Origin of the sequence: Pseudomonas quercus (genome assembly GCF_012033695.1) — a bacterium.
Classification (GTDB): domain Bacteria; phylum Pseudomonadota; class Gammaproteobacteria; order Pseudomonadales; family Pseudomonadaceae; genus Aquipseudomonas; species Aquipseudomonas quercus.
In genome coordinates, this window is sequence record NZ_JAAVJI010000015.1 from 1 (window position 1) to 115,343 (window position 115,343).

Annotated in this window: 86 protein-coding genes, 2 tRNA genes, 1 rRNA gene, 1 other RNA gene and 1 pseudogene (1 of these 91 running past the window's edge); 54 read left to right on the forward strand and 37 right to left on the reverse strand. The window is 59.1% G+C overall.

Annotated elements, in window-relative coordinates:
• Window positions 1–70: 70 nt before the first annotated feature.
• The 11 genes from rrf to HBH25_RS19470 all read left to right on the forward strand — a co-directional run bounded on the left by rrf (window position 71) and on the right by HBH25_RS19470 (window position 22,485).
• A 5S ribosomal RNA gene (gene rrf, locus HBH25_RS19420) occupies window positions 71–186 on the forward strand.
• Window positions 187–333: 147 nt separating this feature from the next.
• A complete protein-coding gene (gene recC, locus HBH25_RS19425; protein ID WP_168085592.1) occupies window positions 334–3,789 on the forward strand; it encodes an exodeoxyribonuclease V subunit gamma in 3,456 nt (1,151 codons plus the stop codon).
• Entirely contained in the window at window positions 3,786–7,472 is a 3,687-nt protein-coding gene (recB, locus tag HBH25_RS19430; protein ID WP_168085593.1) for an exodeoxyribonuclease V subunit beta, read from the forward strand. Before recC ends, recB begins: the two co-directional genes overlap by 4 nt.
• On the forward strand, window positions 7,469–9,544 hold the full coding sequence (gene recD, locus HBH25_RS19435; RefSeq protein WP_168085594.1) for an exodeoxyribonuclease V subunit alpha: 2,076 nt from the start codon (window positions 7,469–7,471) through the stop codon (window positions 9,542–9,544). Before recB ends, recD begins: the two co-directional genes overlap by 4 nt.
• A 129-nt stretch (window positions 9,545–9,673) precedes the next feature.
• Window positions 9,674–11,674 carry a peptidase domain-containing ABC transporter gene (locus HBH25_RS19440; RefSeq protein ID WP_168085595.1) on the forward strand — a complete coding sequence of 667 codons (2,001 nt, stop codon included), beginning with the start codon at window positions 9,674–9,676 and terminating at the stop codon, window positions 11,672–11,674.
• 43 nt (window positions 11,675–11,717) lie between these two features.
• The gene (locus HBH25_RS19445) at window positions 11,718–12,056 is read left to right on the forward strand and encodes a hypothetical protein (RefSeq protein ID WP_168085596.1); all 339 of its coding nucleotides are present in this window, start codon (window positions 11,718–11,720) and stop codon (window positions 12,054–12,056) included.
• A gap of 54 nt (window positions 12,057–12,110) precedes the next feature.
• The gene (locus tag HBH25_RS19450) at window positions 12,111–12,455 is read left to right on the forward strand and encodes a hypothetical protein (protein ID WP_168085597.1); all 345 of its coding nucleotides are present in this window, start codon (window positions 12,111–12,113) and stop codon (window positions 12,453–12,455) included.
• An 85-nt stretch (window positions 12,456–12,540) separates the two neighbouring features.
• Window positions 12,541–13,278, forward strand: coding sequence for a hypothetical protein (locus HBH25_RS19455; RefSeq protein WP_168085598.1), 738 nt, complete (start codon window positions 12,541–12,543; stop codon window positions 13,276–13,278).
• 694 nt (window positions 13,279–13,972) lie between these two features.
• On the forward strand, window positions 13,973–18,880 hold the full coding sequence (locus tag HBH25_RS19460; protein WP_168085599.1) for a S8 family serine peptidase: 4,908 nt from the start codon (window positions 13,973–13,975) through the stop codon (window positions 18,878–18,880).
• 60 nt (window positions 18,881–18,940) lie between these two features.
• Window positions 18,941–21,076 (forward strand): peptidase domain-containing ABC transporter, encoded by a 2,136-nt coding sequence (locus HBH25_RS19465; protein WP_168085600.1) that lies wholly within the window; start codon window positions 18,941–18,943, stop codon window positions 21,074–21,076.
• A 101-nt stretch (window positions 21,077–21,177) separates the two neighbouring features.
• Complete coding sequence (locus tag HBH25_RS19470) at window positions 21,178–22,485, forward strand: HlyD family type I secretion periplasmic adaptor subunit (protein WP_229631976.1); 1,308 nt, start codon at window positions 21,178–21,180, stop codon at window positions 22,483–22,485.
• 34 nt (window positions 22,486–22,519) lie between these two features.
• Here HBH25_RS19470 and HBH25_RS19475 read toward each other — a convergent pair whose 3' ends face one another.
• The gene (locus HBH25_RS19475; protein ID WP_168085602.1) at window positions 22,520–23,443 is read right to left on the reverse strand and encodes a LysR family transcriptional regulator; all 924 of its coding nucleotides are present in this window, start codon (window positions 23,441–23,443) and stop codon (window positions 22,520–22,522) included.
• Window positions 23,444–23,563: 120 nt separating this feature from the next.
• Between HBH25_RS19475 and HBH25_RS19480 the strand changes: the two genes are divergently transcribed.
• Together HBH25_RS19480 and mmsB are read left to right on the forward strand one after the other, a co-directional pair.
• Window positions 23,564–25,090 (forward strand): CoA-acylating methylmalonate-semialdehyde dehydrogenase, encoded by a 1,527-nt coding sequence (locus HBH25_RS19480; protein ID WP_168085603.1) that lies wholly within the window; start codon window positions 23,564–23,566, stop codon window positions 25,088–25,090.
• 9 nt (window positions 25,091–25,099) lie between these two features.
• Window positions 25,100–25,987 carry a 3-hydroxyisobutyrate dehydrogenase gene (gene mmsB, locus HBH25_RS19485; protein ID WP_168085604.1) on the forward strand — a complete coding sequence of 296 codons (888 nt, stop codon included), beginning with the start codon at window positions 25,100–25,102 and terminating at the stop codon, window positions 25,985–25,987.
• Here mmsB and HBH25_RS19490 read toward each other — a convergent pair.
• Window positions 25,972–26,295, reverse strand: a complete 324-nt coding sequence (locus HBH25_RS19490; protein WP_168085605.1) for a putative quinol monooxygenase — start codon at window positions 26,293–26,295, stop codon at window positions 25,972–25,974. The two genes, mmsB and HBH25_RS19490, sit on opposite strands and share 16 nt — an antisense overlap.
• Window positions 26,296–26,447: 152 nt before the next feature.
• Here HBH25_RS19490 and mdaB point away from each other — a divergent pair, with 152 nt between their 5' ends.
• The 3 genes from mdaB to ggt all read left to right on the forward strand — a co-directional run bounded on the left by mdaB (window position 26,448) and on the right by ggt (window position 29,709).
• A complete protein-coding gene (gene mdaB, locus HBH25_RS19495) occupies window positions 26,448–27,032 on the forward strand; it encodes an NADPH:quinone oxidoreductase MdaB (RefSeq protein ID WP_168085606.1) in 585 nt (194 codons plus the stop codon).
• 20 nt (window positions 27,033–27,052) lie between these two features.
• Window positions 27,053–27,949 (forward strand): LysR substrate-binding domain-containing protein, encoded by an 897-nt coding sequence (locus HBH25_RS19500; protein WP_168085607.1) that lies wholly within the window; start codon window positions 27,053–27,055, stop codon window positions 27,947–27,949.
• A 92-nt stretch (window positions 27,950–28,041) separates the two neighbouring features.
• Window positions 28,042–29,709, forward strand: a complete 1,668-nt coding sequence (gene ggt / locus HBH25_RS19505) for a gamma-glutamyltransferase (RefSeq protein ID WP_168085608.1) — start codon at window positions 28,042–28,044, stop codon at window positions 29,707–29,709.
• Between the two features lie 52 nt (window positions 29,710–29,761).
• On the opposite strand, the gene HBH25_RS19510 is transcribed toward ggt, so the two are convergent.
• Complete coding sequence (locus HBH25_RS19510; protein ID WP_168085609.1) at window positions 29,762–31,345, reverse strand: aldehyde dehydrogenase (NADP(+)); 1,584 nt, start codon at window positions 31,343–31,345, stop codon at window positions 29,762–29,764.
• 277 nt (window positions 31,346–31,622) lie between these two features.
• Here HBH25_RS19510 and HBH25_RS19515 point away from each other — a divergent pair, with 277 nt between their 5' ends.
• The 4 genes from HBH25_RS19515 to HBH25_RS19530 all read left to right on the forward strand — a co-directional run bounded on the left by HBH25_RS19515 (window position 31,623) and on the right by HBH25_RS19530 (window position 34,273).
• Window positions 31,623–32,609 carry a response regulator gene (locus tag HBH25_RS19515; RefSeq protein WP_168085610.1) on the forward strand — a complete coding sequence of 329 codons (987 nt, stop codon included), beginning with the start codon at window positions 31,623–31,625 and terminating at the stop codon, window positions 32,607–32,609.
• 1 nt (window position 32,610) lies between these two features.
• The gene (locus tag HBH25_RS19520) at window positions 32,611–33,564 is read left to right on the forward strand and encodes a sensor domain-containing diguanylate cyclase (protein WP_168085611.1); all 954 of its coding nucleotides are present in this window, start codon (window positions 32,611–32,613) and stop codon (window positions 33,562–33,564) included.
• An 83-nt stretch (window positions 33,565–33,647) separates the two neighbouring features.
• Window positions 33,648–34,070 (forward strand): DUF3597 domain-containing protein, encoded by a 423-nt coding sequence (locus HBH25_RS19525; protein WP_168085612.1) that lies wholly within the window; start codon window positions 33,648–33,650, stop codon window positions 34,068–34,070.
• A gap of 11 nt (window positions 34,071–34,081) precedes the next feature.
• Window positions 34,082–34,273, forward strand: coding sequence for a hypothetical protein (locus HBH25_RS19530; RefSeq protein ID WP_168085613.1), 192 nt, complete (start codon window positions 34,082–34,084; stop codon window positions 34,271–34,273).
• A gap of 211 nt (window positions 34,274–34,484) precedes the next feature.
• Here HBH25_RS19530 and HBH25_RS19535 read toward each other — a convergent pair whose 3' ends face one another.
• The 3 genes from HBH25_RS19535 to HBH25_RS19545 form a co-directional block, all read right to left on the reverse strand.
• A complete protein-coding gene (locus HBH25_RS19535; RefSeq protein WP_168085614.1) occupies window positions 34,485–35,378 on the reverse strand; it encodes a bestrophin family protein in 894 nt (297 codons plus the stop codon).
• Window positions 35,379–35,580: 202 nt separating this feature from the next.
• Window positions 35,581–36,690 (reverse strand): L-dopachrome tautomerase-related protein, encoded by a 1,110-nt coding sequence (locus HBH25_RS19540; protein ID WP_168085615.1) that lies wholly within the window; start codon window positions 36,688–36,690, stop codon window positions 35,581–35,583.
• 89 nt (window positions 36,691–36,779) lie between these two features.
• A complete protein-coding gene (locus tag HBH25_RS19545; RefSeq protein WP_168085616.1) occupies window positions 36,780–37,019 on the reverse strand; it encodes a hypothetical protein in 240 nt (79 codons plus the stop codon).
• Between the two features lie 154 nt (window positions 37,020–37,173).
• On the opposite strand from HBH25_RS19545, the gene HBH25_RS19550 reads away from it, so the two are divergent.
• Entirely contained in the window at window positions 37,174–37,470 is a 297-nt protein-coding gene (locus HBH25_RS19550; protein WP_168085617.1) for a YrhB domain-containing protein, read from the forward strand.
• Window positions 37,471–37,578: 108 nt separating this feature from the next.
• On the opposite strand, the gene HBH25_RS19555 is transcribed toward HBH25_RS19550, so the two are convergent.
• The gene (locus tag HBH25_RS19555) at window positions 37,579–37,788 is read right to left on the reverse strand and encodes a DUF6124 family protein (RefSeq protein ID WP_168085618.1); all 210 of its coding nucleotides are present in this window, start codon (window positions 37,786–37,788) and stop codon (window positions 37,579–37,581) included.
• A gap of 396 nt (window positions 37,789–38,184) precedes the next feature.
• Here HBH25_RS19555 and HBH25_RS19560 point away from each other — a divergent pair, with 396 nt between their 5' ends.
• Entirely contained in the window at window positions 38,185–39,279 is a 1,095-nt protein-coding gene (locus HBH25_RS19560) for an HNH endonuclease (RefSeq protein ID WP_168085619.1), read from the forward strand.
• A gap of 422 nt (window positions 39,280–39,701) precedes the next feature.
• Here the strand turns inward: HBH25_RS19560 and HBH25_RS19565 are convergent, their stop codons facing one another.
• Genes HBH25_RS19565 through HBH25_RS19575 form a run of 3 tightly spaced genes read right to left on the reverse strand, consistent with a single transcriptional unit; the run spans window position 39,702 to window position 43,140 of the window.
• Window positions 39,702–40,547 (reverse strand): hypothetical protein, encoded by an 846-nt coding sequence (locus HBH25_RS19565; protein WP_168085620.1) that lies wholly within the window; start codon window positions 40,545–40,547, stop codon window positions 39,702–39,704.
• Between the two features lie 5 nt (window positions 40,548–40,552).
• Window positions 40,553–41,728, reverse strand: a complete 1,176-nt coding sequence (locus HBH25_RS19570; RefSeq protein ID WP_168085621.1) for a DUF3696 domain-containing protein — start codon at window positions 41,726–41,728, stop codon at window positions 40,553–40,555.
• Window positions 41,725–43,140, reverse strand: a complete 1,416-nt coding sequence (locus HBH25_RS19575; protein WP_168085622.1) for a DUF262 domain-containing protein — start codon at window positions 43,138–43,140, stop codon at window positions 41,725–41,727. The genes HBH25_RS19570 and HBH25_RS19575 overlap by 4 nt, the downstream gene beginning before the upstream one ends.
• Before the next feature lie 1,711 nt (window positions 43,141–44,851).
• Between HBH25_RS19575 and HBH25_RS19580 the strand changes: the two genes are divergently transcribed.
• Both HBH25_RS19580 and HBH25_RS19585 read left to right on the forward strand, forming a co-directional pair.
• Complete coding sequence (locus tag HBH25_RS19580; RefSeq protein ID WP_168085623.1) at window positions 44,852–46,381, forward strand: site-specific DNA-methyltransferase; 1,530 nt, start codon at window positions 44,852–44,854, stop codon at window positions 46,379–46,381.
• An 11-nt stretch (window positions 46,382–46,392) separates the two neighbouring features.
• Window positions 46,393–49,065 carry a DEAD/DEAH box helicase gene (locus HBH25_RS19585; protein WP_218585506.1) on the forward strand — a complete coding sequence of 891 codons (2,673 nt, stop codon included), beginning with the start codon at window positions 46,393–46,395 and terminating at the stop codon, window positions 49,063–49,065.
• Window positions 49,066–49,480: 415 nt separating this feature from the next.
• On the opposite strand, the gene HBH25_RS19590 is transcribed toward HBH25_RS19585, so the two are convergent.
• From HBH25_RS19590 to smpB, 8 genes and pseudogenes are all read right to left on the reverse strand, one after another.
• A complete protein-coding gene (locus HBH25_RS19590) occupies window positions 49,481–51,298 on the reverse strand; it encodes a hypothetical protein (protein WP_195755894.1) in 1,818 nt (605 codons plus the stop codon).
• Window positions 51,299–51,777: 479 nt separating this feature from the next.
• Window positions 51,778–52,177: a transfer-messenger RNA gene (gene ssrA, locus HBH25_RS19595) on the reverse strand.
• 82 nt (window positions 52,178–52,259) lie between these two features.
• Window positions 52,260–52,547, reverse strand: a complete 288-nt coding sequence (locus HBH25_RS19600) for a hypothetical protein (protein ID WP_168085625.1) — start codon at window positions 52,545–52,547, stop codon at window positions 52,260–52,262.
• Window positions 52,548–52,743: 196 nt separating this feature from the next.
• Window positions 52,744–55,551: pseudogene (locus HBH25_RS19605) on the reverse strand (FAD-binding and (Fe-S)-binding domain-containing protein); the annotation flags it as partial.
• Complete coding sequence (locus tag HBH25_RS19610) at window positions 55,548–56,219, reverse strand: LutC/YkgG family protein (protein WP_168085627.1); 672 nt, start codon at window positions 56,217–56,219, stop codon at window positions 55,548–55,550. The pseudogene HBH25_RS19605 and the gene HBH25_RS19610, both read right to left, overlap by 4 nt.
• The gene (locus tag HBH25_RS19615; protein ID WP_168085628.1) at window positions 56,216–57,667 is read right to left on the reverse strand and encodes a LutB/LldF family L-lactate oxidation iron-sulfur protein; all 1,452 of its coding nucleotides are present in this window, start codon (window positions 57,665–57,667) and stop codon (window positions 56,216–56,218) included. The genes HBH25_RS19610 and HBH25_RS19615 overlap by 4 nt, the downstream gene beginning before the upstream one ends.
• Entirely contained in the window at window positions 57,664–58,488 is an 825-nt protein-coding gene (locus HBH25_RS19620) for a (Fe-S)-binding protein (RefSeq protein WP_168085629.1), read from the reverse strand. The genes HBH25_RS19615 and HBH25_RS19620 overlap by 4 nt, the downstream gene beginning before the upstream one ends.
• Before the next feature lie 261 nt (window positions 58,489–58,749).
• The gene (smpB, locus tag HBH25_RS19625) at window positions 58,750–59,235 is read right to left on the reverse strand and encodes an SsrA-binding protein SmpB (RefSeq protein ID WP_168085630.1); all 486 of its coding nucleotides are present in this window, start codon (window positions 59,233–59,235) and stop codon (window positions 58,750–58,752) included.
• 134 nt (window positions 59,236–59,369) lie between these two features.
• On the opposite strand from smpB, the gene HBH25_RS19630 reads away from it, so the two are divergent.
• Window positions 59,370–60,773, forward strand: coding sequence for a sodium-dependent transporter (locus HBH25_RS19630; protein ID WP_168085631.1), 1,404 nt, complete (start codon window positions 59,370–59,372; stop codon window positions 60,771–60,773).
• Window positions 60,774–60,780: 7 nt separating this feature from the next.
• Window positions 60,781–61,215, forward strand: a complete 435-nt coding sequence (locus HBH25_RS19635; RefSeq protein ID WP_168085632.1) for a type II toxin-antitoxin system RatA family toxin — start codon at window positions 60,781–60,783, stop codon at window positions 61,213–61,215.
• A gap of 74 nt (window positions 61,216–61,289) precedes the next feature.
• Here HBH25_RS19635 and HBH25_RS19640 read toward each other — a convergent pair whose 3' ends face one another.
• The gene (locus HBH25_RS19640) at window positions 61,290–61,814 is read right to left on the reverse strand and encodes an outer membrane protein assembly factor BamE (protein WP_168085633.1); all 525 of its coding nucleotides are present in this window, start codon (window positions 61,812–61,814) and stop codon (window positions 61,290–61,292) included.
• A 97-nt stretch (window positions 61,815–61,911) separates the two neighbouring features.
• Between HBH25_RS19640 and fur the strand changes: the two genes are divergently transcribed.
• Window positions 61,912–62,325: a ferric iron uptake transcriptional regulator gene (gene fur, locus HBH25_RS19645; protein WP_168085634.1), complete on the forward strand. Its 414-nt coding sequence runs from the start codon at window positions 61,912–61,914 to the stop codon at window positions 62,323–62,325.
• Window positions 62,326–62,470: 145 nt separating this feature from the next.
• Here the strand turns inward: fur and recN are convergent, their stop codons facing one another.
• Window positions 62,471–64,144, reverse strand: coding sequence for a DNA repair protein RecN (recN, locus tag HBH25_RS19650; RefSeq protein WP_168085635.1), 1,674 nt, complete (start codon window positions 64,142–64,144; stop codon window positions 62,471–62,473).
• 207 nt (window positions 64,145–64,351) lie between these two features.
• Here recN and grpE point away from each other — a divergent pair, with 207 nt between their 5' ends.
• The 8 genes from grpE to greA all read left to right on the forward strand — a co-directional run bounded on the left by grpE (window position 64,352) and on the right by greA (window position 75,193).
• Window positions 64,352–64,918, forward strand: coding sequence for a nucleotide exchange factor GrpE (grpE, locus tag HBH25_RS19655; protein WP_168085636.1), 567 nt, complete (start codon window positions 64,352–64,354; stop codon window positions 64,916–64,918).
• Between the two features lie 105 nt (window positions 64,919–65,023).
• The gene (gene dnaK, locus HBH25_RS19660; protein WP_168085637.1) at window positions 65,024–66,937 is read left to right on the forward strand and encodes a molecular chaperone DnaK; all 1,914 of its coding nucleotides are present in this window, start codon (window positions 65,024–65,026) and stop codon (window positions 66,935–66,937) included.
• Between the two features lie 231 nt (window positions 66,938–67,168).
• The gene (dnaJ, locus tag HBH25_RS19665; RefSeq protein WP_168085638.1) at window positions 67,169–68,296 is read left to right on the forward strand and encodes a molecular chaperone DnaJ; all 1,128 of its coding nucleotides are present in this window, start codon (window positions 67,169–67,171) and stop codon (window positions 68,294–68,296) included.
• A 25-nt stretch (window positions 68,297–68,321) separates the two neighbouring features.
• Entirely contained in the window at window positions 68,322–69,125 is an 804-nt protein-coding gene (gene dapB / locus HBH25_RS19670; RefSeq protein WP_168085639.1) for a 4-hydroxy-tetrahydrodipicolinate reductase, read from the forward strand.
• A 111-nt stretch (window positions 69,126–69,236) separates the two neighbouring features.
• Entirely contained in the window at window positions 69,237–70,055 is an 819-nt protein-coding gene (locus tag HBH25_RS19675; protein WP_229631977.1) for an RHS repeat-associated core domain-containing protein, read from the forward strand.
• 188 nt (window positions 70,056–70,243) lie between these two features.
• Window positions 70,244–71,380 (forward strand): glutamine-hydrolyzing carbamoyl-phosphate synthase small subunit, encoded by a 1,137-nt coding sequence (gene carA / locus HBH25_RS19680; protein WP_168085641.1) that lies wholly within the window; start codon window positions 70,244–70,246, stop codon window positions 71,378–71,380.
• Between the two features lie 118 nt (window positions 71,381–71,498).
• A complete protein-coding gene (gene carB, locus HBH25_RS19685; protein ID WP_168085642.1) occupies window positions 71,499–74,720 on the forward strand; it encodes a carbamoyl-phosphate synthase large subunit in 3,222 nt (1,073 codons plus the stop codon).
• On the forward strand, window positions 74,717–75,193 hold the full coding sequence (gene greA, locus HBH25_RS19690; RefSeq protein ID WP_168085643.1) for a transcription elongation factor GreA: 477 nt from the start codon (window positions 74,717–74,719) through the stop codon (window positions 75,191–75,193). The genes carB and greA overlap by 4 nt, the downstream gene beginning before the upstream one ends.
• Before the next feature lie 58 nt (window positions 75,194–75,251).
• Here greA and HBH25_RS19695 read toward each other — a convergent pair whose 3' ends face one another.
• A complete protein-coding gene (locus HBH25_RS19695; protein ID WP_168085644.1) occupies window positions 75,252–75,560 on the reverse strand; it encodes a YhbY family RNA-binding protein in 309 nt (102 codons plus the stop codon).
• Between the two features lie 104 nt (window positions 75,561–75,664).
• Between HBH25_RS19695 and rlmE the strand changes: the two genes are divergently transcribed.
• From rlmE to HBH25_RS19775, 16 genes are all read left to right on the forward strand, one after another.
• Window positions 75,665–76,285 (forward strand): 23S rRNA (uridine(2552)-2'-O)-methyltransferase RlmE, encoded by a 621-nt coding sequence (gene rlmE / locus HBH25_RS19700; protein ID WP_168085645.1) that lies wholly within the window; start codon window positions 75,665–75,667, stop codon window positions 76,283–76,285.
• A gap of 220 nt (window positions 76,286–76,505) precedes the next feature.
• Window positions 76,506–78,413, forward strand: coding sequence for an ATP-dependent zinc metalloprotease FtsH (gene ftsH, locus HBH25_RS19705; protein ID WP_168085646.1), 1,908 nt, complete (start codon window positions 76,506–76,508; stop codon window positions 78,411–78,413).
• A gap of 8 nt (window positions 78,414–78,421) precedes the next feature.
• Complete coding sequence (gene folP / locus HBH25_RS19710; protein WP_168085647.1) at window positions 78,422–79,273, forward strand: dihydropteroate synthase; 852 nt, start codon at window positions 78,422–78,424, stop codon at window positions 79,271–79,273.
• Between the two features lie 17 nt (window positions 79,274–79,290).
• On the forward strand, window positions 79,291–80,631 hold the full coding sequence (glmM, locus tag HBH25_RS19715) for a phosphoglucosamine mutase (RefSeq protein ID WP_168085648.1): 1,341 nt from the start codon (window positions 79,291–79,293) through the stop codon (window positions 80,629–80,631).
• 74 nt (window positions 80,632–80,705) lie between these two features.
• On the forward strand, window positions 80,706–81,461 hold the full coding sequence (gene tpiA / locus HBH25_RS19720; RefSeq protein WP_168085649.1) for a triose-phosphate isomerase: 756 nt from the start codon (window positions 80,706–80,708) through the stop codon (window positions 81,459–81,461).
• A gap of 4 nt (window positions 81,462–81,465) precedes the next feature.
• Window positions 81,466–81,849, forward strand: a complete 384-nt coding sequence (gene secG, locus HBH25_RS19725) for a preprotein translocase subunit SecG (protein ID WP_168085650.1) — start codon at window positions 81,466–81,468, stop codon at window positions 81,847–81,849.
• Window positions 81,850–81,865: 16 nt separating this feature from the next.
• Window positions 81,866–81,951: transfer RNA gene (locus tag HBH25_RS19730), tRNA-Leu, on the forward strand.
• Window positions 81,952–82,045: 94 nt separating this feature from the next.
• Window positions 82,046–82,122, forward strand: a tRNA-Met gene (locus tag HBH25_RS19735).
• Between the two features lie 129 nt (window positions 82,123–82,251).
• The gene (gene rimP, locus HBH25_RS19740) at window positions 82,252–82,710 is read left to right on the forward strand and encodes a ribosome maturation factor RimP (RefSeq protein WP_168085651.1); all 459 of its coding nucleotides are present in this window, start codon (window positions 82,252–82,254) and stop codon (window positions 82,708–82,710) included.
• A 59-nt stretch (window positions 82,711–82,769) separates the two neighbouring features.
• Entirely contained in the window at window positions 82,770–84,251 is a 1,482-nt protein-coding gene (gene nusA, locus HBH25_RS19745) for a transcription termination factor NusA (RefSeq protein WP_168085652.1), read from the forward strand.
• A 26-nt stretch (window positions 84,252–84,277) separates the two neighbouring features.
• Window positions 84,278–86,800, forward strand: a complete 2,523-nt coding sequence (infB, locus tag HBH25_RS19750) for a translation initiation factor IF-2 (protein ID WP_168085653.1) — start codon at window positions 84,278–84,280, stop codon at window positions 86,798–86,800.
• 117 nt (window positions 86,801–86,917) lie between these two features.
• Entirely contained in the window at window positions 86,918–87,325 is a 408-nt protein-coding gene (rbfA, locus tag HBH25_RS19755; RefSeq protein ID WP_168085654.1) for a 30S ribosome-binding factor RbfA, read from the forward strand.
• Window positions 87,326–87,328: 3 nt separating this feature from the next.
• Window positions 87,329–88,246, forward strand: a complete 918-nt coding sequence (truB, locus tag HBH25_RS19760; RefSeq protein WP_168085655.1) for a tRNA pseudouridine(55) synthase TruB — start codon at window positions 87,329–87,331, stop codon at window positions 88,244–88,246.
• 110 nt (window positions 88,247–88,356) lie between these two features.
• Window positions 88,357–88,626 carry a 30S ribosomal protein S15 gene (gene rpsO / locus HBH25_RS19765; RefSeq protein ID WP_168085656.1) on the forward strand — a complete coding sequence of 90 codons (270 nt, stop codon included), beginning with the start codon at window positions 88,357–88,359 and terminating at the stop codon, window positions 88,624–88,626.
• A gap of 250 nt (window positions 88,627–88,876) precedes the next feature.
• On the forward strand, window positions 88,877–90,982 hold the full coding sequence (gene pnp, locus HBH25_RS19770; protein WP_168085657.1) for a polyribonucleotide nucleotidyltransferase: 2,106 nt from the start codon (window positions 88,877–88,879) through the stop codon (window positions 90,980–90,982).
• A gap of 283 nt (window positions 90,983–91,265) precedes the next feature.
• Window positions 91,266–91,613: a BON domain-containing protein gene (locus tag HBH25_RS19775; RefSeq protein WP_168085658.1), complete on the forward strand. Its 348-nt coding sequence runs from the start codon at window positions 91,266–91,268 to the stop codon at window positions 91,611–91,613.
• Window positions 91,614–91,740: 127 nt separating this feature from the next.
• On the opposite strand, the gene HBH25_RS19780 is transcribed toward HBH25_RS19775, so the two are convergent.
• From HBH25_RS19780 to dksA, 12 genes are all read right to left on the reverse strand, one after another.
• The gene (locus HBH25_RS19780) at window positions 91,741–94,638 is read right to left on the reverse strand and encodes a DUF748 domain-containing protein (RefSeq protein WP_168085659.1); all 2,898 of its coding nucleotides are present in this window, start codon (window positions 94,636–94,638) and stop codon (window positions 91,741–91,743) included.
• Between the two features lie 86 nt (window positions 94,639–94,724).
• Window positions 94,725–95,906, reverse strand: a complete 1,182-nt coding sequence (locus HBH25_RS19785; RefSeq protein WP_168085660.1) for an acetyl-CoA C-acetyltransferase — start codon at window positions 95,904–95,906, stop codon at window positions 94,725–94,727.
• A 112-nt stretch (window positions 95,907–96,018) separates the two neighbouring features.
• A complete protein-coding gene (pgi, locus tag HBH25_RS19790) occupies window positions 96,019–97,683 on the reverse strand; it encodes a glucose-6-phosphate isomerase (protein WP_168085661.1) in 1,665 nt (554 codons plus the stop codon).
• Window positions 97,684–97,884: 201 nt separating this feature from the next.
• Window positions 97,885–98,745, reverse strand: a complete 861-nt coding sequence (gene panC / locus HBH25_RS19795; protein ID WP_168085662.1) for a pantoate--beta-alanine ligase — start codon at window positions 98,743–98,745, stop codon at window positions 97,885–97,887.
• On the reverse strand, window positions 98,742–99,542 hold the full coding sequence (gene panB / locus HBH25_RS19800) for a 3-methyl-2-oxobutanoate hydroxymethyltransferase (protein ID WP_168085663.1): 801 nt from the start codon (window positions 99,540–99,542) through the stop codon (window positions 98,742–98,744). The genes panC and panB overlap by 4 nt, the downstream gene beginning before the upstream one ends.
• Before the next feature lie 216 nt (window positions 99,543–99,758).
• A complete protein-coding gene (gene folK, locus HBH25_RS19805; RefSeq protein ID WP_168085664.1) occupies window positions 99,759–100,256 on the reverse strand; it encodes a 2-amino-4-hydroxy-6-hydroxymethyldihydropteridine diphosphokinase in 498 nt (165 codons plus the stop codon).
• Window positions 100,253–101,641 carry a polynucleotide adenylyltransferase PcnB gene (locus tag HBH25_RS19810; protein WP_168085665.1) on the reverse strand — a complete coding sequence of 463 codons (1,389 nt, stop codon included), beginning with the start codon at window positions 101,639–101,641 and terminating at the stop codon, window positions 100,253–100,255. Before HBH25_RS19810 ends, folK begins: the two co-directional genes overlap by 4 nt.
• A gap of 635 nt (window positions 101,642–102,276) precedes the next feature.
• On the reverse strand, window positions 102,277–103,698 hold the full coding sequence (locus tag HBH25_RS19815; protein WP_168085666.1) for a sigma-54-dependent transcriptional regulator: 1,422 nt from the start codon (window positions 103,696–103,698) through the stop codon (window positions 102,277–102,279).
• A gap of 23 nt (window positions 103,699–103,721) precedes the next feature.
• Window positions 103,722–106,670, reverse strand: coding sequence for a sensor histidine kinase (locus tag HBH25_RS19820; RefSeq protein WP_168085667.1), 2,949 nt, complete (start codon window positions 106,668–106,670; stop codon window positions 103,722–103,724).
• Entirely contained in the window at window positions 106,660–106,836 is a 177-nt protein-coding gene (locus HBH25_RS19825; RefSeq protein WP_003250005.1) for a hypothetical protein, read from the reverse strand. Before HBH25_RS19825 ends, HBH25_RS19820 begins: the two co-directional genes overlap by 11 nt.
• Window positions 106,837–106,937: 101 nt before the next feature.
• Window positions 106,938–107,822, reverse strand: coding sequence for a tRNA glutamyl-Q(34) synthetase GluQRS (gene gluQRS / locus HBH25_RS19830; RefSeq protein WP_168085668.1), 885 nt, complete (start codon window positions 107,820–107,822; stop codon window positions 106,938–106,940).
• Window positions 107,823–107,895: 73 nt separating this feature from the next.
• The gene (gene dksA, locus HBH25_RS19835; RefSeq protein ID WP_168085669.1) at window positions 107,896–108,342 is read right to left on the reverse strand and encodes an RNA polymerase-binding protein DksA; all 447 of its coding nucleotides are present in this window, start codon (window positions 108,340–108,342) and stop codon (window positions 107,896–107,898) included.
• A gap of 255 nt (window positions 108,343–108,597) precedes the next feature.
• Between dksA and HBH25_RS19840 the strand changes: the two genes are divergently transcribed.
• Both HBH25_RS19840 and sfsA read left to right on the forward strand, forming a co-directional pair.
• The gene (locus HBH25_RS19840; protein WP_168085670.1) at window positions 108,598–109,770 is read left to right on the forward strand and encodes a pyridoxal phosphate-dependent aminotransferase; all 1,173 of its coding nucleotides are present in this window, start codon (window positions 108,598–108,600) and stop codon (window positions 109,768–109,770) included.
• Window positions 109,770–110,483 (forward strand): DNA/RNA nuclease SfsA, encoded by a 714-nt coding sequence (sfsA, locus tag HBH25_RS19845; RefSeq protein WP_168085671.1) that lies wholly within the window; start codon window positions 109,770–109,772, stop codon window positions 110,481–110,483. Before HBH25_RS19840 ends, sfsA begins: the two co-directional genes overlap by 1 nt.
• Before the next feature lie 190 nt (window positions 110,484–110,673).
• Here sfsA and HBH25_RS19850 read toward each other — a convergent pair whose 3' ends face one another.
• From HBH25_RS19850 to HBH25_RS19865, 4 genes are all read right to left on the reverse strand, one after another.
• Window positions 110,674–111,465 (reverse strand): Crp/Fnr family transcriptional regulator, encoded by a 792-nt coding sequence (locus HBH25_RS19850; RefSeq protein ID WP_168085672.1) that lies wholly within the window; start codon window positions 111,463–111,465, stop codon window positions 110,674–110,676.
• A 35-nt stretch (window positions 111,466–111,500) separates the two neighbouring features.
• On the reverse strand, window positions 111,501–111,776 hold the full coding sequence (locus HBH25_RS19855; RefSeq protein ID WP_168085673.1) for a TfoX/Sxy family protein: 276 nt from the start codon (window positions 111,774–111,776) through the stop codon (window positions 111,501–111,503).
• Between the two features lie 48 nt (window positions 111,777–111,824).
• Window positions 111,825–112,169 (reverse strand): pentapeptide repeat-containing protein, encoded by a 345-nt coding sequence (locus HBH25_RS19860; RefSeq protein ID WP_168085674.1) that lies wholly within the window; start codon window positions 112,167–112,169, stop codon window positions 111,825–111,827.
• Window positions 112,170–112,255: 86 nt separating this feature from the next.
• A complete protein-coding gene (locus HBH25_RS19865) occupies window positions 112,256–113,797 on the reverse strand; it encodes a bifunctional aminoglycoside phosphotransferase/ATP-binding protein (protein ID WP_168085675.1) in 1,542 nt (513 codons plus the stop codon).
• Between the two features lie 117 nt (window positions 113,798–113,914).
• Here HBH25_RS19865 and mrcB point away from each other — a divergent pair, with 117 nt between their 5' ends.
• Window positions 113,915–115,343: the 5' portion of a penicillin-binding protein 1B gene (mrcB, locus tag HBH25_RS19870; RefSeq protein ID WP_168085676.1), read on the forward strand. 893 nt of this gene lie beyond the right edge of the window; the window shows 1,429 of its 2,322 coding nt (coding positions 1–1,429); it begins with the start codon at window positions 113,915–113,917; the stop codon falls past the right edge of the window.

Below are 115,343 nucleotides of genomic sequence, written 5' to 3' on the forward strand. Positions count from 1 at the left end.
TCACACATCACATACCCAGATCTGCAGCTGCGTGAACACAGCCGTGAACACGAAGCCGCAACCCGAATTTCTTGACGACCATAGAGCATTGGAACCACCTGATCCCATCCCGAACTCAGCAGTGAAACGATGCATCGCCGATGGTAGTGTGGGGTTTCCCCATGTGAGAGTAGGTCATCGTCAAGATTCAAACCCAAAACCCCTGGTCGCCCTGCGATCAGGGGTTTTGTCTTTTCAGGCCGTTTCAAATACGCCGCTCACGCCACCCTGCCACCTTGCGACCTCCCGCCAGTAATGGCATGGTCAGCCTCTTTCTCGATACTGAGCTACACAATGTCTGCAACAGCGTCCACCACACCAGGGTTCATGGTTATCCATGGAAATCGGCCAGACGATCTGAGAAGCCTGGTAGTAGAGTGGATGCGCTTGTACCCCTTGCTACCCCTGCAAAACGAAGTGGCACTGGTGCAAAGTAATGGCATTGCCCAGTGGCTCAAGATGGCACTGGCCGAGGACCGGGATGAAGGCGGCTGCGGTATTGCGGCGGCCATTGACGTGCAATTGCCAGGTACCTTCATGTGGCAGTTGTACCGGGCAGTGCTCGGCAAAAACGAAATTCCCGAAACGTCCCCCTTGGACAAAACACCCCTCACCTGGCGGCTGATGCGCTTGCTGCCCACGGTCATCGGCCAGCCAACCTTCGAACCCCTGGCACGTTTCCTGGGTGACGACATGGACATGCGCAAGCGCTACCAACTGGCTCAGCGCTTGGCCGACCTGTATGACCAATACCAAGTATACCGCGCCGACTGGCTGGAAGACTGGGCCAATGGCACGTTCCAGTTACGCAGTGCGCGTGGCGACATGAGGCCCTTGCCAGAAGGCAACTGCTGGCAGGCGGCGTTATGGCAGGCATTGCTGGAAGACGTTGGGGTTGAGGGCATGGCGCAAAGCCGGGCCGGGGTGCACCAGCGCTATATGGATGTGATCATGGAGGCCGAAACAGCGCCCTCCAACCTGCCTGAGCGCGTGATCGTGTTTGGTATCTCTTCACTGCCAGCCCAAGCCCTGCACGCCTTGGCGGGCCTGGCTCGGTTTACCCAAGTGCTGCTGTGTGTGCACAACCCCTGCCGTCACCACTGGGCAGATATCGTGGCCGACAAGGACCTGCTGCGCAGGGAATACCGCCGCCAACAGCGTAAGGCAGGCATGCCGGCCGAGATGGACATCGAAAGCCTTCACCAACATGCGCACCCGTTGTTGGCCGCCTGGGGTAAGCAGGGGCGAGATTACATCAGCCTGCTGGATGAGTTTGACAAGCCCGACAGCTATCGTGGGGCCTTCAGCGACGGCAAGATCGACCTCTACAGTGACGATGAAAGCCCAACGCTGCTGAGCCAGTTGCAGAATGACATTCTTGAGCTTCGGCCGATGCAGGAAACCCGGGAGTTATGGCCGGAAGTTGACCCGCTTCAGGACATCTCCATACGCTTTCATATCGCACATAGCCCACAGCGCGAAGTTGAAATTCTTCACGACCAACTGTTGCAGCGCTTCTCGGCCAATCCCCAACTTCGGCCCCGCGATATCATCGTCATGGTCCCCGACATCAACGCGTATGCGCCCTCCATTCGGGCCGTGTTCGGGCAGGTGCCTCGTGATGACGCTAGGCACATACCCTTCACCCTCAACGACCAAGGGCAACGAGGGCGTGATCCGCTGTTGATCGCCCTTGAACACCTGCTTCAATTGCCGGACAGCCGCTTTGCCGTGGGTGAGATTCTGGACCTGCTGGATGTACCGGCACTGCGCGCCCGGTTTGGTATTCCCGAGCAGTCCTTGGCCATTCTTCATGGTTGGATAGAAGGCGCCGGCATTCGCTGGGGCCTGGACGCAGGCCAGCGCACCACCCTTGGCCTACCCGGCGGCATGGAGCAAAACAGTTGGCGCTTCGGCCTACGGCGCATGTTGCTAGGCTATGCCGTGGGTGGCGGGGCAGGGTTCGACGGCATTGAACCCTATGACGAGGTAGGCGGGCTTGATGCATCCTTAGTGGGGCCCCTGTACGCGCTGATTGACCGGCTCGACCATTGGTACCAAGCCTTGGCCACGCCAGCGTCGCCTCAGGTCTGGGGTGAGCGCTTGCAGCAATTGCTGGCAGACCTCTTCCTTGCCCAGGACGAACACGCCGAATACCTGTTGATCCAGCTGGATGAATTGCGCGACCAATGGCTGCAGGCCTGTGAGCGGGTAGACCTCAACGAAGCGTTGCCGCTGACCGTGGTGCGTGAGGCCTGGTTGGCAGGGCTTGACCAAGGCAGCCTGAACCAGCGCTTCCTGGCCGGCTCGGTAAACTTCTGCACCTTGATGCCCATGCGGGCCATACCGTTCGATGTGGTGTGCCTGCTCGGCATGAACGATGGAGATTACCCCCGCGCCCAGCCCCCCTTGGACTTCGACCTTATGGCCGTGGACTACCGCCCCGGTGACCGGTCGCGGCGTGAAGACGACCGCTACCTGTTACTTGAGGCGGTGCTGTCTGCACGCGATCAGCTGTACATAAGCTGGGTAGGCCGCAGTATTCGGGATAACACCGAGCGCCCGCCCTCGGTGCTGATCGGTCAGCTTCGGGACCACCTTTCGAGCGGCTGGCGGCTAACGGGTACCGAACAGTACGACCACCACCTGATCGAAGCCCTGACCCTGGAGCATCCGCTGCAACCCTTCAGTGCGCGCTACTTCGAAGCCGGTAACCCTGATGTGTTCAGCTACGCCCGAGAGTGGCAGCGGGTACACGAAACCGCTTCCACAGTCGCGCCCTCGCCAGCGTTACCTGCTCAGGCCCCAGACGCGCCTATTGGGCTTGAGGTGTTGGCCAATTTTCTGCGCAACCCGGTGAAGCACTTCTATACCCAGCGCCTAAAGGTCTATTTCGAAGACGTGCAGGGTGCCCTTGAAGAGGCTGAGCCCTTTACCCTCGACGGTTTGCAACACTACGGGTTGAGCAAGCATCTGCTAGAAGCGGCGGTGCAAGGAGAGGCGGACGGCCTTGAGGCCTTGCTGCAGAACGAGGCGCAGCGCTTGCAGGCGGCAGGCCGGTTGCCCATGGCCGGCTTCGGAGCACTGCTACAGGCCGAGCTGATCGCCCCGTTGCCAGACCTGGTTACGCGGTACCAGGCATTGTTGGTGCGCTGGCCTCACCCTCAGCAAAGCGCACTGCCTCTGCAGTTCGAAGCCCACGGCATCACGGTTGAAGGCTGGCTTGGCGGTGTGCATGAGGGCCAAGGGGGCTCGCTCCTGACCGTTACTCTGGTCGCCAACGCCATCAATACCCGAGGCGGGCGCAAATGGTCACGGCTTATCGACAGTTGGGTACAACACGTGGTGGCCTGCGCCGAAGGCCTGCCCTTGCACACGGCCATTGTCGCTACAGACACCTCCTTGTTGCTCGCACCCCTTGAAAGAAGCACCGCCACTGCAGTGCTCGCCGACCTCCTGAACGCCTGGCAACTGGGCATGTGCCAACCGTTGCCTGTGGCGCCACGTACCGCCTTTGCCTTTCTGGAGGCCAAGGATCGCGAGAGCGGCTTGAAAGCCGCGCAAACCACGTACGATGGCAGCGATTTCGGCGCGGCCGGTGAGCGTACCCGAGACATGGCGCTGGCCAGGCAGTACCCGGATTTCACTGCCCTGAACCAGGATGAAACCTTCGAAGGCTGGGTGGCCACTTTGTATGAACCGCTGTTCAAAGCCCCCTGGGTTGACCTTGCACAGGAGGCTACCCAATGAGCCGCCCTCTAGCCCTCACCTTCCCCCTGCACGGCAGCCAGTTGATCGAGGCCAGTGCCGGCACGGGCAAAACCTTCACCATCTCGGCGCTTTACTTGCGCCTGGTACTGGGCCATGGAGGAGAGGACTGCGGCTTTGGCCGTGAACTGCTGCCGCCTCAAATCCTTGTGGTCACCTTTACGGATGCGGCCACCAAAGAGCTGCGCGATCGCATTCGTACCCGCCTGGCACAGGCTGCGCAGTTTTTTCGAGACGAGCTGCCTGCCCCTGATGAGCTGGTAAGGCAGCTGCGCGAGGACTACCCGCCGGCCCAATGGCCGCTGTGTGCGAGCAAGCTGGATGCCGCAGCACAGTGGATGGACGAAGCAGCGGTATCTACCATTCATGGCTGGTGCCAGCGCATGCTGCGCGAACATGCATTCGACAGCGGCAGCCTGTTTACCCAAAGCCTGGAGACAGACCACAGCGAACTGTTGGGCGAAGTGGTCCGCGACTATTGGCGGCAATACTGCTATGGGATGGCGGGCGACACCCTGGCATGGGTACGCGACAACTGGAAATCCCCTGGCAGCCTGCTACTGCGGGTGAGGTCACTGTTAGGCGCCGCCGAGCCTGTTGAGGAAGGTAGCCACCCTGGCCACCACATCGAAACGGGGCTACAGCGTCGGCTGGATGAACTGACACGGCTCAAACAGCCTTGGGGCGACTGGGTCGAGCAGGTGCGTGGCCTGCTGCTGCAAGGTATCGCCGACAAAACCGTGGATGCGCGCAAGCTGCAGGCGCGCTATGTGGAGCCCTGGTTGCAAGGCATTGCCCAATGGCAGGCCGACCCGCACGCGCACCACCTGGACATCGGCAAAGGCTTCGAGCGGCTCACCCCCGAGGGCATTGCTGAAGCCTGGAAAGGTACGCCCCCCAGCCATGAGGCGTTCGAGGCCATGGTAACCCTGCGCGAGCAGCTCAGTGCCTTGCCAGACCCTGGCGCCGAGGCCCTGCAGCACGCGGCAGCCTGGGTGGCGCAGCGCTTTGAAACCGAAAAGCGCCGGCGTGCGGAAATGGGCTTCGACGACATGCTGCTGCGCTTGAATGCCGCCCTGCGGGGTGAGTCTGGTGAAGCCTTGGCGCACATCATCCGCGAGCAGTTTCCCGTGGCGCTGATCGATGAATTCCAAGACACCGACCCCATTCAATACAGCATTTTCGAACGCATCTACCAGATCGGTGATAACCGCAGCGACCTGGGCATCTTCCTGATCGGCGATCCCAAGCAAGCCATTTACGCCTTCCGCGGCGCGGACATTCATACCTACTTGCGCGCACGCCGGGCCAGCGCCGGCCGCCTGCACAGCCTGGGCACCAACTTCCGTTCCACCCAGGCCATGGTGGCCGGCGTGAACCGGGTATTCGAGCAGGCCGAAAGCCGGGAGCAGGGGCGGGGTGCGTTTCTGTTCCGAGAAGCAGACGACAACCCTGTACCCTTTGTGCCCGTGGCTGCTCAAGGGCGCAAGGATCGGTTTCAAGTGGCCGGTAGCGACCAGCCGGCCTTGACCTTCTGGGCCTTGGCCAGCGACAAGCCGGTCGCCAACGGTAATTACCGGGATCACTTGGCCCCAGCATGCGCGAGTGAAATTGTGCGGTTGCTGGCGCTGGCCAAGGAAGGCCAGTGTGGGTTTACCAGCGAAGCGGGGGACATTCGGCCACTGGCTCCGGCTGATATCGCCATTCTGGTGCGCGACAGCGGCGAAGCGCGAGCCATACGCACGCAATTGCGGGCACGGGGCGTGCGCAGTGTGTACCTGTCAGACAAAGAGTCCGTGTTTCGCAGTCAGGAAGCGCTGGATGTACTGGCGTGGTTGCGCGCCTGCGCCGAACCGGACGCCGACCGCTTGCTGCGGGCTGCGCTGGCCAGCGTGACCCTGGCCCGGCCATTAAGTGAACTGGAAGCCCTGAACCGTAACGAACTCACCTGGGAAGCACGGGTGATGCAGTTCCGCGAATACCGCACGCTCTGGCGCACCCAGGGCGTGCTCAGCATGCTGCGCCGCCTCCTGCACGACTTCGACCTGCCCCTGCAGCTCACCGACCGCCCGGAAGGTGAGCGTATTCTCACCAACCTGCTGCACCTGACCGAATTGCTGCAGCAGGCCTCCGCCGAACTCGACGGGGAACAGGCCTTGGTGCGCTACCTGGCCGAGCGCCTCACCAGCACCCAGGACGGCGGCGAGGAGCAAGTGGTACGCCTGGAAAGCGATGAGCAATTGGTAAAGGTGGTGACCATCCACAAGTCCAAGGGCCTGGAGTACCCGCTGGTGTTCCTGCCCTTCGTGTGCAGCGCACGGCCTGTAGACGGCAGTCGGTTGCCAGTGACCTGGCATGGCTCCCAAGGCGAGGTGCGTGTGTCCATGTCACCTGATGAGGCCGCCATTGCCGCTGCCGATGACGAGCGCCTGGGCGAAGACCTGCGTTTGCTCTACGTCGCCCTCACCCGTGCCCAATACGCGTGCTGGCTAGGTGTTGCAGACCTCAAGCGGGGGCGCGAGAGCAAGTCTGCATTGCACCGGTCTGCGCTGGGGTACCTGCTGGGCGGTGGCTTGCCTCTGGCGGAATCCGAGCAGCTCAACCAGTGGCTTGCCAGCGTGCAAGGCGGGAACCCGGCGTTGGCGGTTGTACCTGTGCCCCAGGTTACCGAACAGGTGTACGTGCCGCCCAAGCGCGACCAACAGCTACAACCGGCGCGTGTGCCTGCTCGGCGGGCTGCGGAACACTGGTGGATCGCGTCGTACAGTGCGTTGCGCATCGCGGAAAACGTGGACGGTGGTGGCCTGGCCCCCGACAGCTTGCGCGCGCAGAACTTGCTGGACGACGAACCGCTCAGTAGTGCTACGGCCCTGTTCCCGTTGCAGGGGTCGATCCATCAGTTTCCCCGTGGCCCGCACCCAGGCACGTTTCTCCATGGCTTGCTGGAGTGGGCCGGCCGCGAAGGTTTTGGGGCCTTGGCCGCCCACCCTCAGCAATTGCGCGATACCTTGGCCCGGCGCTGTGCCACTCGAGGCTGGAGTGGATGGATTCCCACGTTGGAACAGTGGCTCAATGGCCTGCTGCAGGTGCCCCTGCCACTGGCCGAAGGGCACGCGGTACGCCTGGTAGACCTGAACACCTACCGCTACGAAATGGAGTTCTGGTTTGCCAGTCGCCAGGTTGATGTGCACCGGCTCGATACCCTGGTGCGTCAGCACACCCATAACGGTGCCCCACGTGCCGCCGCGGAAGGCTATCGGCTCAACGGGCTGTTCAAAGGCTTTATCGACCTGTGCTTCGAATACGAAGGCCGCTACTACGTGGCCGACTACAAGTCCAATTGGCTAGGAGCAGACGACGCCAGTTATTCACCGGCTGCCATGGAAATCTCGATTCTTGAGCACCGCTACGACCTTCAGTACGTACTGTACCTGCTGGCCCTTCACCGCCAACTACAGGCCCGGCTCCCGGGCTATGACTACGACCAGCACATGGGGGGCGCTTTGTTCATTTACTTGCGAGGGCTGAGCGCCCGTACCCGTGGCGTGTATTTCAACCGCCCGCCCCGTGCCCTGATCGAACAGCTGGACCTGCTGTTCCAAGGCAAGCTGGAGCAGCGCGACACCGATGCACAGGCTGACCTGTTCGGGGGCGCACCCGTATGACCGACCTATTTTCTACCGAGCTGGACACCGAGCTGGACAAGCCCAACCCCCTGGCCACTACCGCAGGCCTGTTCGAGCTGCTCAAGCAATGGGTCGCCCGGGGCTGGCTTCGGCCATTGGACGAAGCACTGGTACGGTTCTTCGCCGAGCGCGTGGCCACCGCTCACCCGTTGGTACTGCTGGCCACTGCGCTGACCAGCCACCAACTGGGCCATGGCCACGTATGCCTGGACCTTGAACAAACCCTGCTGGAGCCTGACTTCGCCCTATCCCTGCCCCCAGAAGGGGACGCTACCCTGAACAGCGAAGTGCTGCCGTCCAAGGTGCTGGCCCAGTTAGGCCTGGCCGGGTGGCAGCACACCTTGCGCGCCTCCTCATTGGTGGCCGAAGGTGCACAGGGAGGCGCAGACTGCCCGCTGGTGCTCAGCGGCAACCGCCTGTACCTGCGCCGTTACTGGAATTACGAGCGTGCCGTAGACACCGCCATGCGCCAACGCCTGGCTGCACCGGCCGATGTACCTGGCGACCTTGCCGAGCGGCTGGCGGCTTTGTTCCCGGATGCAGGCGGCGAGCGCATCGATTGGCAAAAGCTGGCCTGCGCTCTGGCCACACGTGCAGCGTTCAGCATCATTACCGGCGGCCCCGGCACCGGCAAAACCACCACAGTGGTCCGCCTGCTGGCGCTGTTGCAGGGCCCGAGGGTAGAAGCCAATCGGCCCTTGCGCATTCGGTTGGCGGCACCCACTGGCAAAGCTGCGGCGCGGCTGACCGAATCCATTGGTGTCCAGGTGCAGGGCCTGGACGTGGCCGACGCCATCAAGGCCCGTATACCCACGGAAGTGACCACGGTGCACCGCTTGCTGGGCAGCCGGCCAGGTACGCGGCACTTCCGCCACCACCGGGGCAATCCTTTGCCGCTGGACGTGCTCGTGGTGGACGAAGCGTCCATGATCGACCTGGAAATGATGGCCAACCTGCTGGAGGCCCTGCCACCCCATGCGCGCTTGATTCTGCTGGGTGACAAGGACCAGTTGGCCTCTGTGGAGGCCGGCGCAGTGCTGGGGGACCTGTGCCGCGATGCCGAACTGGGTTACTACTCCCAGGCCACCCGCACCTGGCTCGAAGCCGTGGCTGGCCAAAGCCTGGCCGCCGCCCAATTGCACGAGGGCGATGCGCAAACCCATGCCCTGGCACAGCAACTGGTGATGTTGCGCCATTCCCGCCGGTTTGGTGAAGGCAGCGGTATCGGTGAGCTGGCCCGCTGTGTGAACCAGCAGCGGCCCGAGGACGCTCGCCGCCTACTGGGGGACCGCAGCTTCCAAGACATTGCCACTGTTCGGCTGCAAGGCGAGCAGGACCAGGCCCTGGAGCGCCTGCTGCAAAACGGCGTGGCGCGGGGCAGCGGTAACAACAACGGCCCAGGTGGCTATCGGTATTACCTCACCCTGCTGAACACTCACCGGCCGGCTGCCGGTACGCCCTTAGAGGCGCCGGCCTGGCTGGCCTGGGCGGCGCAGGTGCTGGCCGCCTTCGACCGTTTCCGCCTGCTGTGTGCCGTGCGCAAAGGCCCCTGGGGTGTCGAGGCCGTCAACCAGCGCGCCACCAAAGCCTTGTATGCCGCTGGCCTGATCGAAAGTGACCACAGCTGGTACGAAGGCCGCCCTGTGTTGATGACCCGTAACGACTATGGCTTAGGCCTGATGAACGGGGACATCGGCATCGCCTTGCGCTTGCCCGAAGCCGAGGGCTCGTCCACTCTCACGTTACGCGTGGTCTTCCCGCGCAACGACGGCCAGGGCGGTGTGCGTTTCGTGTTACCCAGCCGGCTTACAGACGTGGAAACCGTCTACGCCATGACGGTGCACAAATCCCAAGGCTCCGAATTCGAACACACGGCGCTGGTGCTGCCGGATGCACTGAACCCCGTGCTCACCAAAGAGTTGATCTACACCGGCATCACGCGCGCGCGCCACTGGTTCAGCCTGATCGAACCACGGCCCGGCATCTTCGAAGAGGCCGTGAAGCGCCGGGTAAGGCGCTTGAGTGGGCTGATGCTTGAGCAGGCGGGGTAACCCAGGTAGGTAGTGGTCCTAGCGCTTAAGGTATCTCGAAGATTCCTACAGAAGCTTCGGACGCGGTCCGACATACAGGGCCGGCGCTCATGGTTAACCTTGGTCCGACTTCGTTGAAAGGCTCGGATCATGGACACGGGCAGTACCAGCCTGATGCAATGCTTGCAGGCAATCGCGCGCTTTCACCACTGTCAGGCAAAAGCCTCGGCTAATCCAAGCGTCACATGGCCTGGGCTGCTCAAGGAGGCAAAGGCCTATGGCTTGGTGGGCCAATACCACCCATGCGCTGCCCACACGCTGCCCACGGAGGCACTGCCAGCCATTGCGCTGGGCGTGGACGGGCAGGGCTTCATCCTGGCCGCCACTCGAAAAAACGAAGTGCTGGTCCATAACCCTGCCACTGGGCGTTCTGAAACCTGGTCGCTTGCACAGCTAAGCGAGCAGTGGTCAGGCCAATTGCTGGTGCTGCGCGGCGGGCAGGCGAGCACGGGTAGCCTGGCCCGTTTTGACTTCACCTGGTTCGTTCCCGCATTGGTCGAACACCGCAAGTGGCTGGGGCAAATCCTGTTAGCCGCCTGTGCGCTGCAGGTCTTCGCGCTGGCTTCTCCGCTGTTTTTCCAGGCGGTAATGGACAAAGTGCTGCTGCACCACAGCCTCCATACGCTGGAGGTACTGGTGCTGGCCCTAGTCAGTGTGGCGGTTCTGGAAAGCAGCTTGAGCGCCATCCGTACCTACCTGCTGGAACACACAGCCGCCCGCATTGACGCCAAATTAGGTAGCCAGCTGTATCGCCACTTGCTGGCGCTTCCCCTTCCTTACTTTCAAGCTCGCCGCTGTGGGCATATTGCTGCTCGCCTGGGCGAGGTTGAAACCCTTCGGCATTTTCTCTCCGCTCAAACCCTTGGTGCCCTGGTCGATACCGTGTTTTTCGCTTTTTTCACGGCCGTTCTTTTCTACCTCAGCCCCACCCTGGCCGCTGTGGTGCTCTGCTCGCTGCCACTTTATGTCTTGCTGGCGGTGTGGCTTACGCCGCATTTGCGCCAACGGCTGGAACAACAGGCCAACAAAGGCGCAGAGCAGCAGGCGTTTCTGCTGGAAACCCTGCGTGGCATGGGCACGCTTAAAACACTGGCTGCCGAGCCGCAGTTGAAACAGCGCTGGGCCCGCTTGCAGGCACATACCTCTTTGGCAGGGCTACGCGCCGGCAATATCTCCACCCTCATGCAAGAAGCCGTAAGCCTGGTCGGCAAGCTCACCACAGCGGCCGTACTGGGTATTGGCGCCTGGCTGGTGATCGCCTCCTCACTCACCTTGGGGCAACTCATTGCCTTCAACCTTATCGCCACCCGCGTCGCCCAGCCCGTACAACGGCTTGCACAGCTGTGGGTGCAATTCCAGCAAGCCGGTATCGCCATGCACCGCCTGGCGGACGTACTGGATACCCCACGCGAAGACCACGACACCTCGCTGGTGGTACTGCCTGAAGTGGCTGGGCATATCGAGTTTCGTGACATTACGTTCCGCTACAGCCCAGGCCAGCCGCCTGTGCTCGAACACTTCAACCTTGTGGTACAGGCAGGGGAAGTGGTGGGCATTCAAGGGCCTTCCGGCTGCGGCAAAAGCACGCTGGCCCTGCTGCTTCAGAAACTCTATGTGCCTGAGCAAGGGCAAGTATTGATCGACGGTATCGACCTCGCCGGCCTACAGCCGCTCTCGATCCGGGAACGCGTTGGCGTTGTTCTTCAAGAGAGCGTACTGCTCAGCCGCACCGTGCGCGAAAACATCGCCCTCAACGACCCTGGCGCGCCGTTGGATACGATTGTGGCTGCCGCCCAACTCGCTGGCGCGCACGGCTTCATCCTCACGTTACCCCGCGGCTACGACACCCTGTTACAGGAAGGCGGCAGCTCCCTGTCAGGCGGGCAACGGCAACGTATCGCACTGGCACGAACGCTATTTACCAACCCGAAAATATTGATCATGGACGAAGCCACCAGCGCGCTGGATGCCGAGGCCGAACAACACATTCTTAGCAACATGCCGGAAATGGTGAAGGGCAGAACGGTGCTGATTATTGCCCATAAGGCACAGGCGTTGAAGGCAGCGGACCGGGTTGTGGTGTTTGAATGATTGGGTTCCAGATGCTTCGGAGTTAAGGCTAGGAGAGTTACTGATGAAGAAAGGCCTATTCGTGCTGCTGGTTGTCACTGTTATGGTCGCTATCCGACTGACTTACCATCCAGAGCTTTTGGTTTTCTTAACTCATGAGGAAAAAAGTGAACACCATATTGCAGAAGCGCGGATAGCTCCGGGTTATATCTGCGGCACGATCGGGGATTGGGTTTATCGCTTTCCGAAGGAAATATTCGGACCAATAGCGCAGTACGTAGGTGACGATCCTTGGGGTGGAGATTTTCCGAATCCTAACCGTGGGTGCGCCGACCAACTGACTGGACGCATATTTCGTATGTGTATACCTGGGTATGAATTGGTAAATTTCGACTCAAGGTAAAACAAGGGTTGCTTTGTAAAAGGCGGTATTTGGCTGACATATAATAAGGATTCTATGGAAGAGTTAGTGGCTGATCTAAGATCGTATAGATTAGATGCGAGTAAGGAAGATGGTTATGAAAAGAATTTGAGGTTATTTAGTTTTGACGTAAAAAATGGTTGGGCTGAACGCATATTTTGGAAGCCTGGCTCCAAAGAAAATCCCTATATTTTTGGTAGGTGCAGTATTGGTTCACCATTTCCACAATGTCGTTTTGAAATGTATAGCCAAAAACTTAGCGCAATGGTAAGTGTGGGGTTTTCAATGGAGCATATTGAAGGGTGGTGGAAGTATCTGTCTTTGGCGGAATCCCAGTTGAATCACTATAAGTATGCAAGCCTTAGGGGTAAGCAGATATGAAATTTTTATCTTGGTTTTTTGAAATACGCATAGCCCTGAATTATTGAGTTTTAGATTATTAGGTAGTAGGGGTAGGAACGTCCTGATGAAGAAAGGCCTATTTGTGCTGCTGGTTTTCGCTGTGATGGTTGCTATTCGCTTGACTTACCATCCAGAGCTTTTGGTTTTCTTAACTCATGAGAAAAAAAGTGAACACCGCATTGCAGAAGCGCGGATAGCTCCAGGTTATATCTGCGGCACTATTGGGGACTGGGTTTATCGCTTTCCGAAGGAAATATTTGGACCAATAGCGCAGTACGTAGGTGACGATCCTTGGGGAGGAGATTTTCCGAATCCTAACCGTGGGTGCGCCGACCAACTGACTGGACTCATATTTCGTATGTGTATACCAGGGTATGAATTGGTGAATTTCGACGTAAGGTCAAACAAGGATTGCTTTGTAAGAGGCGGTATTTCGCTGACAAATAATAAACGTTATTTAGAGGACTTAGTGGCCATTCGAAGGGCGTATAGATTGGATGCGAGCAAGGAGGATGGTTATGAAAAAAATTTAAGGTTATTTAGCTTCGACGTAAAAAATGGCTGGCCTGAACGCATATTTTGGAAGCCTGGTTCCAAAGAAAGCCCTTATATTTATGGTAGATGCAGTATTGGTTTACCATTCCCACAATGTAGTTTTGAAATGTATAGCCGAAAGCTTAGTGCGTCAGTAGATGTAGGGTTTTCAATGGAGCATATTGAAAGGTGGTGGGAGTATTTGTCTTTGGCGGAATCCCAGTTGAATCACTATAAGTATGCAAGACTTAGGGGTAAGCAGATATGAAATTTGTATCTTGGCTTTCGCCAGTGTAATGGCTTGATTTAAGCAATGGTTTTCTACAGTGGGCTATTTTTCTACTGCTGTTACTCGGTTTTCTTGCGCCCGTTAGGGGCTAAAGTCTGGCGCCAATGCGCCTGCGGTTCCCAGTTTTAAACGCAAAGGAGAGTAAGCTATGAAAATAACAAACGAAGATATTGCGACCGCTAAGGAAATTCTTGGTGTGAATGGCCCAGCCGCTGCTTACGACTTTTTAGCGTCTAAGGGCTCCAAATATGCAATACTCGCTAATGGCGTGGCAAAGGAAGATACATTTGCGGGCATAACGGCTGTTTCTTATATGAAGGAGCGGTACTTTGAAGATAAAGGCGCGGAAATGCCAGAGGCATTGCTTTCAGACATCAAGAGAATTATGGCTGTCGCGTATATCGATACGCTTGAAAAGAATATTGCCGAAGGTTCAGATGATGTCAGCCTAAAGCAGGCGAGAAAGTTTCATGATGAAACTTTCTCTGGGGTGGGGCTTCATCCAGATTATTGGACGCTGCACACTGTATTAAAAACAATACCAGAACATGAGCATGACGATTACTGGAGGCGAACCCTAAGCCGGGCTGGTAGCTTTGTAAGCGAAGTAATAATTGCTGGAGACACCCTAAAGGAAATGGGGTACCACGCTCAAACCTCTCAGGATGCCGATGTGATCGGTTGGATATCACGCATTGGCAGCCCTCGTACCATGAGTGCTTTATCGAACCCGATTCTCGATGAGGCGGCGACATTGGCGCAAGATTCTGCTAACCAGCTGCTTACCCTTGCGCCCTATCTGGTACCAGACGAAGAACTCGCGATTTTTATCAAGAACAACCCGCTGCCTAGGAATCAAACAAAGGAGGAGACCGAGACAGCCCAGTCGGTTCGCGACGGTTATGCCGTATCCGAGGCTACCCACCAGGCGCTGCTTTCCCGAGGAGCGTTAGATAAAACAGATTTCCTGTCTTCACAGATTGCAAGTTTGACTACCGGTGGCGTTCGGCCTGGAGAAATACAGGTCGACCCTAACGTGAAGCCCAATGAATACCTTCAGCAAACCTACATCGACAAAGGTGCCGCTTGCACCCCTCTCGAACGCCTTCAAAACAGCCTTATCTTCAATAATTTAGGCGCTAACACCACTCATAATGTCTACGTAGATCCATTACTTTTGGATTTAACAGGGCAAGGCGTGCAAATGGTGTCTATTGCCGACGGGGTAGTTTTCGACATTGATAACAGCGGCACACTCAAGCGCACCGGGTGGGCGGGGGCAGGTACTGGCTTGCTAGTGCTGGATGATGGCAGTGAGACCATTAGGCACGGAGGGCAACTCATTTCCGAGTACTTGGGCGGAAAGCCTGGCGAGCTAGGCCAACCTGGAGAGGTGAAGTTTCCTGACGCCTTCGCAGCGCTTGCCTCATTGGACAGCAATGGAGATGGGCTTATCACCGCAGCTGATGCGCAGTGGCAGCACCTTCGAGTATGGGCCGATGAAAATCGCAGTGGTAGTAGTGAGCCAGGAGAGCTGAAAACACTGGATGACTGGTCTATTTCAGAAATCTCTGTTGTCGCCGTTGTCCACAATACTACCCATCCAAGCGGCAATACCCTTCGCTCCTCAGGCACGTTTACTATTGATGGACAACAGCGTGAAGCGCTGGCTGTGAATTTTCTAAGCGATGCAGTAAGTCATCGGCTGCATGAGGAGGGCCAGGGTAAACGCATTGAAAGTAGTACCGCAGAGGTGAAGCGGATCAGCTACGTTACCAATGACGATACTGGCGTTACCTTGGATGCTCAAACACTCGGCGTGCAAACGGTGCAAGGGGGGCTAGGCAACGATACGCTCAAAGCGGGCCCCGAGGGCAGTTGGCTTATTGGAGGGGGCGGCGACAATCGGTATGAGGGCAACATAGGAGACGACGTCTTCCTGATAAGCGCCAGCGATGACACGACTCAGATCAACGGTGGCGGTGGGCGAGACAGCGCGATTGTAGTCGGGGACCGCGGCGTGTCACTTAATTTGGCCAAGAGCGGGCTAATGATGGCTCAGGGCGGGAGGGGGCATGACGTCTTAATCGCTGGCGGTAATTACGGCGTTTTCATGAAAGGTGGTGCCGCCGGTAGTACCCTTATTGGCGGAGGTGGCAACGACGTATTAGTTGGAGGGGAGTCCAGCAACATCATCGTTGGAGGGGCTGGTAAATCCGTGATCTACGCTGGCCCTGGAAACGACCTCATTTTTGGTTCTGCGCAAGGCAGTATTATCTTTGCAGGGGCGGGCAAGGCTCGGATCACCGGCCGCGACGCCGACGACGTGATCGAAGCAGGCAAGGGAAACGCCACCATCGACGGGGGCGGCGGTACCAACCTGGTCACCCTTCATGGCGATCATGGGGACTACGTGATTACGCCCATCGACAACGGTTACCGCATCGAAGACAAGGTCGCTGGCCGCGACGGCACCCTTACCCTGACGCGCATCCAGAAACTCAACTTCGCCGATATTTCCGCCGTGAACCTTGGAGGGCCGAATGCAATGCCGGTCACGGATACGGTACGCACGGATGCCGCGGGCGCGCCCTTGACGAGAAGGGAGGGGGCACGCGTGATTGCGGCAGCCGCTTTGTTAGCAAACGATCAGCCTATGGGCAGCCAAGGCCCATTGCGCATCAGCGAAGTCAGCGACGGGCTAGGCGGCACGGCTGTGCTGAATGAACAGGGCGATGTGGTGTTCACCCCCAACCCTGCCAGTCAGGGCGCCATGGGCTTCAAGTACGCCTTGGTGGACGCCGCAGGCAACCCGGCCATGAATGTGGTCAGCCTCAAAACGGGCGAAATGGCGCCCATGCGTGGCGAGGTGCACCTGCTGACAGACCAGGCCCCCACCGACCCATTGGCTGCTCGCCAATGGTACTTGGGGGATGTGGGTGTATTGCCGGTGTGGGAGCAGTACAGCGGGAAAGGCGTACGCGTCGGTATTTTCGAGCCGGGGGGAGAATTCGCGGTAGAGCCTGAAACCTTCGACATCCACCATCCAGACCTGACACCCAATGTTGACCCAGGCTGGCTAGCTGCCCAATGCAAAGCAGGCACCTTGCCAACGCAGTTCTCCAACCATGCAACCCAAGTGGCAGGCGTAGTGGCCGCCGCACGGGACGGCCAGGGTGCGGTGGGGGTGGCGCCCGGCGTTACCCTCGGCGGGCATTACCTGGCCAACCGGGGCGATGACCTTACCAGCCTGTCCAATACGTCCCATTACGACGTGGCCAATAACAGCTGGGGCTTTACCACAGACTTTGCCCTGACCAACCTCACCAGCGGCAGCATCACCACCGAAACGGCCTTGATGCTCAATGCCCAGTACGCGGCGCGCAATGGCCGCGGCGGCTTGGGCACCGTGATGGTGACGGCAGGTGGCAACGGGCGGGCCAAAGGGGGTAGCGCACAGGGGTCGTTGACCAATAGCCATCGCCACGCCATCCAGGTGGGCGCCATCAATGCTCAAGGGGACCTATCAACCTTGAATGTGGGTGCTGCACCGTTTTCCAACCCAGGCACAAGCCTGTTGGTGTCCGCCCCCGGCAGCAACGTGCTGTCTACCAGCCGCAAACTGGACACGGAGCGCGGCTCGGTATTTGGCAGTGATTACAGCGCCACGCAAGGCACCAGTTTCGCAGCGCCGATCGTGTCGGGCATCGCCGCGTTGATGCTGGAAGCCAACCCCTCCCTAGGTTACCGGGATGTGCAGCGCATCTTGGCGCTGTCTGCCACGTATGTGGCTGATCCCACCACGCACTGGGCCTACAACGGCGCGAAGGCCGTAAACGGGGGTGGCCTGCATAAAAGTGACGACTATGGCTTCGGCAAGGTCGATGCCCGTGCCGCGGTGAGAATGGCGGAAAGTTGGCCTGCCAGCAGTACCTTGGCCAACGAGCAGAGCGTGGGTGTGATCAATACGCCGGTTAATCTGGCCATTGGCGCTGGGCAATCGGTTCGGTCCGAGCATGTGCTCACCGCAGGTGTGAAGGTTGAACATATTGAAGTCGACATCTACAGCGAGGTGGGCCAGTTGGGTGACCTGCAATTGCGGCTTACCTCACCGGCAGGTACGCAAAGCCTGTTACTGGACCGCGCGGGCAAGAAACGCTCCGGGGAAGGCGCCGGCGACGCTGACCGTGGCAGTGACCGAGCCGGCGCCTTCAACTATACGTTCACCTCAACCCAGCATTGGGGTGAATACAGCCAGGGTGCGTGGACGCTGGAAGCCGTAAATGCCGCCGACGGCAAACCCATCACACTCACGAGCTGGGGGATGCGCGCGTATGGCGAAGCGGCCTCTGCCGATGACCAGTACGTGTACACGGATGAATTTGCCACCTTGGCCATGGAACCGGGCCGGGCCGTGCTGGACGACGCCGTCAACGGAACGCCTGGCGGCAACAACACGCTCAACGCCGCCGCGCTTTCAGGGGACGTGAACATCGACCTTCAGCAGGGCAGCGCCACTTTGGCGGGCCGGGCCTTGAGCATTATGTCGCCCGCTAGCATGGCCCATGTGATCACAGGCGACGGCAACGACACCTTGATCGCTTCGAGCCAGGGCACGGTACTGGAGGGCGGGCGAGGTGCCAATACGCTGGTTGGCGGCGCTGGAAAAGACCTGTTCGTGGTGCGCCAGCGTGCGGGTGGCCAGGACAGGCTTGAAGGCTTCGAGGCTGCTAGGGGCGAATTGATCAACCTCAGTGGCGTGGGCGTTACTGCTTTCACGGAACTGGCCGTTACTCAAGCCGACGCGGACACACAGGTCAGCCTGCCTAACGGGCAGCGCATCACCCTGGCCAATACTCAAGCCGCCAGTGTGTCGGCTGACCATTTCCGTTTCGACCGGCAGGTAAAGCGGCCTGAGGGGTACTTCGCGGGTGAAGCGCCGGTAACGCCTGTGCTGCCGGCAGCAGGGGTGGGGGAGGTTGTGCTGAGCGGCGGTGGGAAAGGGGTAGGGCTTAACTTTGGGCCCAGTGGCGCCGAAGCGAAGCTGTTGGGAACCGTGTACGAACGCAGTGAGCCAGGGCCCGCGACGTTCATAGCGGCGCGCCAAGAAGGCGAAACCAACCTACGAAACGCCCTGCGTGGCTTCAACCCTTCAACGGACAAGATCGACCTTGCCCAGTTGGGGATTTCGCATTGGGGTGAGTTGGTGCTTGAGAAGCAAAAGCGCATTGTCATCAACGGCTTGGCGCTGGCTAACGGCACGTCGATCAAGACAGCCCCCAACGCTGAAGGCAAGTTCATCGACGTGATGTACATCGATGGCCTGGACCCTAGCCAGCTGGCCGAGCAGCACTTTGTATTTGCGCCTGCTGGCAGTGCTCCCTACCTGCCAGACCCCAAGCCTGCCATGGCGCAAGCCTTGGTCAGTGTGGCCGAGCCCGCTGAAAGCATTGCCGCCTTGGCGCCTGCTTCGCTTGTTCAGGCGATAGCAGCGTTTGCACCGGAAGCCGCCGGCAGTACAGGCCTACCCTGGGACCTGCGTCAGCCGACCAACGTGCCGCTGATGGCCCAAGTCGCGTGACACGCCTCCTCCCTTAACGCGCCGCTGTTTGCACGCGGCGCCTTTTACCTGGTTTTTCTCATGAACAGTCATCCTGCTATTGAGCATGGGGCGGATACAGCGCTGTGGGCGTTGGTTCAGCTGGCTCGCCATTACCGCATTCCCGCCTGTGCCACCCAGCTTGCGCACGAACAGGGTGAGCATGGCCACGCGCTGAATGATGACCAGCTGCAGTTGGCTGCCCGGTCACTAGGGTTTGATACACGCATCTTGCACAGCACTCGCCCTGTGCGCCGGTTGCCGTTGCCCGCCATAGGGCGTGATCGCCGTAACCACGCCTATATCCTGTGGCGGCAAGTAGGCGACAACGTGTGGATTCAAGGCGCCAATGATCCCGAGCCCTTTGCAGTGAGCCATACAGGTTGGCGCAGCCGCAGTAACGGCCGGGTGCTGTTGGCTCGGCCTGTCGCCACGCAAACGGTGGCCCCCTCCCAAAACGGTTTTCAATGGTGTTGGCCAGTCCTGCGCAAGTACCGCCACCACGTGCTAAGCGTGCTGGTTGCCGGGGTCGGCCTGCTGGCCTTTTCGATGGTCACGCCGCTTTTTTTCCAAGTGGTCATGGATAACGTACTGGTCCACAACAACCTGTCCACGCTCCAGGTTGTAATGCTTGGGTTGGTGGCGACCCTGCTGTTCGAAACGGCATTCAGCGCAGCCCGATATGGCGTGTTTGCTTACCCGCTGGCGCGTCTAGACGCTGAGTTGAAGGCCGCTTTGTTTAACCACGTAGTGGCCCTTGCCCCTGGTTTTTTCTCAGTAAGGCCTATTGGAGATATTGCCTCGCGCTTGCGTGAGCTGGACACCGTTAGGGATTTTCTCACCCATCACTGCCTGGCCGTGGTGCTCGATGGCGTATTTTCCTTTGCCTTTCTGGCCATCATGTTTGCCTACAGCCCAGCATTGACGGCTGTGGTTGCAGCCTCACTAGTGGCCTATGGCGCCATTGCGCTGCTGTGGGGGCCTGCATTGCATAGGCAAGCCATGGCCGCTCAGGCCTTGTCAGCGGATAACCAGGCCTTTCTTGTTGAAAGCGTCAATGCCGTGCGCACCCTGAAAGGCTTGGCCGCTGAACGCTGGAGCGCGGCGCAGTGGGACGACCGCCTGACCCAAGCCACCCTGGCGCAGCGGCGCCTGGGCTTATCCGCCGCGTCGGCCCAAGAAACCATTGGGCTGGTGGGCAAGCTCGTGACTGCAGCAACGCTGTGGTGGGGGGCGCAGGCGGTGATGTCCGGCGCCCTGACCGTTGGAAGCTTCATCGCATTCAACCTGTATGCGGCACGCGTGGCACAGCCGGCCCTGCGTATGGGCCAGGTGTGGGGGCAGTACCAGCAAACCAGGGTAGCCCTTCAGCGCCTGTCGGTGATTCTGCAAGCACCTGTGCAAGTGGCGCCCGGCGCAGTACCTGTACCAGCGCTTAGCGGCCGCATTGACGTGGATTCAGTGTGCTTTCGCTATGAGGCGGAGGGGCCCTATGTGCTGAATCACCTTAGTTTTTCAGTCCCTGCGGGCCAATGTATCGGCATTACAGGGCCTTCCGGTTCTGGCAAAAGTACCGTGCTCAAGCTGCTACTGGGGTTTGCCCCGATTGCCAAAGGCCATATCCGCATGGATGGCTACGACATCGCACTGGCGGACATTGCAAGCGTGCGCCGGCAAGTGGGCGTTGTGATGCAGCACCCCTTTTTGTTCCAAGGCACCGTGCATGAAAACATTGCGCTAAGCCTGCCGGGCGCGAGCAGGGCACGGGTGATACAGGCGGCGCAGTTGGCAGGTGCTCATGGCTTTATCCAGCGGCTGCCCCAAGGGTATGACACGCGCCTGGCCGAAGCAGGTAGCAACCTCTCAGGCGGCCAGCGGCAGCGCTTGGCCATCGCACGGGCCTTACTGCCTGAGCCGCCTATTCTGATTTTCGACGAAGCCACCAGCGCGCTGGACAGTGAAGCCCAGGCGCACCTGCAATCCGCGCTGCCCGCTATTTGCCAGGGCCGGACGGTGATCATGATCGCCCACCGCCTTGAAACCCTCCAAGGGTGTGATCAGTTACTGGTACTTGATAAGGGGCAGGTGGTAGAGCAAGGAAGGCCGAGCGATTTGGCGCTGTTACCCCAAGGGCATTATGCGCGCCTGTTACGGCTGCAGCAGGAGGCCGGGGCATGAGGCGTTGGCGAACCAGGTTGCAACGCTATAGGTCGGCCTGTCGCAGTGCCTGGCAGCACAGGCGCCCTGCCAGTACTGGGCCCACCCCCGAGTGGGCATTTATGGCCCCTGTGCTTGCCTTGCAACACCGGCCCCCGCCCTCGTTTCCCCGCCTGCTGCAGGGGCTGATCCTGACGGTTCTGGTGGGTGCAGTGGTGTGGGCAAGCGTCAGCCACATTGATGTGGTTGCCAGCGCTACAGGGAAAATCGTGCCTAACGGGCGAAGCAAAGTCATTCAGCCCAGCGAGACGGCTGTGATCAAGGCCATTCACGTTCAGGACGGGCAAACGGTTGTCAAAGGCCAGGTGCTGATCGAGCTGGAGGCCCGTGGCACTGCAGCTGACCTGGCACGGCTTGAAGCGGACTTGTTATCTGCACAGATCGATGCTGCCCGCGCAGCCGCCATGATCGCCAGTGTGGACCACGTGCAACCGCCAGCCCTGCCTGTTGAGGCGTTGGCAGGGGCTGACGCGTTGAAACGGCAAGCCGTTCAGCGCTGGCTGGAGGGCCAGTACCTTGAGCTGCGCAGCCAGCTGGACCAGGCCGACGCAGACATTGCTCGCGCGGGGTTTGAGCGGGATTCCTTGGCCGTCTCCATCCGGGCTTTGCAGGAGGCGATTCCCATCGCCCGGGAGCTGGCCGAAGACTACGCGGCGCTTCTGGCCGAGCAGGCCGTTGCAAAGCACCACTACCTCCAACGCAAGCAGGAATACCTGCAACAGCAGCGGGAGCTGGAACAGTTACAGGCCCGTCGCAAGGAAATTGCCGCTGCCCTGCAAGCTACCACGCACCGGCGCATGAGCATCCTGGCGCAGCAACGCCGCAGCATGCTGGATTTGCAGCAGGACGCGGCGTTGCGGGCAAATGCCGCGGAGCAGGAGTTGAAAAAAGCCCACCTGCGTCATGGCCTTCGCACCTTGATAGCACCTGTAGACGGCACCGTGCAGCAACTGGCTGTCCATACCCAGGGCGGTGTGGTAACCGAAGCTCAGGCCTTAATGGTGATTGTGCCGGCAGACCAGCTCATGGAGGTGGAAGCCTTCCTGCCCAACAAGGACATCGGTTTCGTGCAAGCGGGGCAGCCAGCACAGGTGAAGGTCGAGACGTTCAGCTACACCCGCTATGGGCTGGTAAAGGGCGTGGTGAGTAGCGTTTCACACGATGCCATCGAGGACCCGCAACGTGGCCTTACGTATGCCGTGCGTATCAGGCTGGACAGCCACCTGCTTGAGCGTAGCGGCGCACCACCCCTGGCTTTGGCCCCTGGTATGGCCGTCACTGCCGAGATCACCACTCGGCAACGTAGGCTGATCAGCTATTTCCTTACGCCGTTGGAAGTGATGGTTCGTGAAAGCCTTCATGAGCGTTAGTAATTGCGCTATAGGCGGCCAAAGCTCGCTCCCATTACTCGCCCATTAAAAAACCTCGCCTGGCCTCCGTCTCCGCCCGAATGTAATCCCACAGCAGGGTAATCCGCTTGAGCTTGCGCAGGTCCTCGCGGCAGTACATCCAGAACTGCCGCGTTACCGATACCTGCTCGGGCAGCACCGGCACTAGCTCAGGCGCTTCACACGCCAGGAAGCAGGGCAGTATGGCCAACCCATGCCCCTGGCGGGCTGCGATCATCTGGGCCACAACGCTGGTACTGCGCAGCCGTGCATTGGCCGTGGGCAGCAGGTGGCTCAGGTACAGCAGCTCGGCGCTGAAGGCCAGGTCGTCCACGTAGCTGACAAAGGGGTGCCCGGCCAATTGCGATACGTCAGTGATAGGCGGGTGGCGGGCCAGGTAGCCAGCAGTGGCGTACAGTTGCAACCGGTAGTCGGTGAGTTTGCAGCACACATAAGGGCCATGTTCGGGCCGCTCCAGGGCAATCACGATATCGGCCTCGCGTTTGCTCAGGCTGATGAAGTGGGGCAGCGGCAGAATGTCGATGGAAATGGCCGGGTAGGCCTCCACAAAGCGGCTGAGCACAGGCGTAATAAAGAAACTGCCAAACCCTTCGGTACACCCCATGCGCACATGCCCGGACAACGCCAGGCCCGAGCCGGTCACTTGCTCGCAGGCCATGTGCAGGGTGCTTTCAATGGACTCGGCATACCCCAGCAACCGCTGCCCTTCGGCCGTGAGGCTGAAGCCGTTGGTGCGGGACTTCTCGAACAGCAGCGTGCCCAAGGAGGCCTCAAGGGCGGTAATTCGGCGCGACACCGTGGTGTAGTCGACCCCCAACCGCTTGGCCGCGCTGCTAGCTTTGCGCAGGCGTGCCACTTCCAGGAAAAACTTGAGGTCGTCCCAGTTCAGGCTTGCCAGTGACGTGATGTGTTTCTGCATGATGGTCTGGCTTATATCTGCGTTCTTGTTGGAATTTTGCCTACCTATACTGGACCTAGGCTGCCAGTGCTACCCCTACCATGGCCGTATGCCAACAATAACAATCACGCGGAGGTTTACATGAATGCGTCCCTACCAGGCGACGGTGCACGGGTTGAGACAGTCAAACTGCTGATCGACGGGCAATGGGTAGACTCCCAAAGCGGCGATTGGCAAAACGTGGTCAACCCCGCCACCCAAGAAGTGCTGGCTCGGGTGCCTTTCGCCACCCCTGCCGAAGTCGATGCCGCCGTAAGCGCCGCGCACACGGCCTTTGCCAGCTGGCGCACCACGCCCATCGGCGCCCGCATGCGCATCATGCTCAAGCTGCAGGCGCTGATCCGCGAGCACAGCAAACGCATTGCCGCGGTATTGAGTGCCGAGCAGGGCAAGACCCTGGCCGACGCCGAAGGCGATATTTTCCGAGGCCTTGAAGTGGTGGAGCACGCCTGTTCGGTAGGCAGCCTGCAACTGGGTGAGTTTGCCGAGAACGTGGCCGGCGGGGTGGACACCTACACCCTGCGCCAACCCATCGGTGTGTGCGCCGGTATCACGCCCTTCAACTTCCCGGCCATGATTCCGCTGTGGATGTTCCCCATGGCCATCGTGTGCGGCGATACCTTTGTGCTCAAGCCCTCCGAGCAGGACCCGCTCTCCACCCTGCTGCTGGTGGAGCTGGCCCTGGAAGCCGGTGTGCCGGCAGGGGTACTGAACGTGGTCCACGGCGGCAAGGAGGTGGTAGACGCCCTATGTACCCACCCCACCATCAAGGCCGTGTCGTTCGTAGGCTCAACGGCCGTGGGCACCCATGTGTACAACCTGGCGGGCCAGCACGGCAAGCGCGTGCAAGCCATGATGGGAGCGAAAAACCACGCGGTAGTGTTGCCAGACGCCAACCGTGAGCAAACCCTCAATGCCTTGGTAGGCGCGGCGTTTGGCGCGGCTGGGCAACGTTGCATGGCCACGTCGGTGGCGGTCATGGTGGGCAATACCCGTGAATGGATACCGGACCTGAAGGCGCTGGCGCAGCAACTGAAAGTAAATGCCGGCAGCGAGCCCGGCACGGATGTGGGGCCAGTGATCTCGACCCGGGCCAAGGCACGGGTCGAAGCGTTGATCGAAAGCGGCGTGCAGGAAGGCGCCACGCTGGAACTGGACGGGCGTGGCGTGCAGGTGCCGGGCTTTGAGCAGGGCAATTTCGTGGGGCCCACATTGTTCAGCGGCGTGACCACGGACATGCGCATCTACACCGAAGAGATTTTCGGGCCCGTGCTGGTGGTGCTGGAGGTGGACACCCTGGACGAGGCCATCGCCTTGGTGAACCGTAACCCCTTTGGCAATGGCACAGGGCTGTTCACGCAAAGTGGCGCGGCAGCGCGCAAGTTCCAGAGTGAAATCGACGTGGGCCAGGTGGGCATCAATATCCCCATCCCGGTACCGGTGCCGTTCTTCAGCTTTACGGGTTCACGTGGGTCCAAGCTGGGCGACCTGGGGCCTTACGGCAAGCAAGTGGTGCAGTTCTACACCCAGACCAAAACCGTCACGGCCCGCTGGTTCGATGATGCCAGTGTGAACACCGGCGTTAACACCACTATTCATTTGCGCTAAGGGGTTGTCATGAAAATCGCCTTTATTGGCCTGGGCAACATGGGCGCGCCCATGGCCCGCAACCTGATCAATGCCGGCCACAGCCTGGTGTTGTTCGACCTCAACCAAAGCGTGCTAGGTGAACTGGGCCAGCTGGGTGCCGAGGTGGCAGCGTCCCCCCGCCAAGCTGCCCAGCAGGCAGAGCTGGTGATCACCATGCTGCCCGCGGCGGCCCACGTACGTGCCGTGTTCCAGCAAGAAGAGGGCGTGCTGGCGGGTATTCGTGCCGGTACGCCGGTGGTGGATTGCAGCACCATCGACCCGCAAACCGCCCGCGACATACACGCTGCGGCGGCGAAGCAAGGCGTGGACTTCGCCGATGCGCCGGTGTCGGGCGGCACCGGTGGGGCCCAGGCCGGTACCCTGACATTCATGGTAGGCGCCAGCCCGGCACTGTTCGCGACCTTGCAGCCGGTGCTGGCGCAGATGGGCAAGAACATTGTGCATTGCGGGGAGGTGGGTACGGGGCAGGTGGCGAAAATCTGCAACAACATGCTGCTGGGCATTTCCATGATTGCCGTGTCCGAAGCCATGGCCTTGGGTAACGCCTTGGGCATTGATACACAGGTGCTGGCCGGGGTAATCAACAGCTCTACCGGCCGGTGCTGGAGTTCTGAAACCTATAACCCCTGGCCAGGTATTGTGGCCACAGCGCCTGCCAGCCGGGGCTACACCGGCGGCTTCGGTGCGCAGTTGATGCTCAAGGACCTGGGCCTGGCCACAGAGGCCGCACGCCAGGCCAAGCAGCCTGTGATGATGGGGGCGCTGGCCCAGCAGTTGTACCAGGCCATGAACCTGCGCGGTGATGGCGGGCTGGATTTCTCCGCCATCGTGCAGGGGTATCAGGCTGCTGAGTGAGTGGAAGAGGCTGGGCTGAGCATGCGAATGGTCTGAACCTTCAGGTCCTGTTCCAGGTAATCCATGCGCTGCTCGGCAAAGGCCGTCATGTGGGGCAAGGCGGCATGCACGTCTAGCGCGGCCTTGCTGGCCCACACCTCATAAAAGATGAACAGGCTAGGGTCCTGTTCATCTTGCAGCATGTGGTATTCGAGGCAACCAGGTTCTTCGCGGCTGGCCGCTACATACCCTTCGAACAGTGCCTTGAAGGCCTGCGCCTTTTCAGGGCGGGTTTTGGCGGTGAGGATGAATGCATAGGGGGTGCTCATAAGGTGCCTCCAATGAAGAGATAGTTAGCCTGGCGCAACAATACCCAAAACATTCGTGCATTGGCGGAACAAGCCAATTGCGTGAACGTGCCTTTTTCCAAGCGCTTATGGCCATTAACCTGCGCCCATTCGAAACGATTGAGGTGCAGTACATGAACGTGCTTTTACTGAATGGCGGCAAGCGATTTGCCCACTCCGATGGCCGCTACAACGAAACCTTGCATGACGCCGCCCTCGCCTGGCTACGCCAAGCGGGCCACACCGTGAACGATACCTTTATCGACGGCGGTTATGACACTGCCGCCGAAGTGGAGAAGTACCTGTGGGCCGATGTGATCATCTACCAGATGCCCGGCTGGTGGATGGGCGCGCCCTGGACGGTCAAGCAGTACCTGGACGAGGTCTTCACCCAAGGCCACGGCAGCCTGTATGCAAACGATGGCCGCACCCGCTCCGATGCGTCTCAACGGTACGGGAGTGGGGGGTTGCTGCAGGGCAAGCGCTACATGATTTCCGCCACCTGGAATGCGCCGCAACAGGCCTTTGACGACCCGGCGGACTTCTTTGAAGGCAAAGGCGTGGATGCCGTGTATTTCCCCTTCCACAAAGCCAATGAGTTTCTGGGCCTGGCTGCCTTGCCCACCTTCCTGGCTGTGGATGTGATGAAGCGGCCCAACATCGAAGCCGACGTAGCGCGCTATCAACAGCACCTGGAGACTGTGCTAAAAGGGCTGTGAACCACAACAGAGCCCCCTATGTGAAAGCCCGGTCCGACGAACTCCAGCTGTTTATCGCAGTGATTGAAAGCGGCTCCCTTTCAGCCGCCGCCGAACAGGCCGGGCAGTCGCCCTCAGCGGTAAGCCGAACCCTGGCGCGGCTGGAAGGCAAGCTGGGCACCACCCTGATCAACCGCACCACCCGGCGCATGAGCCTGACCGAGGAGGGCAAGTACTTCTTCGAGCGGGCCAAGGCCATTCTTCAGGACATGGAAGCGTTGGAGGAGCACCTTGCCCTGCGTCAGCAGGCACCCTCCGGCCGGCTGCGTATCAACGCGGCGTCACCCTTCATGCTGCATGCCGTGGTGCCCCACGTGGCCGAGTTCCGGCAGCGCTACCCCGATATCGTCCTTGAGCTGAACACCAATGACCTGATCATCGACCTGCTAGAGGAGAACACCGACGTGGCGATTCGCATCGGTGCCTTGGCGGACTCGACCCTCCGCGCCCGCTACCTGGGCAGCAGCCCGCGCAATGTCCTTGCCAGCCCGGCGTACCTGGAGCGCCAGGGCGTGCCTGTTGAAGTGCACGACCTGGCAAGGCATTCCTTGCTGGGCTTCACCCGTAACGAAGGCCTCAACCAATGGCCTTTGCACCATGCCGGGGGCGACCGCTTGCCCATCAACCCAGCGGTGTCGGCCTCCAGCGGCGACACCCTGCGCGAGCTGGCGCTGGCGGGAGAGGGCATCGTATGCCTGTCCCACTTCATGACCCACCACGACATTCAGCAGGGCCGCCTGCGCGTGCTGTTGGCCGAACACAACAGTGGCTACCCGCAGCCCATTCATGCGGTGTACTACCGCAATACGCAACTGGCGCTACGCATACAGTGCTTCCTGGATTTCATGCAGGACAAGCTCAAGGCATATGCCCTGTAAAAGGCCCCCGCTATGGAAATTGCGGCACTGCTTTGCCCCTGCGCCGTTTATAAGCCTTAATTGGAGAAGGATTTCCCACACAAGGACAACCCATGCGTCTTGTACTGTGCAAAACCCTGCTGTCCACAGCAGTGCTTGTTGTGTCTTCCACTACCTGGGCCAGCGTGCTGCCCGCTGGTGCAGTCGCCTCCCCAGACCGCTACGGCGCGGAAGTGGCCGAGGCCATTCTCAAGCAAGGCGGCAACGCCGTGGATGCCGCTGTGGCCACGGCATTCACCTTGGCCGTGACCTACCCGGAAGCCGGCAACCTGGGCGGCGGTGGCTTCATGACCTTGTTCGTAAAGGGTAAGCCTTACTTCCTGGATTACCGGGAAACAGCCCCCAAGGCCGCCACCAAGACCATGTACCTGGACGACAAGGGCGAGGTGGTGCCTAACATGAGCCTGGTGGGGGCCAAGGCGGCCGGAGTACCCGGCACGGTAATGGGCCTGTGGGAGGCGCACCAGCGTTTCGGTAAGCTGCCTTGGCGTGACTTGCTGGTCCCGGCCATCGGCTATGCCAGGCGTGGCTTTATTGTGGCTGAAACCCAATACCAGTACCGGGAAGACGCCCTGGGGCTGTTCAAGGGCAGCACCAATTTTGGCGACTATTTCGGCACCATGAAAACAGGCCAACGCTTCAAGCAACCGGAGCTGTCGCAAACCCTGCAGCGCATTGCGGCCCATGGCGTGAGCGAGTTCTACCAGGGCACCACCGCCAAGCTGCTGGTCGCGCAGATGCAGCACGACAAGGGCCTGATCACAGCAGCCGACCTGCGGGGCTACAAGGCCCACTGGCGCGAACCCCTGGCCATCGACTGGCGCGGCAACACCGTGTACACCGCGCCGTTGCCCAGTTCGGGCGGCATCGCCCTGGCCCAGTTGCTGGGTATCAAGGAACGCCGCAGCGAGGACTTCAAAGGCGTGCCGCTGAATTCCGCGCGCTACATTCACCTGCTGGCCGAGATCGAAAAGCGCGTGTTTGCTGACCGCGCCGACTACCTGGGCGACCCGGACTTCAACAAGGTGCCCGTGGGCATGCTCACCGCACCGGCTTACCTCGACCGCCGTGCCGCGGAGGTCAACCCTACCGCCATTTCGCCTACCGACAAGGTACGCCCTGGCTTGGAAACCCACCAGACCACGCACTTCTCCGTGATCGACAAGGACGGTAACGCTGTCAGCAACACCTACACCCTGAACTTCGACTACGGCAGTGGCGTGGTGGTAAAGGGCGCAGGCTTCCTGATGAACGATGAAATGGACGACTTCAGCTCCAAGCCCGGCGTGGCCAACGGTTTCGGTGTGGTAGGCAGCGATGCCAATGCCATTGCCCCAGGCAAGCGCATGCTCTCGTCCATGAGCCCTACCATTGTCACGCGCGATGGCAAGGTCACCTTGGTGGTGGGCACGCCAGGGGGCTCTCGTATTTTCACAACGGTGTTCCAGGTGCTGAACAACCTGTACGACTATCATCTGTCGCTGGTGGAAGCCGTGACCGTGCAGCGGGTGCACCACCAGTTGCTGCCTAAGGACACGATCTACTACGACGCCATGGCCCCCTTGAAAGGCCCAGCTGCGGACGAACTCAACGCAATGGGCTACACCCTGAAAGACCAGGGCTGGCTGATGGGGAACGTGCAGGCCATACGGGTGGATAACGGCACGGTTGAAACCGCGTCAGACCCACGTGGGCGGGGAGAGGGGCGTATCGTTAAGTAAGAGCAGTGTGGCCGCCCCGAAAGGCGGCCACCCGTTCAGCTCAGCTCAGCGCTCAGGCGATGGGCTGGGTGCTCCACTCGCCATTCACCAGGCGCTGCAGGCCCAATGGGTTGGCGTTCTGCAGGGCTTCAGGCAACAGCGCATCAGGGTAGTTCTGGAAGCAGATCGGGCGCAGGTAGCGGTCGATCGCCAAAGTACCTACCGAAGTGCCGCGCGCATCAGAGGTCGCCGGGAACGGACCACCGTGCACCATGGCTTCACACACTTCCACACCGGTCGGGTAACCGTTCACCAGAATGCGGCCTACCTTGTGCTCCAGAATCGGCACCAGCCACTGGTAAGTGCTCAGGTCCGACTGCTCACCAATCAAGGTTGCCGTCAACTGGCCACGCAGGCCCAGCAAGGCTTGCTTGAGTTCAGCATCATCCGCCACTTCCACCACCACGGTGGTAGGGCCGAACACCTCTTCTTGCAGCAGGGCATCGCCATTGAGTAACAGCGACACGTCAGCCTTGAACAGCTGAGCCTGCGCCTGGTTGCCTTCCTGGGCGTTACCGGCCAAGTGGGTAATGCCAGGGTGGCCATGCAGGTGTGCCACGCCGCCGCTGTAGCTCTTCAGGCCGCCCGCGTTGAGCATGGTCTGTGCCGCCTGGCCGCCGATCTCGGTTTTCAGCGCGTCCAGGAAGGTGGTGAATTCGGCAGATTTAACACCGATCACCAGGCCTGGGTTGGTGCAGAACTGGCCCGCACCCATGCACACCGAGCCGGCCAGTTCCTTGGCGACGGTCGCGCCACGGGCTTTCAGGGCCTCCGGCAGCAGAATCACCGGGTTGATGCTGGACATCTCGGCAAACACCGGGATGGGCTCGGGGCGCTCGGCGGCCATCTTGCACAGCGCCGTACCGCCGCCCAGGGAACCGGTAAAGCCCACTGCCTTGATGGCCGGGTGCTTGACCAGGGTTTCGCCTACGCGGTTACCGAAGATCATGTTGAACACGCCCTTGGGCATGCCGGTTTTTTCGGCAGCACGGGTAATGGCGGTGCCGACCAGGTCAGCCGTGGCCATGTGGCCGCTGTGGGCTTTTACCACCACCGGGCAACCGGCTGCGAACGCCGAAGCGGTGTCACCACCTGCCGTGGAGAAGGCCAGGGGGAAGTTGCTGGCGCCGAACACCGCCACTGGGCCCACACCAATGCGGTACTGGCGCAGGTCCAGGCGTGGCAGGGGCTTGCGGTCCGGCAGCGGCAAGTCAATGCGGGCACCCAGGTAGTCCCCACGGCGCAGCACTTTGGCGAACAAGCGCATCTGGCCACTGGTACGGCCACGCTCGCCCTGAATACGGGCGGCAGGTAAGGCCGTTTCACGGCACACGATGGCCACGAACTCATCGCCCAAGGCGTCCAGTTCATCGGCTACGGCGTCCAGGAACTCGGCACGGCGGGCCGGGCTCAGCTGGCGGAATTCTGGGTAGGCGGCGTCTGCGGCTTTGGCAGCAGCGTCCACTTCACCGTCTGTGGCTTGGCAGAACGCATAAGGCAGGGCCTCGCCGCTGCTAGCGTCTATGCTTTGAAGGCTGGCTTGGCCGGCGGCGCTACGGGCACCGTTGATAAAGTTGTGTCCGAGAACGTCAGGCATTGTTGTCTCCTTGTTCGGTTAACGGTAAGAAGCCTAGGCGATGCCAAGGTAAACGCCCTCAGGCATGGCCGCTTCTAGAGGTGTTGCCGGACATCATACAACTGCAGGGGCTGATGTCCAAGCCGATGCTATAAAGGCCAGCGTGTGTAGTGAAGCACGCATGGCAGTTTTTACCTGTAATCGCTACACATGCACCAAAGCGCTGGCGCGGTGCCGCCGCTCTGTTTACAGTGCCGCAAGCCTCTACCTGCAGGGCCTTTAACGGGACTAACTCTCAATGGCTGTTGTACCTCTGCTGATTTGTGATGATTCAAACATGGCTCGCAAGCAATTGCTGCGCGCCTTGCCCGAAGGGCTTGAGCTGTCCGTGACCCAGGCCGAAAACGGCCAGCAGGGCCTGGATGCCATTCGACAAGGGCTGGGCAAGGTCGTGCTGCTCGACCTTACCATGCCTGAAATGGACGGGTATGAAGTGCTGGCAGCCATCCGCAAGGAAGGGCTGCAGGCGCAAGTGATCGTGGTGTCCGGCGATGTGCAGGATGAAGCCATACGCCGGGTGCTGGCCCTGGGGGCAACGGCGTTCCTGAAAAAACCCGCCAATGCCGACGAGCTTCGCGCAGCCCTTGCCCGCTGTGGCCTGCATAGCCAAGGTGGCACGGGGCAGTTCGGCACGGACATGTCCGTGAACTTCAATGACGCGTTCCGGGAAACCGTCAACGTGGCCATGGGCCGGGCCGCCGCCTTGCTGGCCAAAGTGCTCAATGTGTTTATCGAGCTGCCCATCCCCAACGTGAACGTGCTGGAGGTGGGGGAGCTGCACATGGCCCTGGCCGACGCGCAGCGTGGCAACCAGCTCACGGCCATCTGCCAGGGCTACATTGGTGAAGGCATCGCGGGCGAGGCGCTGCTGATGTTCCACGACAGCAACCTGGCAGACATGGCCCGCCTGATGCGCCAGGACTACCAGGAAAGCACCGCGTCCGAAATGGTGCTGGACCTGTCAGCCCTGCTGATCGGCGCCTGCCTGAGCGGCATCGGCGAGCAGATCGATGTGGCTTTTTCGTTCAGCCACCCGCAATTGCTGGGCGAACACGCCCGCATCGAAGACCTGATCAGCTTGAACCGGCACCGCTGGAGGCAGACCCTGGCCGTGGAAATCAGCTACAGCGTGGAGGGGCACGACGTGCATTTCGACCTGCTGCTGCTGTTTACCGAAACCTCGTTGCCTAGACTCAAGGGCAAGCTTGAGTACATGATGAACTGACATGAACAGAACACTCGACATCACCGAGCTCCACTGGCTGTTGGCAATTGCCCAGACCATCGACGTGGGCGTGGTTGTCTTCAACCGCTCCTACAACGTTTCCGTGTGGAACACGTTCATTGAGAACCATTCGGGCGTGCCCGCGCGGGAAGCCCAGGGCAAGTCCTTCTTCGACCTGTTCGAGGAGGTGGACCGGGCCTGGTTCACCCGCAAGGTGGACAGCGTGGTCACCCTGGGGTCGCCCACCTTCACCATCTGGGAACAGCGCCCTTACCTGCTCAAGTTCGACACCTACAGGCCTATCACCGGCTCCGAGCCGTTCATGTACCAGAACACCTCGCTGTTCCCCCTGCGCTCCATCAACAACCAGGTGGAGCATATTTGCCTGGTGGTATACGACGTGACCGAAGTGGCCACCAACCGCCGCCAGTTGCAGGCGGTGAATGCCCAGCTGCAGAAGCTTTCCAGCACGGACCGGCTCACGGGGCTGTACAACCGGGGCCATTGGGAAGAGGCCCTCAAACACGAGTACGCCCGGCACAGCCGCTACGGTAACGACTGCACCATGATCATGTTCGACATCGACCACTTCAAGCAGGTGAACGACACCTACGGCCACCCTGCCGGGGACCGAGTGATCCAGCGCGTGGCGGATGTGGTGCGCGAGCACGTGCGGGATTCGGACATCTGCGGGCGCTATGGCGGGGAAGAATTTGCGCTGCTGCTTCCTGACACAAATAAGGAAGGTGGGCAAATCCTTGCAGAGCGGCTGCGTGCTTCCATTGAAGAATTGGTGGTCACCCACGACAGCCAAGCCATCCGTTTCACCATCAGCCTGGGCGTGGCAGACCTGCGCCGCCCCGTGGCGGACTACCAGGAGCTGATCGAACGCGCCGACCAGGCCCTGTATACCTCCAAGCGCAGCGGCCGAAACCGGGTAACGGTGTTCGCTTAAACGGTGCGGTGGTCACAGCGATCAAACTTTCCGCGCAGGGTGGGGGTCCACAAAAGACCTGAACGCACCTTGAGGAAACATTGATGAGCTTCTTTAAAGACATCCTGAGCAAGCTGGGCATCGGCCACGACGACACCCAGCCCACCACCGCCTCTACCGCGCCTACTCCTACCGGCACTGCACCCGTCAGCGTAGACGGTGGCGTTCCGCCCATGACCGGCACCACCACCCCACGTACCGACAGCGCAGTAGACGTCGGCGCCAAGCTGGACGGTCTGGCCCAGGCTCACACCGCTGAGAAGCTGAACTGGCGCACTTCGGTAGTAGACCTGTTGAAACTGCTGGGTATCGACAGCAGCCTGGAACACCGCAAAGAGCTGGCCAACGAACTAGGCTGCCCTGCGGACAAGCTGGGCGATTCTGCTGAAATGAATATGTGGCTGCACAAAGCCATTCTGCAGAAAGTATCCACCAACGGCGGTACGGTTCCTGCCGACCTCCTGTAAGGAGCACGACCATGGCTGTGAAAATTCAAAAGCTCGAAGGGCGTGACATTCCTTGCGAAGCTCAGCGGAAAGACAAGTCAGTGGCCTTCAAGATCACCGACGAGGCTGGGCACAACGAGTACCGTTACGACGACGTCGAAGCGGCCAAGCGCGTTGTTGAACTCAGCGAGCGCGACCGCACCGAATCTCGCAGCCGCGGCTGATTGCTACACCTGTACCCCTACGTACATTGTAGGAGCGGCCATAGGCCGCGAACTTGAACCCCAGTAACACCCAAGTTCGCGGCCTCCGGCCACTCCTACAGCAGTACGCCTAGATATTGTAGGAGCGGGCGAAGCCCGCGAACTTGAACTCCAGTAACACCCAAGTTCGCGGCCTATGGCCGCTCCTACGGTAGTACGCCCCACCCCTCAACTATCCCCCAATCCGATCCCCGCTCAGCGCATCCCGCTGCATGGACTCCAAATTCTTCTCGATGGTCTCGCAAATCTTCTCCATCTGAATCTGGTGCTCGCTGGATTTGAACGGGCTCTGCAAATCCGTACCAATCCGCTCGATGGCCAGCAGCATAAAGCCCACCACCGTCGAGGCTGCCGGCGTAAACCAGCCCAGCGACTCGACCAACCCCACCGGTACAATCACGCAGAACAGCGAGATGAACAGCCGTGGAAAATACACGTACGGGTAAGGCAGCGGCGTATTGGCGATCCGCTCCATACCGCCCTGGCTGTTGGACAATTCCACCAAGGTAGACTCGATCCGCGACAGGCGAATGCTGTCCAAGCGCCCGGCCTTGTATTCCTGTGCCAGCAACGCCGCCGAACCATTGAGAATGTCATTGGCAAAGTTATTGGTAGCGCCGCTGCGCGCAAACTCCTCTGCCGAGATAAATGCCCGCACTTCCTCCGGGCACTTCTGGCCTTGCAAGTGGGCCGCCAGGCAGTTCACATAGGCCACATGCCGCCGCAGCAGCTTGGCCTTCATAGGGTTGGCCTCACCCTGCGGGTCATCCAGGAAGGTCAACACCTGGCGGGCAAAACTGCGCGAGTTGTTCACCATGGCGCCCCACAAGGTACGCGCCTCCCACCAGCGGTTATACGCGCTGCTGTTACGAAAACTGATCAACACAATCAATGCCGAACCCAACAGGGTGAGCGGCATCAGCGGTAAATTAAGCTTGCTGTCCAGGAACAGCATAAAGTCCACGGTAACGGCCACGTCCCAGAGCAACAGCCAGAACAACGCCCAGCCCACATAGCCCATGGTCTTGATAATCAATCGGTACTTCTTGGCGATAGCGTCTTTCAAATCAGCACCTCACAACAAACGTAAAAACGTGCCTAGCTCCGACGCTCAAGGGCAGAGAAAGGTCCGGGTAAGGGCAGGGGAATAATTACAAGACGTGAATCGCTTCAGCGATTTTTTGTGTATTAGAAGGGTTTAACAGTAGCTGTAGGCGCTAAGCTCTGCTTGCGCCCGTCATCGCCAGGCGCAAGCAGACCTCACACGGTTACTTCTTCTCGACAATCTTGTACAGCGTGGTTTCCAGCGCAGGCTTCTGCTTAGGGTCAAAGAAACTCATGTCCGGAATGCGCGAGTCCGTCACGTACACCGTGCCGTCTGGCCCTTGGGTAAAGGTGTCTGGCCAGCGCATGTCCTTGTCTTGCAACAGCACCTTCACGTCATTGCCGTTGCGCACCTTGATGGAATGGTCTTCCACCGAGCTGATGTACAGCGTGCCCTTGGCGTCCATCAACAGGCCATCAGCCGGGCCATTCTCGCCCACTTTCTGCACCTTGCTTGGTAGGTCCGCCAGGGTGGCCGTCTGCAACGCGCTGGTAGGCACGCTGTACAGGGTGTTGCCCTTCACCGCCTGCCAGTACAGGGTGTCGCCCGCTGGCGACAGCGCGATACCGTCCGCCGAGAACTGCACACCGCGCCCGTCGGGCCGCATGAGCGGCTTGCCGTCCGCCTTCACCATCACGCCTTTCTCGAACTGGGTGCTAGGCGCACCGTCCAGCGCACGGCGAGCCTTGCCGGTCTCCAGGTTCACCACCACGATCGCGCCGCTGGTGCCCGAGTCCGTGATGTAGGCGAACTTACCGTCCTGGCTCAGGCGCACGTCATTCAGGTAGCTACCCTGGGGCGCCACGTCCAACCCGAAGGGGTACACCTTGGCCACGGCATTGGTGGCCAGGTCGATCTTCACCAGCTTCGGTGCACCGGCTACTACTTGCGCCTGGGCCGGCGCGCCCGCGTCGATTACCCACAGGCTGCCTTTCTTGTCCGCCACTACGGACTGAACGCACACCCAATGGTCGCCCGCGCTCATGCTGTCTGCCTTGGCATTCCGCCAGGCGTTCCAGTTCGCATCCGGGAAGCTTTTAAGGTCGCCGTTGGGCATCAGCTCCGCCACGGACACTTCCGAGTCTTCGGTCCAGCGCGGGAAGTTGACGAACATGCGGCCGGTTTCACTGGCCGTAACACCAGTGACCTGGTGATCGAAACTGGCCACCTTCTTCAGGCTGTAGCTGGGGTCCGCCACGGCGCCTTGGGCGAAGGCCAGGCCAGACATCAGGGCAAAGAGGGCAGTAGGGGCAAAGTTGGCGCGTCGAATCATAAAGGCTCCAAGAACATGCAGGAAAAGTCTGTTGATTGGTGGAGCCTGCGCGCCCTGGCTTGGTTCCTATTTTCGTAGGGGCCGGAGGCTTACAACGCTTCCAGCCGCGCCTGCACCGCGTCGTCGAACAGGATGTACATGGCTTCCACTTGGGGGCCGCGGAGTTTCTTGGCGGCCACCTGGGCCTGCACGAATTCGATCTGGATCTCGGCCTCGCGGTTGACCTCGGCCTTGTCGGCGGCTTCGTCCAAGGCCCGCATCAGCCGCTCGATAGGCGTGCGCAGGTCCTTGGGGATGCGGAGGGTGTCGAGTTGGTCGGTGAGGGACATGTGGGGCTCTGAGGTAAAGGAATGTACGGGGTTGGACAGTGGAATGGGGCGTTTGGTGGGGCGGGTTTGGGGGCTGCCTTGGAATGGGTAACCTAGTAGGAAAGCCTGCAAATCTTCAAGTTTTTGATACGTTACGATCATGGAGGCCCCAGGAATGTTTACGTACCCATATGCACTGAAGAAAGCGCAAGAATACCTCGATGACTCAGAGATACCCCTACAGATCACGGAAGAAGGGGAGTTTGCTGGCGGATGGTTTTTTTGCTTCCAGTCAGCGGAGTTTTTGAGAACAGGAGATCCCTCCGACCAGTTGGCCGGAAATGGCCCGTTTCTAATTGACCGGAACACCGGGGAGCTGGTTGAGCTGGGTACTGCTGAGCCACTTGAGAACTGCTTGAAGCGCTATACGGCTCTTAGGTCGGCTTCTCTACCAAAGGGATCTGCGGAATAACAGCCCAAGAGGGCAGTCATGACAGACCGCTATGAGATGCCCGCCCAGCGCTGCGCGACGTTTGGGCAGTGCAGTGCTGCCCAAACGGGGCTTGGCGGGCGAAGACTTTTAAGACGCGGCTGAATGCTGCACGTGCAATGCCGCGTCCAGCTTTATTCGGGCCATATCGATTAGGTGGACGACGGCGAAGGCGTGGTCTCGAGAAGCGCCTTGCTGATGGTCGGCGGTTTCGTAAGCAGTCGCTTTCGCGCAGCGAAGCAGCTTGTCTGTGTCGTTGAGGAGTTGTTCGAGGGTGGGGTTAGGCGTGGTGTTGTGCATGGTGGTGCTCCCAGAGTTGATGAAGCTGCCACGGGCCTTCCTACGGGCTTTGGGTGGCAACTGTACGCGGGGTAGGAATACCGGAACTCTAGGCAACCGGCCACGCGCGAGCGTGCCCGCGCACAGCTGCCATAACGAACGCAGAAGCGGGTGAACGCTTGCGGTTGATACGGTGGGCACGTGCGCGCCTAGTTTTGTTCCGGGTTCCTACGCCCGGCCGCTGAGGTGCAGCGGCGGGGGTAAGGGTAGCGGCGGTGGGGGTGGAGGAGCAAGGGGCAGGGCTGGGTAGACGGAGAGGGCACACACGCATTGCCTTTGTGATCCAAACTTGAAACCCTTTTGTACATTAGCCACGATAGAACTTTCCTACACGCATTTGCGAAAAGGGCGGTTCACATGGCGATCAAAGCGGTTTCTAGAGAGGGGATACTCCAAGCGCTGGAGGCGTTTGATCATGAGCATCGAGCCGCACCGCAGTGGCAGGAATGGCAAAACAACCAAGCCCACCGCTATGCGATAGACGTGAACGGTGAGCTTTACCCCGCCAAAAAGATCGTATCCCTTGCAACGGGTATCCCGGTTGGCGAATTCACCGGTGGACGACCGACCAATAGCTACCTTGAAAAACGTGGCTTTACGGTGGTCGAACTCGCGCGTGGCGATACTGCACCCGTATTGGCGTTCGTACGTGGCGAGGTTTACGACCGAAAAACGCAGATCACAGGCGTGTTCGGCGGGAGCTACCAAAGCGGTATAGCGGCATCTAGCATGTATCCGGCTATTTTCGTATTCACCGGTAACAGCGGTGAGCAGTATGGGTATGCAGACCATCGGGAGGGCGAAGCCTTTATCTACACCGGTGAAGGGCAACGCGGGCCTATGAGCCTGACACGCGGTAACAAAGCGATTGCCGAACATGCTCAAGACGGGCGCGCGCTGTACTTGTTTGAGTCGCGTGGCAAAGGGCGAGGGAATATGTACCTAGGCGAGTTTGCCTGCGCCGATTGGTTTGAGCGAATTCAGCCGGACGTGGACGGGCAAGACCGTACGGCAATTATGTTTCGTCTAGTACGCGTGGGCGCAGATGATAGTGATATGGAGGAGGATACAGGGGTTGTGCTCGACCTTCCTACATCGCTGGCTGCGGCACGCGCGGCGGCCTTAGAGGCGTGTAAGCCGGACGGCACCCAGATGGCAGAGTCCGCACCGAGGAAGCTTTATCAGCGCAGTCGGAAAGTTGCTCACTACGTGCAATTGAGGGCCAATGGCGTGTGTGAAAGCTGCCAAAAAGCCGCGCCGTTTATGAAGAAGGATGGCACGCCTTACCTTGAGCCTCACCATGTGAATCGGCTGTCGGATGGGGGGCTGGACCATCCCCGGTATGTGGGGGCGATATGTCCGAGTTGCCACCGGGAGATTCATTCGGGGGTTAATGGGGCGGCGGTGAATGAGCGGTTGAAGGAGAGGTTGGGGGAGATTGAGGTAGGGTGAGCACAAGCCGGCTTTATTATCGTTACGGCCATGGATAGCGCGAGCTTTAGGGCCGGGGTAATCTGAATTGATTTCGTAAGCTTCTGATTTTTGAGTTTTTTAACGTCCATATTTTTTGCTTTGAATACTCTTCGGAATACCGAGTGCATTTGCAATGCTCTGAAGCGTGATCGGCCGAGCCGATAAGGTTCCTTCTGATCCGGAGGACTCGATCAAAGGCCTTTAACGTTGGGATCGGCTCCAATCCCTCCAGCTCAAGCCGTTCAGTTTTAGGTTAGCCCGGCGTGTGCCGGGCTTTGTTTAGATTTTTAAGTTGGATTTTGTTGAGCTTTCTGGACGGGCTGTAGGTTGTCTCCCCAATTATCCCTCCCATTGGCCTGTCGCGCATAAACCTTCTAACGCACTTCGCGGTGTGCTTACCTTTACAGATGTTCGCCTGCATGGCCAACCAAGAGCTTAGCCTGGAAATTGATGTGGGATCGTGGATAAAAGTAAATACGGTGAAAATAGAACTTATCATCACCCGCTACATCGGACCGAGAGAGTTTCATATGTGGCTCACAGAGCACTCTCTCGGAGCGACCGTCAGAAATTTTGAATGAAAAGGTAAGAACTGGCTTTCTAGCTCCACTTCCTTCCTGTGTCGTAGGAGTGTTGCTCTGTGCCGAGAATGCCCTAAGGTATTGTGTAAGGTCTCCACCGTCCCAGTCCCAATGATCATTTAGAGCCGATAAGCAATGAACCAGGGCTATCGAATGCCGTTTGTAGCCCCCATCGAAAGTATTGATACAATTAGGGAAGGCTTCGCTGAATTTTAGTCGTGGGAACGCCATACGGAAATCGTCACAGAATGCATGGGATTCTTGAGGCTCTGTAGCTAGCGATTTTCGCACATGACTATGCCAGTCCCTATAGTTCTTTAATTCATTAGAAGAGTTTTGGCGAAATGGGCCAAGGGTGCCTTGTATTGTTGCTTGAGCTGTTATAGCAGTAGTTAACGGTCGTGCCTGATCGAGTGCAATTTGAAGCAGTCTGATGTTGTCTCGCGATAGAAAATCACCGTGGCTTTCGAATAGGAGCTGCCATACTTGAAGCCCAGGCTGAATATGTGCGTCATATACTCGTTCATCTCTGTAAATGGGCTCGCCGGTACTAAATATGTAACTGTGCAGATCGAGAAGCTGTTCGACGCTTTCTGTAACCTCAACATTAGGTAAAACCTGAGGATTTGTGTAGAGGCTTGCACAGTGGAAGACGATACGAGGCATGATGCTTACTCTGGGTTTGATCGTTTGGCCCGACGCGCTTTCATAAGCTCTGTGAGGTCTCGGCCCTGTTGGTCAAAGAAACCAATTGGCCATGCACTAAGTTCAGCCAGTGCATCTACGGAAATATTATTTATTTGGGGTTGAGTATTTCCATCCTCTGAAGAAAAGAAGAATAAGCCGATATTACTATGGTCGATACCGCCGTGGATAGCGGCGAGACGTACACCGTTGATCACATTTTCGGAGTGAGTTTCAACAACTACTTGGACCCCTGCACTTGCAACAGTCGCTAGAAATTGGCCAACTGCTGATTGTGCAGCAGGATGCAAATGCGCCTCAGGATTTTCAACGATCAGCATGGAGCCCGCAGGAGCCAGTAGCCCGCTAACTACTATCGGAAGCACGTAGCTGATGCCGAACCCCGTATTAGTCGGTGATAGAGGAGCAACTGGTGATCCGGCTTTTTCAATGCTTAACCTCACTCGATTGATCTCTGGATAGCTTTGAGTTATTAAGCGAACATTTGGGACCAAGAGCCTCATCCAGCCTTCAAGTTGAATCTTGAATAGATCTGACCCTTCGACAATACAGAGATGCTCATGAACTGGCAGGTTCTCAGCGCGTGCAATGGCGTCGGCCGTGTGTTCACCTGCCATACCTGTGTTAATGAAGTTTTCATCAGAGACTTCACCCAAGTCTCTAGGGCCATTACGCTCAGCGATAAGGTAGTGGAACTCACCAGAAAACACCGGGAGAGTACCTCCTCTGTTAAGCATTGCACTCGAGCTTGAGCCCGCATGATGGCCAGTGACTGTTACAGATGCTACCGTGTCTACGATAAAAGTTACAGACACAGATTGTTCTGGGGTGTCCGAAGATTGTACACCTATCTCGATTTTATTGGACTCGAGTTCAGCATTTGTAAGAGTTAAAGTATTCCCTAGTGCCAGCCTATAAGGACCATTTAAACGTACGGGAAAGTCCGCAGCAGTGCCGGCAGTGAGCGCCCCAAGATCATCAAGCACGCGCAACTGATCGGCTGCCTGCCTTAGGAGTAATAGCGATTGAATCATGCTGGATTTGCCGACGCCGTTTCCACCACTTATGACGGTTATCGGTTTTAGCGGCAGTTTTACATCTTTGAAACACTTAAAATTACGTATGGTAAGCTCGCCAATCATAGAAGGTACTCATCACAAATGTTTTTAACAGCCGAAAAGCTGTATGACAGGCGCTTCCTGTCGTTAGTGCCAGAAGTTACCGAGTCAAAAAAAGTAGGATCTGATTTCAGGGCTTGAGCGAGATGAATGGCGAGCTGGCCCGGCGCTAAAGCTTTTACACTAGCTTCAGAGTATTCAGTTAAAGCGGTAGACCAAGTTGTAAATAAGGCGTTATTTATTAATCTTCGCCGCGCGCCCTTAACAAGGTCTTCTGGCAGGCATTTTCGGAAAGCGAAAGGGCCAAACAGATAGGCGGCGTTATCCATCGATTGTAGAAAATCGTTGGTGACTTTTTGTACTAGTTCATCGGGAGCGTTGTTGAGGGTGTCCACTGCTTGGTCTAAAAAACGATCCATATTGCCCTGATACTCACCTAGGACTTCTAGGTGAGAAAGTCGAAAGGCGAGGGAGCGTAGAACTAATTCTTGATCCTGCATGCGCACGCTGCCAACACTTTCGCATGTTGCTTGTAAAAATGCGTCTGATTTTGAGAGTTTACCGATCAAGTTCCGAGTGGTAGCTGATGACATGCAGTTTCGGATCTCTTGTGCGTTAAGTGGTCGGCCGCCTTGGTTAATCCTCTTAAAAATATCAAATTTTACATCGGCGGGTGTTTGTGGATCGATGATGTTCATCATGATCTGTGTTTGGATAATCCGCTTCCTGTAGCGCTGGTCTATGCACTCATCAGGAGAGTCGGCTCTAAAAACCTTGCCCTCTTCTTCTTTTAGATATTCTAGGTTCTTGAGTCGAAATTTGTTATCTAGAAATTGACGGATTACGGTTAGTCGCTGTAATCCATCTACTACATGAAGGCGTCCAGTTTTGTCTTGTGCCATATAGAAGACGGGTAGAGGAATCCGAAGCATAATTGATTCAATGAGCCTGGATCTGGCCCCGATATCCGTCCAAACGAATTGGCGCTGAAAGTCGGGAGATAAATTTATATCTCCATCTTTTATCATTTCGTAGACTAAGCTGATATTAAAAGGTTTCGTGTCGACGCGGATGGTTTCAGGGTCATAAGGGAAAGTATTTAACTCGGCGGGGTCGTCTGGGTTCGATTCCGAAAACTCCACCCCACCTGCTTCTTGAAGGGCAACTTCGGAAAATACTGCAAGGAACTGCTCAGTGATTTCCTCGCTTGTAGATGAGATAGGAGCTGAGGCTGAGGCGTCAATCCGGCCGTCAGTATTCTGGACGATAGAAACTTCTGGCGCTCCCAGAGCGGACCGCCACACAGTCGCCCCCCCCGAATCGCCATCGCCTTTAACGAGCACGACTGAAGTCTGTCCGTTGTTTTCAGTTCGCAGCTTTAGCAGCAAGATGTCACTCCAAGGCTTAGCTAGATAAGCCCATTTTAGGTTAAACACGAGAGCGCCGCGAGTCACGGCATGAGTCCGATGTGTGATGATGCTTACAAACGAAGGCACACTTCAAGGTGTAAAGCCTCTCAATCAATGACTCGAGATCGAGCTGAGCATTAGCGAGGTCAGTCTGCAGGTCCTGATAGTCAGCCGGAGGTCCGGTGATTCTAGCTTGGTGGCCTGGCAGCAGTAAGCCAGCAATCAGATTTCAGCGCCTATTCCCGCATTCTCCAGGTCATCCGCAGGTTTTGTCTGTCAAGTGATAGGGTGGGCTAGGAGCTTCAGCTTCAGACCTTTGGATAACCGGCGCCCTTGTGGCCTGGAAAGACTGGGCTGATGAAGCATCTCGTCCGTCTGGTAAATTGATGGAGAGCACTAAGCGTAACCTTTCGCTCTGGAGAGTCGCAGCGTGGCCTTTTAGCACGACCAGCAATCGGCGAAAGGCAGACCGTAGGCACTCTGTCGGCTCGCCAGTAATGTGAGCAGGGATCATGCAGTTGGCTTAACGATTAGGGAGAAAAAACAAACACTATGACAACCGACCGTCACTTACGGACGTTACCGTCATAGCGATTTCTCGCCTAATCGATGATTCCCAGAGTGAAAAGCGTGAGCCCACTCACCCTGATATCGAATTCCGAATCGACCAAGCCAATTTCACTTCCACTGATTCTGGCAGGTTGAGTAGCAAGCCCATTGGAAAATCAAAACGGGTGCTTGGTACCCTGGGTTGGGTGCTGTTGAATCATCCCAGGGCTGGCGAGTTACTTCTTTCGGAGCTCATTTCCACTGTCCAAGGCTATGGAGGCGTTCGCCCCGCCTCCATCAGCTACTGCGGTTCTGAAGCAGCACAAACCTTACTACCGTCTTTGCCGAGCAAGGCTGGGATCTTTTGTCGGACGGCTCACCTCAGCCACAAGTACTAGGCTAACTGACTGGCAAGGCTATTACCACGGCACTGCAGGCATATGCTGACCGCGTGCGACGCGGTTCTCTGGACAGCCCGGTGCTAGCTGGCACAGCCACAGACCTATCAGAGGCAACAGCGGCTCATGTGCTTGTGGAAAAATGGGGCTCGTTCACACCGTCAGATCGGTCAATTCAACCTCAACATTTGCCAATGAACGGAAGCTGTGCACCCTAGCGGTGGTGATTGCGATACCGCTCTCTGTTCCATAGATGGTCATATTTCATCTTAGCAACGCGTAGCCAATGGTAACGCCATCTTCACCTCACTCTGCCTGCCTCATTGCAGCCACAGGCTTCGCGTGTGCAGCGGCCACCACTTTTGTAAAAGTCTGGCTCCAGCATAAACCGTCTTCGAGTGCTTAGTAGTGGTTTGATCAAACCGGATACTCCTTACTGAATCCAGTATGACTTGAGTCGATGAGAGGGCTGCGCAGCCCGAAGCCGACCACTGAGTGAGGAGCGGGCTTGCAAAGATCCGGGCAGTGCAACCTGAGGATGCTCCATGGAGCCGTGCCCAAAACTCCGAACGCATGGCGAGGAGAACTATTCCTGAACCTAGTGATTCTGATACCTCTATCCAATCGTGGAGGGCTTTGCTTTGAGGATTAGAGCCATAGATTCACCGGGATTGGGCCCGAGATTCAGGCGTGAAATCGGAGAGGAGTGCTCTCTCGTGGCACATCTGCATTACGGTCGCTACCACAAAACGTTAAGATATCGTCATTTGTACAATTAGGAAGCCCCCCGCATGCCGTTTCTGGATTGGGTGAACAAGAGTCAAGCTCAACGTGAAAGTACAGAGGTTCCATATCACCTCCTAAAGCTCGAATCGGCTCATGGTGATGAGCACGCGTCTAATATGATCATTCAGGGAGATAATTTAATCGCCTTGAAGGCGTTGCACCCTTTTTATGCTGGTCAAGTTAAATGTATTTATATTGATCCGCCTTATAATACTCAAAGCGCTTTTGAACATTATGATGACAAGCTAGAGCATAGTCAGTGGTTGTGTATGATGTATCCACGGCTTGTTCTTTTGAGAGATCTTTTGGCAAGTGATGGAAGTATCTGGATTTCTATTGATGATCGGGAGGCGCATTATCTAAAGGTTATGTTGGACGAGATTTTTGGCCGGCAGTCTTTTATCGCATCAAACGTCTGGCAGAAAAGGTACTCCCGAGAAAATAGAGAAGCGATTGGTGACGTTCACGAATATATTTTCGTTTATGCCAAAGATGCCAGTAAATTTAAGGCTACTCGCAACAAGGTCGCTCTCGACGAGCTTCAGGCGAAAATTTACAGAAATCCAGAGAACTCCAAGGAAACTGACCCCGCGAAGCGCTGGCGTGGTTTACCGATGACGGCACAAGGGTTTCGACCGAATCAGATGTATCCAATCGTTGCACCGAATGGCTCCGTACATCGACCTCCTGAAGGGCGGTGCTGGTCGATGATTGAGTCTGAATTCGAGAAATTTAAAGCTGCTGGAAGGATTTACTGGGGGAAAGATGGTAACGCACAACCCAGCGTTATTCGCTTCCTTTCAGAGGTTGACGGCCTTGTTCCCTGGACATGGTGGACTCATCAGGAAGTCGGTCACACGGACGAGTCCAAAAAGGAGTGCAACATCCTGTTCGGGGCAGATGTGAGTTTTGGCACACCGAAGCCGGAGCGGTTGATTGAGCGAATTTTGCACATTGCGTCTAATACCGGCGACCTTATTTTGGATTCTTGCTTGGGCTCAGGAACTACAGCAGCTGTCGCCCATAAAACGGGCAGAAGATACATCGGCATTGAAATGGGTGAACACGCACAAACCCACTGTGTCCCAAGACTAAAAAAAGTAATTGATGGAGAGGGAGGCGGTATCTCCAAACTTGTTGGATGGCAAGGTGGGGGCGGGTTCCGCTTTTATACAATTGGAGAGCAGATTTTCACCCCGGAAGGAGGTGTAAATCCAGATGTACGATTCGATACCTTGGCGTCTTACCTTTGGCATTTTGAGACAGGTACTCCTGCTTCAAAAACGTTTGACTCCCCAATGTTAGGTGTTCAAGACGGTACTGCGTATTTCCTACTTTTCAACGGGATCTTGGGCGACCGGAGACCCAGTGGCGGAAATGTTTTGACAGGGAAGTTGCTAAAGTGGCTGCTCGAAACATATCCTTTTGATGGCCCCAAAGTCATTTACGGCGAAACGACGAATCGAAGTGAGTCTGAATTGAGCAGTTTGGAAATTTCGTTTAAGCAAATTCCTTACGACATTCGGGCACGCTGAGGACTATTTTAGTGAAGTTAAAAGACTACCAATCTCGTGCACTGACTGCTCTTGAAAGCTTTATTCAGGCGACTAGAACTGATGGCATTGCCACAGCCTGGGAGTCTAATCTCAAGCAACAGGGACGTGCGCTGAACGCGTATGACAAAACTGCATTTGGTGAGACGCCCTGTGTGTGCCTGCGCCTGCCTACAGGTGGCGGAAAAACTATTCTCGGCGCCCACGCGGTGGCAAGAATTGGCAAGAATTTTCGTGATACAGATGCACCTATTGCACTGTGGTTAGTGCCATCAGACACAATTCTTAGTCAAACAGTAGAAGCCCTCAGCAATCCTCGCCACCCGTACCGAGCTGCTTTGGAGAGCTATTTCCCCGGTAACGTCCGAGCCTGTGCTATTGAGGATCTAGGTACGGTAGCTATAGATGCCGGTCGCAAAGCAATCATCATTGTTGCGACAATTCAGACCTTCAGAATTACCGACACGACACTCCGAAATGTCTATGCTGCCGATGAAAAGATTTACCGATTCTTTCAAAATCTACCCGGCGAACTGGCAGGCGGGATGGAGCTTGTTTCCGAAAAAGATCTGGAGAACCAGCCATTTTTAACGTCTGCCGATTTATGTAAACCTAAGGCATCCATAGCTAACTGGCTGTACATGCAACGTCCGATTGTGATCGTTGATGAGGCTCACAATAGCCGAACTCATAATAGTTTCACGACGCTGAAACGATTGAATCCTGCGTGCATCATCGAACTTACTGCCACTCCCATTCCAGGGTCGAATGTTCTCTATCACGTCTCGGCTCTTCAACTGAAGACAGAGCACATGATCAAGCTGCCAATTGTGCTTTCAGAGCATCCGACTGGTTGGCAGAATGCTGTGCATGACGCGTTGCTCACTCGTAAGCAGCTGGAAATTCTTGCGCAGAGTGAAAACGAATACATTCGCCCGATTACGCTTTTTCAAGCAGAGTCGAAAGATCGGGTAGTAACTGTCGAAGTACTTAAACAGTACCTCATGGAAGAGGAAGGCCTGGAAGAAAACCAGATTGCTGTAGCTACCGGAGCGCAAAAAGATCTTGATGGAGTAAACCTTTTTGATCCTGCCTGCCCGATTCGGTGTGTTATCACTGTCGAGGCTTTAAAGGAAGGTTGGGACTGTTCTTTCGCATACGTGCTATGTAGCCTTCAAGAATCGCGTTCTGCGAAAGATGTGGAACAGCTTTTAGGCCGGGTACTTCGCATGCCCTATGCTAAGGAGCGAAAAGACCCAAAGCTGAATCAAGCCTACGCACACATCATCGCTGAAAGTTTTGCATCTGCCGCCAGTCAGCTTACCGACCGAATGGTTGCCAACATGGGCTTTGACCCGTTTGAAGCTGCCATTGCGTTTACGCAGCCAACTGAGCCAGACCTGTTTGGTGATAACGGATCCAGCACCGTTCAAAAACCCAAAGCACCCGAAGCGATTATCAATCTTTTCGAAATGCCTACAGTCCAATTTTCTGCGGAAGTGGCAGCGGTTGTAGAAGTCCGCCCAACCAGCCAAGGTGCGACGGTAATTGTTCGGGGTGAGCTCACTGAAGCTGTGGAGTTTGCTTTAATTGGTTCGCAGGCGAAGAAACATCAGGCTAAGGTCGCCGAGCAGGTCACGCAACAGCGCATGATTCAACAAGCACTTTTAGCGCCGTCAGCACTTGGTGTGCCCTTTGCTCCGCTACCCCAACTGTGTTTGTGGGACGATGATGAGCTTCTGCTGGTGGGTAATGAAACCCTAGCCGAGCTAGGGGGAATGAACCTACTAGGTCAGCAGATTCAGTTGCCCAACTTTAGTATTCGCGAATCTGCTCATACGTTCGAAATCGATATTGACGGGAAGAAGCTTACCTATTCCATGCTCGATGCGCGTCAAATTGAGCTTGATAACGTCTCGAGTAACGCGACGACACAGGACCTGACACGATGGCTCGATCGCGAGTGTCGTCAGGCTGATATCCCTCAGTCGTCTCTTCTGAAATACCTGACCCTTATGGTTCAGCACTTGATGGCGGAGCGAGGCTTCACATTAACAGCCTTACTTCGTGCGAAGCATCAGCTAGCTGACGCAATACATAATGAAATGAATCGTTTGAGAAGGCTTGCCATAAAAGATGGTTTTCAGAAATCGTTACCTAATATGCAGGTTGCCTCTCATGACGATTCGTTCAAACACGAATTTACATTCAAACCTGACCGGTACCCGGCTCGAAATATCTATGCTGGTCGATTCAAATTTAAAAAACATTACTATCCGGCGATTCATGATCTTCGAGAAAAGCGGTTAGATGGTAAGTTTAGTGAGGAGTTTGTTTGCGCTCAAGCGATTGAGGCGAATCCCCATGTAAAACATTGGGTAAGGAATATTGAACGAGAGCCGCGTTTTTCTTTCTGGTTACCAACTGCTACTGACTATTTTTATCCGGATTTTGTCGTTGAATTGACGAATGGGAAAATCCTTGTAATTGAGTATAAAGGCGAACCATATAAAACGAACGATGATTCGCGGGAAAAAAATCAAGTAGGGTCTCAGTGGCAATCTACAAGTAAAGGTAAATGTAGCTTTCTGTTTGCTGTGTTGGTAGACGAACTAGGGAGAGGTGTTCAAAAACAGATAGATGATGCTGTACAGGAATTAATCTAGTAGTGCTTTTAATATTTTGGTTTTCCGGTTCGGGAGCTTAAAGAGAGATGTCACTGCATTGTCCTCGCTGATGCAGTGACATCAGCGAGGCTAAGATGCATAAATGCCGGAAAACACTTCGCTAAATCGCAGCAGGATTCTGCGTTTTAGCGAAGTATAGATTTTGTATAATCGTTCCCGCGTTTTTTGGCAGGTTCGCCGGTGTCAGTCGTACCGTTCCTCCGAATCCAGGCCATTACGGAAGCCCATCTTGCGAGTCACCGTCCCAGCGTAGCGAGGGACGATTAGCCGTAGGAAAGGATCGGCGCTTCACATCACCCAAAGGATCGGCATCGAAGAAATAACCGGTATTGGGAACGAAGGATGCGCGCTCCCCACGATGTAAACGTACAGCTGCCTACTGCGATAGCCGCTGCTACGTGCCTAGGCTCGCCTGCAATTCATCGTGGAACGCTTGTAACTCTTTCAATCTAAAGGTCGTGTGACCACGTTGGGCAGCATCGTGTTGATCCGATGGCGTGCTGCGTGAATGTTCGATGCGCTCTAGCGCGATGATACTGTTTAGATGGTCCATCCGCTGTACCAGCGCCGCTGAGATGGCAGTGATGGCCGTATCTCGGCGCGCAGGGTCGGCAACCGCCAATTTCCGGAGGAACACGCCTATGAAGGCTTTCATCGCCTGAGTGTGCATGTCGTAGGTGCGTTCGATAAGTGCTGTGGTAACGGCCTTTGCCGCCGATTCATTCAAGGGGTTTTCCCCTAGTCCCTTGGGAGCGGGCGCGCTAGGCGATTCGGGCGCAGCGGCAAGCCGGGTCAGCACCTCTGCCGGCAAGTGAAGCTTCTCTAACGGTTGGGTATGTTCAGCCAAGAACTTCATCTGCTCGGGGTGTTCGGCCATGGCGTCCATGTCGATGTCCTTGACACCCAGCTTTTCGAGGATAGCGGCATAGGAGGGCGCGACTGTGTCGGTTGGCCACGGGGCCTGGGGGCCGGTTGGGGAGGTATTCGATTTCGGCGCGGAACGCATTCCTGCCAGTTGCAAAGCGTAGGCTCCGACTGAATCGCGTACTGCTGGCTGATAACCAATGGAGTCTGCAATATGCGAGGGTGAGAGATCGAACGCACGGCGAGAAAGCGCAGACACCATGATATCGATGGCCGCGTCTCGATGGGCAGCATCCGATACCGACAGTTTTTGCAGAACGTCCGCGATCAGATCTTTTATCGGTTGGGTCTGCGCGCCCTTTCCAAAATTCGTAGAGCTGTTCAAGATCTGTTCGGCCATCGACGTCGCGAAGGCATTGGCCGCCAAGGCACCTACAGATTGTGGCGTCGCCTCGGCCGCGCCAGCGATTCGGTCCAACATTCGAACCGGGAGGGCCAGGGATTTCAGCGCCTCTTCATGGTGGGCGAAAAAAGCCAAGCGTTCCGGCTTGTCGGCCACCGCCACGATGTCGGCGCCCTCGAAGCCTAGGTGTTTGAGCATTGGGCCATGCTTGAGAAGCGCGTTTAGCCCGGCTTCGTTGAGGCCCGACGCATTCACGATATCGGCGTGAGATAGCCCTAGTTGCGTCAATTTGACGAAGTTAAAGTACACGAGCCGCTGTTGTATTGGATCACGGGCCGCCAGCGCTTTGAGGTGTTCGCGGGTGACGCCCGCGTACTTACTCAATGTAGGCCCGGCGCCTAGGTAGAAATTTTGCTTCGTCGACATCGTTGACACGGCTGCCTGTTGGAGCCTTTTGTTGACCTCCCCCAGGGTGCTTAGTGGACGTGGCACAGAGGCCGATTTGTCCGATTTGAGGTCTTTAACTGTGTTGGGTGCAGCGTATCCAACGATAGTGGCCAGCACTTTATTCGGCAGGTTCGTCAACGTCGGCGCATGGATCAAGGAGACCAGGGCCTCCTGCCCATGCGCGTTTACCCCCTTGTCGGCTTGGCGTTCCGCGATGAATTTCAAGTGGCCACTGGCACTGATCAACACACGCATATGCGAAGGGTTCAGCGGCGCGCCTTCCTCATCGGGCAAGCGGTTGGCGGGGTATTCGTGCCATTCGTCGCCCTTGCAGGTGATACCGGTGTGCTCAGGCGGCGTGTCGATTCGGGACGAAGCGCCGGTGGGTTCCAGCGCCACGGCGAGTGTGCGTTTTATCCAATTACCGTCGTCGCCCGGTGGCGGATCGATGCTGCCTATCCGTATCGGGCGGTTGCCCAGCAACAGCTTGTTCGGCATCACTGGCGCGGAGGTGTGTTTGGGGGTTGGTGCATTAGCCGCGGCTTGGGCAGGCGCAGAGTGGTCGGCTTCGGCGGCGGGCGTAGTAACTGGGGTTTGAGCAGAGCTATGGATTTTCAAGGCGTTTATCCGGTGGCGGAAGCAATGCCCTTAAGTGGTGATCCGTGCCTGTGGAGTTCCAGCGGGTGCTTGGGAGAGGGTTGTATGAGGGTACATTCCTTGTGTCGGTGAGGGTGTACTGGAGAATGGGGAACGGGTATTTTCGGGGCCGTCGACGACAGTCAAGATAGCTGCAGCGAGGGCGCATCACAGATGCTCAGCCTGGATACCACACCGGCTGGGGCGTTAGGCTTTAGAGGGGCGTCGCGATTTTGGGCCTTGTTCGCGGGCTTTGCCCGCTCCTACATGCCAAAACCTGCGGCATGGATTAAATCGCAGGCACAAAAAAAGACGTCCGTGGACGTCTTTTTTTGATCATTTGGTGGAGCCGGGGGGATTTGAACCCCCGTCCGCCAGTACTCCGCTGTCGGTACTACATGCTTAGCCCGTTCTACTAAGTTAACCCGCGGCCGCCCGAGGGGCAGGGTGCGTTGGGCGAGTCGTGTAAGTTTTAGCCGCGTCGTCCACGACGTACTAGGCGGCGATCCTGTTCTATCTGACAGACGTTTCGGGTTTACAGGCATCCCCTAGCGACTGCTGGTACCGAAGTAGCCAGAAGCTCGGGTTCTAGTCGTCGCAATTAAGCGGCGATTGCGAATTCCCGGCCGTAGTATTTGTCATTGGCAACTATAAAAGTTGCAACAGTGGATTTACGAGTTCTGTTACCAACTCGGCATGCACCTAAAGTTTCATCACCGGCGTCGAATCCTGATCGGCCCCGAACCTGCTGCCAGCGGCGGCAGGTGAGTGAAGCATACGCGCTTTGGTCGGCGAAGTCGACCACCTGCGCAAAGGCAGTGCATCAGTTACCGGCTGCGCCGCCTTTCTTGGTGTAGTTGTCCAGCTGGGTCAGGATCTTGCCAGTATTGGCAATGCAATCCTTGGTATTACCGCGGGCTTGGTCAGCCTTGGCGGCGTCGATCTGGCCACGCATGGTTTTTTCCAAGGCAGGGTTGGTGCCCTTTACGGTGGCCATGGTGTCGTTGATTTTCTGCAGGTTGGCTGCACACAGGTCGTCGGCAGCGAATGCCTGACCAGCCAGCAAAGCCGAAGCGCAGAAAGCAAGGGCAGGGATAAGGGTACGGGTCATGGGCATATCTCCTTGAAAGAAGTCGCGCATTGGCCAATGCCAGGGCGCCAGGGTCGCCCATGCGCTGGGCTTAAACCATTGACCGCTATAACTACGTGCAGGTTCTATTTTTTGTACACGAATTATCAGTGTACGTTGCCTGGTCGATAGCCGCGTGTTCGCCTCCTTTTAGGGCAGTATCCAGGCAGGTAGCGTGCACAGTTTTAGGGCGGGACACGCGGTCTACCAGGTACACCAAGTTGTGGTAATCCACGCCACTGTGCTCGCTCAAGCCCACTTCACAGGTGCGGCTGGTGGACAGGCCTTCGTCGCAGTGCTGCACAGCGCTGCGTAATGTACGCAGGGCATGGGCGTTCAGTGCAGGCTGGGTGAAGCCCTTGTCGCCTGCGAAGCCGCAGCAGTGAATGCCTTCCGGCACTACAACCTGCTGGCTGCAACGCTTGGCAATCTCCAACAGTGCCTGGCTCTGGCCTAAGCGCTGGGTGCTGCAGGTCACGTGAACGGCCACAGGCGCGGCTTGTGGGGTGATGTCCAGTTTGTCCAAGAGGTGGCTATGGATAAATGCCACGGGGTCGTACAGGCTCAGGCGGGTGTCCATGGGCGTGTCTACCAGCCGCAGTGTGCAAGGGCTAGTGTCGCAGTACACCGGGTCCAGGCCGCCCCGGCTGGCTTTCAACAACGCGGCCACCAGTGCCTCCCGCTGGGTATCGCCTTGGGTGGCGTAGCCTTTGGAGGTGAATGGCTGGCCGCAGCACAGGGCTTCCAGGCCTTCGGGGCATATCACCTGGTAGCCGGCTTTCTCCAGTAGCTGGCAGGTTTTTTCCACAAGGGGCGTCTGCTCGCGGTCCGTGGCCGCTGGCCCCATGGCGCGGGCCACGCAGGCGGCCAGGTACACCACCCGGGGGCGGGCGCTTTGGCTTGCCGTGGGGGTGGGCAGGGGCATGGCCGGTTGGGGCATTGTAGGTGGCCAGTGGGGCAGGGCGCCTTTGCTTAGGGTGCGCAGGCGTGCGGCGTAGTGGACTACCCGAGGTGCGCCCAGCAGCCGTTGGGCATTGTCAGCCAGGCGCAGACCCATGCGTGCACCGGCTAGGGCGGTTGTGAAGTGGTCGGCGGCCCAGGTGGCGACGCGTGGGTGCCGGGCGGTGGCGCCGCGCAATTGCCGGATCAGGTCCCCGGTGTTGATGCCGACCGGGCAGCGTTCGGCGCACAGGCCGGTGGCGGCGCAGGTGTCGATGCCTTGGTATTGGAACTGCTGTTCAAGTCGGCTCACGTTTTGCCCGTCGCGGCGGCGTGCCTGAATGTCTCGCCACACCACAATGCGCTGGCGGGGGCTGAGGGTAAGCCCACGGGAGGGGCACACGGGTTCGCAGAAGCCGCATTCAATGCATTTATCCACAAGGGTGTCGGCAGCGGGCATGGGTTTGAGGTGTTTCAGGTGCACCTGTGGGTCTTCGCTCAGCACCACGTCCGGGTTGAGGATGCCGAGCGGGTCCAGCAGGCGTTTGAGGGTCCACATCAGTTGGTAGGCCTGGGTGCCCCATTCCAGTTCCACGAAGGGCGCCATGTTGCGGCCGGTGCCGTGCTCGGCTTTCAACGAACCGCCGAATTCCACGGCCACCAACTGCGCCACGTCGGCCATCAGGGCTTCATAGCGGGCGACCTCTTCTGGCTGGCTGAAGCCTTGGGTGAACACGAAGTGCAGGTTGCCCTCCAAGGCGTGACCGAACAGGATGGCTTCGTCGTAGCGGTGGGTGTCGAGCAGGGCCAGCAAGCGGTTGACGCCTTCGGCCAGGCGCTCTACGGGAAAGGTCACGTCCTCGATGATGACCGTGGTGCCTGTTTCACGCACGGCACCTACGGCAGGGAAGGTGCCTTTGCGGATGGCCCACAGCTGCGCGTATTCAACAGGGTCGGTTGTGAAGGCAATGGATTGTTCTACTTCGAAGGCCGCGAGGGTGGCCATTACCTCCGTCACATGAGCGTGCACCCCTTCCACAGACGTGGCCGCGCATTCAATCAACAGGGCGCAGGCGCCTGGGGATAAGTTTTTGACGAAAGCGGGCATGCCGGGTTTGTGTTGCACCGAGCGCAGGCTGCGGCGGTCTAGCAGCTCCACGGCTTCCACCGGGCAGCAGCGCAGGGCAGTTACAGCAGTGCAGCAGACCTCGACGCTGGGAAATACCACTAGGGCTGTGGCCTTGTGGGGCAGGTCCACCACAGTGTTGTAGGTGATGGCGCTGATAAACCCCAGGGTGCCTTCAGAGCCCACCAGCAGGTGGCTCAAGATATCCACAGGGTCGTGGTAATCCACCAGGGCGTTGAGGCTCAGGCCGGTGGTGTTTTTCAGCCGGTACTTGTGGCGAATGCGTGAAGCCAAGGCGTGGTCGGCACGTACCTGCTCGCCCAGCTGTTGCAGGGTGGCGAGCAGCGGGGCGTGGCTCTGCCGAAAAGCCGACACACTGGGCGGGTGTTCCGTGTCCACGCACGTGCCATCGGCCAGGATCATCCGCAGCCCGGCCAAGGTGTGGTAGGTGTTGTGGGCGGTGCCGCAGCACATGCCGCTGGCGTTGTTGGCCACGATACCGCCTACCTTGCAGGCATTGAGGGAGGCTGGGTCTGGCCCTAGCTTGCGGCCATAGGGCTGGAGCCAGGCATTGGCCTGGGCGCCGATCACGCCGGGTTGCAGACGGATCTGTTCGCCTTGGTGGCGAATGCTGTGGCCGTTCCAGTGATCACCCAGCACCAGCAGCACTGAATCGCTCACAGCCTGCCCGGACAGGCTGGTACCGGCGGCCCGGAAGGTGACGGCCACGCGCTCGGCCGCTGCTGCCCGCAGCAGGTCGATCACTTCGGCTTCGTATTCAACGCGAACCACCAGCTTGGGCAGCAGCCGATAGAAACTGGCATCGGTGCCATAGGCCAGCAGGGCCATGGGGTCGGTGAAGCGGCGTGCCGCAGGAGTCAGCCGTTCAACCGTGGCCATGAACGCGGCCGGCAGGCTCATGCATCCTCCAGAATCATTACCACCAGGTCTTTCGGGCCATGGGCGCCGTAGGCCAGTACCTGTTCGATGTCGGCGGTTTTCGACGGGCCGGACACCAGCAGGGCGTTGGTAGGCATCTGGCTGGCCCAGTTGAACCGCTGCATCACCTCATACAGGTTGCTGTAGATCTCGCTGGCCTTCAGCAGCGCGAAATGCACCGGGGGCACCAGGCTCATCAGCCGGGGCTCGTCGGCGGTGGGCCACAGGATCAGGCTGCCCGTGGCGGCAATGGCACCCAGGGTGCCGGTGAGGCTGGCCGGGGTGTCGTTGAACAGCTCGGCTTTCCACTGTTCGATGGGCCGGTCGTAGGCGTGGGTGTGCGGGGCGTCGGGCAGGTCCTCCCAGGCGCAGAGCAATTGGCGGCCATGGGCGGTGGCGGGGGCAATAAGCAGGCTGTCCACTGCCTTGGTGTGCATCAGTTGGGCGAGCAACAGGGGCCAGCGGCCGGTGGTGGTGACGTGGGTTTCGGTGTGCACCGTTTCCATCAGTTGGCGAAGGCGGGCGATACGTTCTTCGGGTGGGTAGGTCCAGGGCGCAGTCACCAAGGCGGCATCGAAGTTATCCACAATGGGGGCGGTGCCCTGCAGGCTGGCGCGCAATGTGTTGAGGATGCTGTTCCGCGCACTCATGGCGTTTTCCCGTTCAGGTGCTCGGCCGCCAGCTCATGCAGGGACCGGGGCGTAGGCGTTGGCGCGCTGTGGTGCTGCGTCCAGGGGCCTGCGGCGGCAGGGGCCAGTGCGCGCAGGCGTGTGGCCATTTTCAGAAAGGCGCGGTATAGCCGTGGCGAGCTGTTAAGCCGCGCCCAAGTGTTCCAAGCCAGGCGTTCTTTGCGTGAGTATTTGCTGCCTTGGCCGCGCAGCAGCGGGGCACCTTCGGCGGGCGCTTTGACATTCTCTTCCCGCAGGCGGCGCAGCAGGGCCGGGATGGGAATCTTGACCGGGCACACTTCGCCGCAGGCACCGCACAGGGACGAGGCGCTGGGGTGGTCGGGGGCATTTTCCAGGCCCACCATGTGGGGGGTGATGATTTTGCCGATAGGGCCGGGGTACACCTGGCCATAGGTATGGCCACCCACGCGGGTGTACACCGGGCAATGGTTCATGCAGGCGCCGCAGCGGATGCAGTTGAGGGTCTGGCGCAGTTCGCCGTCGGCAAAGGCCTGGCTGCGGCCGTTGTCCAGCAGCACCAGGTGCACTTCCTCGGGGCCGTCCAGCTCCCCGGCCTTGCGCGGGCTGGAGATCATGTTCACGTAGGTGGTGATAGGAATGCCCAGCGCCGAGCGTGTGAGCAGGGACAGCAGCGGCACCACGTCCCGCAGGTTTTCCACCACCTTCTCGATGCCGGTGACCGCAATGTGCACCGGGGGCACGCTGGTAACCATGCGGCCGTTGCCTTCGTTTTCCACCAGCAGCAGAGTGCCCGTTTCGGCGACAGCGAAGTTCACGCCGGACACGCCGATGTCCGCCTCGAAGAACTTCTGCCGCAGCACGCGCCGGCCGATCTGGATCAGCGCATCCACGTCCTGGGTGTACTCCACACCCAGCTTGCGCTCGAACAGGGACGCGACCTGGCCGGCGTTCTTGTGAATAGCGGGCATGATGATGTGGGAGGGTTTTTCGTGGTCCAGCTGCACGATGAACTCGCCCATGTCCGCTTCCAGGCATTCGATGCCTTGGGCGGCCAGCACGTCGTTCATCTCCATTTCCTCGCTGACCATGGACTTGCCCTTGATCACTTGGCGCGCTTCATGGGTAGCCACAATGCCCAGCACAATCTCGTTGGCCTGTTCCACCGTTTCGGCCCAATGCACCTGAATGCCTTGGCGGGTGAGGTTGCGTTCCAGGGTTTCCAGCAGGTCAGGCAGCTTGGAGAGCGCGCGGGCACGAATAGCGTTACCCAAGGTGCGCAGCTGCTCGCGTTCCTCGGCGTCGGCGAAGGCCAGGGCGCGCTTGGTCATGAGCGAATCCATGGCCGTGCGGAAGTTGCCGCGCAGTTGGCTATCGCCCAGGGCTATATGGGCGCGCTCGCGAAAGGTGCTGGGCAGTTCCAGAGCCGGAATACGGGTGGCGGTGTTCATTGGGCACCCCCGGTGCGTTGCCACAGAAAACTGGCCAGGTGTTGCCCGCGCAGGGGCTGCTGTTGTTTTTCCAGGGCACCGTTGATGTTCATCAGGCAGCCGCAATCGGCGGTGATGACCTGGTCGGCACCGGAATCCATCAGGTAGCGGGTTTTGTCGGCGACCATGGCGCCGGAAATGTCCGGCATGCGCACGCTGAACGTGCCGCCGAACCCGCAGCATTCGCTTTCGTGGCTGTGGTCCACCCGCTCCACCTGGCTCAATTGGGCTAGCAGTGCGCGGCCGTGCAGGTGCGTGTTCATTTCGCGGCGGGCCGAGCAGGAGGTGTGCAGCGCGACCTTGAGGGGGGCACCTTGGTCGTTGAGGGTGACCTGGCACACGTGCAGCAGGAACTCCGCCAGCTCATAGGTACGGTCGGCCAGGGCCTGGGCTTGTTCACGCCGTACCGGGTCGCCCTTGAACAAGGTAGGGTAGTGCTCGCGAAACATGCCCGCGCAGGAGCCGGACGGCACCACCACCGGCCAGGGCTCGGCAAACAGCGCCAACTGTGCGGCAGCCACGGTACGGGCCTGGTCGGTGTAGCCACTGGTGTAGGCCGGCTGGCCGCAGCAGCTTTGGCCTTGGGGGTAGTTAACAGTGATGCCTTCGCGCTCCAGCAGCCGGATCGCGTCCAGGCCTGCGCTGGGGAAGAAAATATCCACTACACAGGTGCCGAACAGGTACACCCGGGCGGGCTTGGCCGTGGGATACGTTCGCGGAGGCGCTACAGGGGCGGCCACGCGGGTCGCGTTGGGCGCGGCGTTGTAATAGAGCTCGCTCATCAGGTGTGTGCTCCGCAGTGGCCCGGTTTGTTATAGGTAGGCGCGGGCGCGTTTGGCTCGAATGGGGGCTGCCCATTCACACGTGCTGATGTGAGGTTAGTTCGACCTTGAGCGACGTTCTAGTGAGATTGCGAGGATAGGCCGCTGTAGGCGCGTGCGAAAGCGTGTTCGCAGGCTGTCGCCAGCTCCCACAGAGCGCGGCGCGTGCGAAGCGCGCGAAAGCGGTGTTCGCGCGCCCACATGGAAACAAAGTGCGAAGGGCTATTCGTCGCCCTTGCCCTTGTTGCGCACGGCGCGCTGGATCTCGCGGGCAGAATCGCGTTCGCGCTCGGTGTCGCGCTTGTCGTATTCCTTTTTGCCCTTGCCCAGTGCAATTTCGCACTTGATCAGGTGCTTGCTCCAGTACAGCGCGGTACACACGGCGGCGTAGCCTTTCTGCTGTACCGAGGAATGCAGACGCTCCAGCTCTTTCTTGTTGAGCAGCAGCTTGCGCGTACGGGTAGGGTCCGCAATCACATGGGTGCTGGCGGCGGTGAGCGGCGTGAAGTGCGAGCCGAACAACCAGGCTTCGCCATCCTTGAGCAGCACATAGCTGTCGACCAGCTGCGCCTTGCCCGCCCGCAGGCTTTTGACTTCCCAACCGGCGAGTACCAGCCCCGCTTCGAAGCGGTGCTCGATGAAATAGTCGTGCCGCGCTTTCTTGTTCAGCGCGATTGTCCCCGTAGGGTGCTTCTTTTGCTTGGCCATAGGGCGCGCATTATAGGGGCAACTTTGGCGCTCGGCTATGGCCTGGGCGTGTTTCAAAGCGATTACAGCAGGTTGAGCCGCCACGACGAATCCCGGACAATGCGCGCTCATTTTTGTTCAGGGGCAGTAAACGGATGTCGAGTGAAAAGGTATCCGTCCATGGAAGCTGGGCCAGCCGCTGGGTATTCATCCTGGCAGCTACCGGTTCTGCGGTCGGGCTGGGTAGCATCTGGAAATTCCCTTACATGGTGGGCGAGTACGGCGGCGGTGCGTTCGTACTGGTGTTCCTGGCGTGTATTGCGCTGATCGGCGTGCCGGTGATGCTGGCCGAAACCCTGATCGGCCGCCGTGCCCGGCAAAGCCCGGCCAATGCCCTGGCTGCCCTGGCGCGGGACGTAGGCCAGCCTGCGGCCTGGTCTTGGGCGGCCTTCGCCGGCATGCTCACGGCCTTGCTGATCCTGTCCTTCTATAGCGTGGTGGGCGGGTGGTCGTTCGACTACATCCTGGACATGGCCAAAGGGGATTTCCAAGGTGTCACGCCTGACCAGGTAGGGGCCTATTTCGGCAATGTGATCGGGGACCCGCTGCGACTGATCTTCTGGCACAGCGTGTTCATGTTCACCTCGGCCGTGGTGATCGCCAAAGGCGTGGTCGGGGGGCTGGAGCGCAGCCTGCGCATCATGATGCCCCTGCTGTTCGTACTGTTGTTGGTGCTGCTGGGTTACAGCATGACCACCGGGCACTTCATGCAAGGCCTGCATTTCATGTTTGACTTTGACGCCAGCAAGGTGCTGGACGGGTTGCTGCCCGCCATGGGCCATGCGTTCTTTTCCCTGAGCGTGGGCGTGGGCTCGATCATGATTTACGGGGCTTACATGCCCAAAAGCGCGTCCATTGGCGGCACTATCGTTTCCGTGGCCCTGCTGGACACCTTCGTATCGCTGTTGGCAGGCGTTGCACTGTTCCCCATCGTGTTCGCAGCCGGGCTGAATCCCAGCGAAGGGCCGGGCCTGATGTTCGTAACCCTGCCTTATGCCTTCGGTAGCGTTCCCTTCGGCCAGGTCATGGGCGTGGTGTTCTTTATTCTGGTAGGTGTCGCTGCCTGGAGCTCAGCCATTTCGCTGCTCGAACCCATGGTGGCGTACCTGGTGGAGCGGCACAAAATCTCTCGCGCCTGGGTCTCCACCTGGCTGGCGCTGGCCTGCTGGCTGTTCGGCCTGGGCACCGTGTTTTCCTTCAACCTGTGGAAGGAAGCCAAATTTTTCGTGAACGATGCCGCCGGCTTTCACCTCTATCAATGGGGAGCCCAGGCAGGCCTGGACTTCTTTGGGGTGGTGGATTTCTTCACCTCACGAATCATGCTTCCGCTCGGCGGGCTGTGCTTTGCGGTATTCGCCGGCTGGGTGATGGGGCGCGCTGCGGTGCGCGACGAGCTGGCCATGCGGCATCCGCTGGCCTTCGAGGCGACCTTCTTTTTGATGCGCTATGTGGCGCCGTGCGGCATCCTCATCGTATTTGCTGCCCAGCTTTGGAAATGACGCGTCCATGACAACCCATATTCAACGTTCCGCCCTGCTTCCTTATCCCGCCCAGGCCCTGTACGACTTGGTGAACGACGTTGCGCGCTACCCGGAATTCCTGCCGTGGTGTTCGTCCACCAAGGTGCTGGACAGCACGCCAACGTCCATGCGCGCCAGCCTGGAGGTGGCCAAGGGTGGCCTGAGCCAGCGCCTGGTAACTCGCAACGAGCTGGTGCCGGGCGAGCGCATCGAGATGAACCTGGAGGAGGGGCCCTTCACCCAGTTGCATGGCATCTGGGTATTCAAGCCATTGGGTGAGAAAGCCTGCAAGATCAGCCTGGACCTGGCCTTCGACTATGACGGCCCGATTGTGCGCGCTACCTTGGGGCCACTGTTCAACCAGGCTGCCAACACGCTAGTGGATGCATTCTGCCAGCGGGCCAAACAGCTCAATGGCTGAGGCCACGAGTTAGCAAAAGCTGAAAGCAAAAAAAAAGCCCGGTGCATTAGCCCGGGCTTTTTTGCAGGTGCCTGTTACCGCGGCGAGCTTTCGATCGGCTGCGGGCTAGGCACGGGAATCGGCTTGGCCTGGTCCACATCACGCTGGATGTCATCAAGCAGCGACCCTGGCTGGGGCGGTGTTTCTGGCTGCTGCTGTGGCTGGGCAGGTGCCTGGTCGGCAGGGGCAGCGCTGTCCTTGCCCAGAATGGCGTCGTCGCGGCTCACACCTGGCATGAAGTCACCCGACAGGCTGGCCAGCTGGTCGTTGCCATTGAAGAACACGCTCACACGCTCCTGCTGCCGACGGGCGCCACCTTGCTGCATGCTGTACAGGTAATCCCAGCGGTTGGGATGGAAGGTGTCCACCAACAGGGGGTTGCCCATGATAAACCGCACTTGCCGCCGGGTCATTCCAGGCCTCAACTGGTCTATCATGTCCTGCGTGACGACATTGCCCTGCTGGATGTCGATCTTATAAACCCCGGGGAACGAACAACCGGCGAGTGCGAGCAGGCTCACGAGGGTGAGGCTGGTAAGCAAGTGCTTGGTGTTTTGCATCGGTGGGCGACTTCCACTATCTTGGCTGGGTCAACAAAGCCCCGATCATACCCGCATTGAATCAAGCTGCGAAGCAGCATCGGCGAGAAAGCTGACCATGGTTGAAAACAACGAATTACGAAAAGCAGGCCTCAAGGTGACCCTTCCACGGGTCAAGATCCTGCAAATGCTTGACTCGGCCGAGCAGCGCCACATGAGCGCTGAGGACGTGTACAAGGCCCTCATGGAAGCGGGAGAAGATGTTGGCCTGGCCACGGTGTACCGTGTACTGACCCAGTTCGAAGCTGCCGGGCTCGTGGTTCGCCATAACTTCGATGGTGGCCATGCGGTGTTCGAACTTGCCGATGGCGGCCACCATGACCACATGGTCGACGTGGAGTCGGGCGAGGTGATCGAGTTCTTCGACAGTGAAATCGAGAAGCGCCAGAAGGAGATCGTGGCCGAGCACGGCTTCGACCTGATGGACCACAACCTGGTGCTGTACGTGCGCAAGCGCAAGTCACTAGGCTGAACCAACGAAAACCCCGCTATCAACGCGGGGTTTTGTTTATTTTGGGTTGGCCTTTCGGCAACAGCGCGCGCAAGGTTCCCGGTCTACGCCTTCGGCTATAGCCGGTCCCGCAGCAAGCAACCGGCTCAAAGCATAGCTTTGCCGATCAACCCTTGGCGCTGACCACCATTTTCTTGGCATGGGCGATGGATTCCTTGGTCAGGTCTACCCCACCCAGCATGCGCGCCACTTCCTCGATACGCTCGGCCCTGGCCAGGCTGCGAACGGCGGTGCGTGTTTCGTCACTGCCACGCAGTTTGTGCACGAACAGGTGATGGTGCCCTTGAGCGGCTACCTGGGGCAGGTGCGTCACGGTCAGCACCTGGCCGCGATCGCCCAGCCGGCGCAGTAACTGGCCCACGATCTCTGCGGTAGGGCCACCAATGCCCACGTCCACTTCGTCGAACACCAAGGTAGGGGTACGCGAAGTTTGAGCAGTGATCACCTGGATGGCCAGGCTGATACGCGACAGCTCGCCCCCCGACGCGACCTTGGCCAGGGACTTGATAGGCTGGCCTGGGTTGGCGCTTACCATCAGCTCTGTGCTTTCCAGGCCATTGGGGTGCAGGTCCTTGCCGTCATGGGGCTTCAATTCGATACGGAAGCGACCGCCGGGCATGCCCAACCGGTGAATTTCTTCTTCCACTGCCCCTGCCAGCCGCTGCGCCGCGTCGGCGCGTAGGGCGCTGAGCTCGACCGCCTTTTCCTGGTAATGCCGGGCAAAGGCTGCCAACTCGCCCTCCAGGCGCTCGATGGACTCATCACACGCTGCCAGGCTTTCCACTTCGTCAAACAGCTTTTGTTGCAGGGCCGCGACTTCGGCCGGCTGAATGCGGTGCTTGCGCGCCAAGGTATAAATAGTGTCCAGGCGCTCTTCGACCAGTTGCAGGCGCGCAGGGTCGGCTTCGAAGTTGTCTACGAAGCGGTTCAGTTCACCCACTGCTTCTTCGACCTGAATCTGAGCCGAGGCCAGCATGTTCGCCGCTTCCTGCAAGGCGCGAGGCGGGTTGTCCACTGAGGTGAGCCGGTTCAGGCAGGCACTGAGTGCGTCCATGATGTTGCCCGCGTCGCTTTCCGAGCACTGCTCCACCACCTGCCGGCTGGTGGCGAACAGCCCCTCGGCATTGGCAAGGTTCCTCTGGGCGTCTTCCAGTTCCTGCAGTTCGTTTTCGCCCAGTGCCAGGTTTTCCAGTTCTTCCAGCTGGTAGCTGAGCAACTGATGGCGCGCACGTTGCTCATCGCTGGTGCTGGATAAGCGGTGAATTTCCTGGCGGGTCTGCCGCCACCGCTGGGCCGCCAGCATCACTTGCCGGGCCAGGTCGCTGGCGCCGGCGAATTCGTCCAGCAGGCGGCGGTGCGTGTCTGGCTTGAGCAAGGTTTGATGCTCGTGCTGGCCATGGATGTCGATCAGCAGCTCACCCAGCGCCTTGAGGTCACCCAGGGGGCTGGGTGTGCCATTGATGTAGGCACGGGAGCGGCCTTCGCTGGTAATCACCCGGCGCAGAATGCAGTGGGCGTCGGTTTCCAGGTCCCGCTCGGCGAGCCAGGCGCGCGCATCGGGGATGTCGGTGACATCGAAGGTCGCCAGCACATCCGCCTTGTCGGCACCAGGGCGTACTACGCCGCTGTCTGCACGGGCACCAAGGGTGAGGCTCAGGGCATCGAGCATGATGGACTTGCCAGCACCTGTTTCACCGGTGATCACGCTCATCCCGCGTTCCAGTTCAAGGTCCAGGTGTTCAACGATGGCGTAGTTGTGAACGGACAGGTGTACCAGCATGGTCACGATCCCCAAGGCGTGAAGGTCTGGTTATTTATACAGTGCTATTGGGGCGCCTGACAATCCCATCTACAGGGCGATCCGATAGCCGTTCAGCGCCCAGCTGTGAATTTGCTCACGCCTCAGCCCTTGAACCTCGCGATCACGGCCCCATATAGCCGGCATCCAGCGAGGTATTGCTCGCCGACGTACTCAAAGGAGAATTCCATGGCTGAAGAAAAGACTCTGGACGAACAGAACCCGGACCTCACCCCGGCACCAGAAGCCACGGGCGACGACCTCGCTGCACAGGTGCAGGCGCTCGAAGAGCAACTGGCCGCCGAAAAAGACAAAGCACTGCGCGTTGCCGCTGATGTGCAGAACATCCGCCGCCGTGCCGAGCAGGATGTGGAAAAGGCGCACAAGTTTGCGCTGGAGAAGTTTGCCGGTGACCTGCTGCCCATCGTCGATAGCCTTGAGCGCGGCCTGGAGCTGTCCAGCGGTGAAGATGAAGCCCTGCGCCCCATGCGCGAAGGCATGCAACTGACCCTGAAAATGTTCGCCGATACCCTCAAGCGCTACGGCGCCGAGTCGGTAGACCCGCACGGCGAGCCGTTCAACGCCGAACACCATCAGGCCATGGCCATGCAGGAAAGCGCCGACGTGGAGCCCAACACCGTACTCAAGGTGTTCCAGAAGGGTTACCAGCTCAACGGTCGCCTGCTGCGCCCGGCCATGGTCGTGGTCAGCAAGCCTGTGGCACCGGCCACGCCTTCGATCGACGAGAAGGCTTGAAATCCGTAAAGCGGCCCCCATCTAGTCGTCAAGCGTTCGAGTGCTACCGCGTACAGCCACCACTGGCGCGGCAACCTAATTCAAAGTGTCGGGAGAGTTTCATACATGGGCAAGATTATCGGTATTGACCTGGGGACAACCAACTCCTGTGTCTCCGTGCTGGAAAACGGCAAAGCCAAAGTCATCGAAAACGCTGAAGGCGCGCGTACCACGCCGTCCATCATTGCGTACGCCAACGACGGCGAAGTGCTGGTAGGGCAGTCGGCCAAGCGCCAGGCGGTCACCAACCCGCACAACACCCTCTATGCGGTGAAGCGCCTGATCGGCCGCAAGTTCGAAGAAGAGGTCGTTCAGAAAGACATCAAGATGGTGCCGTACAAGATCGCCAAGGCTGACAACGGCGACGCGTGGGTCGAGGTGAACAGCCAGAAAATGGCTCCGCCACAGATCTCGGCTGAAGTGCTGAAGAAAATGAAGAAGACCGCCGAAGATTACCTCGGTGAGTCCGTGACCGAAGCGGTCATCACCGTGCCGGCCTACTTCAACGACAGCCAGCGCCAAGCTACCAAGGACGCCGGCCGTATCGCAGGCCTGGACGTCAAGCGCATCATCAACGAGCCGACTGCAGCAGCCCTGGCCTACGGCATGGACAAGGCACGCGGCGACCATACCGTGATCGTCTATGACCTGGGCGGCGGTACCTTCGACGTGTCCGTGATCGAAATCGCGGAAGTGGACGGCGAGCATCAGTTCGAAGTACTGGCCACCAACGGTGACACCTTCCTGGGTGGTGAAGACTTCGACATCCGGCTGATCGACTACCTGGTAGACGAATTCAAGAAAGAAAGCGGCATGAACCTCAAGGGCGACCCGCTGGCCATGCAGCGCCTGAAAGAAGCCGCTGAAAAAGCCAAGATCGAGTTGTCTTCGTCCCAGTCCACCGACGTGAACCTGCCGTACATCACGGCCGATGCCACCGGGCCGAAGCACCTGAACGTGAAAATCTCCCGCGCCAAGCTTGAAGCGCTGGTGGAAGACCTGGTTCAGCGCACCATCGAGCCTTGCCGCATTGCTTTGAAAGATGCTGGTATCGACGTGGGCTCCATCCACGACGTGATCCTGGTAGGCGGCCAGACCCGCATGCCACTGGTCCAGAAACTGGTAAGCGACTTCTTCGGCAAGGAAGCACGTAAAGACGTGAACCCGGACGAAGCCGTGGCGATGGGTGCTGCTATCCAGGGCGCCGTATTGGCCGGTGACGTGAAGGACGTGCTGCTGCTGGACGTCAGCCCACTGACCCTGGGTATCGAAACCATGGGTGGCGTGATGACGCCGCTGATCGAGAAGAACACCACCATCCCGACCAAGAAGTCTCAGGTGTTCTCCACCGCAGACGACAACCAGAGCGCTGTGACCATTCACGTGCTGCAGGGTGAGCGTAAGCAGGCTACGTCCAACAAGTCCCTGGGCAAGTTCGACCTGAGCGAGATTCCACCGGCACCGCGCGGTGTTCCTCAGATCGAAGTGACCTTCGACATCGACGCCAACGGCATTCTGCACGTAGGCGCCAAAGACAAGGCCACTGGCAAGCAACAGTCCATCGTGATCAAGGCCAACTCTGGCTTGTCCGAGGAAGAGATTCAGCAGATGGTGCGTGATGCCGAGGCCAACGCCGAGGAAGATCGCAAGTTTGAAGAACTGGCCGCTGCTCGCAACCAGGGCGACGCGCTGGTGCACTCCACCCGCAAGATGGTCAGCGAAGCCGGCGACAAGGTAACCGCTGAAGAGAAAACCACCATTGAAACGGCTGTTGCCGCACTGGAAACAGCAGTGAAAGGTGACGACAAGGCGGCCATCGAAGCGCGTATCGAAGAGCTGTCCAAGGTGACTGCGCCTGTTGCTCAGAAGATGTACGCCGACGCCGGTCAGGAAGCCCCTGCCCAGCCTGCCGGTGAAGAACCGAAGAAGCACGACGACGTAGTCGATGCCGAGTTCGAAGAAGTGAAAGACAACAAGTAAGTACTGCTTGTGATCGGCCGGTTTCCTGCATACGTGTGGTGACTGGTAGCATGTCGCCGCGCGGGGGCCTTGGCTCCCGCGTTGGCGTGTCTGGGGTACAGGAATTTCAAGGTTCCCCAAAGCCGCCTGTAGGCGCCAAGCTTTGCGCCTACGAGGTGAGTACGTAAGGAACCTGCCTGCCCGCTCGCACAGCGGGCATTGGCGAAATCTATTCAAGGTGTGAACAACCATATGGCTAAGCGTGACTATTACGAGGTACTGGGGGTAGAGCGGGGCGCAAGCGAAGCCGAGCTTAAGAAAGCCTATCGCCGAGTGGCGATGAAGCTTCACCCGGATCGCAACCCGGGTGACAAAGCGGCAGAAGAAAGCTTCAAGGAGGCCAACGAGGCTTATGAAGTGCTGTCCGATGCCAGCAAGCGCGCTGCCTACGACCAGTACGGTCATGCTGGGGTAGATCCCCAGATGGGTGGCGGTGGCCAAGGCTTTGGCGGCGCTAACTTCTCCGACATCTTTGGCGACGTGTTCAGTGACTTCTTCGGCGCTGGCGGGCGCGGGGGCGGCCGTGGCGGCGCGCAGCGTGGCAGCGACCTGCGTTATACCCTGGAGCTGGACCTCGAAGAAGCCGTGCGCGGCACCACCGTCAGTATCCGTGTTCCCACCTTGGTCAACTGCAAGGTCTGCGACGGCAATGGCGCCAAGAAAGGTTCCTCGCCCATCAGCTGCCCTACCTGTGCCGGCATTGGCCAGGTGCGCATGCAGCAGGGCTTCTTCTCGGTGCAGCAGACCTGCCCGCGCTGCCATGGCCAGGGCAAGATCATTTCCGACCCGTGCGACGCTTGCCATGGCGAAGGGCGTGTCGAGGAATTCAAGACCCTTTCCGTAAAAGTGCCGCCAGGGGTAGATACAGGCGACCGTATTCGCTTGTCCGGTGAGGGCGAGGCGGGCGCGCAGGGTGGTCCTACCGGCGACCTGTATGTGGTGATCAACGTGCGCGAGCATGCGATCTTCCAGCGCGACGGCAAAAACCTTTTCTGCGAAGTGCCAATCAGCTTTACTGATGCCGCCTTGGGTGGGGAGCTGGAAGTGCCTACGCTCGACGGTCGAGTGAAGCTCAAGATCCCGGATGGCACGCAAACCGGCAAGCAGTTCCGCCTGCGTGGGAAGGGTGTGGCGCCAGTGCGTGGCGGCTCGCCAGGTGACCTGCTGTGCCGTGTAGCTGTGGAAACGCCGGTCAACCTGGATCGCCGTCAGCGCGAGTTGCTTGAAGAGTTCCGGGCATCCCTGGAAGGCAACACCACGCATTCGCCCAAAGCCAGTGGCTGGTTCGAAGGTATGAAGCGCTTCTTTGGCGACCTCTGAAGCCAACGATCAAAAGGATTCACTGATGCGACGTATAGCTGTGATGGGGGCCGCTGGCCGTATGGGGAAAACCCTGGTCGAGGCCGTGCAGCAGGCGCCTGGCGCCGGGCTCACTGCCGCCATCGACCGGGCGGACAGCACCCTGGTAGGCGCTGATGCGGGTGAGCTGGCTGCGCTGGGGCGGATCGGCGTGCCGATTTCCGGTGACCTGGCCCGCGTGGCGGAAGAGTTCGATGTACTGATCGACTTCACCCACCCCACGGTGACCCTGAAAAACCTGGCTTTCTGCCGTAAGGCGGGCAAGGCCATGGTTATTGGCACCACAGGGTTCAGTGCCGAGGAAAAGGAACGCCTGGCTGAGGCGGGTAAGGACATCCCTATCGTGTTCGCCGCTAACTTCAGCATTGGTGTGAACCTGTGCCTGAAGCTGCTGGACACCGCCGCCCGTGTACTGGGCGATGACGTGGACATCGAGATTCTGGAAGCCCATCACCGCCACAAGGTGGATGCGCCTTCAGGTACAGCTGTCCGCATGGGGGAAGTGGTGGCCAAGGCCTTGGGCCGGGACCTGGAAAAAGTGGCCGTGTACGGCCGCGAAGGCCAGACCGGTGCGCGCAAGCGCGAGACCATCGGCTTTGCCACCGTACGCGCCGGGGACGTGGTAGGGGACCATACCGTGCTGTTCGCTGCCGAGGGCGAGCGTGTGGAAATCACTCACAAAGCCTCCAGCCGCATGACATTCGCCAAGGGGGCCGTTCGTGCAGCCCTGTGGCTGGATGGGCGCGCACCGGGCCTGTATGACATGCAGGATGTGCTGGACCTGCATTGAAGAAGGGCCGGTATTCAGTCAATTCAAGTGGTGCAACCTGGCATTTCTGTCAGGTTCACCCAGTGGCCTTACATGCTTCAATTGAAGCGTGAACGACACTGGAGTGCTCTGATGCGTCAGTACAGCCCGCAAGCCGCATTGCTAGCGACCGACATGGCCCAATCCGTGATTAGGCGTGGACAAGCGCTTCGGGTCTATACGCCTTTTGGTCATGTACCTAGCCAACGAGGCGAAGCTGGGTTTGCGGGCCAATTGAACGAGTCCTCCCTCTATGTGTTAGGTAATGGCTACCGAGCCTATCTCCCTACGCTGGGGCGTTTTGTTTCCCCAGACGCGGTTAGCCCTTTCGGGCAAGGTGGGCTGAACGCATATGCCTATTGTGATGACGACCCTGTAAACAGGCGGGACAACGAAGGAGACACCTGGCGTTTCCTCCTGGGCAAATTCGTCTCGAAATCGAAATCCGTAAAGTCAGTCTATAGTGCTCTTGAGTTACGCTATGCTGGCCCAGGCCAAGGCAGGGTGCTGCGTTTCGCTACCAGTGAAGTGACGGATCCCACGCTGATGTACAAAGCCCTGGGTACTCACCTCTCCGGTTCTCAGGGCGGCTTTGGTGTAATGACGCGTAACGCTGAACGCGTCAAAGCCAGTGCCAAAGGCTTCGAGGCAATTCCGGGGTATGCGCCCTTGCGTGATCCCTCATTGTTCGAGCAGGCTATCGAGCGGCAACATGCATCAGTGTGGGGTAATGAAGCGATCAAGCCCATTGGCCCGGGTGATTGGCCTGCGTTACGGCAAGGGCCGCTTGATCTTGACGATGGCGGTGCGCGACGTGTTGTGCTGAGTTACCTGTATTACCAGGAGCTGGCCAATCCACAGATTGTTAAAATACGTGGCAGGGTTGATCCGTGGAGCAGTGGCAGAGCCTGAGGGGTCCTATAATTAAAAGCGTGCGATGGGTGGACCAAAATGTCGCTTTTCTGTAAGCTACAGCTTTAGTGTGTCCACTAAAAGCGCGCAGATAATTCGATGAAGAAGCGGGGCGACGTGTCTATACGTCTCTCCGCTTTTTTACAACCTGCGATCGCCCCTTCAGGCTAGATTTATCGGAGGTCTTCTTGACTAAGCCAGCCATACTCGCCCTTGCCGACGGCAGCATCTTTCGCGGTGAAGCGATTGGAGCCGACGGCCAGACCGTCGGAGAGGTGGTCTTCAATACGGCCATGACCGGCTATCAGGAAATCCTCACAGACCCTTCCTACGCCCAGCAGATCGTCACGCTCACCTACCCTCACATCGGCAACACCGGCACCACGGCGCTGGACGCCGAAGCTGACCGCGTATGGTCTGCGGGCCTGGTGATCCGCGACCTTCCGCTGATTGCGAGCAACTGGCGCAACACCCAGTCGCTGTCCGACTACCTCAAAGCCAATAACGTAGTGGCCATCGCCGGTATCGACACCCGCCGGCTCACGCGCATTCTGCGGGAGAAAGGCGCCCAGAACGGGTGCATCCTGGCCGGTGACGACATCACTGAAGAGGCGGCCATCGCTGCCGCGCGCGGCTTCCCAGGCCTGAAGGGCATGGACCTGGCCAAAGAGGTCAGCACCAAGAAAACCTACCCGTGGCGTGAAGGTGTATGGGCATTGGCGACCGACAGCCATGCCCAACCTAAGGATGAAGAACTGCCTTACCACGTAGTGGCCTACGACTACGGCGTGAAGCTGAACATTCTGCGCATGCTGGTGGCCCGCGGTTGCCGCCTTACAGTAGTACCTGCCCAGACCCCAGCCAGCGAAGTGTTGGCGCTCAAGCCGGACGGCGTGTTTCTCTCCAACGGCCCTGGGGACCCGGAGCCGTGCGACTACGCCATCAAGGCCATTCAAGACGTGCTGGAAACCGACACGCCGGTGTTCGGTATCTGCCTGGGCCACCAGTTGCTGGCGCTGGCAGCAGGCGCGCGCACCGTCAAGATGGACACTGGCCACCACGGTGCCAACCACCCGGTCCAGGACCTGGACACCGGTGTGGTGATGATCACTAGCCAGAACCACGGTTTTGCGGTGGACGAAAGCACATTGCCCAGCAACGTGCGCGCCATCCACAAGTCGTTGTTCGATGGCACCTTGCAGGGCATCGAGATTACCGGCAAGGACGCGTTCAGCTTCCAGGGGCACCCGGAAGCCAGCCCAGGCCCGACCGACGTTGCGCCACTGTTCGATCGCTTCATCGAGTCGATGGCCAAGCGCCGCTAACTGCTGCACGCCCGGGCCGCCCCACACCTGTGCGGGCCGGCCCGGTGCCGCCCTTGATTGTTCGAGGCAGCCTGTTCACCCGGGCCTGCCGACCGAAATGCGGAATTGAGTGACCACCATGCCAAAACGTACAGACATCAAAAGCATCCTGATCCTCGGCGCGGGGCCGATCGTTATCGGCCAGGCCTGTGAGTTCGACTACTCTGGCGCCCAGGCCTGCAAGGCCCTGCGCGAAGAGGGCTACCGGGTGATCCTGGTGAACTCCAACCCAGCCACCATCATGACCGACCCGGCCATGGCAGACGCGACCTACATCGAGCCGATCAAATGGCAGACCGTTGCCAAGATCATCGAAGCCGAGCGCCCGGACGCACTGCTGCCGACCATGGGCGGGCAGACCGCACTCAACTGTGCGCTAGACCTGGAGCGCGAAGGCGTTCTGGAGAAATTCGGTGTGGAAATGATCGGCGCCAATGCCGACACTATCGACAAGGCTGAAGACCGTTCGCGCTTTGACAAGGCCATGAAAGCCATCGGCCTGGAATGCCCGCGTTCCGGCATCGCCCATAACATGGAAGAAGCCAACGCCACCCTTGAGCGCCTGGGCTTCCCGTGCATCATCCGCCCTTCGTTCACCATGGGCGGGACCGGCGGCGGTATTGCCTACAACCGCGAAGAGTTCGAAGAAATCTGCGCCCGTGGCCTGGACCTGTCGCCCACCAAGGAACTGCTGATCGACGAATCGCTGATCGGGTGGAAAGAGTATGAAATGGAAGTTGTCCGCGACAAGAAGGACAACTGCATCATTGTGTGCTCCATCGAAAACTTCGACCCCATGGGCGTCCACACCGGTGACTCGATCACCGTGGCCCCAGCGCAGACGCTGACCGACAAGGAATACCAGATCATGCGCAACGCCTCGCTGGCGGTGCTGCGTGAGATCGGCGTGGAAACCGGTGGTTCGAACGTGCAGTTCGGTATCTGCCCGAACACCGGCCGCATGGTCGTGATCGAAATGAACCCGCGTGTTTCCCGCTCCTCGGCGCTGGCCTCCAAGGCTACCGGCTTCCCGATCGCCAAGGTCGCCGCCAAGCTGGCCGTGGGGTACACCCTGGACGAACTGCAGAACGACATCACCGGCGGCAAAACCCCGGCCTCGTTCGAGCCGTCCATCGACTATGTGGTCACCAAGCTGCCACGCTTTGCGTTCGAAAAATTCCCCAAAGCCGACGCCCGCCTCACCACCCAGATGAAGTCTGTAGGTGAAGTGATGGCCATCGGCCGTACCTTCCAGGAGTCGTTGCAGAAAGCCTTGCGCGGGCTGGAAGTGGGCGTCTGTGGTCTGGACCCTAAGGTAGAACCCAGCAACCCCGAGTTCCACAGCATCCTCAAGCGTGAGCTGACCGTGCCGGGCGCCGAGCGTATCTGGTACGTGGCCGATGCATTCCGCGCGGGCATGACCTGTGACGAAATCTTTGCCCTTACCAGCATCGACCACTGGTTCCTGGTGCAGATCGAAGACCTGATCAAGGACGAAGAGAAGGTAAAAACCCTCGGCCTGGCCGATATCGACAAGCAGTTGATGTTCCGCCTCAAGCGCAAAGGCTTCTCGGACCAGCGCCTGGCCAAGCTGCTGGGTGTGACCGACAAGAACCTGCGCCGCCATCGCCACAAGCTGGAGATCTTCCCGGTCTACAAGCGCGTGGACACCTGTGCTGCCGAGTTCGCGACCGACACCGCCTACCTGTACTCCACGTACGAGGAAGAGTGTGAGGCCAACCCGTCTACCCGCGACAAAATCATGATCCTGGGTGGTGGCCCCAACCGTATCGGCCAGGGCATCGAGTTCGACTATTGCTGCGTACACGCGGCGCTGGCGCTGCGCGACGATGGTTATGAAACCATCATGGTCAATTGCAACCCGGAAACCGTGTCCACCGACTACGACACTTCGGATCGCTTGTACTTCGAGCCGCTGACCCTCGAGGACGTGCTGGAAGTGGTGCGGGTCGAGAAGCCCAAGGGTGTGATCGTGCAGTACGGTGGCCAAACCCCACTGAAGCTGGCCCGAGCCTTGGAAGAGGCAGGTGTGCCCATTATCGGTACCAGCCCGGATGCCATCGACCGTGCCGAAGACCGCGAGCGCTTCCAGCAAATGGTGCAGCGGCTGAACCTGCTGCAACCGCCGAATGCTACGGTTCGCAGCGAAGAAGAAGCCATTCGGGCCGCAGGCGTTATTGGTTACCCACTGGTGGTTCGCCCATCTTATGTGCTGGGTGGCCGCGCCATGGAGATCGTCTACGAGCTTGATGAGCTCAAGCGCTATTTGCGCGACGCGGTTCAAGTGTCCAATGACAGCCCTGTGCTGCTGGACCACTTCCTCAATTGCGCCATCGAAATGGATGTGGATGCCGTATGCGACGGTACGGATGTGGTCATCGGCGCCATCATGCAGCACATCGAACAGGCCGGCGTTCACTCCGGTGACTCGGCGTGCTCGCTCCCACCGTACTCCCTGCCAGCTCATGTACAGGACGAAGTACGCGAGCAGGTGAAGAAGATGGCACTGGAGCTGGGCGTGGTTGGCCTGATGAACGTGCAGCTGGCCTTGCAGGGTGACAAGATCTACGTGATCGAAGTAAACCCGCGTGCCTCCCGTACCGTGCCGTTCGTGTCCAAGTGCATCGGCACCTCGCTGGCCATGATCGCCGCCCGCGTGATGGCAGGCAAAACGCTCAAGGAACTAGGCTTCACCCAGGAAATCATCCCCAACTTCTACAGTGTGAAAGAGGCGGTGTTCCCCTTCGCCAAATTCCCTGGCGTTGACCCAATCCTCGGGCCAGAGATGAAATCTACTGGTGAAGTGATGGGTGTGGGCGACACCTTCGGCGAAGCCTTCGCCAAGGCACAGATGGGCGCCAGCGAAGTATTGCCGACCGGTGGTACCGCATTCATCAGCGTTCGCGATGATGACAAGCCTTTCGTAGCCAGCGTTGCAGGGCAATTGATCGACCTGGGCTTCCAGGTGGTAGCCACTGCGGGCACTGCGAAGGTCATCGAGGAAGCAGGCCTGAACGTGCGCCGGGTAAACAAAGTGACTGAAGGCCGCCCGCATATCGTGGACATGATCAAGAATGACGAAGTAACCTTGATCATCAACACGACCGAAGGGCGCCAGTCGATCGCCGACTCGTACTCCATCCGTCGCAATGCCTTGCAGCACAAGATCTACTGCACCACCACGATCGCTGCCGGTGAAGCCATCTGCCAGGCGCTCAAATTCGGCCCTGAGAAGACCGTACGGCGCTTGCAGGATCTACACGCAGGACTCAACGCATGACCAAATACCCCATGACCGTCCAAGGCGCTCGCGCCTTGGAAGAAGAGCATTTGCACCTGACCAAGGTCGTTCGCCCCAAGCTCAGCCATGACATTGGCGTGGCGCGGGAATTGGGCGACCTGAAGGAAAACGCCGAGTACCATGCGGCCCGCGAGCAGCAGGGCATGGTAGAGGCGCGTATTCGTGACATCGAGGGTCGTTTGCAGAATGCGGTGATCATTGACGTCACCACCATCGAACCCACCGGCAAGGTGATTTTCGGTACTACCGTGGAAATCGCCAACACCGAAACGGACGAGCGCGTGGTCTACCAGATCGTGGGCGAGGACGAAGCCGACATCAAGGCGCGGAAGATTTCCAGCGGCTCACCTATCGCCAAGGCGCTGATCGCCAAGGAGGAGGGTGACATCGTGGTAGTGAAAACCCCGAGCGGTACCGTCGAGTACGAGATTATCGAGGTACGGCACATCTGACCTTGCCCGCCGGCTATGCCAGGCTCCCATAGGAGCTGGCGCAGCCGGCGAACCCTGGTCAGGCGAAGCGATGTATGTTTGAAAGCTGCTTGTTCGGCTGCGGATTGCGGCGGTACACCAGGGCCATCTTGCCGATGACCTGAACCAGGTCTGCGCGGCCTGCGGTGCACAGGCTATTGATCATGCCAAGGCGCTCTTCGCGATCCAGGATGTTGACCTTTACCTTGATCAGCTCATGATCGGCCAATGCACGTTCCAACTCTGCCGCGACGCCTTCCGTCACGCCATTCTCAGCTACGATCAATACCGGCTTGAGGTGGTGACCGATGGATTTGTACTGCTTTTTCTGCTCTGGTTTGAGCGGCATAACCTGACCCTTTGATTGAAACTGTATGAAAATGGCGGCCATTTTACCCGAGCGCACGGTGCTACGCACAGCGACACGCACGCCGCCCTACTTCGAGGTGCCCAGTGGCCCGTTCCAAAACAAGCCATAATTGGCTGAAAGAACATTTCAACGACCCGTATGTGAAAATGGCACAGAAGGACGGCTACCGTTCGCGCGCCAGTTACAAGCTGCTGGAGATCCAGGAAAAGGACAGGCTCATCCGCCCTGGCATGTCAGTAATTGACCTGGGCGCGGCGCCCGGTGGCTGGTCCCAGGTCACCAGCCGGCTGATCGGCGGGCAGGGCCGGCTGATCGCTTCGGACATCCTGGAAATGGACAGTATTCCCGATGTCACCTTCATCCAGGGGGACTTCACCCACGATGCAGTGCTGCAGCAAATTCTGGAAGCTGCAGGTGGCAACCCGTTCGACCTTGTTATTTCCGACATGGCCCCCAATATGAGTGGATTGAGCGCAGTGGACATGCCCCGTGCAATGTTCCTGTGTGAGCTGGCGCTGGACCTGGCTGGCCGGGTGCTCAAGCCAGGCGGGGATTTTCTGATCAAGATTTTCCAGGGGGAAGGGTTCGACACTTACCTCAAGACCGTTCGGCAGCAATTCGACAAGGTTCAAATGCGTAAACCGCTGTCGTCACGGGACCGTTCTCGCGAACAATACCTTCTGGCGCGCGGCTTCAAGGGCTGACAGCTACACTCATGGCAGCTTCGCAGTGGCCGATAGCTTTTTTCAAATGGTGATTGCTGCGGAGCATAAGCGAGCATTGCGCAGTCAAAAGTTTCACAAAGCGTTACAAGCAGCCTCTGCGCATGCCTAGGGTTGTGTAGTAAGTTAGGCCGATGGACATCATACGAAGCCTGGCGCTAGGTCCCAGAGACTGGCTTCAGAGGGTAGCGAATTGAACGATATGGCAAAGAATCTCATCCTGTGGCTGATCATCGCCGCCGTTCTCGTGACGGTGATGAACAATTTCTCAAGCCCAAACGAACCGCAAACCCTCAATTATTCCGACTTCATCCAGCAAGTGAAGGATGGCAAGATTGAGCGCGTGCAGGTAGACGGCTACGTCATTACCGGCAAGCGCAACGACGGCGACAACTTCAAGACCATCCGCCCGGCTATTCAGGACAACGGCCTGATTGGCGACCTGGTGGACAACAAGGTCGTGGTCGAAGGCAAGCAGCCTGAGCAGCAAAGCATCTGGACCCAGCTATTGGTCGCCAGCTTCCCCATTCTTGTGATCATCGCCGTGTTCATGTTCTTCATGCGGCAGATGCAAGGAGGGGCGGGCGGCAAAGGCGGGCCTATGAGCTTTGGTAAAAGCAAGGCACGCTTGCTCTCCGAGGACCAGGTCAAAACCACCTTGGCAGATGTGGCCGGGTGTGACGAGGCCAAGGAGGAAGTCGGTGAGCTGGTGGAGTTCCTACGCGACCCAGGCAAGTTCCAGCGCCTGGGCGGTCGTATCCCCCGTGGGGTGCTGATGGTAGGCCCGCCTGGTACAGGTAAAACCCTGTTGGCCAAGGCCATCGCTGGCGAGGCGAAAGTCCCGTTCTTCACCATTTCCGGTTCGGACTTCGTGGAAATGTTCGTGGGGGTGGGCGCCAGCCGCGTACGCGACATGTTCGAGCAGGCTAAGAAGCATGCGCCTTGCATTATCTTCATCGATGAAATCGATGCGGTAGGTCGCCACCGTGGCGCCGGTATGGGCGGCGGTCATGACGAGCGCGAGCAGACCCTCAACCAGCTGCTGGTAGAGATGGACGGCTTTGAGATGAACGATGGCATCATCGTGATCGCTGCCACCAACCGTCCCGATGTGCTGGACCCGGCATTGCTGCGCCCTGGCCGGTTCGACCGCCAGGTGGTAGTAGGCCTGCCGGATATCCGCGGGCGCGAGCAGATCCTGAAAGTGCATATGCGCAAAGTGCCGGCTGGCGAAAACGTCGATCCGGCTGTAATTGCACGCGGTACACCAGGGTTCTCGGGTGCAGACCTGGCAAACCTTGTGAACGAAGCGTCCCTGTTCGCCGCCCGTTCAGGCAAGCGAATCGTGGAAATGCGTGAGTTCGAGCTGGCCAAGGACAAGATCATGATGGGCGCAGAGCGCAAAACCATGGTCATGTCCGAGAAAGAGAAACGCAACACGGCGTACCACGAAGCTGGCCACGCCATTGTGGGCCGTATCGTTCCCGAGCATGACCCGGTGTACAAGGTGTCCATTATTCCTCGTGGCCGTGCCTTGGGCGTCACCATGTTCCTGCCTGAGGAAGATCGCTATAGCCTGTCCAAGCGTGCACTGATCAGCCAGATCTGCTCACTGTATGGCGGCCGCATCGCAGAAGAAATGACGCTGGGCTTCGATGGTGTGACTACAGGTGCCTCGAACGACATCATGCGCGCCAGCCAGATCGCTCGGAATATGGTTACCAAATGGGGCCTGTCCGAGAAGATGGGGCCGCTGATGTATGCGGAAGACGAGGGTGAGTCCTACCTGGGTCGTGGCGGCGGTGGCCAGAATGGCAGCCTGTCGGGCGAGACAGCTAAAATGATCGACTCTGAAGTGCGCAGCATCATCGACCATTGCTACACCACGGCCGGCCAGATCCTCACGGATAACCGGGACAAGCTGGACGTTATGGCCGAAGCGTTGATGAAATACGAAACCATCGATGCCGATCAGATCGAGGACATCATGGCCGGAAGGCCGGTGCGTGAACCTCGTGACTGGACAGGTGGTTCTGGCTCTTCAGGCACTGCAGCCAAAGGTAATGAGCGCCCAGAGGCGCCGATTGGTGGCCCAGCCGCACAACACTAAGGCTTTACATGAGCTCTACGCTGCACTCGACCCGGCTGCCTTGCGGCAACCGGGTTCTTGATTTATCCCAGACCCATGTCATGGGTATCCTGAACGTCACGCCAGACTCGTTTTCGGACGGGGGCCGCTTCAATGGGCGGGACCGCGCCATTCAGCGCGCACGTGAAATGGTCGAGGCGGGCGCCGCGCTTATAGACGTAGGGGGGGAGTCCACTCGCCCTGGCGCTTCTCCCGTGTCTGTCCAGGAAGAGCTCGATCGGGTATGTCCTGTGGTAGAAGCCATTGTGGCCGAGCTGGATGTGATCGTGTCGGTGGACACTTCTACCCCTGAGGTCATCACGCAGGCCGCACAGCTGGGCATGGGGCTGGTCAACGACGTACGTGCGTTGCGTCGCCCTGACGCCCTGGAGGCGGCCGCTGGCACCCAGGCTGCGGTATGCCTGATGCATATGAGAGGCGAGCCTGGGGACATGCAGAATGCGCCTGCCTATACGGACCTGGTCGGTGAAGTTGTCGATTTTCTCGCCGATCGACTGCTGGCCTGTCAGAATGTGGGCATAGACGCGTCCCGGGTTGTGCTAGACCCAGGCTTTGGCTTTGCCAAAACCCACGCCCACAACCTTAGCCTGTTCAAAGCGCTTGATCGCCTAGGCACGCTTGGCCGGCCATTGCTGGTAGGGGTGTCTCGCAAAAGCATCGTTGGCCAGGCGCTGGGCAAACCCATTGAAGGCCGATTGTTTGGCAGCCTTGCGCTGGCTGCCTTGGCCATGGTCAAGGGGGCGAAAATTCTCCGTGTGCATGACGTGGCGGAAACACTGGACGTGGTGCGCATGATCGCAGCGGTCAACGCAGCGAAATAAGAACGAACGGAGCACGTATGAGCAAAAAGTTTTTTGGCACCGACGGCATTCGTGGCCGGGTCGGCCAGTACCCCATTACGCCAGACTTCATGCTCAAGTTAGGCTGGGCTGCTGGCATGGCATTCCGCAAGCTGGGTGCCTGCCGCGTACTGGTAGGCAAAGACACACGCATTTCCGGTTATATGTTCGAGTCGGCACTGGAGGCAGGCCTGTCGGCTGCAGGTGCGGATGTGATGCTGCTAGGGCCTATGCCTACACCTGCTATCGCATACCTCACGCGTACCTTTCATGCCGAAGCGGGCATCGTAATCAGCGCTTCTCATAATCCCCATCACGATAACGGCATCAAGTTCTTCTCCGGGCAAGGTACCAAACTGCCCGATGACATCGAACTGATGATCGAGGAGTTGATGGAGCAGCCCATGACTGTGGCCGAGTCTGGCAACCTGGGCAAGGTATCGCGCATCAACGACGCGGCGGGGCGTTATATCGAGTTCTGCAAGAGCAGCGTGCCCAGCAGCACAGACTTCGCTGGGCTCAAGCTGGTAGTGGATTGCGCCCATGGCGCTACCTACAAGGTGGCGCCTAACGTATTCCGGGAGCTTGGCGCGCAGGTCACCGTTATCTCGGCGCAACCCGACGGCCTCAACATCAACGAGAACTGCGGCTCTACGCACATGGAAGCCCTCCAGGCTGCGGTACTGCTCGGGCACGCGGACATGGGCATTGCCTTCGATGGAGACGGAGACCGGGTGCTGATGGTCGACCATACCGGTGCCATCGTGGACGGAGACGAGCTGCTGTTCATCATCGCGCGGGACCTCAAGGCGCGCGGGCGGCTGGAAGGCGGCGTGGTCGGTACCTTGATGAGTAACCTGGGGCTAGAGCTGGCCTTGCAGGACCAGCACATTCCATTCACGCGAGCGAGAGTGGGCGACCGCTATGTGATCGCAGAGATGGCAGAGCGTGGCTGGCCACTGGGTGGTGAAAACTCCGGCCATATCGTGTGCTCCCAGCACACCACCACGGGGGACGCGATCATCGCTTCCCTGCAGGTTTTACTGGCACTCAAGCGCCGAGGCGAAACCCTTTCCCAAGCACGTCACGGGTTGCGTAAGTGCCCTCAGGTGCTGATCAATGTGCGCTACGCCGGCAGCGACCAGGACCCAGTAGGCCACCCTTCTGTTGAGCAGGCGTGCGAGCGTGTCACCCAGGCCATGGCCGGGCGGGGCAGGGTACTGTTGCGCAAATCCGGGACCGAGCCTTTGGTGCGGGTCATGGTTGAGGGCGACGAAGAGGCGCAGGTACGGCGGTATGCAGAAGAGCTGGCCGGGGTTGTGGCAGAAGTTTGTGCATAATGCGGTGTTGAAGGCTTGCCACTCGCGGTTGTTCTGGGTAACATCTGCGCCCACTTTGACCGACGGAGTAAAGCATGCGTCGCTTGATGGTAGCTGGTAACTGGAAAATGAACGGTACCCGCGCCAGCGTGGCGGAGCTGCTCAAGGGGTTGAAAAGTCAGGAGTTTTCAGCGACAGTAGAGGTCGCGATTTTCCCGACGTTCCTCCATGTGAACGAAGCGGTTGAAGCGCTGCAGGGTACCTCTGTAAAGGTAGGTGCGCAGAACCTCGCAACACAGTCCGGGCCTGGTGCTCTGACAGGTGAGGTTTCAGCCAGCCAGCTGACGGACGCCGGTTGCACCCTTGTGCTGATCGGGCACTCGGAACGCAGGCAGCTCCTCGGCGAAGCAGAAAGTGTGCTGGTGGAGAAGTTCAAGGCGGCACAGGAAGCAGGGCTGGTTCCCGTACTCTGTGTCGGCGAAACACTGGCAGAGCGTGAGGCCGACCAAACATTCGATGTGGTAGGCGCCCAGCTCGACAGCATCATGGATTCGCTCGGTGTGGAAGTATTCTCCCGTGCTGTCATCGCTTATGAGCCTGTTTGGGCCATTGGCACAGGTTTGACGGCAACGCCAGAACAGGCTCAGGACGTGCATCACGCCATCCGGGCCAGGCTGGCAGCCAGGAATGCCGAAGTCGCACAAGGCGTGCGGCTTTTGTACGGCGGCAGCGTAAAGGCGGCCAACGCGGCTGAGCTGTTCCGCATGCCGGATATCGACGGGGGGCTGATTGGTGGTGCTTCCCTGAATGCAGATGAGTTCGGTGCGATCTGTCGCGCCGCGGGAAACTGACAACATGCTGGAAAATGTCGTTGTAGTGTTTCATCTGTTGGGTGCACTGGGTGTAGTCGTGCTCGTGCTATTGCAACAGGGGAAAGGTGCAGAAGCAGGCGCATCTTTCGGCGCAGGTGCTTCAAATACTGTGTTCGGAAGCCAAGGTTCCTCTACCTTTCTAAGCAAGTTTACTGGTATACTCGCGGCATGTTTCTTCATTACCAGCTTGGGTTTAGGGTTCTTTGCTAAAGAAAAAGCTCACCAGTTGAGCCAAGCAGGCCTCCCGGATCCAGCAGTAATTGAAGCGCCGAAGCAGAAGCCGGCAACAGATGATGTTCCGGTGCTCCAAGAGCAAAAAAGCGGTTCGAACACTACTGATGTTCCTCCGGCTCAAGAGCAGAAGTAACGGATTTAAAAGTTTTGCCGAGGTGGTGGAATTGGTAGACACGCAACCTTGAGGTGGTTGTGCCCATAGGGTGTAGGGGTTCGAGTCCCCTTCTCGGTACCATATACAAGAGGCCCGCATTTTGCGGGCTTTCTTGTTCCAGAGCTGTTGATTGACCGTTCGAAGCTGAGCCCGTATACTTTGCGGCCAGTTATGTCGCGGGGTGGAGCAGTCCGGTAGCTCGTCGGGCTCATAACCCGAAGGTCGTTGGTTCAAATCCAGCCCCCGCAACCAGTTTCAGCGGAGCCCCTGTTCAGGGGCTTTTTGTTAGCTGATCAGCACATGCGTCGCGTTCTTGCGGCGTTTCCAGTGTGGGCGTTTCGCCCATTTTTTTATTTTAAAAGCATGCACGAGGGGGTTCAGGTGTCGAGCAAGCTAGAACAGTTGCAGGCCTTGCTGGCCCCGGTGGTCGAGGCGCTTGGCTACCAATGCTGGGGTATCGAATACATTTCCCAGGGCCGTCACTCACTGCTACGTATTTTTATCGATAAGGAAGGCGGCGTCCTCGTTGAAGACTGCGAGTCTGTCAGCCGTCAGGTCAGTGGGGTTCTGGATGTAGAAGACCCCATCGCTGTCGAATACACGCTTGAAGTGTCCTCTCCAGGCATGGATCGCCCGTTGTTTACGCTGGAGCAGTTTGCTGCCCATGCAGGCGATCAGGTAAAGATCAAGTTGCGTACCGCCTTCGAAGGCCGTCGCAATTTCCAGGGCCTGCTTCGCGGTGTGGAAGAACAGGATGTGGTGGTCCAGGTCGATGACCATGAATTCTTGTTGCCGATCGATGACATCGATAAAGCAAACATTATTCCCAGTTTTGACTGAGACGTTTCGGGTTGCGCGCATTCGCGCAACCCAAAGGCTTGCGAAAGGCGAGGCGTACGATGAGTAAAGAAGTACTGCTGGTTGTTGAATCGGTATCCAATGAAAAAGGCGTACCGGCCGGAGTCATATTTGAAGCATTGGAAATCGCCCTGGCGACTGCTACCAAAAAGCGGTTCGAGGACGAAGTAGACCTGCGCGTTGAAATCAACCGTCACACAGGCAGCTACGAAACCTTCCGGCGCTGGGCTGTTGTCGAAGATGAAAACTTTGACGACCCGGCCATCCAGCTGGCAGTCGACCAGGCACAGGCTCGCAAGCCGGACTCGGTCGCTGGCGACATCATCGAAGAAAAGATCGATTCGATCGAATTCGGCCGTATTGCCGCGCAAACCGCCAAGCAGGTTATCGTGCAGAAAGTGCGCGAGGCCGAGCGTGCCCAAGTGGTCGATGCCTACCGTGAACGGGTAGGCGAGATCATCTCCGGCACCGTCAAAAAGGTTACCCGCGACAACGTGATCGTGGACCTGGGCAACAATGCCGAAGCTTTGCTGGCCCGTGAAGACATCATCTCGCGGGAAACCTTCCGGGTAGGTGTGCGCCTGCGTGCGCTGCTCAAGGAAATCCGCAGTGAAAACCGCGGCCCGCAACTGATTCTGTCCCGTACGGCGCCGGAAATGCTCATCGAGCTGTTCCGCATCGAAGTGCCGGAAATCGCAGAAGGCCTGATCGAAGTCATGGCAGCCTCTCGCGATCCAGGCTCTCGTGCAAAAATTGCCGTTCGCTCCAAAGACAAACGCATCGACCCTCAGGGCGCCTGCATCGGTATGCGCGGTTCTCGCGTACAGGCCGTATCTGGCGAGCTGGGTGGCGAGCGTGTCGACATCGTCCTGTGGGACGACAACCCTGCACAGTTCGTCATCAATGCCATGTCGCCTGCTGAAGTAGCGGCGATCATCGTTGATGAAGACGCGCATGCCATGGATATCGCCGTGGGTGCTGACAACCTTGCCCAGGCCATCGGCCGCGGCGGGCAGAACGTTCGCCTTGCCAGTCAACTGACCGGCTGGACGCTCAATGTCATGACCGAGTCCGATATCCAGGCAAAACAACAGGCCGAAACCGGCGACATCCTGCGCAATTTCGTCGAGCAACTGGAAGTTGACGAGGAGCTTGCCCAGGTATTGGTGGACGAAGGTTTCACCAGCCTGGAAGAAATCGCCTACGTGCCTTTGGAAGAAATGCTCAACATCGATGGGTTCGATGAGGAGATCGTCAATGAGCTTCGTGCTCGGGCCAAGGATCGCCTGTTGACTGCAGCCATCGCTTCCGAAGAGAAGCTGGCGGACGCCCAACCGGCGGACGACCTGCTTTCCCTGGAAGGCATGGACGCAGACCTAGCGAAGGAATTGGCGGTACGCGGCGTAATCAACCGCGAAGACCTGGCCGAGCAGTCTATTGACGATTTGCTCGACATCGACGGCATCGACCAAGAGCGTGCCGGCAAGTTGATCATGGCCGCCCGAGCCCATTGGTTCGAGTAACTGGCGCGGCCTGAGGAGAGAAGTGCATGACGCAAGTCACGGTGAAAGAACTGGCCCAAGAGGTCGCCGCACCGGTGGAGCGCCTGTTGCAACAGATGCGTGAGGCGGGGCTACCACATACCGACGCCGGCCAGGTTGTGACCGATACCGAAAAACAAGCGCTGTTGGCGCACCTGAAAAGCAGTCACAAGGCAAAAGTGGAAGAACCCCGCAAAATTACCCTGCAGCGCAAGACTACCAGCACACTTCGTGTGGCTGGCAGCAAGACCATCAGTGTCGAGGTCCGCAAGAAGAAGACCTTCGTCAAGCAAAGCCCTGAAGAGATCGAGGCCGCACAGCGCCGCGAACTCGAAGAGCGCCGCGCGACTGAAAATGCCGCTCGCGATAAGCTGAACGACCAGGTTCGCCTGCGCGCCGAGGAAGAGGCCCGCAAGGCTGCGCCCGCGGCAAATGCCAGCCAGCCCGAGCCTGCCGCAGTGGCCGAGGCACCGGCTGCACGTGCTGCAGAGCCTGCGCCTGAGCGTGCGCCTCAACCGGCCATGGTTGCTGAAGTGCGCAAGCGCGACGACGCACGTCGCCCTGACAAACCCAAGGCAACCACCGCTGACGACGACCGCCGTGGCGGCGACCGCAAGAATCAGCCACACCGCGCAACCGTCAAGGAAAAAGCGCCTACCCCGCGTGCCGCACCACGCACCACTGAGGAGGAAAGCGATGGCTTCCGCCGTGGTGGCCGTGGCAAGTCCAAGCTCAAGAAGCGCAACATGCATGGCTTCCAGAGCCCGACTGGCCCGTTGGTCCGTGATGTGGTGATTGGCGAGACCATCACCGTGTCCGATCTGGCGCAGCAGATGTCCGTGAAGGGCGCTGAAGTCGTCAAGTTCATGTTCAAGCTGGGCACTCCGGTCACCATCAACCAGGTGCTGGACCAGGACACTGCGCAACTGATCGCCGAAGAGCTGGGCCACAAGGTCAAGCTCGTCAGCGACAACGCGCTGGAAGAGTCGCTGGCCGAGTCCTTGCGGTATGAAGGTGAAACGGTCGCTCGTGCACCGGTTGTTACCGTCATGGGTCACGTTGACCACGGTAAAACCTCGCTGCTCGACTACATCCGTCGCGCCAAGGTGGCAGCTGGCGAAGCCGGCGGCATTACCCAGCACATCGGTGCGTACCACGTTGAAACCGACCGTGGCATGGTTACCTTCCTCGACACCCCAGGTCACGCCGCGTTTACCGCCATGCGTGCCCGTGGTGCCAAGGCGACCGACATCGTCATCCTGGTGGTTGCAGCAGATGACGGCGTGATGCCGCAAACCATCGAAGCGGTCCAGCATGCCAAGGCGGCAGGCGTTCCTCTGGTTGTGGCGGTGAACAAGATCGACAAGCCGGGTGCTGACCTTGATCGCATCCGTAGCGAGCTGTCGGTGCAGGGCGTTACGTCCGAAGAGTGGGGGGGTGACACGCCCTTCGTTTCGGTCTCCGCGAAAATGGGTACCGGCGTTGACGAACTGCTCGAAGCGGTACTGCTTCAGGCCGAAGTGCTTGAGCTCAAGGCCAGCCCAGCTGCGCCAGGCCGCGGCGTTGTAGTTGAATCTCGCCTGGACAAGGGCCGTGGCCCCGTCGCGACCGTGCTGGTTCAGGACGGTACGCTGCGCCAGGGCGACATGGTACTGGTCGGCTCGAACTTCGGTCGTATCCGCGCCATGCTTGACGAGAACGGCAAGAACGTCAAAGAAGCCGGCCCATCCATCCCTGTCGAGATTCTTGGCCTGGATGGTACCCCGGACGCTGGCGACGAAATGAGCGTGCTGGCTGACGAGAAGAAGGCACGTGAAGTTGCCCTGTTCCGTCAAGGCAAGTTCCGCGAGGTCAAGCTCGCTCGTGCACATGCTGGCAAACTCGAGAACATCTTCGAGAGCATGGGCCAGGAAGAGAAGAAAACCCTCAACATCGTACTCAAGTCCGATGTGCGTGGTTCGCTCGAAGCCCTCCAAGGCGCCTTGGGTGGCCTGGGTAACGACGAAGTGCAGGTGCGTGTCGTGGCAGGCGGTGTGGGTGGTATCACGGAAAGTGACGCCAACCTGGCCCTGGCTTCCAACGCGGTCGTGTTCGGCTTCAACGTGCGTGCCGATGCCGGTGCTCGCAAGATCGTCGAGCAGGAAGGCCTGGACATGCGTTACTACAACGTGATCTACGACATCATCGAAGACGTCAAGAAGGCCCTCACCGGCATGCTTGGCAGCGATGTCCGCGAGAACATCCTGGGCATTGCCGAGGTGCGTGACGTGTTCCGCTCGCCGAAGTTTGGCGCGGTCGCTGGCTGCATGGTGCTTGAAGGTATCGTCCACCGTAATCGCCCGATTCGCGTACTGCGCGAAGACGTGGTGATCTTCGAAGGCGAACTCGAATCGCTGCGCCGCTTCAAGGACGATATGTCCGAAGTGCGTGCAGGCATGGAGTGCGGTATTGGCGTCAAGAGCTACAACGACGTCAAGGTCGGCGACAAGATCGAGGTCTTCGAGAAGGTCCAGGTCGCTCGTACCCTCTAAGCTGTTCAGGGCGTTTTGCGCGCCCTTCACGCAACGCCCGGTCCGGCCTACGCCGTGCCGGGCGTTTGCCGCTTTCAAGCTGCCTGCGGTGCGGGCGGTCGATACAGGTAGTGTGCAATGGCAAAAGAATACAGCCGTACCCAACGCATTGGTGACCAGATCCAGCGGGAGCTGGCGCAGTTGATTCGCCGCGAAGTGAAAGACCCTCGTGTGGGCCTGGTAACCATCACGGCCGTGGACGTGACCCGCGATGTGGGCCATGCCAAGGTCTATATCACTGTGATGGGCGATGATGGTGGTGAGCAGGTCAAGCAAAGCGTCAAAGTGCTCAATGCGGCAGGCAGCTTCCTGCGTACCCAGTTGGGCCGTGAAATGAAGTTGCGCAGTGTGCCGCAGCTGCATTTCCACTATGACGAAAGCGTGGCGCGTGGCGCGCACCTGTCGGCACTGATCGAGCGTGCCGTTGCCGAGGACAGCCAGCATGAGCCGGCGACTCCGCAGCCCAAAAGCGCGGACGAGGACTGAGCCGTGGCCCAGGTCAAGCGTATCCGCCGCAATATCAGCGGTATCATTCTGCTAGACAAGCCGCTGGGCTTCACATCCAACGCCGCGCTTCAGAAAGTGCGTTGGCTGCTCAATGCCGAGAAGGCCGGGCACACGGGCAGCCTCGATCCCTTGGCAACCGGCGTGCTGCCATTGTGCTTTGGCGAAGCCACCAAGTTTTCCCAGTACCTGCTCGACTCCGATAAAGGCTACGAGACGGTGATGCAGCTGGGTGTGACCACGACCACTGCCGATGCCGAAGGCGACGTGCTGCAGGAACGCGAGGTGACGGCCGGTCGTGCCGAGCTCGAAGCGGTGTTACCTGATTTCCGTGGCCCTATCCAGCAGGTTCCGCCCATGTACTCGGCCCTCAAGCGAGACGGGCAGCCGCTTTACAAGCTGGCGCGTGCAGGGGAAGTAGTGGAGCGGGAGGCCCGTTCTGTTACTATTGGCAGCCTTGAGCTTGTGGCGGTAGAAGGTACACGCGCTACGCTGGCAGTGCAGTGCACCAAGGGCACGTATATCCGAACCCTGGTCGAGGACATCGGCGAGCGGCTCGGGTGTGGTGCCCATGTGGCGCAACTGCGCCGTACCCAGGCGGGCCCGTTCGTGCTGGCACAAACGGTAACGCTTGAAGCATTGGAGCAGGCGCACGCCGAGGGTGGCAATGAAGCACTGGACCAGTTCCTGCTGCCTGCCGACAGCGGCCTGCAGGATTGGCCCCTGTTGCAGTTCTCGGAGCACAGTGCGTTCTACTGGCTGCATGGGCAGCCCGTACGTGCCCCCGAAGCCCCGGCATTCGGAATGGTACGGGTACAGGATCATAACGGTCGCTTCATCGGTATCGGCGAAGTGAGCGAAGACGGGCGCATTGCGCCACGTCGACTGATTCGGTCTGAATGACCGAACGAGGGTGGCTGTCAATAGGCGCGGTCATTCCTCTTATATAACGACAGGGTTCATGCCCTGGCCTATTGGAACCGTTCGCGGTTCCCTGAAATGGAGAACGCCTCATGGCACTCAGCGCTGAAGACAAAGCTCGTATCGTTGGTGAATATCAGCAAGCCGCCGGTGACACTGGTAGCCCGGAAGTCCAGGTAGCCCTGCTGACCTTCAACATCAACAAGCTGCAGGACCACTTCAAGGCCAACGGCAAAGACCACCACTCCCGTCGTGGCCTGATCCGTATGGTTAACCAGCGTCGCAAGCTGCTGGATTACCTGAAGGGCAAGGACGTCACTCGCTACAGCGCCCTGATCGGTCGCCTGGGCCTGCGTCGCTGATAGCGGCCTGGCCAGTAGTGTGCACAGGCCATGGCAGGGGTTGCGCTTCATGCGCCGCCTTTGCCGGCACTGTGCGACTCAATGAGGTTGGCGGTCTGCTTTCTTCGAGCCTGGTGCTCGCAGGGGCAGGCCCCCAGCCTCAAGTTTTATCTGGACGTGGCACGGGCCGAACCCCGTGGGCGCCCAAGGATTCGCAGTACAAGCAGCTGCATTGAAGATTTCCCCAAGAGCAAATGGAAGGTAGGAAACCGTGAACCCGGTAATCAAGCAATTTCAGTTCGGTCAATCGACCGTAACCCTCGAGACTGGCCGTATTGCCCGTCAGGCCTCCGGCGCTGTGCTGGTCACCGTCGACAACGACGTTACCGTGCTGGTAACCGTAGTGGGCGCCAAGCAGGCCGACCCAGGCAAGGGCTTCTTCCCTCTGTCTGTTCACTACCAGGAAAAGACCTACGCTGCTGGCAAGATCCCTGGTGGTTTCTTCAAGCGTGAAGGCCGCCCTTCCGAGAAGGAAACCCTGACCTCGCGCCTGATCGATCGCCCGATCCGCCCGCTGTTCCCTGAAGGGTTCATGAACGAAGTTCAGGTGGTGTGCACCGTTGTGTCCACCAGCAAGAAAACCGATCCGGACATCGCGGCGATGATCGGTACCTCGGCCGCCCTGGCCATTTCCGGCATTCCGTTCGACGGCCCGATCGGTGCTGCGCGCGTAGCCTTCCATGAAAGCACCGGCTACCTGCTCAACCCTACGTACGAGCAACTGGCAGCGTCCAGCTTGGACATGGTTGTGGCCGGTACGTCGGACGCCGTGCTCATGGTTGAGTCCGAAGCCAAAGAGCTGACTGAAGACCAGATGCTGGGCGCTGTACTGTTCGCCCACGACGAATTCCAGTCGGTGATCACTGCTGTGAAGGAACTGGCTGCCGAAGCGGCCAAGCCAACCTGGAACTGGGCTGCCAAGGCGCAGAATACCGAGCTGTTGAACGCCATTCGTGGTGAGTTCGGTGCCGCGGTATCCGACGCCTATACCATTACCGTCAAGGCCGACCGCTATGCGCGCCTGGGCGAGTTGCGTGACCAGGTGGTTGCCAAGTTCTCCGGCGAAGAAGGCCAGCCGTCTTCGGCTGAAGTGAAGGAAGTGTTCGGCGAAATCGAATACCGCACCGTTCGCGAAAACATCGTCAACGGCAAGCCGCGTATCGATGGCCGTGACACCAAGACCGTTCGCCCGCTGAATATCGAAGTGGGCGTGCTGCCAAAAACCCACGGTTCGGCATTGTTCACCCGGGGTGAAACCCAGGCGCTGGTGGTTGCAACCCTGGGTACTGCCCGTGATGCACAGCTGCTGGATACCCTGGAAGGCGAGAAGAAAGACCCCTTCATGCTGCACTACAACTTCCCACCGTTCTCGGTAGGTGAGTGTGGCCGCATGGGTGGTGCAGGCCGTCGTGAAATCGGCCACGGCCGCCTGGCGCGCCGTTCGGTTCAAGCCATGCTGCCGGCTGCCGACGTGTTCCCTTACACCATTCGCGTGGTGTCGGAAATCACCGAGTCCAACGGCTCCAGCTCCATGGCTTCGGTGTGTGGCGCTTCTCTGGCCCTGATGGACGCCGGTGTTCCCATGAAGGCACCGGTGGCCGGTATCGCCATGGGCCTGGTGAAAGAGGGCGAGAAGTTCGCCATCCTCACCGACATCCTGGGTGACGAAGACCACCTGGGCGACATGGACTTCAAGGTTGCCGGTACCGCCAAGGGTGTGACCGCGCTGCAGATGGACATCAAGATCAACGGCATCACCGAAGAGATCATGGAAATCGCCCTGGGCCAGGCCCTGGAAGCGCGCCTGAATATCCTCGGCCAGATGAACCAGATCATCGGTACTTCGCGTACCGAGCTGTCGGCCAACGCACCGACCATGATCGCCATGAAGATCGACACCGACAAGATCCGTGACGTGATCGGTAAAGGCGGCGCGACCATTCGTGCCATCTGCGAAGAGACCAAGGCGTCCATCGATATCGAAGACGACGGCTCTATCAAGATCTTCGGCGAAAGCAAGGAAGCAGCAGAAGCGGCTCGTCAGCGCGTACTGGGTATCACTGCAGAAGCCGAGATCGGCAAGATCTACGTGGGCAAGGTTGAGCGCATCGTAGACTTCGGTGCTTTCGTGAACATCCTGCCGGGCAAAGACGGCCTGGTGCACATCTCCATGCTCAGCGACTCGCGCGTTGAAAAGGTGACCGATGTGCTGAAAGAAGGTCAGGAAGTAAAAGTACTGGTTATGGACGTGGACAACCGCGGCCGTATCAAGCTGTCGATCAAAGATGTACCTGCTGCTGAAGCTTCCGGCGTTTAATTTGCGTTAAAAGCTGGTTTGAAGAAGAGCCCCGCCTTGGCGGGGCTTTTTTTATGCAAAAAAAAGTTATACCGGTGGAAAGGCGATTCATGTCCCTGCAACTTGCACGCAAATTTTCACACCGGATTGCAGGATGCACGATGGCCTTTAGCAGCCCTTTACGCTAACTGCTTGATTTTAATGGATTATAGGCCAAGCGAGACGTTGGCACGGGTGCTGCAACAGTACTGTCACTCAGTGGCCAACAGGCTACGGGATTCCCAAAAGAACAGGAGTGTCTCCCATGAAAAAACTCGCTATCGCTGCTGCCGCTGCTTCCGTACTGGCCATGGGCCTGACCAACGCCGCCTTCGCCCAGACCACTCAAGCCCCTATGACGCTGGCCGCTGGCGAAGTAGAGCATGCTAAAGAAGCCACTTCCGACACCTGGATCACCACCAAGGTCAAATCTGACCTGGTTACCGAAAAAGGCATTCCAGGCACCGACATCAAAGTCGAAACCAACAAGGGCGTTGTTTCCCTGTCGTCCACTGTTGCGCTGAGCGAAGCTCAGAAAAACACCGCCGTAGCGATCACCAAAAAGATCAAAGGCGTGCACGCTGTTTCGGCTGATGGCCTGAAAACCAACTGAGTTAACTCACTCGGTTGTGAAGAACCCCCGCCCCGTGCGGGGGTTCTTGTTTTCATAAGGCTTGATGTCTTAGGAACAGCCTCAGCCAAGGGCGCAGGTCAGGAACCGAATACACCTGAAAGCCGCCTCAAGGCGCTACATCCAAGTGCAGCAAGCTGGTCACGCTTCCATTTGGCCCTGGTGATTCAAGCCGAGCATCAATCAGGTAGATGCGTTCATCCGCCAATTTGCCTTGGCTCACCAAAAAGTCCTTGATGCTCGCAGCGCGTGACTGGCCCAAAGTGCGGAGAAGGGCGTTACTGTCACGCCATGAATCGATCACGGCTGCCTGAAGTTTCTCACGCCGGGCATCGGCGGCCAGGCGTTGCCAGTCAGCAGGCGGTTGCTGTTTGAGGCGAGTACGGTAAATCCCTTCCAGCAATGCAGGTTTTTCGGCATCAGGTACGGTGACCTGCGAGGCCTGGGCCGGCACTTTGTCACCCCTGCGCTGAAGTACTTTGTACCATATGGCTTGGTATTCTCGTTCCAGGCGCTGGGCGGCAATCAGCGGCCCGTCGCTTTCGGCTGCGCTGGCCCCTTCCACTTCAAGCCGTAACTCCGGCTTCTGATTCAGCGCACTGGCTACTTTCAGCAGGTCTGCCTGCGCCTGGGCATCCAGGTCACTGCTACCTGCCGCGAAGGTGATGGTGCCCAGGTCTTCGGTGTTGCCGCCCTGTACCAGGTTGCCTAGCAGCTTGAAGGGTGCCTGGGCAGTGCGCAGCAGCAGGTTACGCAAGGTTTGCCACACTACAGGCATTACGCTGAACTGCGGGTTGTTCAAATCACCGGCCACCGGCAGCGCAATCGAAATGCGGCCATGGGTGTCTTTGAGCAGGGCAATGGCCAGCTTGATGGGCAGGTTCACTGCATCCGGGCTGTTTACCTTGTCGCCCAGCTCCAGTTGCTCGACCACCACCTTGTTGTCCGCTTTCAGTTGGCCCTTGGTGATCTGATAGTGCAGGTCCAGGTCCAGGCGGCCTTTGCGGATGCGGTAACCGGCAAACTTGCCGGAGTAGGGCGTCAACGTGGTCAACTCCACCCGTTGAAAGTGAGTGGCAATGTCCAGGCTGCTCATGGGGTCGAACGGAATGAGGCTGCCTTCGATGGTTACAGGGGCATAGCGGTCCACGCGCCCTTTTACATCCACCTTCGCTGCCAGGGGCTTTTGGTTGTCCAGGGTGCCTATGGTGCCGGTGAGCTGTTGAATGGCTGTACCGAAGTTGGGGGTCAGGCTGAAATCAGCGAAGTTGGCCGAGCCGTCTGTAAAGGCAATGGCACCGATACGAATAGGCAACGGTGGGCTTTTCTCAGGCGCAGCAGGCGCTGCCTGGGCCGGTGCTGTCTGAGGCTGGGGCACTAACAGGTCATCGATATTGGTGCTGCGGTCCTCATTGATCATGAAACGCGCATAGGGCTGCGTCAGGGTCACCTTGTCGATGTTCAACCCTTCGTTATGACGATAACGGATGCCATCCAGGCCCAGTGTTGCCCATCGCACGAAGTCACGGGACTTGAGGGTGTCCAGGGTGTGCAGCTGGTTGACCTGAGCTTTACCCTCGACTGAGAACGCCAAGGGCGCTGTGCTGGCCAATGCGACAGCCAGATCGCTGTCCAGCATGCCGCTGCGCAGCTCCAGGCGAATAAAGGGCGTGATATACGGCTGGGCAATACGCAGGTCGATGTCGCGCGTGGTAACGGCCAAGTGAGCGGTCACTGGGCTGAGGTTTACCTCGCCTTTGGCCTGCAGCCTGCCCTGGCGGCCTATCCCGCTGTCCAGCTCCAACTGGAAAGGCTTGGCATTGAGTGTGTCGTAACCGGCCAGGTGAACGTTCAGCGGGGCCAGGTCCAGGCTGACAGGCTCAGGGCCGGCCTTGTCGGCCAAGTGCACCTTGGCATCGCTCAGGCGCGCGTCGGCTACCTTCACGCTCCATGGCTGGGCCGCTTGTTCCGGCGAAGGCGATGGGGAGGGCGCTGGCTCGCTGGAAGGGGAGGCGAACAACTGCTGCCAATCCAGCTGGCCGTCGGCGTTGCGCGTGGCCCAGGTTTCCAGTTGGCGCACGGCAACCTTGCCCACCGTCACCTGCCGCTTGGCCAGGTCCAGTGCGGTATCACTGACCTCAAGCCCCTCCAACTGCACCAAGGGCCGCCCATCCATGGCCGTCATGGCAAACGGCGAAAGGCGGACCGTCGCGTTGGTTACCTTGACCTGTGCCGTCTTGGACAGGTCGAGGGTGTAATCCAGCGTGGCGCTTGCCTTGCCACGCTCGAGCTTGAGGGGTGCAGCAACCTGCACATAGGGCCACCAGGTCTGCAGAGGCGCATTCTGAAGGGTCAGGTGGCCCTGAGAAGTAAACGGGAACAGCGAGAAACGACCGGACCAGGCCACGTCGCCTACCAAAGGGCCACGCGCAGACAATTCCATTTCTGCATCACCCTTGGGCAAGGTGGTGAGATGGCGCAACTGGAAGTCCAGGGCATCGTAGGTGAACTCCACCGGCGCCTTGCCACGCGCATCACGAAAATGCACGAAGCCGTCGCTTAGGGTGAGCTGGTCAATGGTGACAGGGAATGGTGTCGCATCGGGGTCGGCCGGTGCCTGCGGCGTGGGTGACGGCTTGAACAGTTCACCGAGGTTGAGCGTACCTTTAGGTGAAATCAGCACCTGTACCTTGGGCTGTGCGAGGTCCAGGCGAGCCAGGTGGACCTGCCGGCGCCATAGGCTATCCACTTGCAGGTTGGCTGCCAGGTGCTCGAAGCCCAGCTGTTCCGAACCGGGCGCGCCGATGTGCAGGCCGAAGATTTCCAGTTCAAAGGTAAACGGGTTGAACCGGATCTGGTCCAGCCGTGCCGGTACTGCTGCCAGCTTGGTCAACTGGTCGTTGGCAATACGCAGCGCCACGACAGGGGCTATCCAGAACCCTACCAGCGCATAAAGGCCGACAGCGATCGACACGCCGGCCCCGACGCGTATCAGTTTGTTGGGCATGTCGGCTTCGCTTATTCAGTGAAAGGTGCGTTTGAGCCTGATAACGGTAACAGGGTTCCCGGCTTGCACAAGCCGGGAGGTTGCCTTTAGGGGCGCTCGATCGCCAACGCGACGCCTTGGCCCCCGCCAATGCACAACGTGGCTAAGCCTTTTTTTACATCGCGGTGAATCATTTCATACAACAAGGTCACCAGCACGCGGCAGCCTGACGCGCCAATAGGGTGCCCTAGCGCGATAGCACCGCCGTTCACATTTACCTTGTCCATGTCCCAGCCCAGTTCGCGGGACACCGCCAGGGCCTGTGCCGCAAAGGCCTCGTTGGCCTCGAACAGGTCAACGTCTTCCAGTGCCCAGCCTGCCTTTTCAAGGCAGCGGCGGGTGGCACTGACCGGGCCAATACCCATGATCGCCGGGTCTACCCCCGCGTTGGCATACCCGGCAATACGCGCCAGCACCGGCAGGCCCAGCTCAGTGGCCTTGTCGGCGCTCATCAGTATGACGGCAGCGGCGCCGTCGTTGAGCGAAGAGGCATTACCCGCGGTCACGGTGCCGTCTTTCTTGAACGCAGGCTTGAGCTTGGCCAGGGCCTCTGCAGTCGTCCCGGCTCGTGGCGACTCGTCATCGATCACCTGCACCGGGTCGCCCTTTCGCTGAGGAATGCTCACCGGCGTGATTTCATTCTGGAAACGCCTGGTTTCGATAGCGGCTGCTGCTTTGCGTTGGGAGGCGGCGGCGTAGGCATCCTGGTCTTCCCGGCTGATGCTGTATTTGTCGACCAGGTTTTCGGCAGTGATGCCCATGTGGTAATCGTTGAAGGCGTCCCACAAACCATCGCTGATCAGCGTGTCCACCAGGGTCGCATGGCCCATGCGCAAACCCGTGCGTGCACCGGGCATGACATAGTTGGCCAGGCTCATGCTCTCCTGGCCGCCGGCAATAATCACGTCGGCATCGCCGCAACGAATGGCCTGGGTAGCCAAGTGCAGGGCTTTGAGGCCGGAGCCACAGACCTTGTTGAGGGTCATCGCAGGAACGGCGACGGGCAGGCCGGCCTTGAGCGCGGCCTGCCGGGCAGGGTTCTGGCCTGCACCTGCAGTCAGCACCTGGCCAAGGATGACTTCGTCCACCTGCTCAGGGGGCAGCCCGGTGTCCGCCAGCAGCCGGCGGATCACGGTAGCGCCCAATTCAACGGCCGGAATGGCAGACAGCGCACCCTGGAAACTGCCAACCGGGGTGCGAGTGGCGGCGACGATAACGACCTCTTTCATGGGTGTGTGCCCTCATTGTTATTCATGTATGCCGTAGCTTAACGGACTGCGCTCGCCAGGTGGCGAGCGCAGGTTCCATCGGTGCAAGCGGCCAGGTCGCCAGGTGGTGCAGTCAGCCGCGGTGGCGGCTACGGAAGAAGTTGATCAGCCCTTGGGTGGACGCATCTTCGGCTGGCTCTTCCACATCGCCTATCAGGCGCTGGTACACGTTCTTGCCCAGCTCCTTGCCCAGCTCCACACCCCACTGATCGAAGGCATTGATGCCCCAGATCACGCTCTGCACGAACACCTTGTGCTCATACATGGCCACCAACGCACCCAGGCGGCGAGGGCTGATGCGCTCTACTACCAGGGTATTGCTAGGGCGGTTGCCTGGAATCACCTTGTGCGGCGCCAGGCGCTCTACCTCGGCTTCAGGCATCCCTTTATGGCGCAGTTCGGCCTCGGCCTCGGCCCTGGTCTTGCCCAGCATCAGTGCCTGGCTCTGGGACAGGCAGTTGGCAAACAGCCACTGGTGGTGGTCAGCCACCGGGTTATAGCTCACCACCGGCACGATGAAGTCTGCCGGGATCAGTTCGGTGCCTTGGTGCAGCAACTGGTGGTAAGCATGCTGCCCGTTGGCGCCCACGCCACCCCAGATGACCGGGCCCGTATTGGTGGTGACAGGTGAGCCGTCCTGGCGCACGCTTTTGCCGTTGGACTCCATGTCCAGCTGTTGCAGGTGCTTGGTGATGTTACGCAAGTAATGGTCATACGGCAGGATGGCGTGGCTTTGGGCATTCCAGAAATTGCCGTACCACACGCCCAGCAAGGCCAGCATCACTGGCATGTTTTCAGCAAAGGGCGCCGTGAGGAAGTGCTGGTCCATGGTATAGGCACCGGACAGCAGCTCCTTGAAGTTGGCCATGCCGATGGACAGGGCGATTGGCAAACCAATGGCCGACCACAGCGAGTAGCGGCCGCCTACCCAGTCCCACATGGGGAAGATGTTTTCTTCACGAATGCCGAAGGCGACGGCTGCGGCGTTATTGCTGGACACTGCAATGAAGTGGCGATGCAGCTCGGCTTCCGAACCGCCCTGTGCCAGGTACCAGGCACGCGCCGCCTGGGCGTTTTTCAAGGTTTCCAGCGTACCGAAGGATTTGGACGACACGATGAACAGTGTGGTCTCAGCCCTGAGCTTTGCCGAAAGCTCATGGAATTCGCTACCGTCGATATTTGCCAGGTAGTGGCAGCGCACACCTTTCTGGCTGTACGGCAGTAAGGCCTCGGAGACCAGCTGTGGGCCCAGGAAGGAGCCGCCGATACCAATGTTCACCACATCGGTAATGGGCTTCTCGGTATAGCCACGCCACAGGCCGTCGTGGATGCGGGTCACCAGCTCGGTGATCTGCCCAAGCACCTTGTGCACTTCGGGCATGATGTTGGTGCCGCCCACTTTCAACTTGTCGCCTATGGGGCGGCGCAGTGCGGTATGCAGGGCCGGGCGGCCTTCGGACGCGTTGAGAATCTCGCCGTCGAACATGGCCTTGATGGCCTCGGACAGCTTCACCTCATCGGCCAGCTTTACCAGCAGGTCACGGGTTTCGGTGGTGATCAGGTTCTTGGAGTAGTCGAGGAACAGGCCACAGGTGCTGAGCGAAAAATTATCGAAACGCTGGGGGTCGGCATTGAAGGCCTCGCGCATGCTGAAGCCCTGCATGGCGGCACGGTGTTCTTCAAGGGCCTGCCACGCAGGCAGTGCAGTCACGTTGTGAGGAGTGCGGTAGTACGCCATCTCTGCAAGTTTCCTTTTACTTGGTCAGCCTTTTGGACACTGTCGGGCCCGGCCGGGTTGCTTCATTTTTTCAGCCACCACAGCACAAGGCAGCGCGTGTCCAGCCAGCCCACGGTACTGCGTGTGCAGCAGGCTGTCTGCGCCTGTGGCCAATCCTTTTCGATACTATCTTATGTTGCGCAACGCCAGGTGACGGTTGACTCAGGCAACCGGGCCCCGTGTAACACGCAGGTTATCGATCAAGCGGGTACTGCCCAGGTAGGCGGCTACCAGGATTACCAGTTCGTGATCAGCCTCGGTTGCCGCACGCAAGGTATCAGCATGGCGCACCTCCAGGTAGTCCACACGCAGGCCGTTGTCGGCGATCTGCTTGCGGTGCATGGCCAGCAAGGCTTGCACATTGCGCTCGCCACCCTGGAGCGCAGCCGCGATGGCCTGGAGGCTACGGTACAGGGCCGGCGCCATGGTGCGCTCGCTCGCGCTCAAGTAGCCGTTGCGAGACGACAGGGCCAGGCCGTCGTCGGCGCGTACGGTAGGCTCGCCAATCACCTGAACCGGCACGTTCAGGTCTTTCACCATGGCCCGGATCACCGCAAGCTGCTGGTAATCCTTCTGGCCGAAAACAGCGAGGTCGGGCTGTACCAGGTTGAACAGCTTGCTCACCACCGTCGCCACCCCTTCAAAATGCCCCGGCCGGCTGGCACCGCACAGTTCCTGCGATAGCTCCGGTACGGTTACACGGGTTTGCAGTGTGGCCCCGCCGGGGTACATCTCGCTCACGGTGGGGGCAAACAAAAGCGCGCAACCTGCCTGTTGCAGCTTTTCCTGGTCTGCCACCAAGGTACGCGGGTAGCTGTCCAGGTCTTCGTTGGCGCCAAACTGCAACGGGTTGACGAAAATGCTCGCAACTACGAAATCCGCTCGCTCGCAGGCCCTCGTGACCAGCGCTACGTGGCCGCTATGAAGGTTGCCCATGGTGGGGACAAAACCGATGCGCTTGCCATCAGCACGTGCACGCGCAACGGCGGCACGCAGCTCTACTATTGTGTTGACCGTGTTCATGCGTTGAACCCATGTTCGCTGGCGGGGAAACTACCGTTTTTAACGGCATTGACGTAGGCACGCAGTGCCGACTGTATATCCGGCTGGCCAGCCATGAAGTTCTTTACGAACTTGGGCACGCGGCCGCTCAGGGACAGGCCCAGCATGTCATGCAGTACCAGCACCTGCCCGTCGGTAGAGGGGCCAGCGCCTATACCGATTACCGGGACATGCAGCGCCTGGGCAATTTCGGCGCCCAGCGCGCTGGGAACGCATTCGAGCAGGATCATGGCCGCGCCTGCGTCCTGCAGTGCGATGGCGTCGTGCAGCATCTGCCGGGCCTGGCTTTCCAGCCTGCCCTGCACCTTGTAACCACCCAACACATTCACGGATTGCGGGGTAAGGCCCAGGTGCGCACATACCGGCACGCCGCGCTCGGCCAGAAGGCGAATGGTTTCGCTCAGCCAGCCAGCGCCTTCGACTTTAACCATATGGGCGCCGGCCTGCATCAGGGCCGCACTGTTGGCAAAGGCTTGCTCAAGGGTGGCGCAGGCCATGAAGGGCAGGTCGGCAAGCACCAGCGCCCCGGTATTGCCGCGCTTTACACAGGCTGTGTGGTACGCCATGTCTGCATTGGTTACCGGCAGGGTGCTGTCATGGCCTTGCAGTACCATGCCCAGTGAGTCGCCGATCAGCAGTATTTCAACCCCCGCTTCGCTGGCTGCACGGGCGAAGGTCGCGTCGTAGCAGGTCAGCATTGTTATTTTTTCACCCTTGGCCTTCAGGCCATCAAGGGTGGTCAGGGTGATCTGTGACATGAAGGCTAATCCTCGGTCAGCTTCGCCAAGAGGCGAAACAACGCGTGTATCACGGTAACAGAGAGGGGATCGCTAGGTGCGACGGCATGGGCAGCCCTGGCTCGTTACCGGTTAATGCCGGCCGGGATGCCGGCGGGCGGCCTATAGTCGTGAGCCGCCAAGGGGAAGTCAATCCAGGGTTGCGTACTGGCGGTGTTACCGATGTTACCGTTTCGCTCAGGGCAGGTCGTGCAGGCGTTCCAGCCCTTCGAAAGGGCAGGCCTGCAGCAAGCTTTTCAGGTCCCTGCCATCAGGCAGCCTGAAACCTTCGTCAACCAGTTCGGCCAAGGGGTAAAGGACGAAAGGCCGCGCGTGCATATGGTAATGCGGAATGCGAAGCCTTGGCTTGTCCAGTACGCGCTGGCCAAACAGAATGATGTCCAGGTCCAGGGTGCGCGGGCCCCAACGTTCGGCACGTACGCGGCCTTGTTCGTTTTCGATGTGCTGAAGTGCATCCAGCAGGGCAATAGGGTCCAGGCAGGTATCCAGCGCCACGACGGCGTTGCTGTAGCGCGGTTGCCCCGCCAGCAGCGAGTCGCTCACGTACAGGCCTGAAGCGCCTACCCAAGCGCAGCCAGGCAGGGCCTGCAAGCTGGCCAGGGCCTGGCGAATTTGTTCGGCAGGGGCCTGCAGGTTGCTGCCCAGCCCCACGAACACGCGCTCTTTAGCCGTCATTCTCCAGCGCTGTCGCTTTTGCGCCGGGTATTGCTGCGGCGTTTCTTGCGAACAGGTGCGCCGGTAGCCGCATTGTCTTCCCGGCTACCCAGGTTGCGGATCATGGTGCGGCGGTCGCTGTCGTGGGCATCCTGATACTCGGTCCACCACTGGCCAAGGCCGTCGGTTTCCTCACCGGCTGTTTCCCGTAGCAGCAGGAAGTCATAGCCTGCGCGGAACCGCGGGTTATCCAGCAAGGCATCGGCACGCTTGCCGCTGCGGCGTGGCAGCCGCTCCTGCATGTCCCATATTTCCTTGATGGGCAGGGTAAAGCGCTTGGGGATAGCGATGTATTGGCATTGCTCGGCTATTACGCTATGCGCGGCTTCCTGCATTGCAGGAATGGGGGCCATGCCTTTGGCTTGCAGTTGAAGCGCTCGAGCGGGCAGGGCGGGCCATAGCAGGGCGGCAAACAGGAAAGCGGGGGTCACCGGTTTGCCTTGCTGCACGCGTAGGTCGGTGTTGACCAGCGCGTTGCGGATCAGCGTATGGGTGTAGGTGGGGTTGTGTTCCAGCGCATCGGCACTGGCCGGGAACATTTGCTCGAACAGGTTAAGGTCCACAAGCATTTCGAAAGTATCAGCAGCCTGGCCGGACAGGAACAGCTTGAGTACTTCTTCGAACAACCGGGCACCTGGAATACCTTGCAGCAGGTCGGCCATTTCGCGAATGGGCAGCATGGTATGGCGTTCGATGCCGAAGTCCAGCTTGGCGGCGAAGCGAACGGCACGCAGCATACGCACCGGGTCTTCCTGGTAGCGTTGGCTAGGCTCGCCGATCAGGCGGACCAAGCGGTTACGCACATCATGCACACCATTGGCATAGTCCAGAATGCGATCGCTGACCGGGTCGTAATACAGCGCATTGATGGTGAAGTCCCGCCGCTGCGCGTCTTCTTCCAGGGTGCCGTACACGTTGTCGCGCAGGATAAGCCCACTTTCGTTACGCGAGGAGTGAGTGCTGGTTTCCTCATCGTCTTCGGGGTGGTTGGCGCGGAACGTGGCGACCTCGATGATTTCCCGGCCGAAATGAATATGTACCAGCCTGAAACGCCGGCCAATGATCCGCGCGTTGCGGAATTCGGCGCGCACCTGTTCGGGCGTGGCACTGGTGGCGACGTCGAAATCCTTGGGCGTGATGTTCAGCAGCAGGTCGCGCACGCAGCCACCTACCAGGTATGCCTGATAACCGGCCTGTTGCAGGCGCTCGACGATACCGACCGCTTGACGGCTGAACTGGTGGCGCTGCAACGAATGGGCGCCGCTATTGAGCACTTCGGGCGTGCTGCGTTGATGGTGGACCTGACGGGCCGGGGGACGAAAAGACTGGAACAGCTTCTTCAGCATGGGATGCACTGTATGAAGGGATGATCGGTCATACCAGGAGTGACCGCATGATGGGCGGGGATTCTAGCATTTAGTGACGGGATGGTGTAGGAGGCCGCGAAAAGGGCTGTAAGAGAAACGACAAGGGGAGCCGAAGCTCCCCTGCAAAGTCGTTACTTGCTCGTTTTTATTCTTGCGTGGGCTTCTTGTTTTTGTTGAGCGCCCAGCCCTTCAGGTGTTTTACCTGGGGCTTCTCCCAAATAGGGAGCCAAGAGCAAACGGATTGCTTTGAACGCCGCATTGCATCGGCCCTAAGGCCCAACCAGTTCAGGCACTGCTGTATCGCAGTTTTGTTGTTCTCAGCCTGGTCGCGGGAAACCCGAAACAATACCTCTCCAAAAGAATCAGTTAGCTACGCCTCATGCCGTCTTGTTCTTGTTATGCGTGAGCCGATTCGTATTGTTTTTATTGTCTGTCTTAGCGCTTGTTGTTGTTCTTGTACCGTAGATATAGCAGGTGCTGTGCCAACTTTTGAAAACCCTTTGAATTCAAGGGCTTGAGTAAAAAAGTAGTGAAACTCGCGGGGCGCTACATGAAGAAATCGTTACCGTATACCCCGGATCTGTTACGTCATGTGGCGCAGCGGTAACACCTGCTCAGCCCTCATTGGCCACACTGGATTTGCGCCGCGGGATACCCAGGCGCTGGCGCCGCTCCCACAGGCATTTGCGGCTTACGCCTAGCTTGCGTGCAAGCTCGGTTTCGGTCATGTGATCCTGGTGTTCAAGCACAAAATGCTGGAAGTAGTCCTCCAGGGAAAGGTCCTCAGTCGGCTCATGGTTGGCCGAGGGGGTGACTGAAACCAGGCCTGAGAAATCCTCGTCTTCGTCCAGGCTACCCAGTTCAATATCGATACCCAGAAGGTCGGCAGAGATCTGTGAACTCTCGCTCAGGATAACGGCACGCTCCACCGCATTTTCCAGCTCGCGTACGTTGCCCGGCCAGCCATAGTGGCGAATAGCACTTTCAGCATCAGGGCCGAACCGCAGCCCTTCTCGGCCCAGGCGCTTGCTCTGCCGTGCGAGAAACACATTGGCGATTTCCAGCACGTCACTGCCGCGCTCACGCAGCGGGGGCAGCTTGAGAGCAATGACGTGCAGCCTGTAGTAAAGGTCTTCTCGGAACTGCCCTACCTTGGCCAGGCTTTTGAGGTCGCGGTGAGTGGCCGCGATAAGGCGTACATCCACTTTTTGTGATTGCACAGACCCCACTCGGCGAATTTCACCCTCCTGCAATACCCGCAGCAACCGGGCCTGGGCTTCCAGTGGCAGCTCGCCAATTTCATCCAGGAACAGGGTGCCCCCATCCGCCGCTTCCACCAGGCCTGCACGCCCAGCGCTGGCGCCTGTGAAGGCGCCTTTTTCGTGCCCGAACAATTCGGACTCTATGAGGGTTTCAGGGATTGCGGCGCAATTCACCGAAATCATGGTGGCCTTGGCACGGCGCGAGAGGTTGTGCAGCGCGCGGGCTACCAGTTCCTTGCCCGTCCCGGACTCACCTTGCACCAGCACATTGGAATCGGTAGGCGCCACCTTGCGAATTTTCCCGTACAGGTCCTGCATGGGCGCACAGGAGCCAATGATGCCGATTTCCCCATTAGGGTTGGCTGCAGGCTTTTCCATGCCTCGGCTGCTGGCTTTCACAGGCTCGCCGGCAGCAGGTGGCACATTGCGTTCGCGCAGGATGCGCGCCACCGCCTGCAGCATCTCATCATGGTCGAACGGCTTGGCAATGTAGTCCACGGCACCCATTTTCATGGAGTCTACTGCCGAGCGCAGGCTGGCATAGCTGGTCATGATGAGGACTGGCCGGCCCTCGCCCAGCCTGATCAGTTCGGTACCGGGCGCGCCGGGCAGGCGCAGGTCGCTGACAATCAGGTCGAACGAGGGGATGGTGAAGCGCTCCTGTGCTTCCTGCACAGAGCCTGCCTCGCTGACCTGATACTGATTGCGTTCCAGCAGGCGACGCAAGGCAGAGCGAATGATCGTTTCGTCTTCGACGATGAGAATATGCGGCATAGGGTTCGGTTCTCTCGACGGTCTCAGTTAACGGCGGACGTCGCTTTGACATGGCGGGGCAGCGTCACCCGGATACGGGTACCACGCTGTCGTTCTACGTCAGCCGGGCTGTCGATGGTGATTTGCCCATAATGCTCCTCCACAATGGAATAGACCAGCGCAAGGCCCAGGCCGGTCCCCTCGCCGGGGTCCTTGGTGGTGAAAAAGGGTTCGAACAGCCGGTCCATGATGCTTTTGGGAATGCCGCTGCCCTCATCTTCCACAATAAGGCCTACGGTGTGCTCGTTCGCTTCGGTGCGTACCCTGATGGCGCTACCTGCCGGGGAAGCATCCCGGGCGTTGGACAGCAGGTTGATCAGCACCTGTGCCAGCCGCTGCGGGTCGCCTTCCGCCCAATGACCGGGGTCGCACAGGTTGTAGAACTGCACTTCGAAATTGCGCCTGTTCAAGGCCAGCAAGCCGATTGCATCCTGCGCCACTTCGGCCAGGTTCACAGGTTCCTCGCTGTGCTGGTGCGTGCCGGCATGGGCGAAGCTCATCAGCGACTGCACAATACGTGACACCCGTTTGGTCTGCTCCAGGATCTGGCTGGACAGCTCGGTGATCTCCCCGTCTTCCTCACGTTCTTCTCGAAGGTTCTGGGCCAGGCAGGCGATGCCGGTGATGGGGTTGCCAATCTCGTGCGCCACCCCTGCTGCCAGGCGACCGATGCTGGCCAGGCGCTCGGAGTGAACCAGCTTGTCCTCCAGCATCTGTGTGTCGGTCAGGTCTTCGACCAGTAGCACCAGGCCGCTGCTACCGGGCGCCAGGGGTTCGTCGATGGCGGCCTTGTGCAGATTCAGCCAGCGGGTCTGGCCATCCAGCGCCAGGCGCTGCTTATGCAGGTGCTCGTCGGCACCGTCGATAAAGCTTTGCAGCAGTTCTCGCCAGGGCTCGCCAATGGTCATCAGCCGGGACCCCACCACGCGCAGGGCAGGAATGCCTGTCAGCTCTTCCATGGCCTTGTTCCACATGAGGATTTCCCGGTCTTTGGCCAAGGAGCAGACCCCCATGGGCAATTCCTGCAGGGTTTGCCGATGGTAGCGGCGCAAGGCGTCCAGCTCGGCGGCCAGGCCAGTCAGGCGGGAGTGGTAATCCTCCAGCCGGCTTTCTATGAAGTGGATGTCCTCGGTCACGTAGGTTTCCCCGCCCGCTTTGTACGGCAGGAAGGTTTCCACGATGTCCTGGGCTACGCTGGGGCCCATCAGGCCGGACAGGTTGGCTTCGATACGGTCCCTCAGGCGTCGCAGCGCATAAGGGCGCCGTTCATCGAACGGCAGGTAAAGGTCGCGCAGAGCCTGTTCCACTTCCTTCTGCGCCGCCCGGGCACCCAGTGGTTTGGCCAGCTGGGTGGCGAACTCTTGTGCCGACACAGCATGCAACTCTCGCCGCTGCGGGCGCCGCACGTTGTCCACGGCACAGGCTTCGGCAGCACTGGTTTCTTCGGTGCTTGCGTCGGTGAACACAGACACAAGGGTAAACAGCAAGACGTTGGCCGCCAGAGAAGCAATTGCAGCCATGTGCCAACTGGTGTCGTCCAGTACGTAGATCATGTCCAGTACCGGAATATAGAAGCCGTCTACGTCGCCGATCAACGGCCCCAGCATGGTGACAGACCACACGGCGACCCCGGCCAGCAGCCCGGCGATAAAGCCGCGCCGATTGGCCGTTGGCCAGTACAGGACCGACAGCACGCCGGGCAGGAACTGCAAGGTGGCCACGAAGGCAACGATGCCTAAGTGGGCCAGGCCTTGTCGGGTACCCAGCATGAGGTAGAAGCCATACCCGGCCAGGATGATGGCGACGATCAGGCCACGGCGGGTCCATTTCAGCCATCGATAGATGCTGCCCCCCGCCGGTGGCTGATACAGCGGCAGCACCAGGTGATTGAGCGCCATGCCCGACAGGGCCAGCGTGGTCACGATGATCAACCCACTGGAGGCTGACAGCCCGCCTATATAAGCAAGCAACGCCAGGGGTTTGTTGTTCGCAGCAATCCCGATGCCCAGCGTGAAGTATTCAGGCGGTGTGGTGGCGCCCAACTGCAGGCCCGCCCAGAGGATCAGGGGAACAGCCAGGCTCATCAACAGCAGAAACAGCGGTAGCCCCCAGCTGGCGCTGACCAGCGCGCGAGGGTTCAGGTTTTCGGTAAAGGCCATGTGATACATATGGGGCATCACAATGGCCGAGGCGAAAAACACCAGCAGCAGGGTGCGCCATGGCCCTTCCTGCAAAGGTGTATGCAGTGCTGCCAGGGCCATCTGGTTCTGCAGCAACCACAGCTCCAGCTGGTGCGGCCCCCCAAATACGCCATACAGGGCGTAGAGCCCTATTCCCCCAAGCGCGACCAGCTTTATCACTGACTCGAACGCAATGGCGAACACCAGCCCTTCGTGCTTCTCGCGTGTGGCCATGTGGCGGGAGCCGAAAAACAGGGTGAAGAGCGTGATGAGGGCGCAGAAACCCAAGGCGATACGATCCTTGACCGGCTCCTGGGTGAGGATGCTGATCGAGTCTGCCACTGCCTGGATCTGCAGCGCCAGCAATGGCAGTACCCCTACCAGCATGAACAGCGTGGTCAGGGCGCCGGCCCAGGTGCTGCGAAACCGAAAGGCGATCAGGTCTGCCAGGGAGGACAACTGATAGGTGCGGGTGATCTTGAGGATCGGGTACAGCAACACGGGGGCCAGCAGGAAGGCGCCTGATACACCCAAGTAACAGGCTAGAAACCCATAGCCATACTCATAGGCAAGCCCCACCGTGCCATAGAACGCCCACGCACTGGCATACACCCCTAGCGACAGGGTGTACGTAATCGGGTGGCGGATGATCGCGCGCGGTATCAGGCCCCGTTCGCTGACCCAGGCCACGCCAAAGAGCACTAGCAGGTAGGCGGCGCTGACCAGCAGCATCTGGGCAAGGCTAAAGCTCATCGGCGTCTCGCTGGCTTTGCAGAATGAAGGTCACCACGATGAGAATCAGCCATAACAGGTAGGGGCGATACCAGGCGCCGGTGGGTTCTATCCACCAATCCATGATGGCCGGGGAAAACAGGTAGATGCCGACCACCAGCAGCAACACCAAACGATAGATATACATGCTGGCCTCACTGCCTCAGTGGTGGCGGGTAACAACCCTGCAGGGCAGCCGGATGGTAGCCCAAGCACGCCGGGCTGCCTACCAGCGTTAAAAGCAGGGTTTCAAGGTAGGGTGGCCTCAGCCAGGCACTGGGCCTTGGGGATCGCCTGGGGTTGCCAGTGCTCGACCGCCCAGCGAAGGATTTCGCGGGGCAAGGCTGCTTCCAGGTCTGCCGACGGTGCTTGGCCCAAGGTGCGCAAAGCACGTAGCAGCAATTGGCTGGTCTCTTTTTTGTTCAAGGGTGCCGAACGGTAGCGTTTGCCCAGCTTATGGCCATCGGGTTGGACGATCAGCGGAACGTGCAGATAGGAGGGCGAGGGCAGCCCCAGTAGCTCTTGCAGGTACAACTGGCGAGGCGTGGAGTCCAGAAGGTCAGCGCCACGTACCACATCGGTAACCCCTTGGGCACCATCGTCCAATACCACGGCCAGTTGATAGGCATATAACCCATCGCGGCGGCGGATGATGAAATCCCCCACCTCACGTCCCAGGTGCTGCTCGAACGGCCCTTGCACGCGGTCATCGAAACCATAGCGCAGCTCAGGCACCCTCAGCCGGATGGCCGCCCCTTCAGCTGAATGCCCGGCGTTACGGCATAAACCCGGGTAAACGCTGCCATAGGGTTCCAGGGCTTTACGCGAACAGGTGCAGGCATAGGCCAACCCTTGCTGGAGCCAGCGGTCGATGACTGCCTGATAGTGCGTGTGACGCTCGCTTTGGTAGACAACTGGCCCGTCCCACTCGAACCCATAGGCTTCCAGCGTGGCCACTATGGCCGCCTTGGCGCCAGGCATTTCTCTAGGAGGGTCCAGGTCTTCCATGCGAAGCAGCCATTGGCCGCCATTGGCCCGCGCGTCGGCAAAGGAAGCGACAGCGGCTACCAGCGAGCCGAAATGAAGCAACCCACTGGGAGTAGGCGCGAAGCGACCGATGCGGGGGGTATTCATGAGCAGCTAGCCATGGCTATGCCGGGCCAGGCCGGCAGGGCGGGGGGGCGCGGCGTGAGCGCCCCTGCGCAGATCATTTGCCGATCTGCTTTTCCTTGATTTCAGCGAGGGTTTTGCAATCGATGCACTGGTCTGCGGTAGGGCGCGCTTCCAGGCGACGAATGCCGATCTCGATACCGCAGGACTCGCACCAGCCGTATTCTTCGTCTTCGATGAGTTGCAGGGTTTTGTCGATTTTCTTGATCAGCTTGCGTTCACGATCACGGGCACGCAGTTCAAGGCTGAACTCTTCTTCCTGGCTGGCACGGTCTGCCGGGTCTGGGAAGTTGGCAGCTTCGTCTTTCATGTGATCAACGGTGCGGTCGACTTCCTGCATCAGTTCCTGCTTCCACTGATTCAGGATTTTGGTGAAGTGAGCTCGCATCGCAACGCTCATGTACTCCTCACCCTTTTGTTCCTTATAGGGTGTGAAGCCGCGAACTAGCTCAGTGCTGTGTTGCTGGTTTTCATTGGTGGGCATGAATGACCGCCTCTCGCTCTTCTAATCCACTGCGCGGAATGATCCATCTCCGGCGCCCGCCGGCCCCGCGACTGCAAGCGGGCGAACTTACCAGATAGAATCAGGGCGCGCTACTCTCGGTTATACAGCCTGATTGCCGTGCGCAACGGGTTTGGACAGCCGGTATGGCAGATCATTCAACAGTGCTCCAAAACCGCGCATTTGCAGGGTTTGTACCGTAGAATCAGGCTTTGCCAGGCAATACGAGACCCGCTCATGGCCAAGCCTTACAGCGCCCGCAGCCGCGCGATAGAACCTTTTCATGTAATGGCCCTGCTGGCCCGTGCGAACGAATTGCAGGCGGCCGGCCATGACGTGATACACCTCGAAATTGGTGAGCCGGATTTCGTGACGGCAGCGCCTATCGTTGCTGCCGGGCAGGCGGCACTTGCCAAGGGCCATACGGGCTATACTGCTGCCCGTGGCCTGCCGGCCTTGCGCCAGGCCATTGCCGGGTTCTATGGGCAGCGGTATGGCCTGGACCTCGACCCGGCACGCATCATGATCACCCCTGGCGGATCTGGCGCGTTGCTGTTGACCAGCGCGTTGCTGGTAGACCCCGGGCAGCACTGGCTGCTGGCAGACCCTGGCTACCCTTGCAACCGGCATTTTCTGCGGCTGATCGAAGGAGAAGCAAAGCTGGTGCCGGTAGGGCCAGGAGAGCAGTACCAGCTCAATGCGCAGTTGATAGCCGAACATTGGGATGCCCAGTCGGCCGGTGCACTGGTCGCTTCCCCGGCCAACCCCACCGGTGCCGTGCTGGGGCTCGATGCGTTGCAGGCGCTTGGTGAGGCGATCAGAGCCCGTGACGGCCATCTGGTAGTGGATGAGATCTACCATGGGCTGACCTACGGGATGGACGCCCGTAGCGTGCTTGAAGTGAATGATGAAGCGTTCGTGCTCAATAGCTTTTCCAAATATTTCGGCATGACGGGCTGGCGGCTGGGTTGGCTAGTGGCTCCGCCGCAAGCCATACCAGCGCTGGAAAAGCTGGCCCAGAACCTGTATATCAGTGCGCCAAGCATTGCTCAGCACGCAGCCCTGGCCTGTTTCGAGCCGGCCACCCTTGAGATATTCGAGCAGCGCCGCGAAGCTTTTCGTGAACGGCGGGACTTTCTCTTGCCCGCTTTGCGCGAGCTGGGTTTCGACATTGCCGTGGAACCTGAAGGCGCGTTCTACCTTTATGCTGACATCAGCCGCTTTGGTGGGGATGCCTTTGCGTTCTCTCAGTTCTTCCTTGAGCAAACGTATGTGGCGTTTACCCCAGGGCTGGATTTTGGCCGTCACCTGGCTCGCCAGCATGTGCGCTTTGCTTACACCCAAGCTCTGCCACGCCTGGAACAGGCCGTTGAGCGTATTGCCCAGGGCCTGCAGCGGTGGCAAGGCTGATGCGCTTCGACCCTCCGCTTGAGCCTGCCACACTGTTGAAACGTTACAAACGCTTTCTGGCTGACATCGAGCTGCCCGATGGTAGCCAACTGACGGTCCATTGCCCTAACACCGGCTCGATGCTCAATTGCATGGCGCCGGGTTGCCGGGTATGGATCAGCCGCTCTAATGACCCCAAACGCAAGCTGCCGGGTACCTGGGAAATGGTAGAGACGCCTCAGGGGCGGTTGGCCTGTATCAATACAGCGCGGGCCAATCGCGTGGTAGAAGAAGCATTGCTGGCAGGCGCCATTCCGGAGCTGGCCGGGTTTACGCAGCTGCGCCGGGAAGTCCGCTATGGCCAGGAAAACAGCCGGGTAGACTTCCACCTCATGTACCCCGACGGCGAAGCCTATGTAGAAGTGAAAAGCGTAACCCTGGGCTTTGAGGGGGGTGTGGTAGCGGCTTTCCCGGATGCCGTGACCCAGCGCGGTGCTCGCCACTTGCGTGAGCTGGCCGCGCTCGCGTCTCGGGGTACCCGTGCCATTCAGCTGTTTTGCGTGAACCTGACCGGGGTGGAGGCTGTGCGACCAGCGTGGGAGATCGATGACGCCTATGCCCAGGCGCTACGTTGGGCGGTGGGTGAGGGTGTGGAAGTGCTGGCGTATGGGGTGCACCTGAGCACGGAAGAGATTTTTATTGACCGGCGCCTGGCACTTCACTTGGAGAGCTGATGCCTCCTGAGCTTGGCTGGCGAGTACGTTGGTCAAAAAAAGACCCGGCATGCGCCGGGTCAATAACCGTGATTAGCCTGATGAGGAGATAAGGTCAGTCCGAACCACCGGGCTGCTTATCGACTGATCTCGCGACCAGTTGTGTTAATAATAACTATTCACATTTGAGAGTCAAGTGCATTCTCGAAATTCATTGCCCTTCCGGCCCTGCATGTGTGAGCTGCCGGTTTAAGGTATTGATTTTCCTAGCCATGCTTTCGATGAGGCTATGTGCAATTTTTGGGTTTGCCTGTGTCATCGCCAAGAATTGGTCCTTGGGAACCATGATGACGGTGCAGGCTGTGCTCGCAATAACAGTGGCTGTGCGCTTTTCATCCGTAAATACAGACATGGCGCCGAAGATCTCTTCCTTGGCGACATCCCCGACTTTCAGGCCATCCACGAACGCTTCGGCATGTCCCTCTGTAATGATGAACACGTGATCTGGCTCATCACCTTGCCGTATCAGCACCTCACCTGCTGCCACATGCTTGAAACCATTCGTACCTCGGTATTCCGGCTGCGTAGCCTGTGCAACCGCTTGCGCGAGCAACCAGGCCTGGCCTCCCAGGTAGTCCGCTAGTGCCTGCGCCTGGCCTTGAGCACCGATATGCATAAAGAGGGCTTCCCGTTCGTAAGGCACCAGGCTTACGGGCGCCACGGTATGGGCTTGCGCAGTAAGGCCTTCAGGCACATCCGCTAGGCCAAGCAGGTCGCCTTCGCCAAGGTAGAACAGGGCACGGCCACTTACGCTGATATGCACCAAGCCTGCCTCTAGGTGGTAGACGCAATTGGCCTCCATATGGGGGGCCAGAGGTGTGTTTGCCGGCAGCGTCACTGCAGCGCCGCAAGGCTGGGCCCCAGCCAGCAGGCGGTGCGGCAAGCCCTGCAAGCGGTTGATCCATTGTTCGGTGTAAGCCGACGGCTCGCCAATCAGGTACATAGGGGTAGCCTCAAGCCTGCGCAGTGCGAGGCGGGTCAGGGGGTGCGGCGGCCCGGAGGCTGTGCGTCCAGCGCATTGTTCAGGGCCTGCTTGCGTTCAGCGGGAAGCTCATTCCAATGAATACCCAGCAGGGCACCCTCAATGGCGTAGAGCAGTACCTTGGACGCGCGGAAACCACGGGCCTTTACGGCGCGGTAGGCATTGACGGCCCCAAGGCGGCGCAGGTCTGCTGCGCTATGAATGCCTACGGCATGCAGCCATTGAGCAGAGGTTTTCCCTAAATTGCGCAGTTCCTGCAGCTCGTCGTTCATCCACGCTCCTTGACGGCCTGTGCTGGCACGGTGCTTAACAGCCCCGTCTTATTTGGTGCGGTAGCGCAACCGTGTACCGAAATTGACCGACATAAGAATTTCATCAGCGCTCAATTCGGGAGGAAAGTACGCGCCTGAAATCTGCGCATGGGCCAAGGACGCACCTTCGAGCCGAGACCCCCTGAAGTCGATGCCTCGCAGGTCTGCAGAACGGAAGTAAGCGTCGCTCAGGTCAACGCCTTCGGCGTCTAGATTACGCAGGTCCAGGCCGCGGAAGTCGGCCCCGGTAAAGTCCACTGTGCCTTCACGGCGTTTTTCTTCGTTGAAGGCCTCGATTTTTTCGTCTTTGAGAAGCGCGAACAAGGGCGAGTCGATCTGCTTTGGAAGGGTCATGGCTACAGCTCCGTGGGAAAGGTGGCGCCATCATAATGGCACCACCCTGAAACCGAAGGTGTGGACTGGTTCACGTGCCGCTCAGGTCACAGGCCCGGCAATCGGTGGCGAATGGTATCAATCACGGCATCGACACTGCTGGCGTCGTGTGTGTCAACGCTTTTGGCCGCCAGCAATTGCTCTCCGGACAAGGGCTCGCGGGTGCGCTGCTGGGTTTCAATCACGTCCAGGGTGGCATCGGAAGGGTCCGGCTGCTGCTGCGCCTGGCGCTGGATCAACCAGCTCTCGATCACCGCCTGGGGGGCGCTGCAATCCAGAATGAAAAACGGTACGGCCTGATCCTGGGCAATGGCCTGGGCATCGGCACGCTGGGCCTGCTTGAGATAAGTGGCATCCAGCACTACCGGCAGGCCGGCACTGAGCACTGTGGCGGCCAGTTGATGCAGGCGCGCATACGTTGCTTCACTGGCATAGTCGCTGTACAACGCCTGTTCGTCCTCGGCAAACAATCGTTTGCGTTCTACGTCCGAGCGCAGGCGTATGGCGCCCAGGGCTTCGACCAGGCGTAGGGCGACATGGCTTTTGCCCACAGCGGAAACGCCGCTGGTAATCGCCAGGAAATGCGACGGGATAGCGCTGTAGCGCTCTGCCAGGGTGGCGTAGTTGCGGTACTGGCGTAGCGAGGTGGCGCGCTGCAGGCCGTCGGCGTTGGCCGGTAGGGTGAACAGCGCGACCTTGGCCCGGACCATGGCCCGGTAGGCTTTGTAGAAGCTGAGCAGTGGCAGGCCGGCATAGTCGCCAGTCAGTTCCAGGTAGCGGGTGACCAATCGCCGTGACAACCCTTTAAGCCCGCGGTCCTCCAGGTCCATGGCCAGGAAGCCCAGGTCGGCGTAGACGTCGGTGAAGCGGAAGGGCTCGTTGAATTCGATACAGTCGAAAATCACCACGTTGCCATCGATCAGGGTGGCATTGCCCAGGTGGATATCACCGTGGCATTCGCGAATGAAGCCATCAGCCTTGCGTTGTTCCAGCAAGGGTAGCAAGCGGTTGTATTCGGCGCCCGCCCACGCGTCCAGCGCATCGAGCTGGGCAAGGTCGGCGCTCTCGGACAGGAACGGCTTGATCTGTTCGAAATTCTGTACCACCGGTGCCATGACGCTTTCTGGCGTGCCCTCGGCGCGTTCGCTGGGCACATGGGGTGCCGAGAGGTGGAAGCGAGCGATCTGCTCGGCCATGGAGTCCACATGGGCGCTGGTAAGCTCGCCATTGGCTTGCAAGGTGCCTAACAGTTGGCTTTGGGGGAATTGACGCATCTTCAGCGCGTACTCGATGGCCGGGCCATCACCGCCAAGCACCGGCGCACTTTCAGTGCCGCTGATGTTCACGACCTCAAGGTACAGGCCTTCTGTCAGGCGCTGGTTCAGGCGCAGTTCTTCCTGGCAGAAGTGCTGGCGGGCAGCGAGCGTAGTGAAGTCCAGGAAGCCGAAGTTCATGGGCTTTTTGATCTTGTAGGCGTACGGCCCAGTAAGAATGACCCAGGAAATGTGGGTTTCAATGAGCTCGAAAGTGTCGACCGGGTGAGGGTAGAGCGCTGGGTTCTGCAGCGCGGCAATGAGGGCTTGGCTCACGGAAAATCCTTGTGCGGGCGAGGGGCATTGCTGATCATTATGGCGGCTTGGGCCAGTGCTGCAAACTGCAACAAGGTTTCTGTTTGCAGGTGTGCAAACTGCGTATAATGCGCCGCCATGACACGTAGCCGATCCCCCCGCAAACCTTCTCGTTCCTCCTCGAATCGCACCCGTACCTGGCTTGGTTGGGCGTTCAAGCTCGCCCTTGTGGGCCTTGTAGCGCTAGCCGGCGTGGCCATTTACCTGGATGCCGTGGTGCAGGAAAAATTCTCCGGCAAGCGCTGGACCATCCCTGCAAAGGTCTACGCACGGCCCCTTGAGCTATTCGTTGGGCAAAAACTAGAGCTCAAGGATTTCCTCACTGAGCTTGATGCCTTGGGCTACCGGCGTGTACCAACCGTGGACGGCCCTGGCCAGGTGGCCGTGAACGGCAGCACCGTATCGCTCAATACCCGGGGCTTCCAGTTCTACGAGGGGCTGGAACAGGCCCGGCCGGTGCGTGTGCGCTTCAATGGGGACTATGTGGGCGAATTGAGCGGTGGTGGCGATAAATTGCCCGTGGTGCGGTTGGAGCCGCTCATGATTGGCGGTATATACCCCAAAAACCTCGAAGACCGCATTCTGATCAAGCTGGACCAGGTGCCGCCCTACCTTATCGACACCTTGGTGACGGTCGAAGACCGCGATTTCTATCACCACTTCGGCGTGTCCCCCAAGTCCATCGCCCGCGCGGTGTACGTGAACGCGTCCAAGGGCCAGATGCGCCAAGGCGGCAGTACCCTCACGCAACAGCTGGTCAAGAACTTCTACCTCACCAATGAGCGTAGCCTTAGCCGCAAGCTCACCGAAGCGATGATGGCGGTATTGCTGGAGCTGCATTACAGCAAACAGGAAATTCTCGAGGCCTACCTCAACGAAGTATTCATCGGCCAGGACGGGCAGCGGGCTGTTCATGGCTTCGGGTTGGCGAGCCAGTTCTTCTTCAGCCAACCTTTGTCGGAACTGCGCCTTCACCAGGTAGCCTTGCTGGTGGGGATGGTCAAGGGGCCGTCCTATTACAACCCGCGCCGCTACCCGGACCGTGCGCTGGAGCGCCGCAACCTGGTACTGGACCTGCTCCAGGAACAAGGTGTGGCAACGCCTGAAGCTGTGGCCGCGGCGAAGAAGATGCCATTGGGCGTCACCCAGCGCGGCAGCCTGGCAGACAGCTCCTTCCCTGGCTTCCTGGACCTGGTGAAGCGCCAGTTGCGCGAAGACTATCGCGAAGAAGACCTCACCGGCGAAGGCCTGCGAATCTTCACCAGTTTCGACCCTATCCTGCAAATGAAGGCCGAGGCAGCCGTGAGCGAAAGCTTCAAGCGTTTCTCGGCCCGCAAGGGAGGGGATGCCATGGAAACCGCCATGGTGGTGACCAACCCTGAAAGCGGTGAAGTGCAGGCGCTGGTGGGCAGCCGCCAGGCAGGCTTCGCAGGCTTCAACCGGGCGTTGGACGCCGTGCGCCCAATTGGCTCTCTGGTCAAGCCCGCCATCTACCTCACGGCGCTGG

What these genes read in the sequence shown, in the direction of transcription:
- recC (WP_168085592.1), top strand. Translation starts at nt 334, where the DNA reads ATGTCTGCAACAGCGTCCACCACACCAGGGTTCATGGTTATCCATGGA.
- recB (WP_168085593.1), top strand. Translation starts at nt 3,786, where the DNA reads ATGAGCCGCCCTCTAGCCCTCACCTTCCCCCTGCACGGCAGCCAGTTG.
- recD (WP_168085594.1), top strand. Translation starts at nt 7,469, where the DNA reads ATGACCGACCTATTTTCTACCGAGCTGGACACCGAGCTGGACAAGCCC.
- HBH25_RS19440 (WP_168085595.1), top strand. Translation starts at nt 9,674, where the DNA reads ATGGACACGGGCAGTACCAGCCTGATGCAATGCTTGCAGGCAATCGCG.
- HBH25_RS19445 (WP_168085596.1), top strand. Translation starts at nt 11,718, where the DNA reads ATGAAGAAAGGCCTATTCGTGCTGCTGGTTGTCACTGTTATGGTCGCT.
- HBH25_RS19450 (WP_168085597.1), top strand. Translation starts at nt 12,111, where the DNA reads ATGGAAGAGTTAGTGGCTGATCTAAGATCGTATAGATTAGATGCGAGT.
- HBH25_RS19455 (WP_168085598.1), top strand. Translation starts at nt 12,541, where the DNA reads ATGAAGAAAGGCCTATTTGTGCTGCTGGTTTTCGCTGTGATGGTTGCT.
- HBH25_RS19465 (WP_168085600.1), top strand. Translation starts at nt 18,941, where the DNA reads ATGAACAGTCATCCTGCTATTGAGCATGGGGCGGATACAGCGCTGTGG.
- HBH25_RS19470 (WP_229631976.1), top strand. Translation starts at nt 21,178, where the DNA reads ATGGCCCCTGTGCTTGCCTTGCAACACCGGCCCCCGCCCTCGTTTCCC.
- HBH25_RS19475 (WP_168085602.1), bottom strand. Translation starts at nt 23,443, where the DNA reads ATGCAGAAACACATCACGTCACTGGCAAGCCTGAACTGGGACGACCTC.
- HBH25_RS19480 (WP_168085603.1), top strand. Translation starts at nt 23,564, where the DNA reads ATGAATGCGTCCCTACCAGGCGACGGTGCACGGGTTGAGACAGTCAAA.
- mmsB (WP_168085604.1), top strand. Translation starts at nt 25,100, where the DNA reads ATGAAAATCGCCTTTATTGGCCTGGGCAACATGGGCGCGCCCATGGCC.
- HBH25_RS19490 (WP_168085605.1), bottom strand. Translation starts at nt 26,295, where the DNA reads ATGAGCACCCCCTATGCATTCATCCTCACCGCCAAAACCCGCCCTGAA.
- mdaB (WP_168085606.1), top strand. Translation starts at nt 26,448, where the DNA reads ATGAACGTGCTTTTACTGAATGGCGGCAAGCGATTTGCCCACTCCGAT.
- ggt (WP_168085608.1), top strand. Translation starts at nt 28,042, where the DNA reads ATGCGTCTTGTACTGTGCAAAACCCTGCTGTCCACAGCAGTGCTTGTT.
- HBH25_RS19510 (WP_168085609.1), bottom strand. Translation starts at nt 31,345, where the DNA reads ATGCCTGACGTTCTCGGACACAACTTTATCAACGGTGCCCGTAGCGCC.
- HBH25_RS19515 (WP_168085610.1), top strand. Translation starts at nt 31,623, where the DNA reads ATGGCTGTTGTACCTCTGCTGATTTGTGATGATTCAAACATGGCTCGC.
- HBH25_RS19520 (WP_168085611.1), top strand. Translation starts at nt 32,611, where the DNA reads ATGAACAGAACACTCGACATCACCGAGCTCCACTGGCTGTTGGCAATT.
- HBH25_RS19525 (WP_168085612.1), top strand. Translation starts at nt 33,648, where the DNA reads ATGAGCTTCTTTAAAGACATCCTGAGCAAGCTGGGCATCGGCCACGAC.
- HBH25_RS19530 (WP_168085613.1), top strand. Translation starts at nt 34,082, where the DNA reads ATGGCTGTGAAAATTCAAAAGCTCGAAGGGCGTGACATTCCTTGCGAA.
- HBH25_RS19540 (WP_168085615.1), bottom strand. Translation starts at nt 36,690, where the DNA reads ATGATTCGACGCGCCAACTTTGCCCCTACTGCCCTCTTTGCCCTGATG.
- HBH25_RS19545 (WP_168085616.1), bottom strand. Translation starts at nt 37,019, where the DNA reads ATGTCCCTCACCGACCAACTCGACACCCTCCGCATCCCCAAGGACCTG.
- HBH25_RS19550 (WP_168085617.1), top strand. Translation starts at nt 37,174, where the DNA reads ATGTTTACGTACCCATATGCACTGAAGAAAGCGCAAGAATACCTCGAT.
- HBH25_RS19555 (WP_168085618.1), bottom strand. Translation starts at nt 37,788, where the DNA reads ATGCACAACACCACGCCTAACCCCACCCTCGAACAACTCCTCAACGAC.
- HBH25_RS19560 (WP_168085619.1), top strand. Translation starts at nt 38,185, where the DNA reads ATGGCGATCAAAGCGGTTTCTAGAGAGGGGATACTCCAAGCGCTGGAG.
- HBH25_RS19565 (WP_168085620.1), bottom strand. Translation starts at nt 40,547, where the DNA reads ATGCCTCGTATCGTCTTCCACTGTGCAAGCCTCTACACAAATCCTCAG.
- HBH25_RS19570 (WP_168085621.1), bottom strand. Translation starts at nt 41,728, where the DNA reads ATGATTGGCGAGCTTACCATACGTAATTTTAAGTGTTTCAAAGATGTA.
- HBH25_RS19580 (WP_168085623.1), top strand. Translation starts at nt 44,852, where the DNA reads ATGCCGTTTCTGGATTGGGTGAACAAGAGTCAAGCTCAACGTGAAAGT.
- HBH25_RS19590 (WP_195755894.1), bottom strand. Translation starts at nt 51,298, where the DNA reads ATGCCGAACAAGCTGTTGCTGGGCAACCGCCCGATACGGATAGGCAGC.
- HBH25_RS19600 (WP_168085625.1), bottom strand. Translation starts at nt 52,547, where the DNA reads ATGACCCGTACCCTTATCCCTGCCCTTGCTTTCTGCGCTTCGGCTTTG.
- HBH25_RS19610 (WP_168085627.1), bottom strand. Translation starts at nt 56,219, where the DNA reads ATGAGTGCGCGGAACAGCATCCTCAACACATTGCGCGCCAGCCTGCAG.
- HBH25_RS19615 (WP_168085628.1), bottom strand. Translation starts at nt 57,667, where the DNA reads ATGAACACCGCCACCCGTATTCCGGCTCTGGAACTGCCCAGCACCTTT.
- HBH25_RS19620 (WP_168085629.1), bottom strand. Translation starts at nt 58,488, where the DNA reads ATGAGCGAGCTCTATTACAACGCCGCGCCCAACGCGACCCGCGTGGCC.
- smpB (WP_168085630.1), bottom strand. Translation starts at nt 59,235, where the DNA reads ATGGCCAAGCAAAAGAAGCACCCTACGGGGACAATCGCGCTGAACAAG.
- HBH25_RS19630 (WP_168085631.1), top strand. Translation starts at nt 59,370, where the DNA reads ATGTCGAGTGAAAAGGTATCCGTCCATGGAAGCTGGGCCAGCCGCTGG.
- HBH25_RS19635 (WP_168085632.1), top strand. Translation starts at nt 60,781, where the DNA reads ATGACAACCCATATTCAACGTTCCGCCCTGCTTCCTTATCCCGCCCAG.
- HBH25_RS19640 (WP_168085633.1), bottom strand. Translation starts at nt 61,814, where the DNA reads ATGCAAAACACCAAGCACTTGCTTACCAGCCTCACCCTCGTGAGCCTG.
- fur (WP_168085634.1), top strand. Translation starts at nt 61,912, where the DNA reads ATGGTTGAAAACAACGAATTACGAAAAGCAGGCCTCAAGGTGACCCTT.
- recN (WP_168085635.1), bottom strand. Translation starts at nt 64,144, where the DNA reads ATGCTGGTACACCTGTCCGTTCACAACTACGCCATCGTTGAACACCTG.
- grpE (WP_168085636.1), top strand. Translation starts at nt 64,352, where the DNA reads ATGGCTGAAGAAAAGACTCTGGACGAACAGAACCCGGACCTCACCCCG.
- dnaK (WP_168085637.1), top strand. Translation starts at nt 65,024, where the DNA reads ATGGGCAAGATTATCGGTATTGACCTGGGGACAACCAACTCCTGTGTC.
- dnaJ (WP_168085638.1), top strand. Translation starts at nt 67,169, where the DNA reads ATGGCTAAGCGTGACTATTACGAGGTACTGGGGGTAGAGCGGGGCGCA.
- dapB (WP_168085639.1), top strand. Translation starts at nt 68,322, where the DNA reads ATGCGACGTATAGCTGTGATGGGGGCCGCTGGCCGTATGGGGAAAACC.
- HBH25_RS19675 (WP_229631977.1), top strand. Translation starts at nt 69,237, where the DNA reads ATGCGTCAGTACAGCCCGCAAGCCGCATTGCTAGCGACCGACATGGCC.
- carB (WP_168085642.1), top strand. Translation starts at nt 71,499, where the DNA reads ATGCCAAAACGTACAGACATCAAAAGCATCCTGATCCTCGGCGCGGGG.
- greA (WP_168085643.1), top strand. Translation starts at nt 74,717, where the DNA reads ATGACCAAATACCCCATGACCGTCCAAGGCGCTCGCGCCTTGGAAGAA.
- HBH25_RS19695 (WP_168085644.1), bottom strand. Translation starts at nt 75,560, where the DNA reads ATGCCGCTCAAACCAGAGCAGAAAAAGCAGTACAAATCCATCGGTCAC.
- ftsH (WP_168085646.1), top strand. Translation starts at nt 76,506, where the DNA reads ATGGCAAAGAATCTCATCCTGTGGCTGATCATCGCCGCCGTTCTCGTG.
- folP (WP_168085647.1), top strand. Translation starts at nt 78,422, where the DNA reads ATGAGCTCTACGCTGCACTCGACCCGGCTGCCTTGCGGCAACCGGGTT.
- glmM (WP_168085648.1), top strand. Translation starts at nt 79,291, where the DNA reads ATGAGCAAAAAGTTTTTTGGCACCGACGGCATTCGTGGCCGGGTCGGC.
- tpiA (WP_168085649.1), top strand. Translation starts at nt 80,706, where the DNA reads ATGCGTCGCTTGATGGTAGCTGGTAACTGGAAAATGAACGGTACCCGC.
- secG (WP_168085650.1), top strand. Translation starts at nt 81,466, where the DNA reads ATGCTGGAAAATGTCGTTGTAGTGTTTCATCTGTTGGGTGCACTGGGT.
- nusA (WP_168085652.1), top strand. Translation starts at nt 82,770, where the DNA reads ATGAGTAAAGAAGTACTGCTGGTTGTTGAATCGGTATCCAATGAAAAA.
- infB (WP_168085653.1), top strand. Translation starts at nt 84,278, where the DNA reads ATGACGCAAGTCACGGTGAAAGAACTGGCCCAAGAGGTCGCCGCACCG.
- rbfA (WP_168085654.1), top strand. Translation starts at nt 86,918, where the DNA reads ATGGCAAAAGAATACAGCCGTACCCAACGCATTGGTGACCAGATCCAG.
- rpsO (WP_168085656.1), top strand. Translation starts at nt 88,357, where the DNA reads ATGGCACTCAGCGCTGAAGACAAAGCTCGTATCGTTGGTGAATATCAG.
- HBH25_RS19775 (WP_168085658.1), top strand. Translation starts at nt 91,266, where the DNA reads ATGAAAAAACTCGCTATCGCTGCTGCCGCTGCTTCCGTACTGGCCATG.
- HBH25_RS19780 (WP_168085659.1), bottom strand. Translation starts at nt 94,638, where the DNA reads ATGCCCAACAAACTGATACGCGTCGGGGCCGGCGTGTCGATCGCTGTC.
- HBH25_RS19785 (WP_168085660.1), bottom strand. Translation starts at nt 95,906, where the DNA reads ATGAAAGAGGTCGTTATCGTCGCCGCCACTCGCACCCCGGTTGGCAGT.
- pgi (WP_168085661.1), bottom strand. Translation starts at nt 97,683, where the DNA reads ATGGCGTACTACCGCACTCCTCACAACGTGACTGCACTGCCTGCGTGG.
- panC (WP_168085662.1), bottom strand. Translation starts at nt 98,745, where the DNA reads ATGAACACGGTCAACACAATAGTAGAGCTGCGTGCCGCCGTTGCGCGT.
- panB (WP_168085663.1), bottom strand. Translation starts at nt 99,542, where the DNA reads ATGTCACAGATCACCCTGACCACCCTTGATGGCCTGAAGGCCAAGGGT.
- folK (WP_168085664.1), bottom strand. Translation starts at nt 100,256, where the DNA reads ATGACGGCTAAAGAGCGCGTGTTCGTGGGGCTGGGCAGCAACCTGCAG.
- HBH25_RS19810 (WP_168085665.1), bottom strand. Translation starts at nt 101,641, where the DNA reads ATGCTGAAGAAGCTGTTCCAGTCTTTTCGTCCCCCGGCCCGTCAGGTC.
- HBH25_RS19815 (WP_168085666.1), bottom strand. Translation starts at nt 103,698, where the DNA reads ATGCCGCATATTCTCATCGTCGAAGACGAAACGATCATTCGCTCTGCC.
- HBH25_RS19820 (WP_168085667.1), bottom strand. Translation starts at nt 106,670, where the DNA reads ATGAGCTTTAGCCTTGCCCAGATGCTGCTGGTCAGCGCCGCCTACCTG.
- HBH25_RS19825 (WP_003250005.1), bottom strand. Translation starts at nt 106,836, where the DNA reads ATGTATATCTATCGTTTGGTGTTGCTGCTGGTGGTCGGCATCTACCTG.
- gluQRS (WP_168085668.1), bottom strand. Translation starts at nt 107,822, where the DNA reads ATGAATACCCCCCGCATCGGTCGCTTCGCGCCTACTCCCAGTGGGTTG.
- dksA (WP_168085669.1), bottom strand. Translation starts at nt 108,342, where the DNA reads ATGCCCACCAATGAAAACCAGCAACACAGCACTGAGCTAGTTCGCGGC.
- HBH25_RS19840 (WP_168085670.1), top strand. Translation starts at nt 108,598, where the DNA reads ATGGCCAAGCCTTACAGCGCCCGCAGCCGCGCGATAGAACCTTTTCAT.
- sfsA (WP_168085671.1), top strand. Translation starts at nt 109,770, where the DNA reads ATGCGCTTCGACCCTCCGCTTGAGCCTGCCACACTGTTGAAACGTTAC.
- HBH25_RS19850 (WP_168085672.1), bottom strand. Translation starts at nt 111,465, where the DNA reads ATGTACCTGATTGGCGAGCCGTCGGCTTACACCGAACAATGGATCAAC.
- HBH25_RS19855 (WP_168085673.1), bottom strand. Translation starts at nt 111,776, where the DNA reads ATGAACGACGAGCTGCAGGAACTGCGCAATTTAGGGAAAACCTCTGCT.
- HBH25_RS19860 (WP_168085674.1), bottom strand. Translation starts at nt 112,169, where the DNA reads ATGACCCTTCCAAAGCAGATCGACTCGCCCTTGTTCGCGCTTCTCAAA.